80 protein-coding genes and 2 tRNA genes (1 of these 82 cut by a window edge) are annotated in these 89,036 nt (G+C 33.8%); 41 read left to right on the top strand and 41 right to left on the bottom strand.

Annotated elements, in window-relative coordinates; all coding sequences use genetic code 11:
• The first annotated feature begins 277 nt into the window (after positions 1-277).
• Positions 278-1,555: a replication-associated recombination protein A gene (locus JE46_RS12710; RefSeq protein WP_031455668.1), complete on the top strand. Its 1,278-nt coding sequence runs from the start codon at positions 278-280 to the stop codon at positions 1,553-1,555.
• Positions 1,556-1,567: 12 nt separating this feature from the next.
• On the opposite strand, the gene JE46_RS12705 is transcribed toward JE46_RS12710, so the two are convergent.
• The 4 genes from JE46_RS12705 to JE46_RS12690 form a co-directional block, all read right to left on the bottom strand.
• Positions 1,568-2,323: a hypothetical protein gene (locus tag JE46_RS12705; protein WP_031455667.1), complete on the bottom strand. Its 756-nt coding sequence runs from the start codon at positions 2,321-2,323 to the stop codon at positions 1,568-1,570.
• 91 nt (positions 2,324-2,414) lie between these two features.
• Entirely contained in the window at positions 2,415-3,101 is a 687-nt protein-coding gene (locus JE46_RS12700; protein ID WP_031455666.1) for a YjjG family noncanonical pyrimidine nucleotidase, read from the bottom strand.
• A 3-nt stretch (positions 3,102-3,104) separates the two neighbouring features.
• Complete coding sequence (radC, locus tag JE46_RS12695) at positions 3,105-3,794, bottom strand: RadC family protein (protein ID WP_031455665.1); 690 nt, start codon at positions 3,792-3,794, stop codon at positions 3,105-3,107.
• Between the two features lie 13 nt (positions 3,795-3,807).
• On the bottom strand, positions 3,808-4,269 hold the full coding sequence (locus JE46_RS12690; protein ID WP_031455664.1) for a GNAT family N-acetyltransferase: 462 nt from the start codon (positions 4,267-4,269) through the stop codon (positions 3,808-3,810).
• Between the two features lie 89 nt (positions 4,270-4,358).
• On the opposite strand from JE46_RS12690, the gene JE46_RS12685 reads away from it, so the two are divergent.
• On the top strand, positions 4,359-4,994 hold the full coding sequence (locus tag JE46_RS12685; RefSeq protein ID WP_031455663.1) for a DUF1287 domain-containing protein: 636 nt from the start codon (positions 4,359-4,361) through the stop codon (positions 4,992-4,994).
• Between the two features lie 86 nt (positions 4,995-5,080).
• Here the strand turns inward: JE46_RS12685 and JE46_RS12680 are convergent, their stop codons facing one another.
• Together JE46_RS12680 and JE46_RS12675 are read right to left on the bottom strand one after the other, a co-directional pair.
• Positions 5,081-6,436 (bottom strand): UDP-N-acetylmuramate--L-alanine ligase, encoded by a 1,356-nt coding sequence (locus JE46_RS12680; protein WP_031455662.1) that lies wholly within the window; start codon positions 6,434-6,436, stop codon positions 5,081-5,083.
• A 64-nt stretch (positions 6,437-6,500) separates the two neighbouring features.
• On the bottom strand, positions 6,501-7,193 hold the full coding sequence (locus JE46_RS12675) for a tetratricopeptide repeat protein (protein ID WP_031455661.1): 693 nt from the start codon (positions 7,191-7,193) through the stop codon (positions 6,501-6,503).
• 129 nt (positions 7,194-7,322) lie between these two features.
• Here JE46_RS12675 and JE46_RS12670 point away from each other — a divergent pair, with 129 nt between their 5' ends.
• Positions 7,323-13,874, top strand: a complete 6,552-nt coding sequence (locus JE46_RS12670; RefSeq protein WP_051872881.1) for an alpha-2-macroglobulin family protein — start codon at positions 7,323-7,325, stop codon at positions 13,872-13,874.
• Positions 13,875-14,035: 161 nt separating this feature from the next.
• Here the strand turns inward: JE46_RS12670 and JE46_RS12665 are convergent, their stop codons facing one another.
• The 5 genes from JE46_RS12665 to hpt all read right to left on the bottom strand — a co-directional run bounded on the left by JE46_RS12665 (position 14,036) and on the right by hpt (position 20,179).
• The gene (locus tag JE46_RS12665) at positions 14,036-16,180 is read right to left on the bottom strand and encodes a S46 family peptidase (protein WP_031455659.1); all 2,145 of its coding nucleotides are present in this window, start codon (positions 16,178-16,180) and stop codon (positions 14,036-14,038) included.
• Positions 16,181-16,356: 176 nt separating this feature from the next.
• Positions 16,357-17,358, bottom strand: a complete 1,002-nt coding sequence (gene obgE / locus JE46_RS12660; RefSeq protein ID WP_031455658.1) for a GTPase ObgE — start codon at positions 17,356-17,358, stop codon at positions 16,357-16,359.
• 156 nt (positions 17,359-17,514) lie between these two features.
• The gene (locus tag JE46_RS12655; RefSeq protein ID WP_083480883.1) at positions 17,515-18,789 is read right to left on the bottom strand and encodes a hemolysin family protein; all 1,275 of its coding nucleotides are present in this window, start codon (positions 18,787-18,789) and stop codon (positions 17,515-17,517) included.
• 212 nt (positions 18,790-19,001) lie between these two features.
• Positions 19,002-19,574 (bottom strand): adenylate kinase, encoded by a 573-nt coding sequence (locus JE46_RS12650; RefSeq protein ID WP_031455656.1) that lies wholly within the window; start codon positions 19,572-19,574, stop codon positions 19,002-19,004.
• Positions 19,575-19,648: 74 nt separating this feature from the next.
• Complete coding sequence (hpt, locus tag JE46_RS12645; protein WP_031455655.1) at positions 19,649-20,179, bottom strand: hypoxanthine phosphoribosyltransferase; 531 nt, start codon at positions 20,177-20,179, stop codon at positions 19,649-19,651.
• 185 nt (positions 20,180-20,364) lie between these two features.
• On the opposite strand from hpt, the gene JE46_RS12640 reads away from it, so the two are divergent.
• The 7 genes from JE46_RS12640 (at position 20,365) to purE (ending at position 28,259) form a co-directional block, all read left to right on the top strand.
• The gene (locus JE46_RS12640) at positions 20,365-21,642 is read left to right on the top strand and encodes a PQQ-dependent sugar dehydrogenase (RefSeq protein ID WP_031455654.1); all 1,278 of its coding nucleotides are present in this window, start codon (positions 20,365-20,367) and stop codon (positions 21,640-21,642) included.
• A 217-nt stretch (positions 21,643-21,859) separates the two neighbouring features.
• A complete protein-coding gene (locus tag JE46_RS12635; RefSeq protein WP_031455653.1) occupies positions 21,860-23,950 on the top strand; it encodes a TonB-dependent receptor in 2,091 nt (696 codons plus the stop codon).
• Between the two features lie 26 nt (positions 23,951-23,976).
• Positions 23,977-24,528 (top strand): hypothetical protein, encoded by a 552-nt coding sequence (locus tag JE46_RS12630; RefSeq protein ID WP_031455652.1) that lies wholly within the window; start codon positions 23,977-23,979, stop codon positions 24,526-24,528.
• A 53-nt stretch (positions 24,529-24,581) separates the two neighbouring features.
• Positions 24,582-25,742 carry a 5-(carboxyamino)imidazole ribonucleotide synthase gene (locus JE46_RS12625; RefSeq protein WP_031455651.1) on the top strand — a complete coding sequence of 387 codons (1,161 nt, stop codon included), beginning with the start codon at positions 24,582-24,584 and terminating at the stop codon, positions 25,740-25,742.
• A 62-nt stretch (positions 25,743-25,804) separates the two neighbouring features.
• Positions 25,805-27,106 (top strand): AAA family ATPase, encoded by a 1,302-nt coding sequence (locus tag JE46_RS12620; RefSeq protein WP_031455650.1) that lies wholly within the window; start codon positions 25,805-25,807, stop codon positions 27,104-27,106.
• 1 nt (position 27,107) lies between these two features.
• Entirely contained in the window at positions 27,108-27,704 is a 597-nt protein-coding gene (locus JE46_RS12615; RefSeq protein ID WP_031455649.1) for an HNH endonuclease domain-containing protein, read from the top strand.
• A 69-nt stretch (positions 27,705-27,773) separates the two neighbouring features.
• Positions 27,774-28,259, top strand: coding sequence for a 5-(carboxyamino)imidazole ribonucleotide mutase (gene purE / locus JE46_RS12610; protein WP_031455648.1), 486 nt, complete (start codon positions 27,774-27,776; stop codon positions 28,257-28,259).
• Positions 28,260-28,479: 220 nt separating this feature from the next.
• Here the strand turns inward: purE and JE46_RS12605 are convergent, their stop codons facing one another.
• Positions 28,480-29,151 carry a hypothetical protein gene (locus JE46_RS12605; RefSeq protein ID WP_236010783.1) on the bottom strand — a complete coding sequence of 224 codons (672 nt, stop codon included), beginning with the start codon at positions 29,149-29,151 and terminating at the stop codon, positions 28,480-28,482.
• Between the two features lie 220 nt (positions 29,152-29,371).
• On the opposite strand from JE46_RS12605, the gene JE46_RS12600 reads away from it, so the two are divergent.
• Both JE46_RS12600 and JE46_RS12595 read left to right on the top strand, forming a co-directional pair.
• On the top strand, positions 29,372-31,399 hold the full coding sequence (locus tag JE46_RS12600) for a M3 family metallopeptidase (RefSeq protein ID WP_031455646.1): 2,028 nt from the start codon (positions 29,372-29,374) through the stop codon (positions 31,397-31,399).
• 130 nt (positions 31,400-31,529) lie between these two features.
• Complete coding sequence (locus JE46_RS12595) at positions 31,530-32,189, top strand: SanA/YdcF family protein (protein ID WP_031455645.1); 660 nt, start codon at positions 31,530-31,532, stop codon at positions 32,187-32,189.
• A 157-nt stretch (positions 32,190-32,346) separates the two neighbouring features.
• Here JE46_RS12595 and JE46_RS12590 read toward each other — a convergent pair whose 3' ends face one another.
• Entirely contained in the window at positions 32,347-33,609 is a 1,263-nt protein-coding gene (locus JE46_RS12590) for a cation:proton antiporter (protein ID WP_031455644.1), read from the bottom strand.
• A 138-nt stretch (positions 33,610-33,747) separates the two neighbouring features.
• On the opposite strand from JE46_RS12590, the gene JE46_RS12585 reads away from it, so the two are divergent.
• From JE46_RS12585 to JE46_RS12540, 9 genes are all read left to right on the top strand, one after another.
• Complete coding sequence (locus JE46_RS12585; protein WP_031455643.1) at positions 33,748-34,251, top strand: GbsR/MarR family transcriptional regulator; 504 nt, start codon at positions 33,748-33,750, stop codon at positions 34,249-34,251.
• 68 nt (positions 34,252-34,319) lie between these two features.
• A complete protein-coding gene (locus tag JE46_RS12580; RefSeq protein ID WP_055726141.1) occupies positions 34,320-34,703 on the top strand; it encodes a hypothetical protein in 384 nt (127 codons plus the stop codon).
• Positions 34,704-34,741: 38 nt separating this feature from the next.
• A complete protein-coding gene (locus tag JE46_RS12575; RefSeq protein WP_157505917.1) occupies positions 34,742-35,077 on the top strand; it encodes a hypothetical protein in 336 nt (111 codons plus the stop codon).
• Between the two features lie 381 nt (positions 35,078-35,458).
• Positions 35,459-36,202 (top strand): YqjF family protein, encoded by a 744-nt coding sequence (locus JE46_RS12565; RefSeq protein ID WP_031455639.1) that lies wholly within the window; start codon positions 35,459-35,461, stop codon positions 36,200-36,202.
• 7 nt (positions 36,203-36,209) lie between these two features.
• Entirely contained in the window at positions 36,210-36,557 is a 348-nt protein-coding gene (locus JE46_RS12560) for a hypothetical protein (RefSeq protein ID WP_031455638.1), read from the top strand.
• A gap of 18 nt (positions 36,558-36,575) precedes the next feature.
• Positions 36,576-36,962: a hypothetical protein gene (locus tag JE46_RS12555; RefSeq protein ID WP_031455637.1), complete on the top strand. Its 387-nt coding sequence runs from the start codon at positions 36,576-36,578 to the stop codon at positions 36,960-36,962.
• 11 nt (positions 36,963-36,973) lie between these two features.
• Positions 36,974-37,795 (top strand): thiol-disulfide oxidoreductase DCC family protein, encoded by an 822-nt coding sequence (locus tag JE46_RS12550; protein ID WP_031455636.1) that lies wholly within the window; start codon positions 36,974-36,976, stop codon positions 37,793-37,795.
• Between the two features lie 2 nt (positions 37,796-37,797).
• Entirely contained in the window at positions 37,798-38,706 is a 909-nt protein-coding gene (locus JE46_RS12545) for a TIGR01777 family oxidoreductase (RefSeq protein WP_031455635.1), read from the top strand.
• A gap of 150 nt (positions 38,707-38,856) precedes the next feature.
• Positions 38,857-39,315, top strand: a complete 459-nt coding sequence (locus JE46_RS12540; protein ID WP_031455634.1) for an SRPBCC family protein — start codon at positions 38,857-38,859, stop codon at positions 39,313-39,315.
• 281 nt (positions 39,316-39,596) lie between these two features.
• On the opposite strand, the gene JE46_RS12535 is transcribed toward JE46_RS12540, so the two are convergent.
• The 17 genes from JE46_RS12535 to JE46_RS12465 form a co-directional block, all read right to left on the bottom strand.
• Entirely contained in the window at positions 39,597-40,004 is a 408-nt protein-coding gene (locus JE46_RS12535) for a DUF1842 domain-containing protein (RefSeq protein ID WP_031455633.1), read from the bottom strand.
• Between the two features lie 394 nt (positions 40,005-40,398).
• Positions 40,399-41,598, bottom strand: a complete 1,200-nt coding sequence (locus tag JE46_RS12530; protein ID WP_031455632.1) for a phenylacetate--CoA ligase family protein — start codon at positions 41,596-41,598, stop codon at positions 40,399-40,401.
• Between the two features lie 15 nt (positions 41,599-41,613).
• Positions 41,614-42,525 (bottom strand): glycosyltransferase family 2 protein, encoded by a 912-nt coding sequence (locus JE46_RS12525; protein WP_031455631.1) that lies wholly within the window; start codon positions 42,523-42,525, stop codon positions 41,614-41,616.
• 6 nt (positions 42,526-42,531) lie between these two features.
• On the bottom strand, positions 42,532-43,797 hold the full coding sequence (locus tag JE46_RS12520; protein WP_031455630.1) for an ATP-grasp domain-containing protein: 1,266 nt from the start codon (positions 43,795-43,797) through the stop codon (positions 42,532-42,534).
• A 15-nt stretch (positions 43,798-43,812) separates the two neighbouring features.
• A complete protein-coding gene (locus JE46_RS12515; protein WP_031455629.1) occupies positions 43,813-44,625 on the bottom strand; it encodes a hypothetical protein in 813 nt (270 codons plus the stop codon).
• Positions 44,626-44,890: 265 nt separating this feature from the next.
• Entirely contained in the window at positions 44,891-45,835 is a 945-nt protein-coding gene (locus JE46_RS12510; protein WP_031455628.1) for a glycosyltransferase family 2 protein, read from the bottom strand.
• Positions 45,836-45,955: 120 nt separating this feature from the next.
• Positions 45,956-46,525 (bottom strand): class I SAM-dependent methyltransferase, encoded by a 570-nt coding sequence (locus tag JE46_RS12505; protein ID WP_031455627.1) that lies wholly within the window; start codon positions 46,523-46,525, stop codon positions 45,956-45,958.
• Between the two features lies 1 nt (position 46,526).
• Positions 46,527-47,951, bottom strand: coding sequence for a radical SAM/SPASM domain-containing protein (locus tag JE46_RS12500; protein WP_031455626.1), 1,425 nt, complete (start codon positions 47,949-47,951; stop codon positions 46,527-46,529).
• Between the two features lie 84 nt (positions 47,952-48,035).
• The gene (locus JE46_RS23855; RefSeq protein ID WP_083480882.1) at positions 48,036-48,206 is read right to left on the bottom strand and encodes a DUF1843 domain-containing protein; all 171 of its coding nucleotides are present in this window, start codon (positions 48,204-48,206) and stop codon (positions 48,036-48,038) included.
• A gap of 101 nt (positions 48,207-48,307) precedes the next feature.
• Complete coding sequence (locus JE46_RS23850) at positions 48,308-48,484, bottom strand: DUF1843 domain-containing protein (RefSeq protein ID WP_083480881.1); 177 nt, start codon at positions 48,482-48,484, stop codon at positions 48,308-48,310.
• Positions 48,485-48,583: 99 nt separating this feature from the next.
• Complete coding sequence (locus JE46_RS23845; protein WP_083480880.1) at positions 48,584-48,760, bottom strand: DUF1843 domain-containing protein; 177 nt, start codon at positions 48,758-48,760, stop codon at positions 48,584-48,586.
• Between the two features lie 84 nt (positions 48,761-48,844).
• Complete coding sequence (locus tag JE46_RS12495) at positions 48,845-49,498, bottom strand: hypothetical protein (RefSeq protein ID WP_157505916.1); 654 nt, start codon at positions 49,496-49,498, stop codon at positions 48,845-48,847.
• A gap of 785 nt (positions 49,499-50,283) precedes the next feature.
• Complete coding sequence (locus JE46_RS12485) at positions 50,284-51,033, bottom strand: copper chaperone (RefSeq protein ID WP_051872880.1); 750 nt, start codon at positions 51,031-51,033, stop codon at positions 50,284-50,286.
• 13 nt (positions 51,034-51,046) lie between these two features.
• Complete coding sequence (locus JE46_RS12480) at positions 51,047-52,909, bottom strand: tyrosinase family protein (protein WP_051872879.1); 1,863 nt, start codon at positions 52,907-52,909, stop codon at positions 51,047-51,049.
• A gap of 448 nt (positions 52,910-53,357) precedes the next feature.
• Positions 53,358-54,341, bottom strand: coding sequence for a hypothetical protein (locus JE46_RS12475; protein ID WP_031455621.1), 984 nt, complete (start codon positions 54,339-54,341; stop codon positions 53,358-53,360).
• Between the two features lie 20 nt (positions 54,342-54,361).
• Complete coding sequence (locus JE46_RS12470; RefSeq protein WP_031455620.1) at positions 54,362-55,111, bottom strand: glycosyltransferase family A protein; 750 nt, start codon at positions 55,109-55,111, stop codon at positions 54,362-54,364.
• A 196-nt stretch (positions 55,112-55,307) separates the two neighbouring features.
• A complete protein-coding gene (locus JE46_RS12465; protein ID WP_031455619.1) occupies positions 55,308-56,120 on the bottom strand; it encodes a hypothetical protein in 813 nt (270 codons plus the stop codon).
• Positions 56,121-56,340: 220 nt separating this feature from the next.
• Here JE46_RS12465 and gcvP point away from each other — a divergent pair, with 220 nt between their 5' ends.
• The 6 genes from gcvP to JE46_RS12435 all read left to right on the top strand — a co-directional run bounded on the left by gcvP (position 56,341) and on the right by JE46_RS12435 (position 63,814).
• On the top strand, positions 56,341-59,190 hold the full coding sequence (gene gcvP / locus JE46_RS12460; RefSeq protein WP_031455618.1) for an aminomethyl-transferring glycine dehydrogenase: 2,850 nt from the start codon (positions 56,341-56,343) through the stop codon (positions 59,188-59,190).
• Positions 59,191-59,465: 275 nt separating this feature from the next.
• Positions 59,466-60,524: a 3-oxoacyl-ACP synthase III family protein gene (locus tag JE46_RS12455; RefSeq protein ID WP_031455617.1), complete on the top strand. Its 1,059-nt coding sequence runs from the start codon at positions 59,466-59,468 to the stop codon at positions 60,522-60,524.
• Between the two features lie 236 nt (positions 60,525-60,760).
• Positions 60,761-61,282, top strand: coding sequence for a methyltransferase domain-containing protein (locus tag JE46_RS12450; RefSeq protein WP_031455616.1), 522 nt, complete (start codon positions 60,761-60,763; stop codon positions 61,280-61,282).
• Positions 61,283-61,377: 95 nt separating this feature from the next.
• Positions 61,378-62,226: a glycosyltransferase gene (locus JE46_RS12445; RefSeq protein ID WP_031455615.1), complete on the top strand. Its 849-nt coding sequence runs from the start codon at positions 61,378-61,380 to the stop codon at positions 62,224-62,226.
• 80 nt (positions 62,227-62,306) lie between these two features.
• On the top strand, positions 62,307-63,053 hold the full coding sequence (locus JE46_RS12440; protein WP_031455614.1) for an MlaE family ABC transporter permease: 747 nt from the start codon (positions 62,307-62,309) through the stop codon (positions 63,051-63,053).
• Positions 63,053-63,814 (top strand): ABC transporter ATP-binding protein, encoded by a 762-nt coding sequence (locus JE46_RS12435; RefSeq protein WP_031455613.1) that lies wholly within the window; start codon positions 63,053-63,055, stop codon positions 63,812-63,814. Before JE46_RS12440 ends, JE46_RS12435 begins: the two co-directional genes overlap by 1 nt.
• Positions 63,815-63,883: 69 nt before the next feature.
• Here JE46_RS12435 and JE46_RS12430 read toward each other — a convergent pair whose 3' ends face one another.
• The 5 genes from JE46_RS12430 to JE46_RS12410 form a co-directional block, all read right to left on the bottom strand.
• A complete protein-coding gene (locus JE46_RS12430; protein WP_031455612.1) occupies positions 63,884-64,486 on the bottom strand; it encodes a SprT-like domain-containing protein in 603 nt (200 codons plus the stop codon).
• A gap of 15 nt (positions 64,487-64,501) precedes the next feature.
• Complete coding sequence (locus JE46_RS12425) at positions 64,502-64,867, bottom strand: four helix bundle protein (protein ID WP_031455611.1); 366 nt, start codon at positions 64,865-64,867, stop codon at positions 64,502-64,504.
• 27 nt (positions 64,868-64,894) lie between these two features.
• On the bottom strand, positions 64,895-65,572 hold the full coding sequence (locus JE46_RS12420) for an SDR family NAD(P)-dependent oxidoreductase (RefSeq protein ID WP_031455610.1): 678 nt from the start codon (positions 65,570-65,572) through the stop codon (positions 64,895-64,897).
• A 35-nt stretch (positions 65,573-65,607) separates the two neighbouring features.
• Entirely contained in the window at positions 65,608-66,585 is a 978-nt protein-coding gene (locus tag JE46_RS12415) for a M20/M25/M40 family metallo-hydrolase (protein ID WP_031455609.1), read from the bottom strand.
• Between the two features lie 124 nt (positions 66,586-66,709).
• Entirely contained in the window at positions 66,710-67,852 is a 1,143-nt protein-coding gene (locus JE46_RS12410; RefSeq protein ID WP_031455608.1) for an acyl-CoA dehydrogenase, read from the bottom strand.
• Between the two features lie 453 nt (positions 67,853-68,305).
• On the opposite strand from JE46_RS12410, the gene JE46_RS12405 reads away from it, so the two are divergent.
• From JE46_RS12405 to JE46_RS12395, 3 genes are all read left to right on the top strand, one after another.
• The gene (locus tag JE46_RS12405; RefSeq protein WP_031455607.1) at positions 68,306-68,878 is read left to right on the top strand and encodes a chalcone isomerase family protein; all 573 of its coding nucleotides are present in this window, start codon (positions 68,306-68,308) and stop codon (positions 68,876-68,878) included.
• A 139-nt stretch (positions 68,879-69,017) separates the two neighbouring features.
• Positions 69,018-70,244 carry a Glu/Leu/Phe/Val dehydrogenase dimerization domain-containing protein gene (locus JE46_RS12400; RefSeq protein WP_031455606.1) on the top strand — a complete coding sequence of 409 codons (1,227 nt, stop codon included), beginning with the start codon at positions 69,018-69,020 and terminating at the stop codon, positions 70,242-70,244.
• Positions 70,245-70,537: 293 nt separating this feature from the next.
• Positions 70,538-71,440, top strand: coding sequence for a hypothetical protein (locus tag JE46_RS12395; protein WP_031455605.1), 903 nt, complete (start codon positions 70,538-70,540; stop codon positions 71,438-71,440).
• A gap of 423 nt (positions 71,441-71,863) precedes the next feature.
• Here the strand turns inward: JE46_RS12395 and JE46_RS12390 are convergent, their stop codons facing one another.
• Complete coding sequence (locus JE46_RS12390) at positions 71,864-72,259, bottom strand: ExbD/TolR family protein (protein WP_031455604.1); 396 nt, start codon at positions 72,257-72,259, stop codon at positions 71,864-71,866.
• Positions 72,260-72,262: 3 nt separating this feature from the next.
• Positions 72,263-72,958, bottom strand: coding sequence for a MotA/TolQ/ExbB proton channel family protein (locus tag JE46_RS12385; RefSeq protein WP_031455603.1), 696 nt, complete (start codon positions 72,956-72,958; stop codon positions 72,263-72,265).
• Between the two features lie 129 nt (positions 72,959-73,087).
• On the opposite strand from JE46_RS12385, the gene JE46_RS12380 reads away from it, so the two are divergent.
• Both JE46_RS12380 and JE46_RS12375 read left to right on the top strand, forming a co-directional pair.
• Entirely contained in the window at positions 73,088-74,314 is a 1,227-nt protein-coding gene (locus tag JE46_RS12380; protein WP_031455602.1) for a bifunctional folylpolyglutamate synthase/dihydrofolate synthase, read from the top strand.
• Positions 74,315-74,489: 175 nt separating this feature from the next.
• Positions 74,490-74,567 (top strand) — tRNA-Val (locus JE46_RS12375).
• A gap of 441 nt (positions 74,568-75,008) precedes the next feature.
• Here JE46_RS12375 and polA read toward each other — a convergent pair.
• On the bottom strand, positions 75,009-77,852 hold the full coding sequence (gene polA / locus JE46_RS12370; RefSeq protein WP_031455601.1) for a DNA polymerase I: 2,844 nt from the start codon (positions 77,850-77,852) through the stop codon (positions 75,009-75,011).
• A 265-nt stretch (positions 77,853-78,117) separates the two neighbouring features.
• Between polA and JE46_RS12365 the strand changes: the two genes are divergently transcribed.
• From JE46_RS12365 to JE46_RS12335, 7 genes are all read left to right on the top strand, one after another.
• Positions 78,118-78,315: a hypothetical protein gene (locus JE46_RS12365; protein WP_031455600.1), complete on the top strand. Its 198-nt coding sequence runs from the start codon at positions 78,118-78,120 to the stop codon at positions 78,313-78,315.
• A gap of 50 nt (positions 78,316-78,365) precedes the next feature.
• Positions 78,366-78,599, top strand: coding sequence for a hypothetical protein (locus JE46_RS12360; protein WP_035136569.1), 234 nt, complete (start codon positions 78,366-78,368; stop codon positions 78,597-78,599).
• A gap of 187 nt (positions 78,600-78,786) precedes the next feature.
• A complete protein-coding gene (locus JE46_RS12355; protein ID WP_031455599.1) occupies positions 78,787-79,461 on the top strand; it encodes a response regulator transcription factor in 675 nt (224 codons plus the stop codon).
• A gap of 11 nt (positions 79,462-79,472) precedes the next feature.
• Complete coding sequence (locus tag JE46_RS12350) at positions 79,473-80,816, top strand: sensor histidine kinase (RefSeq protein ID WP_236010631.1); 1,344 nt, start codon at positions 79,473-79,475, stop codon at positions 80,814-80,816.
• Positions 80,817-80,916: 100 nt separating this feature from the next.
• Entirely contained in the window at positions 80,917-81,117 is a 201-nt protein-coding gene (locus JE46_RS12345) for a hypothetical protein (protein ID WP_031455597.1), read from the top strand.
• A 174-nt stretch (positions 81,118-81,291) separates the two neighbouring features.
• The gene (locus JE46_RS12340; protein WP_031455596.1) at positions 81,292-82,527 is read left to right on the top strand and encodes a metallophosphoesterase; all 1,236 of its coding nucleotides are present in this window, start codon (positions 81,292-81,294) and stop codon (positions 82,525-82,527) included.
• Between the two features lie 73 nt (positions 82,528-82,600).
• A complete protein-coding gene (locus JE46_RS12335) occupies positions 82,601-82,903 on the top strand; it encodes a thioredoxin family protein (protein WP_031455595.1) in 303 nt (100 codons plus the stop codon).
• Positions 82,904-82,919: 16 nt separating this feature from the next.
• Here JE46_RS12335 and JE46_RS12330 read toward each other — a convergent pair whose 3' ends face one another.
• Positions 82,920-83,555 (bottom strand): polysaccharide deacetylase family protein, encoded by a 636-nt coding sequence (locus JE46_RS12330; RefSeq protein ID WP_031455594.1) that lies wholly within the window; start codon positions 83,553-83,555, stop codon positions 82,920-82,922.
• Positions 83,556-83,647: 92 nt separating this feature from the next.
• The gene (locus JE46_RS12325) at positions 83,648-86,926 is read right to left on the bottom strand and encodes a glycosyltransferase family 117 protein (protein WP_031455593.1); all 3,279 of its coding nucleotides are present in this window, start codon (positions 86,924-86,926) and stop codon (positions 83,648-83,650) included.
• Positions 86,927-87,174: 248 nt separating this feature from the next.
• On the opposite strand from JE46_RS12325, the gene JE46_RS12320 reads away from it, so the two are divergent.
• A tRNA-Gln gene (locus JE46_RS12320) sits at positions 87,175-87,245 on the top strand.
• Positions 87,246-87,492: 247 nt separating this feature from the next.
• On the opposite strand, the gene JE46_RS12315 is transcribed toward JE46_RS12320, so the two are convergent.
• Complete coding sequence (locus JE46_RS12315; RefSeq protein WP_236010629.1) at positions 87,493-88,071, bottom strand: hypothetical protein; 579 nt, start codon at positions 88,069-88,071, stop codon at positions 87,493-87,495.
• Between the two features lie 250 nt (positions 88,072-88,321).
• Between JE46_RS12315 and JE46_RS12310 the strand changes: the two genes are divergently transcribed.
• Positions 88,322-89,036 carry the 5' portion of a winged helix-turn-helix domain-containing protein gene (locus JE46_RS12310; RefSeq protein ID WP_236010628.1) on the top strand. 83 nt of this gene lie beyond the right edge of the window, so 715 of the gene's 798 nt are visible here — the first part of the coding sequence; the start codon lies at positions 88,322-88,324; its stop codon lies off the right edge, out of view.

Here is an 89,036-nt window from a genome sequence, read left to right as displayed (position 1 = left end):
CTTGATAATAGGCATTAAATCCTTAATTACTATTCTGAAGCTTATTCAATAAAACTGACAAAGTCCTAATCAGGGCATAAGTAGCAAACTTTGATAGAAGAGAAGGTTCACTTTGTCAGTTTGGTTGTTGATTAAAATTACTTTAAATCTTCCTAACAAATCTAAAGGATGGAAGCGGCATCCTTTTTTGGCTTTTTCTGCCAAAAAAGATATAGCTGACAGCAGGAAATAGCTCCTGAAAAAATTGAATTTAAATTGAAACTCGTAATTTTGTAAAATGGAAGCACCTTTAGCAGAACGCATTCGTCCACAGAAATTAGAAGACTACATTAGTCAAAATCATTTGGTTGGGCCAAACGGATCTTTAACACAACAAATTTCGAAGGGAATTATTCCGTCGTTAATATTCTGGGGGCCACCGGGAACCGGAAAAACTACTCTTGCTCAAATTATCGCACAAGAATCCAAACGCCCTTTTTATATTTTGAGTGCAATAAATTCAGGAGTGAAAGACATTCGGGATGTTATTGAAAAAGCAAAACAAAGCGGTGGCTTATTCACAGCTAAAAATCCAATTTTGTTTATTGATGAGATTCATCGATTCAGTAAATCGCAACAAGATTCACTTTTGGCTGCTGTCGAAAAAGGCTGGATTACATTAATTGGTGCAACGACAGAAAACCCCAGTTTTGAAGTGATTCCTGCCTTATTATCACGTTGTCAGGTTTATATTTTAAATGCTTTTACAAAAACCGACTTAGAAGCTTTACTGCATCGTGCCATGAAAACGGATACCGAATTGGTTACCAAAAATATTACTCTAAAAGAAACCGAAGGACTTCTAAGATTATCTGGCGGAGATGGCCGAAAACTATTAAATATTTTTGAGTTGGTAGTTAACGCTTCTGACAGCAATGAAATCATTATTACAAACGATAGGGTTTTTAAACTTGTTCAGCAAAACACTGTTTTGTATGACAAAACCGGAGAACAGCATTATGACATTGTTTCTGCCTTTATAAAATCAATTCGTGGAAGCGATCCAAATGGCGCTGTTTACTGGCTCGCCCGAATGATCGAAGGCGGTGAAGATGTTAAATTTATTGCCCGAAGAATGTTGATTTTATCAAGTGAAGATATTGGAAACGCCAATCCTACTGCCTTCATTATGGCAAACAATACCTTTCAGGCAGTTTCTACAATTGGTTATCCTGAAAGCAGGATTATATTAAGCCAATGCGCTATTTATCTGGCCACCTCACCTAAAAGTAACGCATCTTACATGGCTATTGGAAATGCACAGCAATTGGTAAAACAAACCGGTGACCTGCCTGTTCCGATTCATTTGCGCAATGCTCCAACAAAACTAATGAAAGAATTAGGTTATGGTGAAGACTATAAATATTCGCATGATTATGCCAATAACTTTGCCGAACAGGAATTTTTGCCTGATGCTATAAAAGAAACGGTTCTTTATAATCCAGGTCATAACTCAAGAGAGAATAGTAACCGTGAATTTTTAAAGAACCGTTGGAAAGATAAATATGGTTATTAAACCAAATTATATTTAAAATTTAACTGAAACTTTTTCAGAAACTAATTTATCATTTTGATAATATTCAAAAAACCACTGATTATCTTTTGAATTCAAAGTTCCCTGAACACCATCTTTTATTGCTATGTATGAATCCGGACGGGAGGTTTTAAGTAATTTCATAACCACTTTTGGTGTTTTATCAATTAATTGATATCCATTTTCAGTTGGTTGTGCATACAATAAATTTGGATCAGAAACATCTGCAATTGGTGTAGCAACTTGCGTAGAAACTGAACTTGCAGTAACTGTCTGGGCATTCACAGCAACATTTGAAGCAACTCCAGAAGTTATTATTGCAGTTTTTCCACTATACTTGTAATTCAAACCATATACAGATATAAACGCCATATCTAATGATTCACGATAGGCTGTTTCATATTCTTTCTCTTTGCTTTTGCCGGTTTCAGAAGTATGAACTACTTTTCCGTAACAATCTTTAAATTCTACAAAAAGTTTTGTTACTAAAAATGCATTGTCTCTTTTTACATCAGCATACAACAAATCACAGCGATTACCATATTCAGCTGGAATCTGTTCATTTTCATAAAAAGCCTGAAAACCTGCTTTTATTAAATTTGCCTTTGTCATAGTTGACAGCCTGTATGGGTTGATCCCTTTTGCAAAATCAAATTTAATAGGCACAATAACAGCTTTATAATCATTAATTGATTGAGAAAAACCTAAAGCAGAAATAAAAAGTGTTATTAAAATAAGTTTAATTTTCATATATGTAAAATTTATTTGTTAGCGGTCACATATCGTATCACCTATATTTATTAAGGTTTACGACAACTTGTTATAATGGCGATTTTCGTAATTATAAATACTTTTTGAGTTCTAATAAATGATTAACTTGTTTAATATTATCCGGAGCTTGAATTCTTTTATCATTAAAAAAGATAGCATCTAATCCTGCATTCAGGGCACCGTTAACATCAGCATCAAGACAATCACCTATCATAATACAATTTTCTTTCGAAGCATTGGCCGAATTAATTGCATAATCAAAGATAATACTATTTGGCTTTTTTACACCTGCCAGTTCTGAATTTGTAATTGTACTAAAATAATCACGCAAAGCTGCATTGTTTATTTTTTTTTCCTGAACAGTAGCAAATCCATTTGTTATGATGTGTAATTTATACTTTGATTTTAAATAGTCTAAAATCTCAATCGTCCCATCAAAAAGATGATTATTTTCTGTCAGAAATTCTATATAATCATTCGCAATCTGATCAATATCTGCATCAGAAATAACAATATTTAAGGCATCGAAAGAAAACTTTAATCTGTTGTAACGCAATTCTAAATGAGTAATTGCATCATTTTGATATAATTTCCAACAGGCCTGATTTATCGGAATATATTTTTGGATAAAATCCTGACATTTGATTTCAGGAAATTTGCTTTTAAAAATTCGGTCAAAAGCCATTTCTGAATTTCGGTCAAAATCCCAAAGTGTATGGTCTAAGTCAAAAAATATATCAGTAATATTTGTATGCATGGTTTATAAAATTCCTTCATCTACAAAACTATAATATTTTGTTTCAGTAATAATCACATGATCCAAAACTTTAACATCTAAACTATCTCCTGCCATTTTTAATTTTTTGGTAATGTGTTTATCTGCATCACTTGGAATCAAAGTGCCAGAAGGATGATTATGGCATAAAATTAACCCTGTAGCACCCGATTCTAGTGCTAATTTAAAGACCAGACGAACATCAACAATAGTTCCGGAAATACCTCCCTTACTTAATTGAGATTTTAAAATAACTTTATTTGAATTATTCAGAAAAAGCACCCAAAATTCCTCATGAGGAAGTTCACCAATGACAGGCTGCATGATTTCAAAAACCAACTTACTGGATGTGATTTTTGTTAATTCAACTGAATCCTCTGCCCTACGTCTTCTGCCCAATTCTAATGCTGCAATAATAGTAATAGCTTTAGCCTCACCTATTCCTTTAAAATCTATCAATTGGGGAATAGACATTTTGCCTAACGAATTCAGGGTATCCACACTTGCCAAAATTCTTTTACTAAGATCTACTGCTGATTCATTCCGGCTACCGGAGCCAATCAAAATGGCAATTAATTCGGCATCACTCAAAGCATTTTTGCCTTTCAGCATTAGTTTTTCACGTGGACGGTCGTCTTCTGACCAGTTTGTAATAGGAAAATGTGCTACTTCCATTCAGGGCTATATATTAAATAATGTTCTTGCTCATACAAATACTATTTGTAAGGCCTACATAAGGTTCATAATTTTCAATTATTTCGAAACCCATTTTTTGATACAGATTAATTGCTTCCAGTTGCTTATACAAAGTTTCTAAAATCAACATCTTAAAACCTTGTTCAATTGCTTTACTTTCAACCTCCTTAATAATGCGCTGAGCTATTCCTAACCCTCTTCCTTCTGGTAAAACAAACATTCTTTTCAATTCGGCAGCAGTTTCATGATACTTTTTAAAACAGCCACAACCCACCGCTTTATCATCTAAATAAACGATAACCACATTTGGATTGAATTCAATTACGTTATTACCCCAATAATCCGTTTTTAATTCAGGATAGCGTTCCCACAAAAAAGTATCAAAGGTGTTGTATAAAAATATGAAATCAGGATTTTCGCTTGTTGTATGAACAACTTTAATTTTTTCAGGCATATAGTTTTATCAATATTTTCAAAAATAAGAAAAATCATTCATTAAAATGCATTTGCTATTCTGATAATCCTTAATTTTAAAACAAAAAAATGAAATTCAACTATATCTTTTTAATCATGATTTGCCTTTTTTCTTGTAATCAAAAAGAAAACAGCAATTTAGCTATTAAAAACAACAACCCTGTCGTAAAAACTTTCGAAGAAAAACTTTCAGAAGCGGCAATATCTATAATTGACCCTTCGATAGATTATGATCCAACTTATTTTGCAATAGAATACCCAAATGGAGACATCCCGGTAAATAAAGGTGTTTGCACCGATGTTGTTATTCGTAGCTATCGAAAATTAGATATTGATTTACAAAAAGAAGTACATGAAGACATGATCGAAAATTTCTCTAAATATCCAAACTTAAAAAAGTGGGGAATGACCCAGACCGATACCAACATAGATCATCGCAGAGTTCCTAATCTAGAAGTTTTCTTTGAAAGAAAAGGAACAAAACTACCTGTTTCTGAAGATGCAAGAGATTATAAAACAGGAGAAATTGTAACCTGGATGATTAATGGAAAGTTACCTCATATTGGAATTATCACAAATAAAAAATCAGAAGACGGTAAACGAAATCTTATTGTTCATAATGTTGGTGGCGGTCAGGTTTTGGAAGACTGTTTGTTTGAGTATAAGATTGTGGGACACTTTAAATACGAAGGGGCTTCAAATTAGAGAATGTGTCAATTAGATAATTTTAAAAAAAATGCCAACTGCATAGCAATTGGCACATTATCAAATTATCTGATTAACGAATTAATTTACTCAATCAAGGTCTTAACTTCATCGAAATTCAAACCTCCATAATTACCTGAACTCATCAAAAGCAAGGCTGAATTGTCCAGATTTAAATTGAATAGATATTCTTTGAATTCCGCTGGATTGGTATAAATAATCAAATCTTCCCTATTGAAAGAACTTGCGATTTGTTCGTAAGTCACTTCTTCTAATTGTTTAATTTTTACAGCATCAGGTGAGTAAAACACAACAGCAACATCAGCATACTCTAGTGCACCCTCATATTCTTTCAGAAATTCGGCATTTAAACTGCTGTAAGTATGAAGTTCTAAACAAGCTACTAAAGTTCTGTTTGGATATTGCTCTTTTACTGCTTTTGTAGTTGCAGCTACTTTACTTGGTGAATGAGCAAAATCTTTATAGGCGACTTTTCCTTTTCCTTCAGCGATTTTTTCTAAACGTTTTGAAGCTCCTTTAAAACTTGCAATTGCTTCGTAAAAATCGGCTTCGTCAACACCCATATTCTGACAAATCCATTTTGCTCCGGCAAGATTATTTAAGTTATGTGCTCCGAAAACTTCGATTGGCATATTACCTTCAGGGGTTTTTAATAACGTTACACCATCGCTTACCGAATATTCCGGCGTATGATAAGGAAGTTTACGAATTGGATTTGTTGCGGCCTCAGAAACACGTTTTACTTCAGAGTCATTTTCGTTGTAAACCAAAATTCCGCCATTTGTAATTTTAGAAATAAAAATTTCAAACTGTTCTACATAATTTTCATAGGTTGGAAACACATTGATATGATCCCAGGCAATCCCTGAAATTAAAGCAATATTAGGCTGATATAAATGAAATTTAGGGCGACGGTCAATTGGAGAAGACAAATATTCATCTCCTTCTAAAACCATAAAATCATTTTCTTCTGTTAAATGCACCATGGTATCAAAACCTTCTAACTGTGCTCCCACCATATAATCAACCTCAATATTATGATAATGCATTACGTGCAAAATCATCGAAGTAATTGTCGTTTTTCCATGAGAACCACCAATTACAACACGGGTTTTATTTTTAGACTGTTCGTATAAAAATTCTGGATACGAATAAATCTTCAAACCTAATTCCTGTGCTATTAATAACTCAGGATTGTCTGCTTTGGCATGCATTCCTAAAATTACTGCTTCAATATCGGCAGTAATTTTTTCAGGAAACCATCCCATTTCTGCAGGAAGAATTCCTTTTTTTTCTAATCTTGATTTTGAAGGTTCAAAAATTGCATCATCGCTTCCTGTAACCTGATATCCTTTGTTATGCAACGCTAATGCTAAATTGTGCATCGCACTTCCGCCTATGGCGATGAAATGTGTTTTCATTTAAAATTTCAATTTTTAAGTTCTAAATCCTAATTGTTTTCAGAATTCAGTATTTGAGATTTGATTATTTCGAGTCAAATTTTCGTTTTAATTCATGAGCTTTTTTAGGCTCTTTTAATTTGTTCAAATATAAATTATATAATTTTTGAAATGTAACTTTTGAATTGCCAATTTCATGTGCTTTTTTATAATTTTTTTCGGCCGAATCGTATCTTTTAAAATATTCTTCGATTCTTCCTTTGGACAAATAGCCGTCAACAGGCGAAATTTTCGCCAGTTCATTTGAATAGGATATTGCCTTTGATTCGCTTCCGCCTAAAATTCCGGGCAGCTGTAGATAAATTTCAATCAAAGCCCATCGGGCAGGAATGTGTTTTTGATTGAGACTAATCGCTTTTTCAAAAGCTTCTATCATATCATCTACCATTCCAAAAGCCTTTATTTTATTAACTTCATTGGCTCTCATCGCCAGGCAGCCTCCAAATTTATAAAAATAATCAGCCTCAGCAGGTTTTAACTCTTTCAGTTTTTTGAAATATTCGGCTCCCTTCATCCATGATTTCTGATAAGCTGCAATTTCACCCAAGTATTCAAGAGTTTTTATATCTGAGGGTCTGGTTTTTAAAATTCCTTCAAAAAGAATTTGGGCTTCGTCGTATTTTTTAGCATGAAATAATTTTTCAGCTTTTTCAAAATTTGATTGTGACCAAATCAAAATTGGTACTAGCAAAAAAAGAAGCTGCAGAAGTTTTTTCATAACTCAAAAATAAGGAATTATAAAATGTATATTTTGCTTTTAGATATAAATTAGTAATTTGTACGAAAATTATTTACTACTCTCCCAACCTTTTTTAGAAAAAGATACTCTATATAAGAAAACCCACTTATGAAAAATATACTATTTGCCTTCCTTTTATTTTCAACAGTCATTTTTGCACAACAAAATAATAAAAAATGGGACAAAGTTATTGCTTTTGAAAAAGAAGGTAAGGTCAAATCGGCCAGTGAAATAGTTTCAGGAATTTATAAAAAAGCAGTTTCAGAAAAAGATGAAGTGCAAATGATAAAATGTTTTTTTTATCATTCAAAATACCTATTGGTTATTGATGAAAATGCCCAAAACAAAATTCTTAATAATCTTAAAACGGATATTGGCCGGGTTTCAATTCCATCAAAAGCAATTTTGAACTTAATTTATGCAAAATGTCTAAATGATTATTTTAAAAGAAACGAATATAAAATCAGGCAAAGAACTAATATTGAAATTCTTGATGAAGACTTTCTAACCTGGACAGAAAAAAACTTTATTTCCCAAATAAACCAAGCTGTCAAAAGAACGCTAGAAAATGAAAGTGCTCTAAAAAATACGCCTCTGACAAAATATGAATTGATATTTGATTATCCTTCTTCCGCAGAATTCAAAACTGAAAATTTGCTTAATTATATAGTAAACGAAAGCATTGGCATTTATACTCAAAAATTACGTAATTGGGAAATTTCGAAAAGTGCCTTTATACCACATAAAAAAGATTTCCTTGGCAATTCTGAGAGTTTTACAAAACTAAATTTAGATTTTATAACAAATGAAAACCTTCATCTTGTAATTTCTTTATATCAAAAAAAAGAAAGCAACAATCCAACTTCGGAGAATCAATTTGAACGCTTACTTTTCTGCAAAATGTTTTTATTTGGTTTTGACAATGATTATTTGAACGCGCTTAACAAACTTCAAAAACAAGCGGAAGACAAAATATTAATTCAAAAAATTCAACTTGAAAAAATACAACGTTTGTTGTCGTCGGCATCGAAAAATGTAAATCCAGATTATAACACCAAAGCTGTAGCGATATTGGACAGCATTATAGCAGTCAGCAATAGATCCAACGCCTACAAAACTGCAATAAATCAAAAACAAATCCTGCTTTCAAAATCGATAAATGTTCAGGCTCAAAAGTACACTTACAGCAATGAAAATACGCGTGTTTTTATTCAATACAAAAATGTAGAGGAACTTAAGATTTCTTTCTATAAAATCGACCAGAAAAAAGCACAATTTTTCAGCAAATATGAAAAATCAAAAGATACTGAGGCAGAAGAAATTACAAATAGTAAACAGCCTGAAGTTTCGGAAACTTATCAATTAAAAAATAAAAAAGATTATTTTGAGCATTCTACAGAAGTATTGCTGCCACATTTAAAAACAGGTTCTTATCTTGTTAGTTTTGAAAGTGAAAGTGATGCAAAAAATCAGAAAGCGTTTGCATATGAAACTATTACCGTATCAAATCTTTCGATTACGGCATCAGAAAGTAATTTGACAGAAATCTATCAGGTTTTAGATCGAAAAACAGGAAAACCATTGGAAAATGTAGTGATAAATTCGCCAAGATTTTCTGCTAAAACGAATCAAAACGGAATAGCTTCCTATAAAAAATCAAACAACAACCGTAATTACGAAACGATTCAATTCTCTTTAGAAAATGATACTATTTCATTCAACAGCAATTACCTCTCAAGAAGCGATATTTATAAGGAAAAAAAAGCGGATAATTTAAAAGGAAAAGTATGTTTCATTCTGGATCGCGCCATTTATCGTCCGGGTCAGACTGTATATTTTAAAGGAATTGCAATTCAGAAAAACAACGAAAAAACAAACGTAGTTACAAATACCGGTTTTAGAGTTATTGTGGAAGATGCAGATTACAATGAAATCAAAAACCTGGAAATGACGACAAATGAATTTGGCTCCTTTTCGGGAGAATTTATTCTGCCTAAAACCGGATTAACCGGCTCTTTTAAAATTAAGGCTATAAAACCTATAAATTATGATAAGGACGAACGTTATAACAAAGAGCGAACAGAAAATTCATTTTGGAATAAAGTAGATTTTGAATATTCACAAACCGATTTTAAAGTTGAAGAATACAAACGTCCAAAATTTGAAATCAAATTTGATCCTAAAAAAGAGACTTTCCAGGTTAATCAATCTGTAAAAATAAAAGGTTCTGCCAAAGCTTTTGCAGGAAGTACTATTTCCGATGCTGAAGTAAGTTATATCGTTACACGTTATACGAGTTATGCCCGAAATTATTACGGTAGAGAAGATGAGGAAGAAATTGCTGATGGCGAAACAAAGACCGATGCTTCAGGTAAATTTGTGATTGATTTTACAGCTTTGCCTGACGAAGATACACCAAAAGAAAATTTACCAATTTTCACTTATGAAATTGAAGTTACGGTAACTGACATTAATGGCGAAACGCACGATTCTAAAACTACTGTAAAAGTAGGTTATCACGATTTGATTTTAGAAGCCGCGCTTCCTAATAAAATTCAGACCAAAGATAAAAATGAAATTATACTGACCAGCACAAACCTAAATGAGGAATTTAAAGTTGCAAAAGGTGAAGTGAAAATATACTATGTCCGTCCGTTTTTAAACAAATTTAAAACAAGGGATTTCGAGAATCCAGAAATCGAAACAATATCAGATCAGGATTTTGAAAGACTATTTGCTTACGAAATTACGGGAAAAGAATTATTAACGACTCCAAAAGAAATTTTACTCTATTCCAAAAAAGTGGATACTGAAAAAGACAAAACTATTCCACTTGACTTTATTTCAAATTATAAATCCGGATTATATAAAGTCGTTTTTAGTGCCCGGGACAGTTTCAACAATCCAATTGAAACAACTACCGATTTTGAGCTTACGCAAAACAAAGACAAGTTTAATCCAGGCAAATTATTTTCGGCGCAACAAATGAATACCGATCCAAAAAAAGATGGTTTTGTTCAGCTGAAAATTACTTCGCCAATTTCAGAACTTTATATTACAACTGCAGGAAATTATAAAAATGAATTATATTTTGAAGAAACAAATCACCTTCAAAACCATGAAACTATTGTTAAAATTCCACTTAAATCAGAATTTGAAAAAAAATTAAAAATAAGATTGGAAAGCATTTTTGAAAATCAGGTTTTCAATGATGAATTAGAAGTTATGCTAAAAACTGAAACGCCAAAATTAGAATGGAAAGCAGAAACTTTTAGAAGTAAAATCGAACCGGGAAGCAACGAAAAGTGGTCTTTTCAATTAAAAGCCAGCAACACAAAAAAAGAGGCCGAAATTTTAGCTTCTATGTATGACAGTTCTTTAGATAAATTTACGACACAAGACTGGAGCAGTCCTGAATTTTATGAATACAATTACAATTCGGCTAACAGAAAAACGACATTCGGTTTTGATCGAATCTATAAAACAATACCAAATCTAAATGCTTACTTCCCTAAAATTCAGTATAGCAGTGAATCAACAAATTTAATTTGGTTTGGATTCGATTTTAATACTCCAAATGCTACTTATCTTCAAACCCAATATTTAAAACAACTGGATAAAAAAATAGAAAAACCGGCAAATGCTAAAATGATTTCAGGAATTCTCACTGACGAAACCGGTTTACCAATTCCTGGTGCTTCAATAACTATAAAAGGAACAAAACGAACATCTGCTTCAGATTTTGATGGCTATTATGAAATTGAAGCCGTAATTGGCGAAGAACTAATTTTCTCCTTCCTTGGCTTTAAAACAATTTCTGCAATTGTGACAAATACAAAAACTATAAATCAAACTTTTGAAAATGACTCAAGTGAACTCAAGGAAGTTGTAGTTGTTGGCTATGGCACCCAGAAAAAACAATCTCTTACGGGCGCTATAATGCAAGTCAAAGCAGAAATTACTTCCGCTAATGCTGACACGTTAACGATGCTTTCCGGAGTGGCTGCAGGAGTAGAAATTGTATCAAATGATGAAAACAATCCGGAATATTATTTTAGAACAAGTAAAATAAAATTTATCCCAGGCAAAAAAATTATCAGCGGACTTACTAATATGGTTATTGATGAATCCATATTATATATCATCGATGGAAAAATAGTAACTGTTGAAGAATTTAAAAAACTAAATCCAACAGATATTTTAGATATGGCAGTTGTAAAAGATGAAGAGGCAAAAGCCAGTTACGGAGTTAAAGGCGAACACGGAGTCGTTATTATCACAACAAAAAAAGCCTTAGAAGAATTAACACAAGTAAAAGCCAGAAAAAATCTTTCTGAAACCGCTTTCTTTTTACCTCATTTGAAAACCGATGCTAAGGGAAATGTAAGTTTCAACTTTACTTCTCCTGAAGCTCTCACCGCCTGGAAATTGCGTTTATTGGCACATAATAAAGATGCGGTTTCCGGTTATTTAGAGAAAAGCGTCATTACACAAAAAGAATTGATGGTTTTGCCGAATTTCCCTCGTTTCCTTAGAGAAAAAGATACGATTGTAATCAGTGCCAAAATTTCAAATGTTACCACCGAAGCAAAAACCGGAATAGCCAGTTTACAATTCTTTGACGCTGTAACCATGCAACAAATTGATGCCAAAATGCTGAATACGAATAACATTAAAAACTTTACCATTTCAGCTTATGGTAACACAACAGCAAACTGGACCATTACAATTCCTGAAGGTTTACAAGGCGTTCAATATCGAATTGTAGCCAAATCAGGTAATTTCTCTGATGGAGAAGAAAACATCCTTCCAGTCCTAACTAACAATATGCTTGTTACCGAAAGTATTCCGGTTTGGGTACGTGAAAACTCAGTAAAAGAATACACTTTTGAAAATTTAAAAAATAATACTTCAAGCACTTTAAGAAATCACCAATTCACACTGGAATATACGTCAAACCCAACCTGGATTGCCATTCAGTCATTACCTTATTTGATGGAATATGAACACGAATGTGCCGAACAGACTTTTGCCCGTTTTTATGCAAATGCACTCGCTTCTGAAATCATTTCGAGCAATCCTAAAATCGCAACTGTTTTTGAAGACTGGAGAAAAAATGGAAAACTGAATTCCAAGTTAGAAGAAAACGAAGAATTAAAATCGATTATTCTGGCAGAAACACCATGGCTGAATGATGCTGCACAAAGCGAAGAGGAAAAGAAAAAGAATCTGGCTCTTTTGTTTGATTTAGAAAAAATGAAAACATCGCAGGAAGCTACTTTTGAAAAACTAAAAAAGAAACAAAACAGCTCCGGAGGTTTTCCATGGTTTGAAGGTGGCGATGAAAGCGAATATATTACCAGACATATTTTGGCAGGTTTAGGACATTTATCAAAACTGAGTAAAGATGAAAGCAATGTTTCTAAAATGGATGAGATTGCTAAAACCGGAATTCCGTATTTAGATCAAAAGTTTTTAGAATACTATAAAACGAGAACCCGTAACTTAAAAAAAGGGGACAAATTATTATGGTTCAATCCGTATTCTGATTTGCATTATCTCTACACCAGAAGTTTTTATTTAGAGAAATATCCGCTTTCAGATACTTTAAAAAAAGCAACGAAATTATATCTGGAAACTGCTAAAAAAGAGTGGCTGAATTATTCCATTTACGAAAAAGGTCTGGCTACATTGACTTTAAATCGTTTTGGAGAAAAAGAAATGGCCAAAACAATTATCGAAAGTCTGAAAGAAACTGCCTCCAATAACGAAGACTGGGGTATGTACTGGATTGCCAACAAAGCAGGCTGGTACTGGTATCAGGCTCCAATTGAAACTCAGGCATTATTGATTGAGGCTTTCGCCGAAGTGACGAACGACACAAAATCTGTTGATGCCATGAAAGTCTGGTTATTAAAAAACAAACAAACTAAAAACTGGCCAACGACAAAATCAACAACTGAAGCGATTTATGCTCTATTGATGCAGGGAACCGACTGGCTTTCTGTAAAGGACAATACATTTATTAAAATTGGGGATGAAAAAATCTTAACCAAAAAATTAGCTGAAAACGAAAAAGAAGCTGCAACCGGTTATATTAAAATGAACTGGAAAGCTGAAGAAGTAAAAAAAGAAATGGCTTCAGTAAAAATTGAGAATAAATCTAAAGTTGCAGGATTTGGAGGTCTCTACTGGCAGTATTTTGAAGATTTGGATAAAATCAAAAATAATTCAGGTCCGGTTTTATCAGTTTCAAAAGAATTGTATCTGAAGAAAAATACTTTGAAAGGTGATGAATTAGAAAAAATAACAACTAAAAATCAATTAAAAACCGGTGATCTGGTTACCGTACGATTAATTATTTCTGCAAAAGAAGACACTGAATACATTCATTTAAAAGATATGCGTGCTTCCTGCTTTGAACCTGTAAATGTACTTTCGGAATACCAATACAAAGACAGACTTGGTTATTATATGAGTACAAAAGATGCTGCGACTCACCTCTTCTTTGATCATATTAATAAAGGAACTTATGTTATTGAATACGACATCCGTGTCAATAACAGTGGTGAATTCTCAAATGGAATTACAACAATTCAAAGTATGTATGCTCCTAAATTTGCAAGTCATACTAAAGGAATTCGAGTGAAAGTAAATTAGTTAAAATTCTAAGAAGAAATTCCAAATTTCAAAAGAATGCAGTAAAGATTTTCCCCCCACGAATTTTATTTAATTAATTCGTGAATTCGTGGCGGAAAAAAAATCAAAAAGCCCGATAGATTTTAGGAATCTATCGGGCTTAATTTTATAATAAACTAAGGTTATTTTGTAATCGTCAATTCGTCGATAATGTTTTTAGCTCCGGCGTATTTGTCAATAATCCAAAGTACATAACGAATATCTACGTTGATTGTTCTTTGTAATTTAGAGTCAAAAATTACGTCTCCAGCCATGGCTTCGATGTTACCGTCAAAAGCGATTCCGATTAATTCTCCTTTTCCATTAAGAACGGGTGAACCAGAATTTCCTCCGGTGATATCATTATCCGTAAGGAAATTGATTGGCATGTAACCAGCTTTATCAGCATATTGTCCGTAATCTTTTGCTTTGTTTAATTCTAACAAACGAGCCGGTAAGTCAAATTCCTGATCTCCTGCTTTATACTTTTTCACCATACTCTCCATGGTAGTATAATTGTTGATTTTAGCATCATTACGAGGATCTGCAGGCAAAGCACGAACTTTTCCGTAAGTCAGTCTTAAAGTTGAATTTGCATCAGGATATTTTACTGTATTCAGTTTTGATTCTCTTAAACCTTCAACTAATACACGGTAAGCAGTTGCAAATCCGTCGTCAGCTTTTGCCTGATCATCTGTTTTAGTACGATATTTTGTTAGTAAATCAGTAGAGATAATATACAAAGGATCAAGTGGAAGAGCAGCCGGTTTTGGACTTGCTAAGTATTGTAAAATTTTTTCTTTAGAAGTAAAAAAACTTGTTTCAGTTGCTTTTGCTATATCAGCAGTAAAGTCACCGTTGTTAGCCGCTTTCATTTTAGCAATTTGTGGTGCCAAACCATATTCAGCTCCTTTTGCAGCATATAAATTTAATTGTGCCGTTAATACATCTTTTTCTAGCGGAGCATAAAATTCACCGTAGATATCTTCAACCATCGCGTTGATTTTCGGCAGCATTTCTGCTTTTTTAGCATCATTTTCTTTAGAGTATGCTATTAATGCATTTCCTAAATTGGCAGGCCCGGTTGCATACGCTGAAGTACGCAAAAGCTGAATCAGGTAATTATCGTGAGTCGCTTTTAAATTTGTTTCTCTGTAATAATCATTAATTGTTGGAATAACATTTTCATACTTTTCCTTATTTGCAGGTTTACTTGCCCACTCATAGAATTTATCTTCCTGTGCTGCTTTTATGTCTACTGTTCCTGCTTTTGTCAAGGCATCGATCATACCTTGACGGTTTTTCCAGTAATTGGCAGTCGAAGCATATTTTGAAGCATATTGTAAACGAACAGTTGCATCTTTATCCATATACTTTTTCATTTGGTCCATTCCGGTTTTTGCACCTTCAACCCAGGCAGGATAAGCATATTTTATGTTTTGTTCGATTCCGCCTGCAGGCATCCAACGGTTCGTTCTTCCCGGATACCCTAAAATCATGGCAAAATCATTTTCTTTTACTCCTTTAATGCTTACTGGCAGATAGTGTTTTGGCTGCAAAGGCACATTGTCTTTAGAATATTCTGCAGGATTTCCGTCTTTGTCAGCATATACTCTGAACATTGAGAAATCTCCTGTCTGACGAGGCCATTCCCAGTTGTCAGTGTCTCCTCCAAATTTACCCACACTTTCAGGAGGTGTTCCTACTAAACGAACATCTGTATAATCCTGATAAACGAAATAATAATATTCATTTCCCTGGAAGAAAGGACGAACAGAAACCGTATATTTTCCGCCTTCGTTATTTTCCTTTTCGATCAAAGCGATTTCCTGCTGAATGATTTTATTTCTTTCGGTCTCTGTCATTGTAGCATTCACTTTTGACAAAATTCTTTTTGAAACATCGTCCATACGCACAAAGAAACGAACGTACAGCGATTTTGGTTTCATCTCGGCACTTTTTTCTTTTGCCCAAAAACCATCTTTTAAATAGTTTTGCTCAGCAGTTGAAAGCTCGGCAATCGCGTCATAACCACAGTGGTGATTGGTTAAAACCAAACCGTTTTTAGAAACGATTTCAGCAGTACATCCTCCGTTAAACTGCACAATAGCATCTTTTAAACTGTGGTGATTAATGCTGTAAATTTCTTCGGCTGTCAATTGCAAGCCCATTTTCTGCATATCCCTGTGGTTCAGTCTTTCAATAAACATTAAGAACCACATTCCTTCGTCAGCTCTTACGGGAAAAGCCATAAGACACATCGTCAAGAATAAAATTATTTTTTTCATGTTATTTTGTTTAAGTCTTGCGAAGATAATTCATTTTCACAATCATAACACTCAATTTACATTGAAAATTAAATTCAACCTTCTCTTTTTACTACTTTTTTGCGGATTTAACATTTTATTAAAAACAAAAGGTGTCCTGCAGTACAGAACACCTTTTGAAAAATTTCAGTATTTTATTATTCATTCAGCATCTTCCAAAGCTTGTCTTTCAACTCTGTCAAACCTTGTTGTGCGACAGATGAAATAAACATATACGGAACATCTTTGAAGGATACATCCAATTCAGCTTTTAGTTCAGCTTTTAGTTCATCATCCAGCATATCGCATTTTGAGATGACCAAAAGACGTTCTTTGTCCAGCATTTCAGGATTGTATTTGGTTAATTCGTTCACCAGAATATCATATTCTGCTTTAATATCCGGCGTATCTACAGGAACTAAAAACAGTAAAGTCGAGTTACGCTCAATATGACGCAGGAAATAATGACCTAAGCCTTTACCTTCTGCTGCACCTTCAATAATTCCCGGAATATCTGCAATTACAAAAGACTGAAAATCTCTGTAAGCAACAATTCCAAGATTTGGTTTTAAAGTTGTAAATGGATAATCCGCTATTTTTGGTTTTGCTGAAGTCAGAACAGACAATAAAGTGGATTTTCCTGCATTTGGAAAACCAACCAATCCAACATCAGCCAAAACTTTAAGTTCCAGAATAACGTCCATTTCTAAACCAGGTAAACCAGGCTGAGCATAACGGGGCGTTTGGTTTGTAGAACTTCTAAAATGCCAGTTTCCTAAACCTCCTTTTCCTCCTTTTGCAAGAATTCTTTTTTCGCCGTGTTCAGTAACTTCAAAAAGTGTTTCTCCGGTTTCTTTGTCTTTTACAACAGTTCCCAACGGCACTTCTATAATTTTATCATCTCCATCAGCACCCGTACTACGGTCTCCACCTCCATCTCCACCGTGTCCGGCTTTAATGTGACGGGCAAATTTTAAATGAAATAGTGTCCAAAGACCTTTATTCCCCACTAAATAAACGTGTCCTCCACGTCCTCCGTCACCTCCGTCAGGACCTCCTTTTTCAATAAATTTCTCCCTATGTAAATGCGTAGATCCTTTTCCTCCTTTTCCGGATGAAACATATATCTTAACGTAATCTACAAAATTTCCTTCTGTCATTGTTTTGAATTTCAGATTTTAGATTTTTAGATTTTAGATTGAACTCAAACTAAAACGACTCTCTATCCTCTTATTATTATCTATATTTAATTGAAAGCTATAATTATAAGTCCGAGAACACTCCTAACTCATAATTTATAACTCATAACTCAATTTCTACTCTTTTAAAGCTTTTACTAACACTTTATCAATCTTCACGCCGTCCATATCGACAACTTCTAAGACGAATTTTTGCCAAATTAACTTTTCACCTTCTTTTGGAATATGCGAAAGCTCTGTCATGATCATACCGCTTACGGTATTTACTTCGTAATCGTTTGTTAATTCGTCTAATTCGAAATACGTTAAGAAATCGTGTAATGAATAATGTCCGTCTACTAGCCATGAACCGTCTTCTCTTTCTATAAGCTGAAATTCGTCTTTGTAAAATTCAGATGCGTCACCAACCAGCGCTTCAAGAATATCGTTCAGCGTAATCATTCCCTGAAAAATGCCATATTCATCAGAAACTAAGGCGTAATGAACGCCTGTTTTTTTGAAATTTTCCAAGGCCTTGTAAGCAGTGGTTTGTTCCATTAAATAAGGTGCATCCGTCATTATAGTAGCCAGATCAAAATTATCTTTTTCGATATTGGCAAAAATATTTTTTAAGGTTACAACCCCAACAATATCATCATAATTATCATTGTAAACCGGATAAACTGCATGCAAATCCTGAACTACCAATTCTTTAACTTTAGCTTTGTCTTCTTTCAAAGGGAGCATGTCTACTGACTTACGGTGTGTCATTAACGAGCTTACTTTACGGTCTCCAATGTGAAAAACACGCTCCACAATATCCTGCTCGATTTCCTGTACTTCGCCAACTTCTGTTCCTTCTTTGATGATTGCCTTGATTTCTTCCTCGGTAACTTTTCCGTCAGCAGTTGGTTTTATCTGAAAAACATTCAATAAAAAATCTGTTGAAGAGGTAAGCAGCCAGATAAACGGTGCCGTGATAATCGAAATCACTTTCATTGGCATGGCTACCATTTTGGCAATAGATTCCGGATAATTTAAACCAATTCGTTTTGGCAGTAATTCCCCTAAAACCAATGAGAAAAAAGTTAAAACAACAACCACAATTCCAACTGCAACTGAATGCGCGTAAGGTTTTAAAACTTCAAATCCGCTAACAAAGGTTTCGACATCCATTGTGATTTTATCCCCTGAATAAATACCCGTCAAAATTCCGATTAAGGTGATCCCGATTTGTACGGTTGATAAAAATTTGTTTGGAGAATTGGCTAAGTCGAGTGCTGTTTTAGCGCTTTTATTTCCTTTTTTTGCAGCAGTTTCAAGTCTGTTTTTTCTAGCCGAAATCAATGCAATTTCTGACATCGAGAAAACTCCGTTTAGTAGTATTAGAAAAAATATTATTAGTATTTCCAATTTGTGGCTTGTTCGTTATATAATAGTCGTTAATGTAATTTGTAACCCTGATCGTGTTATAGCCCAGATGGAAGAGAAAAGCCCGGAGCTAAAAAAACTAATTTTTCCTGCCAGAAAACAGCGACCGGCGGAAGCTCGTTTTATGGTTTGGAAAAATAGTTTTTTTAGCGTCCCGATAGCTATCGGGATTTCACGTACAGCTGGAAAAGCTTCTACAAATTATTTATAACTGACGTTAATCTTTCTGTAATTTCTTCAATTGTTCCGATACCGTTTACGGCATGAAATTTATTTTGCTCTTTATAATATCCAATTAGCGGAGCTGTTTTTTCGTTGTATTCCTGATATCTTACACGAATTTTTTCTTCGTCCTGATCATCAGCTCTTCCGCTTGTTTTTCCTCTTTCAAGCAAACGTGCTACCAAAATTTCGTCATCAGCTTCTAAAGCGATTGTTGCTGTCACACTAGACCCAATTGTTGGCAAAAATTTATCTAAAGCCTCTGCCTGATTGATTGTTCTTGGATAACCATCGAACAAAAATCCTGCTGTATCAGGGTGTTTCTTTACTTCATCAATTAACATTGCTGTTGTTACTTCGCAAGGAACCAATTCTCCATTGTCCATAAAAACTCTTGCTTTTTTACCTAGTTCAGTATCATTTTTTAAATTGAAACGAAAAATATCTCCTGTTGAAAGGTGTGTTAAATTGTATTTTTCTTTTAAAAATTCTGCCTGAGTTCCTTTTCCTGCTCCCGGCTTTCCAAATAAAACGATGTTAATCATAATGAATGTAATTGTTGTGACTCCTTGATTTTTAAGAAGTTTAAAATGAATATATAGTTGTGTTTGTTTAAAAATTATTCTGCTAACTTATAGATTTCGGGTAAATTTCTTCCTAAACCATCATAGTCAAGACCATAGCCCACAATGAATTTGTTTGGAATTCTGATTCCGACATAATCAATTTTGATGTCTTTTTTATAAGCTTCCGGCTTAAAGAACAAAGTTGCAATTTTAAAATGCTTTACATTTTGCTCCTTAAACTTATGTTTTAATTCTTCGATTGTGTTTCCTGTGTCGATAATATCTTCGATAATGACAACCGTTCTTCCTGAAAGATCCTGATTGATTCCGATTAATTCCTTAACCGAATTTGTACTTTCTGTTCCTTCATACGACGCCATTTTTATGAATGAAACTTCGCAGGGACTTTTATATTTTTTCAGAAAATCAGCGACAACCATAAATGCGCCATTCAAAACACCAACAAAAATGGGCGTATCATCTCCAAAATCATCTTCTACCTGCGCCACTATTTTAGATAAAGCGAAATCAATTTCTTTAGCCGAAATAAACGGAACAAATTGTTTATCGTGAAGTTGTATCATTATTTTTGTTCTTTAAAATAATGGACAAAGATACAGAATTACAACCAAACTGTAAGTATCTAAATTTTATAGTAACGGTACTTTTTTGAGAATGTTAAATATCAGTTAATATTTACAAACGGTTTCCAGCAACTATTTCAGAATTCATTAAATTGTTGTCTGACAAATATTTAATCTAAAATACCATGAAAACTGCCCTACAATTATTATCCATATCCTTATTAACTATAATAACAGCCTGCAATGGCCAGGTTAAAAAAGAAGAAAAAGAAGCTCTGGCAAAACAGCCGGGCAATGTTGTAAAAACTGCTATTGGAAATATTACACTTCCTCCGCCCTATGCAACAGAATCTAAATCCAAAAACAGTAAAGTTATAGGCTGGCCGGAAGGAAAAACACCAAAAGCACCTGAAGGTTTTACGGTTACAAAATTTGCCGACGGATTTGAGAACCCGCGTTGGTCTTACATCGGTCCAAACAATGACATTTTTGTTGTTGAAAGCGGCACAAGAACAAGCAAAAACCAAATTATAATTTTGCGTGACAAAGACAAAGACGGCGTTTTTGAAACCCGAGAAGTTTTTTTGACAGGCCTGGACAGGCCTTTGGGAATGCTTATTTTAAAAGACTTTTTTTATGTTGCAAATACGGACGGACTTTATCGTTATCCTTATACAAACGCTCCATTGAAATTAGAAACCAAGGGAGTCAAAATTGTTGAACTTCCGGCTGGCGGATACAACAATCACTGGACCAGAAGTCTGCTTGCCAATCCTGAAGGAACAAAAATTTATATAGGCGTAGGCTCAGGAAGTAATGTTGGAGAAAATGGTATGGATAAAGAAATTCGACGCGCTGCCATTTTAGAAATCAATCCTGACGGAACCGGCGAAAAAATTTATGCTGAAGGTCTTAGGAACCCAATGGGAATGGACTGGAATCCTGCCAATAAAAAAGAACTCTGGACCGCAGTCAATGAGCGTGATGAGCTGGGCGATGATCTAGTTCCGGATTATATTACAAGTGTAAAAAGAGGCGGTTTTTACGGATGGCCGTATTCTTATTTTGGAAACATTCCTGATCCGAGATTAAAAGGCGAACGTAAAGATTTAGTCGCAAAAGCAATTGTTCCTGACGTTCCGGTTGGTGCACACACTGCTTCTTTGGGATTGGCTTTTTATACGAAAGATAAATTTCCGGCGAAATATAAAAATGGAGCTTTCGTAGGACAGCATGGTTCATGGAATCGTTCTGTAATTTCAGGCTATAAAGTGCTGTTTGTTCCTTTTAAAGACGGAAAACCATCCGGAAAACCGGAAGATTTTTTAACCGGTTTCATTTCCGACAATGATAAAGCGGAAGTTTATGGCCGTCCGGTTGCTGTGACGGTTATGAATGACGGATCGATTTTGGTAAATAATGACAGCGGGAATACGATTTGGAAAGTAACGGCTAATAAGTAAAATTAAATTCCAAAATTTAAATTCCAAATTCCAAACTTTACGCTAATTTTTTAAACACATAGAGACATAGTGTTTCTTGGAACATAAAAAAGGCGTTTCACTTGCAAAAAGACACATAGCTATGTGTTTTAAAACAAGTGAAACGCCTTTTACACACAAACAAAAGCTATGCCTCTATGTGTTTAAAAATTACGCTCAAAAACTAAACTATCCTTTTATGCTTTTAAAAAAATGTCTCTTTTTTTTTCTTTCCGCAATTGTTTTCCAAAATACTTTTGCTCAACAAGAAAAAAGCAAATCTATTGATTCTCTCAAAACAGAAAAACTCGAAGAAGTTATCATCAGTTCCTTACATATTAATGACAGCTTGCAAAATGCGCCGGCTTCTATTGGCATTTTATCTAAAAAAGAGCTGATACAAAATAACGCTACTGATATTACCAATGTTGTGAATACAATTCCGGGTGTTTTTATGCAGTCTTCCAATTTTACCACAACCCGAATTTCGATTCGCGGGATTGGAGCCAGAACGCCTTATGGAACAAATAAGATCAGGGCGTTTTATGGCAGTATTCCGCTGACTTCAGGAAACAGCGAAACGGTAATTGATGATATAGATTTAGAAAACCTAAACCAGATTGAGATTATTAAAGGACCGCTTTCAAGCATATATGGTTCGGGATTGGGCGGAGCAATTTTGATTTCGCCACAGCTTTCAAAAAATAATGGACAAACTGCCGGAGTGAGTTCTGTATTTGGTTCTTTTGGATTATTAAAAAATAGTTTGAATTATAGTCTGGACGAAAAAAAATCAAGTTTGAATTTAAGTTATCACAATCTAAAATCTGATGGATGGAGAGAAAACAGTGCTTATAAACGTGAAGGAATTACGCTTGCCGGAGAATTATTCAGAAAACAAAACAGCAAACTTACTTATTTCTCCAATTATACCTATCTGAAAGGTTATATTCCGAGTTCAATTAATAAAGAGGCTTACGGCAATAATCCGCAGTCCGGAGCTCCAACCTGGGTTGCTTCAAAAGGATTTAAAGAATACAAATCGACTTTGACCAGACTGGCTTATGATTTCAAAATCAATGAACATTTGAATAATTCGACTTCTGTTTTTATCAATTATAAAGACAGCAACGAACCACGTCCTTTTGATATTTTACGTCAATATACTTTTACAACTGGAGCGCGGACACAATTTTCAGGAAACTTTAAAATCAAAGCATCTACAACTCAATTTATTGCCGGCGTTGAACATTTTAGGGACAATTATAACGGAAATACATTTGAGAATTTATACCAACAGAACAATGGCCTGGGAAGTGTACAAGGAAATCAGCTTACAGAAAACGATCAGAAGAGAAATTTCTACAATGTCTTCTCTCAATTACGGACTTTGCTTTCTGAAAAATTTGAAATTCAGGCGGGACTGAATTATAACAAAACCCAATTTGAACTAAATAATTATACTGTCAATTCAGATCAGAAATATAATTATGACGGTATTTTTTCACCTCAACTTTCCTTTCTGTTTAAACCTACTAACGAGCAAACCTTGTATTTTTCAGCAAGCCGTGGATTTTCTATGCCTGCTACAGAAGAAACACTTACAAGTACCGGTTTAATCAATCCTGATATACAACCTGAAAATGGTTATAATTTTGAAGTGGGTGGAAAATTCTATTTTTTCAACAAAAGACTTTATAGTGAAGTTGCGGTTTACCGAATGGAAATAAAAGATTTACTGGTTGCCAAAAGAATTGGCGATGATCAATACGAAGGCGTTAATGTCGGAAAAACACTTCATGAAGGAATTGAAATTACATTGAAACATAATTGGCAAATCAATCCATTTTTGAATCTGAACTCTTATGTTGCGGCTTCAGTCGGGAAATATAAGTTTAAGAAATTTATTGATAAAGAAAATGATTATTCAGAGAACAAATTAACCGGAGTGCCTGCAAATAAAGTCAATGCAGGTTTGTTTTTAAATACGAGATTAGGAATTTATCTGAATGCAGATTATCAATTTGTAGATGAAATTCCGATGAATGATGCCAATTCAGCTTACTCTGATTCGTATGCAATTATCAATTTAAAAACCGGTTATCGTTTTGAAATTTTACACAATCTAACTTCCAATTTAGCTTTTGGAATCAATAATGTGACGAACGAAAAATATGCTTCTTTAATTTTACCAAATGCACTTCCGGTCGGGACTTCATCTGCAAGATATTATTATCCCGGACTTCCTGTAAATTACTATGGAACTGTATCCTTAAATTATTTATTTTAGGAGCTGAATCAAATTAAACTTAAAAAATGCTTTCTGAACTACAGGAAAAACTGGATTATGTAAATGCTTACAGGGAAAATCGGCTAATAGCTGCACAGGATATTCTAGAAAATCCTGCACTTTTCAGTGAATTAGTCTCAATCTGTTTTACGCCTTCAGATAAAAACAATCATAAAGCCTGCTGGATTTTAGAATTTGTTTCTTACGAAGAATTACTTTGGCTGCAGCCTCATCTTGATTTTTTCTGTTCTAATTTGAAAGTTTTAAAAGATGAAAGTTCACTTCGCCCCATTGCAAAAGTCGTTCAGCTTTTAATCAAGTCGCATTATCAAAAAGACGAAAACAAAATCTGTTTATCCGAAGAAAATCTTCAGGATTGCATAGAAGCGAGTTTTGACTGGCTGATTAATGATGTAAAAGTTGCCACAAAAGCGTATTCGATAAGAACTTTATACCTCTTAGGAAAACATTATGAGTGGATTCATCCTGAACTGAAAATTATTCTTGATAAAGATTTTGGAGATCATTCCGCAGCATACAAGGCCGTTGCTAAAGAAGTTTTGAAGAAAATAAAATAGTGTTTTTTCGCAATTCAATCCTTTAAAGTATCTTTGCAAAAACATAACGCAAAATGAATTATTTTTCTTCTGATTTTAAATTAGGAATATTAGGCGGCGGACAATTGGGTAAAATGCTTTTGTTCGACACCAGAAAATTTGATATACAAACTTACGTTTTAGATCCAAGTGAAGAAGCACCGAGTAAAATTGCCTGCAACAAATTCTTTCAGGGCGATTTAATGGATTATGATACGGTTTACAACTTCGGAAAACAAGTTGATGTTTTGACTTTCGAAATCGAATTGGTAAATCTGGAAGCTTTAACGCAATTAGAAAACGAAGGCTTAAAAGTATATCCCTCTCCTAAAACCTTAAAAGGAATTCAGAATAAAGGAATTCAAAAGCAATTTTACGCAGCTAATAATATCCCAACTGCTCCTTTTGAACGATTTGAGAATCTTGAAAATCTAAAATCAACAATCGTTAATCAACAATCTAAAATCAATTTACCTTTCGTATGGAAATGTACGGAGTTTGGTTATGATGGAAATGGCGTAAAAGTGATTCGTCAGATTTCAGATTTAGATTCGCTTCCAAATGTGGAATGTATTGCCGAAACGATGGTTCCGTTCCAAAACGAACTGGCGGTAATTGTGGTAAGAAATCCATCAGGAGAAATTAAAACGTATCCGGTTGTCGAAATGGAATTCCACCCGGAAGCCAATCAGGTTGAATATGTGATCTGCCCGGCAAGAATCGACGAAAAAGTTGCCGAAAAAGCCAGAGCAATCGCGTTGAATGTTTCGGAGAAATTCAATCACGTTGGCCTTTTGGCTGTTGAAATGTTCCAGACTCAGGACGATGAAATTTTGGTAAACGAAGTTGCTCCACGTCCGCACAATTCCGGTCATTATTCTATTGAAGCAAGTTATACTTCACAATTCGAAAATCATTTACGCGCTATTTTAGACCTTCCCTTAGGAAACACAGACAGCAAAGTAGCCGGAATTATGGTAAATTTAGTCGGTGCCGAAGGTTTTTCCGGAAATGTTGTGTATGAAAACATCGAAACCATTTTAGGATGGAATGGTGTTACACCACATATTTACGGCAAAAAACAAACACGCCCGTTCAGAAAAATGGGCCACGTGACAATTGTAAATGAAGATATGGCCGAGGCAAGAAGAATTGCACAGGAAGTTAAGAATACTATTAGAGTGATTAGTAATTAGTCCTTAGTCTGGTTGTCAATTTTACCTATGATTTTTTAATTAGCTTTGTAAAAATTCAATTCATGAAAATTTCAAAATTACATATCGATAAGTTTAGACATTTAGAAAATCTGGATTTTGATTTTACTTATCAAAGTGGTGAGCGCAAAGGCGAACCTTTGGATAAAATATGTTTTATTGGGCAAAGTGCTACTGGGAAGACGGGACTGTTGGAGTTGATTTATGATTACATCAATTATACTTTTAATTGTGAATTGATTAACAATTCATTTAGCGGATCTCGTTTTAATATAAAAAAACTTGATGGAATTTTAGAGTTCAATTTAAACAATAAAAAAAGTATTAAAATAGAATATGATACTGTCGTCATTGATAATCACATTTATTCATATAAAGGATCTGGTGGTGGAATGGTTAGTAAACTTATTCCTTTAGAAGAAAATGAACCTTTATATTATTTTAAAGCAAATATTTTATCAGAAGGAAATTTAAAATTAATAAGTACTCACCCGAATGATTTGTACGAAAAAAACAAGGAGTATCTAGACTCGCTAAATACAATTTCTCTCAACACTATATTCCCTCAAGAAAATCGTTATATTTTTGATAGTGTAATTGATGAAAAAATTTGGTTAAATATACTCAATGACTATATAATTTATCTTAAGAATTTCACTCAAAAAATGTCTGAACTAATTCATCTAGGATTGCTTTCAGACACGAAAAAACTAGAGAAAGAATATAAAATTTGGGAAAAACAAAATCCAAAAAAATTATTAGAGTTTGCGGAAAAATTCAATCCTCTTTTAAGTAAAATTGGGTTAGAAATAGATAAAATAGACACACGTTTTTCTATTCCAATTAAGAATGTTCGAAAAGATGAAGTAATCCAAATAAGCGACTTAAGTACAGGAACCAAACAGCTTTTACTAACATCGCTCCCATTGTATGAACTAAATACTAATAACTCCATCATCTTAATTGACGAACCTGAACGATCCTTATATCCAGATATGCAAATGGATTTGATGGATCATTACAAAAATCTTGCTCCTGATGCACAATTTATTGTTGCTACGCATTCTCCTTTTATTGCAGCTTCATTTGAACCAGACGAACGTTTTATTTTGTATTTTGATGAAGAAGGTAAAGTAGCTGTACGTAGAGGAAGTTCTCCAATTGGCGATGATCCAAATGATATGCTGAAAAATGATTTTGGAGTGAATTATTATAACAAACATGGTGAAGAAGCCTATCAAAAATATATTTCTTTAAAACAGGAAGTAGCGAACGAAACTGATCCAAAAAGAAAAAAAGAGTTGTTATTAGAAACCGTTAAACTCGGAGACACTTATAATTTCTAATATGAGAAGAGTTATTAAAAATGACGATTCCGAAGTTAAAAAAAGTAATTTGGGTTACATCGAAGGCAATTCAAATAATAATTTAAAAATTTCGAAGATTTTATATAAAGAGCAAAAAGGCTTTTGCATTTATACAGAAGAATATTTAGGAAGAGCGGATGCAAGAGATATTGAACATTTTGATCCAACTTTAAAAGGAACAAAAGATGATTCATATTTGAATTGGTTTTTAGTCAAACATCAATGGAATAAAGAGAAATCATCTAAATGGGAAGATTATCAACCTGTTTTACATCCAACTGCAAATGATTTCGATCAAAGAATAGTTTATGATAGTGGAGATTATCGAGTTTCTGAACTAGATGATCAGGAAGCTACTAATTTAATCAAATTATTAAAACTCGATGATATTATTTTAGCAGACGAAAGAAAAAAATATATCCAAAGAAAAGCTAAAGAACTTTCTATATATGGTGTTTCTCCAGAAGATTTCTTTAAAATACTAATTGAAGATGATATAAAACAAATATCATATCTGCGAGCAATTCATGAAGAATTCAAAATTGACATTTGGAATATGATTCCAGAAATAGAGTAAAACAAACAGTTTTCAGTTTCCAACAACCTGAAACTTTAAACCTGAAACAAAACACAACAAAAATAAAACATGAGCAAAGTAGCTATTATAATGGGAAGCATCTCCGACATGCCAGTAATGCAGGATGCAATCGACATATTAAAACAATTTAATATTGAAGTTGAAGTAGATATTGTTTCGGCACACAGAACGCCGGAGAAATTATTTGATTTCAGCAAAAATGCACATAATCGCGGGATTTCAGTAATTATTGCCGGAGCGGGCGGTGCGGCACATTTACCAGGAATGGTGGCTTCGATGTCTCCACTTCCTGTAATTGGAGTTCCTGTAAAATCAAGTAATTCAATTGATGGCTGGGATTCGGTATTGTCGATTCTGCAAATGCCGGGTGGCGTTCCTGTAGCAACAGTGGCGCTAAACGGTGCAAAAAATGCCGGAATTTTGGCAGCACAAATCATTGGAAGCCATGATAAAAAAGTCCTTGATACTATTATTTCTTATAAAGAAGAATTGAAAGCTGCGGTTAATAAAGCTGCAGAAGGATTGAAAAAATAAGATTATTCCACGGAGATACGCAAAGATAAAAAGCAGAGATTCACTAAGATTTTTTAAAGTTATTATTGAAGAAAACTTTGCGAATCTCTGTGTCTTTCTTAGCGAGTCATTGTGAAACAAAATTTATACTTAACAAAGAGGCTGAAAGTTGAAAAATAAAAATACATTAAAAAGGCTTCCAATTACGGAAGCCTTTTTTGCTTTTATAGCGTTTTAGAAATTACATTTCATCTTCAATTGTTTCAAGAACAGATTCAAATTCATAATCCTCTATATCTTCTTTATTTATCCAATTTTCTGATGTAACCAGATTATAATTTACATTATCTTCTGTTGTCAATTCCCAAATAATACTTTCTGCTTCAGGAAATGGAATGTTCTGAGAAATTTGGTTTTCAAACAATCTTTTGATAAGATTTCTGTCTGACAAACCATTATTCAACAATTTCAGTACATTTTCTTCAGTCAATTTTTGTATTTCTCCATCCGTTGGCGTCATTGAAAAATGAACTACAGAAGCTTTTGCATTTGGAAATTTTCCATTGTATGCTTTAAAAAGCAATTGATTGACATTGAATAAAGTACCTTGCATGTGTATTTCCGGATATTCCTCGCAAACCTTATCGATTAACATGTTGTTCGAAATTTGCTCAATCTGTCCTTCGCTTAATTGATCTCCCAATTTATATTCCAAAACTATTGCGGCAGCTTCATTAGGCTCGTAATCCGAAATGGCCATTTCTAATAATTCCGGCAAACTGCTTTTCTCGGCCGCTGCTCCATCCGGATAGTTGAATTTTTCTAATAACCGAATTAAATCTTCACCAGACCAATATCCTTCTACTTCATTCACCGTATCAATATTCTTAATTACAACTTGATAATTCATCATTTCTATTTTTATAATTACGATTAGTATTTTTATAATGCTAACCTATTTTCTCAATTTACGCTTTTAAAACCGCCTTGAGAAACAAATAACATATCTATAACACATTTTAAGAGGATTTTATGCCAAGATCAATTTCATATAGGAGGATTAGATTTTTATAAATTGTTATCTTTGGAATTCAAAATTTTTGACTTCAATTAATAAAAAACAGTATATTATAATGAGTGTTTTACTTTCAAAATTTATAACCAAACATAATACAGCCCCTTTTTCGCAAATTAAAATCGAAGATTATTTTCCGGCTTTTCAGGAAGGAATTGCTTTGGCTAAAGCCGAAATCGATGCGATCGTAAACAATCCGGAAGCGCCGACTTTTGAAAATACCGTTGTGTCGATGGATTTTGCAGGAGATGTTTTAGATCGTCTTTCGAGCATTTTCTTCAATTTGAATTCGGCGGAAACGAATGACGAAATGCAGAAAATCGCTCAGGAAGTTTCACCTTTATTAGCTGAATTCGGGAATGACATTACACTGAATGCCGAATTGTTTTCGAAAATAAAAACAGTTTACGACCAAAAAAATAGTCTAAATCTAACTCCTGAGCAGACCACACTTTTAGATAAAAAGTATAAAAGTTTCTCCAGAAACGGAGCTAATCTTGCCGAAGATAAAAAAGACCGCTTACGCGAAATTGACAAAGAATTATCTAAACTAAGCTTACAATTTGGCGAAAATGTTCTGGCAGAAACGAATGCCTTTGAATTGCATTTAACCAACGAAAGTGACTTAGCCGGATTACCGGAAGGAACTATTGAAGCTGCCCGCTTATTAGCCAAAGAGAAAGAAAAAGAAGGCTGGATTTTTACTTTAGACCATCCGAGTTATATTCCGTTTTTGACTTATGCTGACAATCGCGAACTTCGTAAAAAAATGGCAATTGCTTTTGGAGCAAGATCTTTTCAGAATAATGAATTCGACAATCAGGAAAATGTTTTAAAGATTGCTAAACTGCGTTTTGAAAGAGCCAATTTATTAGGATATAAAACACACGCTCATTTTGTTCTGGAAGAAAGAATGGCACAAAACCCGGATAAAGTTTTTTCTTTTTTAAATGATTTACTGGCAAAAGCGAAACCTGCAGCTCAAAAAGAATTTGCAAAACTGACTGCTTTTGCGAAAGAACTGGACGGAATCGAACAACTAGAGAAATGGGACGGTGCTTATTATTCTGAAAAATTAAAACAACAGCTTTTTAATTTAGATGACGAAAAACTAAAACCGTATTTTCAATTGGAAAAAGTTTTAGAAGGTGCATTTACAGTTGCCAATAAACTTTTCGGATTGACTTTTACTGAAGTTTTTGACATCGATAAATATCACGAAGAAGTTACGACTTATGAAGTAAGAGATGCTGAGAACAATTTGGTTTCAATTTTCTACGCTGATTTCTTCCCAAGAAAAGGAAAAAGGAACGGCGCGTGGATGACTTCGTTCAAATCGCAATATGTAAAAGATGGCGTTAACGAAAGGCCACACGTTTCGAATGTTTGTAACTTTACAAAACCAACCGAAACAAAACCTTCATTATTGACTTTTAATGAAGTAACGACCTTATTCCACGAATTCGGTCACGGTTTACACGGAATGCTCGCGAACACAACATATCCAAGTTTGTCCGGAACTTCTGTTTTCTGGGATTTTGTAGAATTACCAAGTCAGATTATGGAAAATTGGTGTTACGAACCGGAAGCTTTGGCTTTGTTTGCAAACCACTATGAAACGGGAGAAATTATTCCGATTGAATATGTTCAGAAAATTAAAGAAAGTGCCAGTTTTCAGGAAGGTTTGGCAACATTGCGCCAATTAAGTTTCGGATTATTAGATATGGCGTGGCACGGACAGGATCCAACCAGCATTACGGATCTTAAAACTTTCGAAACAGAACAATTTGCCAATACACAATTGTATCCTGATGTAAAAGAAAACGCCATGAGTACAGCTTTTTCACATATTTTTCAGGGCGGTTATTCTTCCGGATATTACAGCTACAAATGGGCTGAAGTTCTGGATGCTGATGCTTTTGAATATTTTCAGGAAAATGGAATCTTCAACACAGAAATAGCGAAAAAATTTAAAGAGAATGTGCTTTCTAAAGGAGGAACAGAACACCCGATGACTTTATACAAACGTTTCAGAGGTCAGGAACCAAAACCTGAAGCTTTGTTGAAAAGAGCGGGACTGTTGTAAACTTTCTTAGATTTTTAGAAATTAGATATTTTAGAAATCGAGGCTTTGCAGCTTCGGTTTTTTTATTTGATTTTATCTAAAAATAATTTTAGTTATCTTCGTCATTGAACCTAACATTACACTATACATTTTGAAAAAATATTTTAAAATAGCGCTCTATCTTGCCATTATTGGATTGATTGCCATTGTTTCTGTAAACTATCACGTAAAATCATCTGCCAAAAAATATATTCATTATTCTTTGAGAAAATTTCCAAAAAATGATGTTGGGATTATTTTTGGTGCAGGAATCAACGGAGATCAGCCAAGCAAATATCTTAAGGACAGGCTTGATGCCGGAATTCTTTTATACAAAGCAAAAAGAATCAACAAAATTCTGCTTTCAGGAGATAACGGACGTGAAGAATACGATGAATTAACAGTGATGAAAAACTATTGTTACCGACACGGAGTTGATACTACAAAAATATTTATTGATTACGCGGGTTTTGATACTTACTCTACGATGTACCGAGCAAAATATATCTTTAAAATTAAAAAGGCAACTTTAATCTCACAGGAGTATCATTTGAACCGCGCCATTTATATCGGAAGAAGTCTTGGAATAAAATCGGCAGGTTATTCGGCTAACAAAGGAGAATACCACGGTTATCAATATGTTAAATTCAGGGAATATATTTCTACATTCAAGTCCTTTTTTGATGTTTTGAGAAATCGTGAGCCACATTTTTTAGGCAATGCAATAAATATTAACGGTCCTTCAAATTATTCCAAAGAAGACAAACGATAAAAAATTTAGAACGCTGATAAAACAGAATTGCTACCGCAAAAACGGAGATTTACACAGATTTTTAGATGTATTTAAAATCCGTGTAAATCTGCGTCTTCGTGATAACGAATCAGTCAAATCCGTGTCAAAATATTTTTTTTGAATAATTTAGATGGTTTTATTCTTTCTCTAAAACTTTATTGGCAACTTTTCCAACGGTTAATCCTTGTACTACAATTGAAAATAAAACAACAATATAGGTAATTTCCAAAAGCAGGTTTTTATATTCTCCATCCGGAAGTGAAAGTACCAAAGCGATAGAAACTCCACCACGGATTCCACCCCACACCAATACAGTTAAAGAACCTTTATTATAGGCAGATTTTATTCCGAAGAACTTGAAGATATCGAAGAATTTCCATGGTAAAACGATTGATGAAACTCTGGCAAACAGTACAATTAAAATAGTTACCAAACCAATTACTAATTGTTTGTCCAGATTTGGCAAAAGCAATAATTCAAATCCGATAAACAAGAATAAAATCGCATTTAATATTTCATCTATAAGTTCCCAAAATTTCTCCAGATAATCTTTTGTTATTTCGCTCATCGCTACTTTTTTACCATAATTTCCGATAATCAAACCGGCAACAACCATCGCCAGCGGACTTGAAACGTGTAAACTTTTGGCAATCAAAAATCCCCCCATTACTATAGATAAGGTTATTAAAACAGAAACGTTATAATCGTCAATTTTTTTGATAACTTTTGAAGCAGTAAAGCCTAAAACAGCTCCTAATAAAAGCCCACCAATTCCTTCTTTTGCGAAAAGCCAGGCAATTGAGCCAAAACTCATATCAAATGTTGGATCTGTAGCCATTTTTAAAACAACCGCAAACATAACCACTGCTACTCCATCATTAAACAACGATTCTCCCACAATTTTAGTTTCGATTCTTTTAGGAACTCTTGCTTGTTTCAAAACTCCCAACACTACAATTGGATCAGTCGGCGAAATTAAAGTTCCGAAAACAAGACAAAATACATAAGGAATATTAATTCCTAATAGCGGCGCGATATAATACAGCAGCATCGAAATAATTAATGCCGACAATACGACACTTACTGTCGAATATATCATTATTGGCACTTTTTGTTCTTTGAGATCAGCCATATTTACGTGCAATGCTCCTGCGAACAAAAGAAAATTCAACATAGCACCCATTAGGATTTCGTTGAAATCAAATTGTTTTATTAACTCAAAAAAGTGTTTGGTTGTAGCCGGAAAATAAGAATCTCCCAGAAGACGAATTCCGACAGAAACCAACATGGCAATAATCATTATTCCGATTGTTCCCGGAAGTTTTAAAAATCTTAGGTTTAAATAGGCGAAGAAAGAAGCCAGTACAATAAGTACTGAAAAGGTGTAGTATAATTCCATAAAAAGTGATTTTTACAAAAATATCCTTCTCATTATTTAATCTAAAATTTCGAGGGTTGAATTAACACAACTTTATAATTCACAAAATAAGTTTCATTTATTTTTGAAAGTTTAAAAACTTTTAATTACATTTGCTTCATGGAATTCAAAGAAGCAAAAAATAAGTTTGTACAAACCTGGGGAGCATTAGGTTCCCAATGGGGAATCAATAAAACTATGGCACAGATTCATGCTTTGTTAATGGTCTCCAACGAAGCTGTTTCTATGGAAGATATTATGGAGGAATTGCAGATTTCCAGAGGAAATGCCAGTATGAACCTTCGTGCTTTAATGGATTGGGGAATTGTGTATAAAGAATATAAAGCAGGAGAAAGAAAAGAGTTCTTTACAGCCGAAAAAGATTTAGACGAATTAGCTGTGAAAATTTCGAGAGAGAGAAGCAAAAGAGAAATCAAACCTGCTCTTAAAATTTTAAAAGAAGTTTCGACAATCGAAGCCAAAGATTCAGCAGAAGAAAAACACTTTGTAGATCAAACCACAAAATTGTATGATTTTGTTCTAAAAGCAGATAACATGCTGGACAAAATGACTGAATTTAATGATAACTGGTTAGGGAAATTGGTTATGAAAATCATGAAATAATTCTACAACTTAAAAAAATTTAATTAAAACTTTCATTTTTTTCTGAAAGTTTAAAAATAAATATAATTATGAAACTGCTATTAATGATAAACAAAATTGCATTGTTCACAACTTTAACATTATTAATAATCATTTATTTTGGATTGTTAGCTCAAATAGTTTTGGGAATCATCCAAGTAATTTCGGCTATTTGTTTAACCATAAAAATGTATTATAAATCAGATTATGCTAAAAGACATTTGTCTAATTATTGGATAGTAACAATTGCAGAACTTGGTTTATGCTATTTGCAATATTATCACTTTCAAACAAGTAACGATGCTATTGTTTGGTCAGTCATATTAATTTTTCCTATTTCAATTGCAATTTATTTTTATATCATAATGAAAAAAATTGTAGAGGAATATGAATACATTAAAAAACATAAAATAAAGCTCAACCTACCAAACTAAAACTTGTTTTTTCTAAGAAAGTTTAAAAAAATCAATCTATGAAAACTATTAATTATTTCAATTATTTTTTTGTTAGTATTCCAATCTTCTTTTGTTTAATGGCAATAATTAACATCGGATTTTTATCATATGCAATGCTTTCAACAATTCTTACAGGAATATTTCAAATTGTTATTGGTTTAAAAATGTATGTTCATGAACCTCATGATAAAAATCTTCAAACATATTTTGCAAGTGTATTACTATTTTTTGTCTCACTTATTATCATCTGTAAAATGGGATTATATGATTTATTAAATTATATACTATTTGGAATCCCACCAGTAATTGCAATCTATCTATCTCTAATAATTTATGAAAAAGCATACCAATAAATTTCCAAAAAAGAATAGAAAATTAAAAGAACCATAAACCATGATCACTGCAAAACAAATAATTTTTTTCGCTTTTATAATCTGCTTTTTGCTTTATCTAACATGTTATTTTAGATTCGCCGGACAGGCAATTCTTTCTGTCATTCAAATAATTTCAGCAATTTTTCTAACCTTCGAAGTCTTTTCACAACAAGGGTTACTCGAAATCAAAAAACAAGTAAAAACATATTGGATTAGTACAATTCTTAACATAGGAATATTGTTTTGTTTTTTTAGTCTCATCATATGGAATGACTTTTTACAGATAGTTTTTGTAACTCTAATTCCAAATATCACTGCAATTTATTTTTTTAGAATTTTAATTAAATACGAAAAAACAAAATGAACTTCTTAAAAGCAGAATGGAAAAATTTAGCCTTATTCAATTATGAGGTTAATCGTGAAGTTTTAGAAAAATATGTTCCGGCAGGAACTGAAATTGATCTTTGGAATAACAAATGTTATGTCAGCTTAGTTGGCTTTATGTTTAAAAACACCAAAGTTTTAGGATTGAAAGTTCCGTTTCATATCAATTTTGAAGAAGTTAATTTGAGATTCTATGTAAAACGTTTGGAGAATGAGGAATGGAAACGAGGTGTTGTTTTTATCAAGGAAATTGTTCCGAAAAAAGCGATCACTTTTATTGCCAATACTTTGTATCAGGAACATTATGAAACTCAAGAAATGAGACATGAAGTTGTAGAAAATGTGGAGACAAAAACTTTTATTTATCAATGGAAAAATGATAAAAACTGGAATACAATTCACTTAGAAACTAGAAAATATTTTAAAGAAATTGAGGTAGATTCTGAAGCTGAGTTTATTACAGAACATTACTTCGGATATACAAAAATCAATGAAAAAACCTCTTTCGAATATGAAGTAACACATCCCAGATGGGAACAGCTTGACGTTTTAAAGCATCATGTTGATATTGATTTTGAAAACACATACGGAATCGATTTTAGACTTCTTCAGACTCAAAAACCAACTTCTGTATTTTTGGCAAAAGGTTCAAAAATCACGGTAAAGAATAAACGAAAACTGGAATTTTTAAATGTATTAGAACACGAAATGTTAATCTGAAATCATTATGAACCTCAACATCATCGCCTACTTCATTTATCTCAGCATTACAATTTTTATTATCCTGAGAGTTGGAAAAATCTGCTACAAAAACGGTAACATCTATGTCGCAGAACTGATTCCAAATCACGCTGATATCTGTCAAAAAATCAATCAGGTTTTGCTTTTGGGCTACTATCTTTTAAATATTGGTTATTGTGCAATGACATTGATTTCCTGGCAAAAAATAATATCGCTCACGCAATTAACCGAAATCATCTGTTTCAAAACGGCTGTCATTATTTTTATTATATCAGTATTGCATTACTTAAACATTATAATTATAACAAAGTACATTCATAAACTTATTAAATAACAACTAAAATCAAATATCATGGAAACTACAAAAATTTTAATCGGTTACAGTATTTATTTACCAATTGCATTATTCCTTACTTATTATGTTTCTAAAACACTTTTCAAAAATGGTAAAATCTTTATGCTGGATATTTTTAAAGGCCGCGAAGATATAGCCGATGCAACGAACAGACTTTTTGAAACCGGTTTTTATCTTTTAAATATTGGTTTTGCCCTTATGATTCTTCAAATGAATATCAGCGAAAACAGCTATCAGGAACTGATTGAAAGATTAAGCTACAAAATAGGAGGATTTTCTATTTATTTGGGTATTATGTTATTCTTTAATTTGTATTTCTTTTTTAGAGGAAAAAGAAAAGCGAAAGAAGCTCAGGAAGAAGAAAGACTGGTTTATAAAGCTTAAACATTTATCTCATGAAAACGCTCGAAAACCAAACCTTGCTTTATGACGAAGATTGTCCGCTTTGCAATTTGTACACAACCGGGTTTTTAAAAAGCGGAATGTTAGATCAAAACGGAAGAAAATCTTATTGTCAATTATCTGAAGAGGAGCAAAATTTTGTAGACTTAAAACGTGCTCCAAACGAAATTGCTTTGATTGACAACAAGGCACAAACGGTAGTTTACGGAATTGACAGTTTAATTAAAGTTGTTGGTTTTTCTTTTCCTGTAATTGAAAAAATTGCAACCAGAAAACCTATTCATTTCATTCTTAAGAAACTATATTCTTTTGTTTCTTATAACCGAAAAGTAATTATTCCGGGAAACATAAAAGAAGAAAACAAACTGCAATGCATTCCTGATTTCAATTATAAATACAGATTTCTGTTTATCGGATTTGCTGTAACAGTAACAACTTTTATATTATTTGGATATTCTAATTTGATTTTGAATTTTCCGAAAAGTACTATTACAAGAGAACTCATTTTAGCCCTTGGACAAATTATTTTTCAAAGTTTGTTTCTTTTAAAGTTTGACAGTAAAACGATTCTCAATTATGCAGGAAATTTGATGACGGTTTCTTTGTTGGGATCTTTGATTTTAAGTCCGGTTTTAATTTTGAGTCCTTTTATTCAACTTCCGCAAATGATAATTTTAGGTTGGTTTGGAGTAACGGTATTCATTATGTTTTTGGAACATTTTAGAAGAATTAAAATTTTAAAACTTCCGTTTTATCTATCTTACACCTGGGTTCTCTATAGAATTATTGCCCTGTTTTTAATTTTAAATTTCTAATGATGAAAAAACTCATTATCGCAGCCGGAACAGGTTTTTTAGGACAGGTTTTGGTAAATCATTTTAAAGATCAATTTGATGAAATCGTAATTCTGACCAGAGGAAACTCAAAAACAATTGACGGAATTAAATATGTAAACTGGAATGCCAGAACTTTCTCCGGCTGGGAAAAAGAACTGGAAAACGCTGCTGTCTTAATTAATATGGCGGGTAAATCTGTCGATTGCCGCTATACTCAAAAAAATAAAAAAGAAATTTTGCTCTCCAGAATTGAAAGTACCAAAATCCTGAACAAGGCAGTTTTAAATTGCCAAAACCCACCGAAGCACTGGCTGAATTCTTCAACCGCAACCATTTATCGTTTCTCATTAGACAAACAAATGGATGAAACTGATGGCGAAATTGGAAACGATTTTTCTATCAATGTGGCGCTTTCATGGGAAAAAGCATTCTTTAAAACAGAAACTCCAAATACATTAAAAACCGCTTTGCGAACTTCAATAGTGTTAGGAAAAAAAGGAGGTGCATTTATTCCGTTAAAAACTTTGGCAAAAATTGGTTTTGGAGGGAAACAGGGAAAAGGTAATCAGTTTGTCAGCTGGATTCACGAAGAGGATTTTGCGAATGCGGTTGATTTTATAATTGAAAAAGAAATGACAGGAGCTGTAAATGTTGTTGCTCCTAAACCCATTAGAAATGCTGATTTCATGCAGAAACTTCGAAAAACGGTTGGTTTTCCTTTTGGTATTGCGATGAGTAAATTTTTATTGGAAATCGGCTCTTTTTTTATTCGAACAGAAACCGAATTGGTTTTAAAAAGTCGAAATGTGATTCCGAAACGACTTTTAGAAAATGGGTTTCAATTTAAGTTTGGAGATATTGATGAAGCTTTTAAAAATTTATTGCCGTAAAGAACTTCTTACTCCTCCAATTCACACAATATTGTCATTCCGAGGAACGAGGAATCTCCGCAATCAAAATCCTCAATCTTTGTAGAGCTTCTAACGGAGATTCCTCGTTCCTCGGAATGACAAGTTTGTGCAAAAAAAAACATAAATTCAATGACAACCATACACCTAACAACAAAAATAAATGCTCCGTTAAAAACCGTTTTTGAAGTATCACGAAATATCGATATTCACCAACAATCTGCAGCCCCTTCAAAAGAAAAAGCAATTGACGGTGTAACTTCAGGTTTAATCAGTTTAAATGAAACTGTGACCTGGCGGGGCAAACATTTCGGATTTTACCTGACTCACAAAAGCCGGATTACCGCAATGAATTTCTATGACTATTTTGTGGATGAAATGGAGGAAGGAAAATTCAAAACCTTCAAACATGAGCATTTTTTTGAAGAAAAAAACGGAGTTACCATAATGACAGATAAACTGCAATATGAAACTCCGTTTGGCATTATCGGAAAATTATTCGATACCCTGTTTTTAAAAAATCATCTGATTCATTTTCTATTGGAAAGAAATAAAAACCTCAAAAAAATAGCAGAAAACAAAGAGATTTAATTTTAAAAATCACAACTTTAATTCCCCAAAACGAATTAACTTTCCCCCAAAAAAGCGTAATCTGCCAGTGTTATTATTGTTTGGTACGAACAAACTCTTGATACTGTTTATTTTCGTTTTCTATTTTCTCGAAACACTTTGTTTTTAAATAATTAGCATTCAGAATAGGATCACGCAAAAAACATACAGCCTTTAAGTATTTTTAAAATTAAATCTTTAACAAAAGAGCTTGTCATTATACGAGCCTCTTAAGTATACATTATAATTGCATTACTTAATTTTTATACTAACTCAACCTGATTTACAGCTTTAACCGGAACGTTTTCTACATTATGTCCATAATATGAGAACCCCCCAGTACCGTTCCATTCGTTGTCGATTGCTAAATTAGCCTCAAAGTCAGCAAGGAAAGAACCAAATGCCGGTGGAGGAACTGAATGCACATACTGCCCTTTTAAACCAACAACTTGTGTCACTTTTCCTATTCCGGTTGAAAATATTTTTCCTGTTACCGGAACTACGATATAACTATCAGGACCTTGTATCGCCTGAGTAATTACTACTGTACCTGACACAGAATGCTGAGATGGTACAACAACTAAACTAAATGACGCAACTGGAGCACCTGGCGTCCCAACATTTCCGATTGTGCCTTTTGCTAAATAAGCACCTGCTAATAAATCTGACATAACTTTTAATTTATATGTTTTCTTACTCATAAGGCTTTTCAGAACCGCCTCGTTTTTTTAGTGGGATCTGCTCCACTTTATTATTTATTTTTTTACTTTAATATTCACTAAACACATCTGTTTTTTCTTATTTACTTCTCAAAACTATACTATATGTATAGGCTTAAATAAAAAAATGTTACAGGATGAAGATTCTTCGTCACAAGTAAGATAAATACTGACACAGAGCCATTTACAGATTTGATTCATTTTAACACAAATCATTAAACATATATAGAAATAATTATTTTTGAAAAACCATTTTAGGGTTTTACGCAGCATAAGAAAATTAGTTTTTAATTATTGGTATGAAATTTTTTGAAACCACTAAGCAATATTTACATTTGAAAAAACATTACCTCAAGTCCAACAACACAGGTGTTTTTGTAGTATTGGGATCTATATATAAATCAGCTGCTGTGACTAGTAACACCTCAACTTTCATAAAACGTTCATTATAATTTAACAGCCGTTTTAATGCTGTACATTTTTCCTGAAGAAAATCTGCTCTTTGACTTTGGGATATATTTTGTACAATTAACATCCGAAGAACTTCCTTAAAATTATCATTAGCAGATAATTGAATCTGAAAAGTTGTAGCTCCCTCGGTAAGGAAAATGAATTCATCTACATCATAATGTTGCTCCCCTATTATAAAAGATTTAGTTTCCCTGGATTTTAACTCCAAAAAAGATTTTCCCTCCACATCAACCCATCGCCCTAAATCACCAATTGCATATCGAAAAACAGGAAATCTTTTGCGAAAAGTATTCGTTACGGCAATGGTACCATATCCGTTTGTATCCGGATTCAAAATTTCGACTATAATTCCGTTAATTACTGAGAATAATGATGGATTTTTAGTAAAATCCGACCATGCCCAAATCCCTGTTTCGGCAGAACCATACATCGAATAAATTTGTTTAAAACCGAATGCTTTCTTCAGAAATTGTTCAATATTAGGTCGTAGAAATTCACCTGCATAAAACAAATTTTGTATCTGCAGTTTTTTGTTGTTTTCTTCTAAAAACTGAGCAAAACATAACAATTTTGAAGGAGTGCCTAATATAAAATCTGGCTGAAAATATTGTGCAGCCTGCTCCATATCCGGGTAACCTGCATGTGCGCTCAATGCTAATGTAGTAGCTTGACATTTTTCTAAAATATCATCCATAATCGCGGCTGTCCGGTACATATCTGAATACCCAAAAATATTTAAAGCAATTGTTTTAGGAGTAAAAAAATTGTTGGCACTCAGTTCTGTAGCCAGGGTAAAGCGTTGATTTTGATTTTCTTGTATGTCTACCGGAAATACCAAAGGATTTTGAGTGCTTCCGCCGGAGCGCACCAAATAAACTCCAGTCTTTTCTTCGTGAAGCTTAAACTTTGTTTTTAAAATTGGGATCAATTCTTTTTTGCTTAACATTGGGGCTACTGCAGCATAATCATATCCTTTATAGAATTCACTATACAAATGATTGTTTTTGGCTAATAGAAAATAATCCTGCAATATGGTGGGGTTCTGTGTTTTTGTAGCGATACAGGATGAATGCATAGTCGGTCGTTTTGTTTATTTCCTTTTTTTGAAATAATAATAGTTTTTGATTAAAAGAAGAGCATGATGGAAGACAAACAACACTTTTTGTTTCCTGGACGGTAAACGCTCCATGGCATGTTCTAACCATCGTTGCGACAACATTCCTATTAAATATTGATCGTACAGATTAGAACTTTTCTGATATCGCTTTATCGAAACCGGAATTTCCAGTTCTCTCCAGCTTCCATAACTAATTCGGGATAGACTTCCTTCAATTTCCCTTACTTCAATGCAGGCTTTATTGAGCAATCCTACAAGAGCTTCTTTTTTCATGTTTTTGAGGACACGATACCAAAAATCAATTCCTTCATTTAAAGTAGCATTCTCATTGTAACGAATGCTATCTAAGTGTTTTTTTCGTATGATGACATTACTACCTACCCCCATTATAAAATCTGGTGCACTGATTGTATGCAGCACATTTGGTATTAAATACAATTGATCGGAAAGTAAAATCAATTCTTTTGCAAAAGATTTGATATTGGGCAAATAATAGTTAGAGGGAAACAATAAAATCCCTATTATTAAAACATCTATGTTTTTTTGCTCCATGATCGACCCTGCCTCCCTTAAACCGGAAAGTGTGTAACAATCATCTGCATCCAAAAAACTGATTAACTCTCCTGTGGCTTTTTCGATTCCTAAATTTCTTGCATTGCCCGGCCCCTTATTTTCATTCAATTCAATAATTTGAATCTCGGTTTGCAAAAACTGCGGTGCAAAAAACGATACTGAATCTTTTAGATTAACCAGGCTTTTATCTGTACTGGCATCATCTACAATTATAATTTGTGATGGTTTTTTTTCCTGTAAAGCCAATGAGCGTATGGTGTCATAAATATAGTTTTGTTTGTTGTAAAGGGGTATAATAACTGTATGTTTCATATTTTTCTACTCTAATAATGGATAAATTAAGGCTCTCTCCTGATGCACATTTACCACCGATTCATCTGAACCACGAAACACCCCTGTTCCATACATTTTATCCTCTTTGCACAACAACATCCCCACCAGATGAATCTGGCGATGGTTTTCGGTGTCAGTAAATTCTTTTTGGTCGACAAAGTGCTGTACAACATATTTACTCCAGTTTTCCCGTATAATGACTTCCCACTCCTCCTCTGTACACTCCTTTTTAACATACGCACCAATCCCTCTTCCGCCACTATTCAATTTCAAGATCAAATTCTCTTTACCATATATAAAAGAGTCACAACCAGCAGAATCATGAATAACAAAACTGGGAATAAGATATTTTTTCAAGAAAGCATATTCTTCCTCGTTCAGGTAATCGTTCATTATCTGATCATTATACATTACCGCCAAAACCCGTTTATCATGAATTAAAATTAAGGTACGGATATCGTTAAAATAAGTGTTTTCTTCTATTAATTTGTCGAGTACCTCCGGGTTTATTTTTTTTAATTCTTCCCGATCCATTTCTAAAATGAATTGCGAAACTGGCGCTCCATTGACAATAATCGAATCATTTGAGACGTTTAAATCCTGAGGTTTCACAGATATTAATTCGATTCCTAACTTTGCTAATTCGGCTTTAAGATAAAAAATCTCTGTTCCTTTTTCATCATCATGAACGACAGCTACTTTTTTATGAGGAGCGAATTGATGGTACAAATCGTCAACAATATTCTTTAAATCTTTATTTATAGCGGTCGCCGCCTCTTTATCTAAATTTATCTGATCACCCATTAATTTTAAATAATAACTAATCATCCAGCCGTTTAGAGGATATCGTGCACCAATCTCACAAATTTTTGCCTGTTCATTGGTGTCATATAAAAAATCAGGGCGATAAAAACCCTGATTGTATTGTTTGTGACTGCTTTTTTTTAATAAGGCCTCTAAGTCTTTATCCAATTGATAATAGTTTCTAATTCTATCATCCTCAAAATAATTAAGAACAATTACCTTGCAGGCTTTATTTAAAATAGAACACAAGCGATTCATTTTCTGGCAGTAATCTGAAGATAATAACACCGAAGAGTTGGCAAAAGAGCTTCTGCTTAACCCGCTCTCCTGTTGAAAGTATTCAGAAAACAGCTCGTTCCATTTTTTCTGGTTTTCAGCATGATTTTGCTGCAACCGAATCTTTGGAATAATGATTTTAGATTTCGCTTCTTCCTTTGTGATTGTCATTGCCAGGATAATAAATTAAAAACTAAGTTCTTCCATTTCCATGATATCCTCCATTACTGCTGATTTTTTTTCTAAATAATCTTTAATAATTGGTTCAAGATCATATGCTTCAACATCAATATTCATTGCTTTGGCATAATAAAAAACAGCATTAACGGCAAAAAAGAAATGATTTTTTTCAGTTGGGCCACAGTGAACACTTATCCATGCCAATGTTTTTTCGCATTCCTCTTCAGAGAAATTGTAATCGTTTATTAACCACGATTTGAATTTTGGAAGTATATACTCTACTTCGCCATGCGTATAAATTTCGTGTATCAAAGTTGTCAATAATGCAATCATGATATCTTTATTTCGCAACGAATTTTGATCTTTCCATGCTTTAAAATCGCAAGCACTTTGATTTAAATACCTGCGTAAAAGCCAATCATCATCTGTACAAATAGTAGTTGCCATAGTATAAAACATCTGAGAGTGTAAAATTCTGCCCACTACTGCCAGATCTTCATCTACAATTCTGTTTAAACTTGTGATTGCCTGCAATAGTGCTTTTTCGTCAGCAACAGGTTGTTTTTTATGCACCAGCATGGTCATACGGTTGCTAATTCCAGCCACGGTCATGGCGCTGTTATTAGTTTGGCTCCAACTATGAAAAAAACGTTGTAAGTGTTCTTTTTCCTGAACTTTCGATGTCAACTGAGTAAAACTTTTTTCGATTTTTGAAAATGCCTCCAGTTGATTAGGCAAGAATTTTAATAGCTGATCCTTTAAATGTGATTCTTCCATCCCTTCAAGAACCGGAAGAATAATTGAGCTTAAATTGGTCATAATTATTTGATTTTAACAGGTTAATTTATTAAGTTAATTTTGATTGCACGAAGTGGTTTTATTTAAAAAAACGATCAAAAGCACCGGAAAAGAAAGTTTTGTAATTGTTCTTTTAGTAAACCTACTGTATAAAAATCAGCGATAAATACAAAATGTTACAAATGCATTAATTTTGGGTATGAAATGTTCATTTAATGCAATAAGAAAAATGAAACCTCCCAAATAAAAGTTTACTGCTTTGTTTATTAAAAATCTAAAGTTGGTATTACTTTAAAATGCTCTTTTTTATAAAATTTCTTTTCAACTTATATAATAATGCCCGTTGCCAAATTTTTTTATACCTGTAAACAAATACTACTTTATGGTTTAAAGTGCTCAGGTTATTCATGGCGTGCGTAAACCAGCGTAAACTTAACATTCCGGCTAATTGCAAATCAAACTCATTGGTGCTTTTTACATAACGATTTACCGTTGGAGGAACCTTTAATTCATTCCAATGGGTATATTTCTTTCTTGAAAGACTTCCCTGGACTTCTGTAACCCGGATATAACTTCCAGTTAACAATCCTATTTTGGAGGTTTTATTTTCAACAACTGATTTTAAAACTCTATACCAAAAATCGACTCCTTCATTTAACAAAGAGCCAATTTCATAACGGTGTGCACCTATACATTTACGAAAAACAACAACATTACTGCCACGCCCCATAAAAAAATAAGGTGAACTAACTGCAAACAAAGGATTAGGCAAAACATACAACTCGTTGTTTACAGGTCGAAGGTGTTCTTTTATTTTTTTGGTTTCAGGATACTTTATTCCAGAGGGATGAAGTTTAATTCCTACAACCAGAAAATGGATTTGTTCCTGATGCATATAGTGTGCAGCAGTAGTAATAAATTCTTTTTCATAATAATCATCTGCATCCAGAAAACTGATAAGGTCGCCAGTAGCTTCTTCCATCCCTCTGTTTCTGGCATTTCCAGGTCCCGAATTATTTTTTAATGCAATGAATTTAATTTTAGTCTTAGCAAAAGCTGTTTTATACGTTAAAAAGCAATTTTTTGCAACCATCAAACTGGCATCCGTGCTTGCATCGTCAACTATAATTATTTCGTCGGGCTTTTTGCTTTGAAAAGCAAGAGAAGTAATTGCTTTTTGAATATATTTTTCTTTATTAAATAATGGAATAACCACTGTGTAACTCAACATAATCCTGGAACTATTCTTTTATAATTAACTGCACAATAAAAAGTATAAAACACTATCATTAAATTCGAAATACAGAGAAATCAACAAAAAAAAGAAAATTTCTGCCTGATTATGATTGTTCTATTTTGAGCGATAGTATTTAATTTTTCTGATCACATCAATATCTTTATGATGGTATTGCTCTAACCAGACAGCCTCATCAAAAAAGAGGCAGCGGGACTCTGCAATTACAATAATGGGCTTGCTTAATGAAATTTTATACAGTGTATTTAGTAATTCAGCGTATTGAAAATCAAAAAGTGGATTGTAGAGATAAAAAATGGTACCATCGGAAATATCTGTTTTTAAAATATCATCACATACTGCAATGACATTTGTTAATTTCTCTTTTTCAATTAAATCAACACAAACATCATTACGTTCTTTAAGGATTTCAATTCCTTTGAATTTTGCATAAGGAAATTTTACAGCCCCGTATAAAATTATGTTTCCATAACCTGAGCCTAAATCGTAAAATACGGTCTCGTTTGTCATCTCAACAGGATCAAAAAGATCAGATAAAAAACTCGAAGAGCCGTATCTGTACGAATTAAGACCATTACGAATTGTGATTTCTGAAAGGCTTAAATTTTCTTCAATGTCATCCGAATATTTATCAATTTCAGATTGGATTTTTTTCAGAAGCTCCATATCATTTCATCATTAATAATTCTAATTTTTTCAGGGAGTCTATAGCTTTTTCCATTTTAACAGCATACTCGTCATTTACCTTTTGAACATCAGCATTACAAAAATTACAGATCTCTTCCTCTTCATAAACATAATTATCGCATCCGTTACATAACTTAAGTGCTTTTGGCATTCTCGGAACTCTGTTTGTATTATCTGATACTGGAATTTGATGCGCATCATTAGGTGATTGTATTTCTACAATCTCTCCTTTTTCATTTTCGACAATTATCTCAAAAAGACCAATATCAAAAGACAATCCAGGTGCTTCTTGTGTTTTTCTTATTCTTTCGTGAAGCCCTTTCTTTTTTAATTCTAAAGCACGATGATGACAAAAAGGATTATTACCTCGCTTTCCAAACAATACATGACTTGTCCAGGTACAACCAGCCAGACACGAAGATTCATAGTAACAGCCTTTACAGCCTCCCCATAATTCTTCTTTATTTCTGTATCTGGAAAAAACCATCTCTTCGCTGTATTTCCAGATATCTTCAAGATCCATATCTTTTACATTGCCACCTGTATATTCAGATGTTGGTAATGATGGACAGCCTTTAATTTTACCGTCGGCTTCAATGCCAATTCCGGTATGTCCTGCTGAACAACCTGTGTAATATTTCTCATTCCCTTGTCTCCAGATATGTTCGTAGGGTCCAAAATAGCCAATGTTATTTCCTGCCTGAATTAAAACATTATTAGCCAGAGCTTTTCTGTATATCAAAATAAGGTTGTCATAAAAATCAATTAATTCATAAGGCTGCAGTATTAATTCTTCCGAATTATCAACCGCATTTCCCATTGCAACAGCCAATTGTATTTGCCAATTTTTTACATTGTTTTCTATAAGGACATCCAGAAGTTCATCTAATTCATTTTTACTGCTTTTTGTAATTACTGTATTTACACTGGAAGGTATATTGTGTTTTTTTAGTAATTGCAGGCAGTTAATTACATGTTCAAAAGAATCTCTTCTGCCTCTAATTTTATTGTGTGTTTCGGGCATTCCATCGATAGAAACCCCAATATTTCTTATTCCTGCTTTTTTGGCATCAATAATTCGCTCTTCGGTTAGATTATATGCACCGGACTGCATCGAACATTCAATTCCGCTTTGATTTATTCTTTCGATAATTTCAAGCCAGTCTTTTCTCAAAAAAGCTTCTCCGCCAATAATGGTAATTTCTCTTGTGCCAAGACGTTTAAGGCTGTCAATAACACCAAAACATTGTTCTGTAGTCAGTTCGCCAGGTCTTACTTTTCCGGCTCTGGATCCGCAATGTGAGCATTTTAAATTACATGCTAAAGTAATTTCCCAAACTACATGTACCGGGGTAGCCGTTGCATAATCGTCTCTTACTCTATATCGTGTTGAAGTTTTTTCCATCTTACATCGTTATTTAATGTTCTAATTAATTATTAAAAAAGCGGTTTAAAAAGTCTTACTTTACAAACCGCTTTCCAATTTAAATTACTTTTTCAGTGCTTCAATTGCGTCAAGCAGTTCAAGCAATGCTGCACTTAAATCTTGTTGTTCTTTTACAGTTTGTTTAGCCTGAGTGGCTACTGCAATCATTTTTTCTAAATCATTTGAAGCTATCGCTTCTCTAATTCCTGCTGCATAAAGCATAATTGCTCCCATAATAGTGATGTTTATAGTTATTCCTACTCTTGAGGTTTTTCGGTTACACCCTTGTTTTTCTGTACAAGTCAGTTAGATAATTAGATTGGTTTAGACACCTTTTATTTTTTGCCTTTAAGCGAATCAATCGCTTCTAACAATTCTAGCAAAGCAGCACTTAAGTCTCCTTGCTCTTTTACCGTTTGCTTTGCTTGCTCTGCAACAGCTTCCATTTTTACTAGATCATTAGAGGCAATAGCTTCTCTAATTGCTACTCCATACATTGGCATTACTCCCATAACTATTCTGTTTTTATAATTAGTCCTACTCTTGAGGTTTTTCGGTTACACCCTTGTTTTTTTGTTCAGGTCAGATGATTTTTTGAATCGCTGTTACCTTTATTTTTTCTTTCTTAATGATTCTATCGCTTCTAGTAACTCCAGCAAAGCCACATGCATATCACCCTGCCCTTTTACTATTTGTTTTGTTTGCTCTGCAATGGCTTCCATTTTAGCCAGGTCGTTTGAAGCTATAGCTTCTCTGATTGCTACACCATAAGGCATTATTACTCCCATAATTTTATATTTTAAGTTATTAATTAATTATTCGTATTTACTTTTACAGATAAGTAATCGCTTTTATCTGTATCTGTTTAATTTTTAGAACCTAAACTCTTGTAAAAAAAGTGCGGGTTCGCTAGGACTTACACAGGTTAAATTGCCCATCGTGAAAGTTTTACCTTCCTTGTTTTTTGCAGTAATCATAATATTTTTCATTCCTGCTTTTAATGTCCCAAATCTATTACCATTGGTTACTTCAATTCCCATTTCATGCGGAGTACCTGTTCTGGTGGCGATAACATTCCCTGAACCATTGTTAATTAACAGTATCTCTCCTATTGCCGGTGGAGGAAATAATTGAGAAACCGTAATATCTGTAAGTGGCCCCAACGTAATATAATCAGATAAACCTCCCGTATTAATAGGCTCAGAATCTTCTTTATTAATAGTGATAGTTCTTCCAAACTCCGGCTGACTGCTGTCATTTGTACAATACATCCACGGTGTAGTAAAAGGAGTGCCATCTTCTGTCTCTCCCGTTGCTACATATCTTTGGTGTATACCAAGTTTAGGGTTTTGACTTTGTAAGTCCAGATTAAGATTGTAGAATACAAACATCAAAAGTGTACCAACTGCGTAGGTTCCCGTAGCTCCTTCAATAACCGGAAGAATAACAGGCCCGACACCTCCACCATGCCAATCTACATAAGGATATACATTTACATTTTTAACTTTTACAGGTATAGGTTGCATAATAATTAGTTTTATCCTACTCATAAGGCTTTTCAGGTTCGCCTTCGCTTTTATACTGTGCGAAACAGTTCGTTTTTTATAGTGGGTTCTGCTCCACTTCATATTTTTTGTTGCAAACAGACATTTCTCAACAAGCATGTTTTAATGAATTATATACTTTTATTTTAAAGAAATACATCAGAAACAAATGCTGAAAATAAATTCTGACAACTTAATTTTCTGTAATAAAATTACACCAGAAATAAAATCAGAAATAAAAAAATGGTATGGGAAGGAGATTTTGACGTATGAATACTGTGAAAATTATAACGAGATTTTTTTTTTACACATAAACAATTCATTATCAAAACATAAAACATATCAAACACAATCTAAAAAGTCGCTTATAAAAAGGAAAAATCAGCAAAATTTACTGTTTAAGCAATGCTGTAGCTATTAAACTTGTTATTTATTCCTGGATTTAAATTTTACAGTAAACTCCTCCCTTTTTACTCCCTTATTATACTCTAATTTATTTGAGACCATTCCTTTTTTATTGTATCTGATTACAAATTCATTGTGTTGTTTTTTATTGATTAATTCTTCATCATTTATATCCTTAGCTGATACATCTGAATTATTAAAAAATAAAAACTGTACTGTTTTTGGAAGGAGAAAACGAACAATACTTATAAAGAAAATCCTTCATGAACTAATATTCCACTAAACAAAGGAATATTAATTCTTGAAGGAAGTTCTGATTGAAGTTGCTATCTATAATGCTGATTACAGGTTTATTAATACTATCAAAAGTTCATCAGCCTGATTTTTGTTTGCACAACGATGATTTTTAATAATTTCATTCGAGGAACAAAAAGCCATTTAGGGAATCTTGGATATTCCAGATGCTCACTAATCATAACAAAAGTTACAATTAGCATTGCTAAATCGTGCCCTTTGGGTAAAAGCATAGGAAATAGCATCAATGCCCAACCAGAACCAATGCACCAAACACCATGTGTAAACCCAAAAAAGAAAGAATCACGAAAAGCCTTCCACCCAAATGCTGACAGAATTCGATGATTATGACCGAGGTTTAAAAACCGTTGCTTAATTGGCGAAATCTCCCATATTACTACAATAACAAACAATACTAATGCAGGAATATAGGATATGGGCAATAAAAGGTTAACTCCCATTATGATTTCTATCATAAAAACACCAATAACCATCCATACAAGCAGATAAGTAAACACAAATAATAAAGAGCACAAGAAACGATAGCGTTTGAAGCTATGCTTGTAAATAAACTGAATGGGCAGAATTAATTTAGGAAGCATCATTGCAATCACCATAAGCGCCCAGCCAATTAATTGAGATGAAAAAAGCTTCATCTGAAGCAACATCTGAAATGATGTTGCAGTAGGACAAGAAGCAAAGACATGACAGTATTTCATTGCCATAATATGTCCTGGGTTTACCAAAAGGAGTGTCCAGACAAAAATGCTGATAATTACTATATTGATTGCAATACGCTTATTTTGTGAAAGTTCCATATTCCTTTTTGACTTATTGTCCTGAACGGTAAATTCCTATCCGTTCTACTGTAATTTCATTCCCATCAAGAGGAGCGTCTTTACTCTTTATTTGGACATCTAGTGAATTAATATCAAGGGCACTATCAAGATGCAATTCGTCAATAACATTTGTGATATTGAACTTAAAAGTAAGTCCTGCACCGCCATGAACAGTATTTTCCATCGAGGCACTAAGAACTCCAAAAAGAGAAACAGACTTGATAAATTTTTGATTTACATAAAGGGAAAGAAAATTAGAGTCTTCGCCCCCTTTTACTCCTTCCAGCTGCAGATACACCTCATCAGGAGCATTAGAAACAGAAGCTTTTAAAAAACTGTTTTTTACTGATTTCAATGCCGTTTTATCCAATTGAACAGTAGTTTTGGTTTCTTTATCCTTTAAAATAATTGAACCACTACTTGCTCCTACTAACTCTTTATTTTGTTTATTAGCCATCTTAAGTCCTGTTTCTAAATTTGTTACACCAAGTTTATTTAATCTAAGAGATAAATTCTCTTTTAAAGAACTCGGTTGAATAGTGTCATAAGAAGTTAAAGAGAGATCACTATAGGTATAAGAATAATATGTTCCGTTATACTTCAAATCATTTGTAGACTGAACATCTGCTGGTGTATAATACCAGGCAGTACCATTTGCATCCAATGGCATAGCAAATTGTGAATTACCATTGGCTGTTGGTCCAACCAGCCAATCTGCTTGTGTTGGATTACTATTTTTTCCGGTTACATTCCAGGCATCCCACATACGGTCAATATTAGAATGATGTAAGAAAAATATCGGGTCTAGACCTGCTGTTGCCGGCACTCCCATCAAACCTATTTGTCTTACCGCATTTCGCCCGCCTACCATACCATGAACGAAATTATGGGGATTCTGCTCAAGATCTCCGGTTTCAGAACCACTATGCGAAAATCCCGTTTCTCCCCCGCCATAAAAATAGCCATTTAAATCTCCTGGTCCAAGTGTTGAAGGAGCAGATCCTTCACTATAAATAGTATCCCATTGGCATTGATCATTTGCAGAATTCTCTCCATTACCTACCTGTACATCAGACCCATAACGCTCAGGCACATATAATGGATTTGGTGTGTTATCTGGTAAAACAGTAACTGTAAATGCTGGAGGAATATTAGATTCAGTATAGATCGTAGATTGGCTTAGATAATTCCAATAAGGCAATGACCAATCCGAAGGACCATTTAATTCAGATATAATGGTACGAAGAATATTTTCGAGTGCTACCAAATACCCCCTGTGCCAGGGAGGAAAAAACCAGGTACCGTGCTGACATTGATCCCAAAAAATACTTGTTAATGTACCTGATGGAAGTGTATTTAAATTTGCAGCAGCTCCTATGTATTTAATATTGACCCAGTTTAGATATTGGTATGGCTTTGGGTATAAAGATTTTGGCAATAATAATTCTCCGTGAATTGCAGCATAAAACCACCAGCTTGTAGGGTCACTTACAGGTCGGGACTGCATTACCTTAACAGCTTTTGCATACCAGTAAAGATCGGTATAATTACCGGACTTGTCTATAAATTGCCCGCCATTGTTGTCATCCCATGCATTTTTTCTTAAATAAACTAATTGCTTCCAAGTAGTACCATTATCCCAATTTATCTCAGCATTGTTACTTGACAGCGTCCCGGTTTTATTTCCCCCGTCATCCGTAAAGTTTACGGTAATTACCGATGGATTAGAAGTGTTTACAGTGCCTTGAAAAGGGCCACGGCCGTTACTATAAGTTACACTAATGCTGGCTTTAGATCCAGTAATTGTGATCAACACATTTTGTTGATCTACCCACTTTCTGATAAATGAATTCATATTTTTAATGATTTAATTATTTGTTGTCTTACACATAAGGTTTTTCAGATGCCACCTTCGCATTTTACTGTGCGAAACAGTTCCTTTTTTAGTGATTTTTAGCCTGCTTTAAATCTTTTCGTTCCTGATAAACACTTCTTAACAAAATAAATTTTTATGAATAAAGTCAGTTCATTTAAGATTGCCACGAAAAATTAATTAAAACAAAACCTGAAGATAAATGATACTGGCTTTTATTTTCTGTACTAAAATTACTTGAGAAATAAAGTGCTGAATAAAAAAAGGGTATGAGACGGGGATTTTTACGCATGAAAAGCGTAAAATTGAGAAGAGACTGTTTTTTTTATAAAACACTCATTATCAAAATAAAACAAAAAAATAGTTGCGTTATTTTTGAATAAAATTAAAAATAACAATGGAAAACATCGCTATATACACAATCCCATTATTATTGAACAATGTTGCCCTGCGAATAAAAAGGGAAAATATCAACAGTTATTTCCTGTTGCAGTAATGCAATATCCAGGCTGCCATCATCCTCTGTTTTTATGTAATTTGGTTCTGGCAAATACCGTAATTGAAGGTGCGGATGATACACCGTTTTTCTGCCTTTGCGGAAATACGCACACATTACCGAAAAGCTACTATTGGAGCAGACCAGAATATCGGCTTCAACAAAAGATCTAAAAATAGAATGAATTTGATCGTAATTTTTTTCTTCACGATCAGAGCCAATTATTACCCTGGTATGCTTTCTCTTATCAAACCGCTGTAGAATATCTTCTGCATTTTGTTTTTCGGTGTAGATATTAAAACAAACATTACCAGTACCATACGCCTTTTCGATATGCAAAATGATATTTTCGTAATAATCCATATCAAACATATACCTTACTGCAAATGGACTTGTAAAGTGCTGCGGAAATTTTTCTCTGTCATAATCTGTCCCTCTATTAATATGAACAGCAACTTCTACAGGCGATTTGAATTTATTTATTTTTAAAGAGTGGAGTTCATTGAAGTTCTGAGATACTTCTTGTTGAATTTCGGCAAAAATATTTCGAGTCGTTCTTCCCTCCAGATACCAGGGTATCGTTTGAAACGGATGAATTCGCAAAGCATTTTCTAAGATTACCAGTGTATCATTACTCCTTTTAGGTAAAGCTTTTTCAAAATATTGTAATAACTCTTCATAATCATCAATTCCGCACCATAGAGGTCCTTCAACCCTTACTATATTTTTATATTTCAATTTACGATCTGCTCTTTCCACAATCGGATATTTAAATCCAAGTCCAAAATAATCCAAATATTCGTAAGGAGTATGCACATAATTTAAATTAAATAAGCGACCAATAGTAAGACCGCCTAAAGCATCTTTCAGTTGATGACCGTGATTTCCTCCTGAAGTAAATTCTATTGTAAAGTCCATTTTATATTTTTTATGAAATTTTATTTTATGATTCTCTTTACTGATTTTGCCGATTCAAACATATAATCAACATGGGCTTCTCCTTCTAAATACTCGTAACCATGCTTTTTTTTCCGACTGATTTCACTCATTCGATTGACATATACTTTATGTTTTTTGTATACATAATCTTTACCCAGATATTTATAATGCAACAGTTTTAATTCAATTCTTGAATCTACATTTGAATTTTCATAAAAGACAGGATTACACAAATGTGCGCCGGGTCTGTAGTTAATCTCTTTTATTTTTTTGGGGTCAAAAATGATTTGTTTATCAAACCTTTCAGATCGCACTCCATGTTTAACCTGCTCTGTTATCCCTTTTTTATAGTCGGCTGGAAACTCATGACTCATCATATTGTATCCAATTACAGCAGGCAGAATTATATTTTGCTGTTTGGCCTGTACTAACTTTTCCTCTAAATTTTCATCATATAAAAATTCATCCATATCACAAACAATGACATAATCTGCGGTACTTCCTTTCCAACAATTATTTTTTGATGCTGTCAATTTATCTTCTACGAATTCATTTCCCGAATCCAGACATTTGAATACTAAATTTTTATAAGTACTGGCTAAGCGCATTGATTCATCTGTACTCTGATTATCAATTATGGTAATCTTACTACAGAATTTAGAATAATAATTTAAAGTATGCCGAATCATCTTTTCCTCATTAAAACAAAGCAGATAAAGCTCAACAGTAATAGTGTTGTTTGGACTCATAATTATCCTGAGTTACTTTTATGGTTTCAATTACCAAAATATTTGAATCAACAACTTCGAAGAAAAATCTTCCAGTCTTGGAGTTAAATATTTTTTTATTTCTAAAGTCAAAGCTATAGCAGGAACTTAAATACAAAAGAAAAAATGCCACAAGAAAAAGATTCCTTGTCATAAGACAGACAGAATACTCTTAGAATCACAAAAAAACAATCATCAGCCACCAAAGTATCGGCACGCTTTCGACCCAGAAAGAAGTATAATATTTAGAGCGGTTGGAATTTGCAAATGCAATAAAAAGCATTAAGATAATGACCATTAAAAGATTAATAATGGCATCATGATAATTAAATGTAGAGATCAAAACCTCTAGCCACCAAAACGGAACCAGCAATAAAAACCCTAAATATTTTGTCCGCTTTACGCCTATGGTTTGCGGAACGGTCTGTAAATGCGGATCATCATTGGCCAAATCAATAATTTCGAAAACCAAAATCAATACAAAAACCAATACAAATCGTTGCAGACATTTAATAAAAAAATCCAATGTTGACGGAAGTTCCGCATTTATTAAAGGTAAAACCAGCGTAGCCCCTACCCAGCAAAGTGCCACAATATAGATTTTTACGCCTGCCCAGTTTCTGGCGTTTTTCCGATTCGGAAAAAAAGGAAGGGTATAAAGTGCCGTAATGGCAAATATTCCGACAGAAACAATTTGGGTAATACGCTTCAAATGGAAGAAATAATAACCTACCAAAATCACCGAAACAAAACTCAAAACAGCAATAATTTTAAGCTGCGTCCCAATTGGCTTTTTCTTAACCCGGACCAGCGCATCATATTTTACGAAATTATATCCTACAATAGTTCCAAAAAAAACAAACAACACCATAGCCTCATCATACTGTATATGAAATACATGAAACGTAATCCGTACCAGAGCATAACAGGACAAAGCCACGTGAATACTGCTGTTTAAGTAAAAATCGAATATGTGTTTCAGTAATTTCATCTCTCAAATCTAATCAATTGTTAACAAACCCACCTATTGGTTGAAAAATTCATAAAAATTGAAGTTAAAAATACCCATTAAATTATTAATAATACTTAATTTTGCGCCACAAAAAAACAACACATTTACTATAAAATGTAATAAACCTTGTGTAGCTTACCATTAAACAGGAAAATATGCTTTGTAAATTACATTCTCTTAAAAATACAGAAAGTTACAAATGAGAACAGATGCTTTTGCTTTAAGACACATTGGGACAGGAGAAAATGACCTTGAACACATGTTCAAAACAATTGGTGTTAACAACATGGACCAATTACTTTATGAAACATTTCCTGATGGAATTCGTTTAAAAAATGATTTAATCCTTGATCCGGCAATGACCGAATATGAGTATGCTGTTCATATCATGGAATTAGGCAAAAAAAATAAAGTTTTCAAATCATATATTGGTTTAGGATACCACCCCACGATTGTACCGGCTCCAATTCAAAGAAACATCTTCGAAAACCCGGGATGGTATACAGCTTACACACCGTACCAGGCTGAAATTGCTCAGGGACGTTTAGAAGCAATTTTAAATTTCCAAACTACGGTTATCGAATTGACAGGCATGGAGATTGCAAATGCTTCTTTACTAGACGAAGGAACGGCAGCTGCTGAAGCTATGGCGTTATTATTTGATGTTCGTACCCGTGATCAAAAGAAAAACAACGTAAACAAATTCTTCGTTTCTGAAGAAATCTTACCTCAGACATTATCAGTATTACAAACCCGTTCGACTCCAATTGGAATTGAATTGGTTGTTGGAAACCATGAAACATTTGATTTCTCTAATGAATTCTTCGGAGCTATTTTACAATACCCTGGAAAATACGGACAAGTAAACGATTATTCCGCTTTTATCACTAAAGCAAAAGAAAACGAAATTAAAGTAGCTGTTGCTGCTGACATCTTATCTTTAGCTACCTTAACTTCTCCGGGAGAAATGGGAGCTGCTGTTGTGGTTGGAACTACGCAACGTTTTGGTGTTCCAATGGGATATGGCGGACCTCACGCTGCATTTTTTGCAACTAAAGATGAATACAAAAGATCTATGCCAGGACGTATCATTGGAGTTTCTATTGATGTGAACGGAAACCGTGCCTTACGTATGGCTTTGGGAACCCGTGAACAGCACATCAAACGTGAAAAAGCGACTTCAAATATTTGTACAGCGCAGGTTTTATTGGCAGTTATGGCGGGAATGTACGCCGTTTACCACGGACCAAAAGGTTTAAAATACATCGCAAATAAAGTTCACGCATCGGCGGTTACTACTGCTGAAGCTTTAAATAAACTAGGAGTTTTTCAAACTAATACAGCTTTCTTTGATACTATTTTAGTAAAAGCTGATGCTCAAAAAGTAAAAGCAGTTGCGGAGAAAAATGAAGTAAACTTTTTCTATGTTGATACTGATACGATTTCTATTTCATTAAACGAAACAACTTCAGTAGCAGACATCAATCAAATTGTTGCCATTTTTGCTGAAGCATTAGGAAAAGAAACTTTAACGATTTCTGAGTTAACTGAGACGACTCAATTACCTGCTTCATTAGAAAGAACATCTTCTTTTTTAACGCATGATGTATTCAACAATTATCATTCAGAAAGTCAGTTGATGCGTTACATCAAAAAATTAGAGCGTAAAGATTTATCGTTGAACCACTCGATGATTTCATTAGGTTCTTGTACCATGAAATTAAACGCTGCATCAGAAATGCTGCCTTTATCAATGCCAAACTGGAACAGCATTCACCCATTCGCTCCAATTGAACAGGCAGAAGGTTACATCATCATGCTTAAAAAACTAGAGGAGCAATTAAATATAATCACAGGATTTGCCGGAACAACATTACAGCCAAATTCTGGAGCTCAGGGAGAATATGCTGGTTTAATGGCGATTCGTGCTTACCATATTTCCCGTGGCGAAGGTCACCGTAATGTCTGTTTGATTCCATCATCTGCTCACGGAACAAATCCTGCTTCTGCAGCGATGGCGGGAATGAAAATCATCGTTACCAAAACGACTCCGGAAGGAAACATCGACGTTGAAGATTTGAGAGAAAAAGCGATTGAACACAAAGACGATTTGTCTTGTTTAATGGTAACGTATCCTTCTACTCACGGAGTTTATGAATCTACTATTATTGATATTACAAAATTAATCCACGAAAACGGCGGATTAGTATATATGGACGGTGCTAACATGAATGCTCAGGTAGGTTTAACAAATCCTGCTACAATTGGTGCTGACGTTTGTCACTTAAACTTACACAAAACATTCGCTATTCCTCACGGTGGCGGTGGACCTGGAGTTGGACCAATCTGTGTGAACGAAAAATTAGTTCCGTTTTTACCAACAAACCCAATCCTTAATGTAGGCGGTGAACAAGCGATTACAGCCATTTCATCTGCACCTTACGGATCAGCTTTAGTTTGTTTGATTTCTTACGGATACATCACCATGATGGGAGCTGAAGGATTAAAAAGTGCTACCGAACATGCTATTTTGAATGCAAATTATATGAAATCCCGTTTCGAAGGACATTATCCAATTCTTTACACAGGAGAATGTGGAAGAGCGGCTCACGAAATGATTTTAGATTGTCGTTCATTCAAAGAAAACGGAATCGAAGTTGGGGATATCGCAAAACGTTTAATGGATTACGGTTTCCATGCTCCAACAGTTTCTTTCCCGGTTGCCGGAACTTTAATGATTGAACCAACTGAATCTGAAGATTTAGCCGAATTAGACCGTTTCTGTGATGCGCTTATTGCGATCAGAAAAGAAATTGAAACCGCTACATCAGAAGATAAAAACAACGTTTTGAAAAATGCACCGCACACTTTAGCAATGTTAACTGCTGATACTTGGGACTTTCCATACACAAGAGAAAAAGCCGCTTACCCGCTAGATTACATTGCTGACAATAAATTCTGGCCATCAGTTCGTCGTGTAGATGACGCTTATGGTGACAGAAACTTGGTTTGCAGCTGTGCTCCTATTGAAGCTTACATGGAAAACTAAAATTAGTTTCTTCACAATATTGTACAAACCCGACACGTTAAAAAACTGTCGGGTTTATTTTTTACAATAAAATCGAATTGCATTAGCAAAAAACTTCAACTGACTCGAACATTTCAATCGTTTGAAATCTCTGTAAAATTAAAAAATCATTAAAAAATAATCATTATATCACTTAAAAAATTACTATTTCATAATTATATGCATGCATAGTAATTTTTATCCTTTAAATAATATATTTATTTATAAATTAGCTTAAAATTTTGGAAAAAGAACGAATGAAAATAAAGATTATAGGTATCGGAAGCTATATTCCGCAAAAAGAAGTTAAGAATACCGATTTTGATAAACATGTTTTTTTAAATGAAGATGGAACACCTTTTGGATACCCAAATGAAGTCGTAATTAAAAAATTCAAAGGAATAACGGGTATTGAAAACCGCCGTTATGCCGAAGACAAACACACTACATCTGACCTGGCATTTTACGCAGCTGAAAAAGCAATCGAAAACGCCAACATCGATAAAGAATCCTTAGATTATATCATTTTTGCGCACAACTTCGGTGACGTAAAAACCGGCACCAATCAGTCTGATATGATCCCTAGTTTAGCTACGCGTGTCAAAAACAAATTAGATATTAAAAATCCTAAGTGTGTTGCTTATGATATTCTTTTTGGCTGTCCGGGATGGATTGAGGGTGTATTGCAGGCCAATGCTTTTATAAAATCCGGAATGGCAAAAAGAGTTTTGGTCATAGGAGCAGAAACCCTTTCGAGAGTGGTTGACGAACACGACCGTGATTCAATGATTTACTCAGATGGTGCCGGAGCTTCAATTTTAGAAGCTTCAACAGATCAAGCCGGTTTATTATCTTACGAAAGTGCCACTTTTGCAAATGATGAAGCCAACTTTCTTTTCTTCGGAAAATCATACAATCCGGATCTGGATCCCGATATCAAATACATCAAAATGTATGGCCGTAAAATTTACGAATTTGCATTAAGCAATGTTCCAAATGCCATGAAAGACTGTCTGGATAAAAGCGGAATTGCTATCGATGAGGTAAAAAAAATCCTTATTCATCAGGCAAACGAAAAAATGGATGAAGCGATAATTGATCGCTTTTATAAATTATACGACAAAACAGCCCCTAAAGATATTATGCCTATGAGTATACACGATTTAGGAAACAGCAGTGTTGCAACTGTACCCACACTATATGACCTGTTAATTCAGGGAAAACTGGAAAATCACCAAATCAACAAAGGCGATGTGGTCATTTTCGCTTCGGTTGGAGCAGGAATGAACATTAATGCATTTGTATACCGATATTAAATTTTAGCAGCTATTCCGGCTATCCATTACAAGTCCACACTTAAAAAATGTGTTTTTATTGCCTTAAAAAAGCTTCTTCCAGTCGCTTCTTTAAACCTGCAAAAACTACACTTTTTAAGTCGTGGGCTTTTCATTTCTATCCGGGCTAAAAAACACCAAAATCAGAAGATATCTTTGTATATTTGCGACCTAATCATAAAATTAAGAACTGGCCCTGCTTCGTTCACATCCATACTATGTACGAAAAAACGTTTCCGAATAAAAGATTCAAACTTACCTTAGAATTTTTACAAAAACACATCAAAACCTCTGAAACGATCCTGGATCTGGGAGTCGAAAATCCATTTTCAAAAATCATGAAAGAAGCTGGATACTCAGTAAACAATACAACTGGTGAAGATTTGGATTTAAATCAGGATTCATTGAAAAATGCCAATTCAGATGTGGTGACCGCATTCGAAATATTCGAACATTTATTGAATCCGTTTACAATTTTAAACGAAATCAAATCAGACAAACTTTTGATTTCAATTCCGATGCGTTTGTGGTTTTCACCTGCTTATCGTTCTAAAACAGATATGTGGGACAGGCATTATCACGAATTTGAAGACTGGCAGTTAGACTGGCTTCTGGAAAAAACAGGCTGGAAAATCATCGACAGACAAAAATGGACAAACCCAGTAAAAAAGTTTGGATTAAGACCTTTTTTACGCAGTTTCACCAATCGTTATTATATTGTATACGCGGAAAAAGCCTAATAGCAAATTTCAAAAAAATAAATCCCAAATTCCAATTTAAAACTATTTGAATTGGAATTTGGAATTTAAAAAGATTGGAATTTAAATTGAAAATTATGAAATATTACATCGTCATTCCGGCTCATAACGAACAGGATTTAATTGGCCTTACTTTACAATCTCTGGTATCACAAACCGTTTTACCTTCAAAGGTTGTAGTTGTCAATGACAATTCTACCGATAAAACAGAAGAAGTTGTATTAAGTTTTGCAAAAGAAAACCCGTTTATTTCTGTTGTAAACAAAACTTCAGACGCCATTCATATGCCGGGAAGCAAAGTGATTCAGGCTTTTCAAAAAGGTTTTGAAACTTTAGATACCGAATATGATATCATCGTAAAAATAGACGGCGATTTGATTTTTCCTGCTAATTATTTTGAAACCATCATCAAACATTTCGAATCTGACCCAAAAGTGGGAATGGCAGGCGGGTTTTGCTATATCGAAAAAAACGGCGACTGGATCCTGGAAAACCTAACCGATAAAGATCATATTCGAGGAGCCTTAAAAGCTTACAGAAAAGAAACATATCAACAAATTGGAGGATTACGACCTGCAATGGGTTGGGACACGGTAGATGAATTGCTTTGTAAATATTACGACTGGAAAATTGTCACAGACGAATCTTTACATGTAAAACACCTAAAACCAACCGGTACCAATTACAATAAAACAGCCCGTTATAAACAAGGTGAAGCTTTTTACACTTTAGGATATGGATTTTGGATTACTGCAATTGCTTCTGCAAAATTGGCGATGATGAAGAAAAAGCCACTTCTTTTCTTAGATTACATAAAAGGTTTCTGGAAAGCAAAAAAAGCCAAAACACCATTATTGGTTACCCCTGAACAGGCTAAATTTATTAGAAAGTATCGTTTTCAAAAAATGAAACAAAAGTTAATTTGATTGCCAAAGAAACCGAAAAACGGGAACTCATAACCCAAAACTCATAACTTCTTTTTACCTTAGCCAATATTTGTAAAACTATGATGTTAATTCGTTATTTATCCCAGGTAGGGAAATATTTTTTAATGCTGAAAGAAATTTTCAATAAACAGACCAAATGGCCTGTAATGAAAAGTTTAATCTTAAAAGAAATCGACGACCTTATTATTGACTCTCTTGGAATTGTCTGCTTTATATCGTTCTTTATCGGAGGAGTTGTAGCCATTCAGACTGCTTTAAATTTAACCAATCCGTTAATTCCTAAATATTTAATTGGTTTTGCAACACGTCAATCGGTAATTCTGGAATTTGCTCCTACTTTTATTTCGGTAATTATGGCCGGAAAAATGGGGTCATATATTACTTCCAGCATTGGGACGATGCGCGTTACAGAACAAATTGACGCTTTAGAAGTTATGGGAGTCAACTCCTTAAACTATCTTGTTTTTCCAAAAATTATAGCTTTGTTCATGTATCCATTTGTAATTGGAATCAGTATGTTTTTAGGTATTTTTGGAGGTTGGCTTGCTTCTGCTTATGGTGGATTTTCGACAAGTCAGGATTTTATTTCCGGAGCTCAATGGGAGTTTATACCTTTTCATATTACCTACGCTTTTATCAAAACTTTAATTTTTGCTATGTTATTGGCCACGATTCCATCCTTTCATGGATATTACATGAAAGGCGGAGCACTGGAAGTTGGTAAAGCGAGTACGGTATCGTTTGTATGGACATCAGTTTGTATCATTCTTTTTAATTATATATTAACCCAATTATTATTAGGATAATGATAGAAGTAAAAAATATAGAAAAATCATTTGGTGACAGTAAGGTTTTAAAAGGCGTTTCGACCGTTTTTGAATCCGGAAAAACCAATTTGATTATTGGTCAGAGTGGATCTGGAAAAACGGTACTACTAAAGACCTTATTAGGAATTCATACTCCTGATTCAGGAACGATTGAGTTCGACGGAAGAATTTATTCTGATTTAGATCCTGATGAAAAAAGAGAACTAAGAACTGAAATTGGAATGGTTTTTCAGGGAAGTGCCTTATTCGATTCGATGACTGTTGCTGAAAACGTCGCGTTTCCATTAAGAATGTTCACTAATAATAACAAAGCCCAAATCAAAGAACGTGTTGACTTTGTTCTGGAAAGGGTAAACTTAGTTGAGGCTCACAAAAAACTGCCATCTGAAATTTCAGGAGGTATGCAGAAACGTGTGGCAATTGCACGTGCTATCGTAAATAATCCAAAATACTTATTTTGTGATGAGCCAAATTCTGGTCTGGATCCTAATACTTCAACATTGATTGATAATTTGATTCAGGAAATTACCAAAGAATACAATATTACAACCGTGATTAATACCCACGATATGAACTCGGTTATGGAGATTGGAGAAAATATTGTTTTTTTAAAGAAAGGGCTTAAAGCGTGGCAGGGAACTAAAGAAGAAATCTTTAGAACAGAGAATAAAGACATCGTAAAATTTGTTTATTCTTCAAATTTATTCAAAAAGGTAAGAGAAGCTTATTTGAAAGGGTAAAATCTTTTAAATGTTCAAAATAAAAATTCCAAATTCCAAACTTAAAAAAATGGAATTTGGAATTTCTTTTTATTGAATATTGATTAGCTCTACTTCAGCATTCGGATTAAAAAGATACAATTTTCCGGAACTAATTTCCAGACACTCAAAACGTTTTGTCCGAACGGCAATCTTTTTGAAAATTTTTCCGTTTTTGATTCTGAAAACACTGCCATAGGGAATTTCGAAAACGTAGTTTTTATCATTTTCTTTATCATATTGCTTCAAAGCCAAAGATAAGGTGGTATCCGTATCGCTGCTTGCAGATGGATTCTTAAAATGTCTGGCCAATAAGGGAAGAATATGATTAGGAAATATCTCTGGACGAATAAACGGTACCATCAAACGTTGAAATGTAAGTTTCCATTCGCTACCATGAGGCTTAATATTTCGTCCAAACTTTTCAAAAGCTACCAAATGCGCAATTTCATGAACCAGTGTAATTAAAAATCTGTACTTGTTCAAACTTGCATTTACCGTTATTTCATGTTTACCTCCTGAACCTCTTCTATAATCTCCATGACGCGTTTGGCGTTCATTTACAATTTTCAGATGCACCTGATTGGCCACTATCAAATCGAAAACGGGCTTTACCGCATGCTCAGGAATATATTTAGCTAATGTTTCGCTCACAATAGTTATAAATTATTAATTATGAGTTATAAGTTTTTTTTTGGACGTAATTATAATGCTTCTAATTATTTTTAGCACGTCATTGCATTGTTGATGTATGGAATCAAACTCTGCTAGAGAAATATAATCCGCTTCTTTTAAGATTTCAAGCCAATACATAGATTCATCACACTCTTTTTGGGCAATTGATAATTTATGAATGAAATCAGCTTTGCTCTGAGCATTGACAGCTTCACGAACATTTGCGCCAACGGAAGTAATAGAACGCAAAAATTGCTTGCTCATTACAAACTCCTTTTTTTCAGAAACTAAATGTTTATAAAAATTAACCCCTCTTACAGCTAATTCAAAACTTTTAGTTTTTACAATACTTTCACTCATAATTCAGAACTCATAATTTATAATTAGTTAAGGATTAGTCGAAGAAACTTCCAGGACTTTTCCGTTAAAATATTTATTTCCATTAAGTGTAAAATCATAAATATAAGTCGCCATTCCCTCTGCAGAAATTGGAGCCTGATAGCCTGGAAAAGCCTCATTCAGCATTTCGGTCTGAACAGATCCTAACGCCAGAACATTAAATGAAATACCTTTTTCTTTATATTCTTCAGCCAATAATTCTGTCAAAGTAATAACAGCTCCTTTGCTTGAACTGTAAGCCGCAAGTCCTGCAAATTTAAGACTACCACGTACCCCGCCTATTGAACTGATGGTTACGACATGGCTTCCTTTTTCAAGATACGGCAAACAAATCCGGGTAAGATTGGCGACAGCAAAAACATTTACTTTGTAAATTCTTTCAAAATCTGCCTGAGTAGTTTCTTCAAAAGGTTTTAGTAAAAGAGCTCCTGCATTGTGTACTACAGCATCTATTTTTTTCCACGTTGAAGAAAGAAAATGGCTCACAGTATCAAGTTGGGTTTCATCTGCCAAATCAACTGAAAGACAAGTAACGTTTTGGTGTTCTAAAAGTGCTTGTGGAATTTTTCTTGAAATGGCTAAAACCTGATAACCAGCATTTGCAAACTGCAGAGCCAGTTCATAACCTATTCCTCTGCTCGTTCCGGTAATAATAATATTTTTCATAAACCAAAAATAATCAAATCTTATGAATACAACTCTTATTTGGTCATCGTAATTTCCTGAGTCGGAGATGATACAATTATACCTATAGCCGGTAAAAACTCCTGCGTAAATTTAGTTATATGCGGAATATCCATTACCTCAAATTCATCTGATGGATGATGATAAAATTCAAAATTCTCAAAATCAAAAGTACTTATGGACTGACATGGTTTTTTGAAAACTTCATAAAAAGAATAATTATCAGAACGGTAAAAAAGTTCATATTCTGCCTCTTTGGGAAGAAAGCCAATCGTATTCTTTCCTGTATACTGATTAATTCGCTCTGCCATATTTGATTTGTCAAAACCTGTAATATAGGCCAGGTAATCACGCTTCATTGGCACACCAACCATTTCAATATTTAACTGGGCATACAAATTAAAGTCTTTATCTTTAAGTTTTTGTACCAAGCTTTTAGATCCTAAGAGTCCCTTTTCTTCTCCTGCAAAAAACACAAAAAGGATGCTTCTTTTATTCGATTTTGTCTTTGCAAAATACTTAGCCATTTCTGCTACAACGGTTACTCCGGAAGCATCATCGTTTGCACCGTTATTAATCATATCATTCTGCTTATTTTTTAGCAGACCAATATGATCGTAATGCGCACTTAAAACCACGAATTCTTTTTTAAGTTCCGGATCGGTTCCTTCTAAATACCCCACAATATTATAGGCCGGTGATTTAAAATTTGTAAGTGTGTCACGATATGTACTGAAGTAGGGTTTTACATTATTCTTCTTAAAAAAATCTTCTAAAAAAACAGCTGCTTTTTCGATACCCCGTGTTCCTGTCTCTCTTCCTTCGAGTTCATCTGAAGAAAGATATTTTAAAAAATCTGAAACCTCATTTTGTTCTACTATATAAGTGTTTTCAACAGATTCTGATACTGTCTTTGAAGTTTTTTCACCAACTATTGGGATATTAGATTTGCAGCCCAATAAAACTAATGAGAGAAGAAAGTACATTTTTTTCATAAAAAGAATATTTAAATTTGTGTGCTGATGAACAAAACTTCTGAAAATTAAAAAAAATAATCGTAAAAAAACCCTTTCAAAGCTAAAAAAGCAGAAAGGGTTTCAGTATACTAAAAAGAGAAAATTATTCGGCGATAACTGCTCTCGAGATTACAATTTTTTGAATTTCAGATGTCCCTTCATAAATCTGCGTAATTTTAGCATCACGCATCATACGTTCTACATGATATTCTTTTACATATCCGTTGCCTCCATGAATCTGAACGGCTTCAATCGCAGTATCCATAGCCACCTGCGAAGCAAATAATTTTGCCATAGCACCGCTTACATCATAATTTTTATGCTGATCTTTATCCCAGGCAGCTTTCATGCATAAGTGACGGGCAGCTTCAATATTTACGGCCATATCTGCTAATTTAAATGCAATGGCCTGATGGTTACAGATTTCGGTTCCGAAAGCTTTACGTTCTTTTGAATATTTCAAAGCCAATTCATACGCCCCGGATGCAATTCCTAATGCTTGTGAAGCGATTCCGATTCGGCCTCCGGCAAGCGTTTTCATAGCAAATTTAAATCCGAAACCATCTTCCCCGATTCTGTTTTCTTTCGGAACTTTTACATCACTAAACATTAATGAGTGTGTATCAGAACCGCGAATTCCCATTTTTTGTTCTTTTGGCCCAACAGAAAAGCCCGGCATATCTTTGGTCATAATCAGGACATTTATTCCTTTATGCTTCAGTTCAGCATGCGTTTGTGCGATTACCAAATAAACAGAAGCCGTATTTCCATTAGTAATCCAGTTTTTTGTACCGTTTACCAAATAATGGTCACCCATATCAATAGCTGTTGTTTTTTGCGAAGTTGCATCACTCCCTGCTTCCGGCTCACTTAAGCAAAAAGCGCCGTGAATTTCTCCCGAAGCCAAACCCGGCAGATATTTTTGTTTCTGCTCTTCGGTTCCAAATTCCTGCAATCCCCAGCACACTAAAGAATTATTTACAGACATCACTACCGAAGCAGATGCATCCACTTTAGAAATTTCTTCCATCGCAATTACATACGAAACTGTATCCAGACCGCTTCCACCATATTTAGGATCAACCATCATCCCCATAAATCCTAACTGCCCCATCTTTTTTACCTGCTCAGCCGGAAAAATCTGTTTCTCGTCTCTTTCAATTACACCCGGCAACAATTCATTTTGAGCAAAATCCCTTGCAGCCTGCTGAATCATTAAATGCTCTTCTGTTAGATTAAAATCCATAATAGTGGTTCTTTAAGTTGTTAAAGTGCTTTTTTGTTATACATAAAAAAGCTTTTCAAATATAAATTTTATATACCAAATAACAATGCACGCATAGTATTTTAGGGTTTTATCCAAAAATACTATAACGTTTTCGTTACTATATTAAAAAAAAATCAGACAATCCTTAATTTCACAACAGATTACTCATATTTTAAGAGCAAAATTATCGATAATAGAAATTAAAACAAACTGTTACAACTATTCTGTAAAGGCAAAATGGCAAAAATATAAAAGAATACAAATCGACAGTAAAATTACTCTTACTATTTTGATTCTTAATTCAATAGATTTTAAAATCAAAGGCAATATCACAAAAAACTTACCGTTTAAAACTCTAAATTTTAGAAATTAACAGTATTTTTGCAAAAAACAAAAACACTAAAAAAACAAAAACAATTATCACGAAAGACTATGAAAAAGATTTTACTACTGCTCACGCTACTTATAAGCTTACAATTCTCAGTATCCGCTCAAACACACATAGATGTAAACGGCGTTACAGTTCCAAGGAAAATTGAATTTCAAAACAAAACCTTACAACTAAATGGTGCCGGAGGAAGATCAAAAATGTGGCTCGAAGTTTATGTTCAGGCTTTGTACCTAACGCAATTAAGCCAGGACCCGCAGTTTATTATTGACAGTGACACTGAAATGGCAATACGAATTGAAATTACTTCGGCTATGGTTTCTGCCAACAAATTAACAAAAGCAATGAATACAGGTTTCGAAAAATCGGCAGGAAGTAATCTTGAAGAATTAAGACCAAGAATAGAGCAGCTAAAAACCCTTTTAAGTGATAAAATTACAGAAAAAGATGTGTTCATACTGGCTTACAATCCAATTGATCAAACCATCAATGTGATTAAAAATGAAGCCTTGAAAGGAAAAATTCAAGGATTTGATTTCAAGAAAGCATTGTTTGGAATCTGGCTTTCCAATAAGCCTGTTGACGAAACACTAAAGAAAAATTTATTAGGACAATAACACTTCTGATTTTATAAATTTAAGGCCGAAAACAAGTAGTTTTCGGCTTTCTTTTTTTGTTAAAACAAAATTACAACAAATACATTATTCGCATTATTCTATTTCATACTTTTACACAAACTAAACATATTTCAACAAAATGAAAGATTTATTGCAGCAATTTGAAAATAAAGAACCTGAAATTGTTTTTAACTGGAAAGATTCTGAAACAGAAGCCGAAGGCTGGACTGTTATTAATTCTCTCCGTGGCGGAGCTGCGGGCGGAGGTACCAGAATGAGAAAGGGCCTCGATGTTAACGAAGTTTTATCATTGGCCAAAACAATGGAGGTTAAATTCTCTGTTTCGGGACCTGCAATTGGAGGCGCTAAATCCGGAATTAATTTTGACCCTAATGATCCCCGAAAAAAAGGCGTTTTACAGCGTTGGTATAAAGCGGTTTCTCCTTTGTTAAAAAGTTATTATGGCACAGGAGGTGATTTAAACGTAGATGAAATTCATGAAGTGATTCCGATGACCGAAGAATGTGGTGTCTGGCATCCGCAGGAAGGCGTTTTTAACGGACATTTTAAACCAACAGAAGCTGATAAAATTAATAGAATTGGTCAATTGCGTCAGGGAGTTATTAAAGTTATAGAAAACCCTAAATTTTCGCCCGATGTAATCCGCAAATATACTGTTGCCGATATGATTACCGGTTTTGGTGTTGCTGAAGCTGTTCGTCATTTTTATGCAATTTACGGCGGAGATATAAAGGGTAAAAAAGCAATTGTTCAGGGTTTTGGAAATGTAGGTTCTGCCGCAGCTTTTTATTTAGCAGAGATGGGTGCCAAAATAATTGGAATTATTGATCGTGACGGAGGCCTTATCAAGGAAGAAGGTTTTTCGTTTGAGGAAATCAGAACTTTGTTTTTAAATAAGGACGGAAACAAACTGGTTGCCGAAAATATGATTCCGTTTGAAGAAATCAATTCACAAATCTGGACAATTGGTGCTGAAATTTTTACACCTTGCGCTGCTTCAAGATTGGTTACTCAAGCTCAAATTGACAGTTTAATTGCAAATGGCTTAGAAGTTATTTCTTGTGGTGCTAATGTTCCATTTGCGGACAAAGAAATTTTCTTTGGATCTATTATGGAAGAAGTAGACAGTAAAGTAAGTTTAATTCCTGATTTTATTTCGAATTGTGGTATGGCCAGAGTTTTTGCATATTTTATGGAGAAAAAAGTTCAAATGACTGATGAAGCGATTTTTAATGACACTTCAGAAATTATAAAAAATGCGATTGTAAAAGCACATGCTTTGAATCCGTCAAAAACAAATATTAGTGCAACTGCTTTTGAGATTGCACTGAAACAATTAGTGTAATTTTCTTTATACTTTTATTCTAAGCGGGCTAAATTTTAGCTCGCTTTTTTTTCACAGATTATTGGATTAAAAAATACTTCTCTTTATTGATATTTCACGCAGATTTAAAATAGATTTAAAATAGATTTAAGCAGATTAGCGCAGATACAATTTTAAAATTAAAAACCTGCTTAAATCTGCGAAATCTGCGTGCAAAAACCTTAGCGATAAAATTGTCTCAACCTTTTATTCTAAACAATTTTTACTACTTTTAAACGTTTTTATTAAATACAATTACAAAATTCAGAATCAAAATGACTTCTACAGATTCTTCAGATAAAAAGAAATCACTATTAATCTCTACGGCAATTTATGGTGTCCTATTATTGCTGTTGTTTTTTATACGTTTTTGGCCCCCTTATAATCCTGAAAACAATGTAGCTCTCGCTGAAGGTGGCGGAGGTGGAGGTGTAACCGTAAATTTTGGAGACAGCGATTTAGGTTCAGGATCCAATTATAACAGTGAAGTTCTTGATGTAAAAAACAATGCAAAAGCAACACCTGCAAAAGCCACTCCGGACGAAGCAATTATTACTCAGGAAAACTCAACTGCTGCTGAGGAAGATGTAATTATTCCCGTAAAAGAAAAACCTAAAAAAAATACTCCTGTTGTTAAACCGGAAGAAAAACCTGTTCCTCAAAAACCAAAAGTTTCTAATTCTACAAACGATGCTTTATCCAGCATTTTAAAAGGCTCGAATAAAGGTGGTGACGGAGACGATAAAGTGGCAGGAAACAAAGGAAAAGCGAACGGAAGTTTAGGATCGAATGGATATTATGGCTCAGGAGGTTCAGGTGGAGGAACTGGTGGTGGCAACGGAACCGGAAATGGTATTGGTACAGGAAGCGGATATGGAGCAGGAAGTGGTGGAGGCTCTGGCGGCGGATCAGGATATTCTTTAGGAAACCGAAAAGCATTATCGAAACCGGCACCAAAATATACCTGTGATGAGGCCGGAAAAGTAGTCGTTGAAGTTACAGTAGATCAAAGTGGAAGAACAATAAGTGCAACACCTGGAATAAAAGGAACTACAAATTTGGCCAGATGCTTATTAGATCAGGCAAAAATTGCTGCAATGAATACGAAATGGGATGCTGACAGTAATGCTCCTGCCAAACAAGTTGGTAAAATTATTTATAATTTTAGTTTGAATTAAAAAACATATAAAACTTAAATAAGAAAGGCTTTCTGGAAATTTCCAGAAAGCCTTTCTTATTGCTGACTTTTGTCAATTTCGACGTAAGGAGACTCGAGCGATAGTGAACAGGTGAAGCAAATCACACTCATATATCGACAAAGATTGGAGACATACTTTATGGAGTTTCTTGTGTGATTTCTCCCTCCGGTCGAAATGACATACTTTATGGCTACTATTTTTTTAATCTGTCTTCTTCCTCGTTCCTCTTACTTCTATATTCTTTCCTCTATGCCTTTTTCTTTCTTTCATACTCTCTTTTCTCGCGTGAGGGATAGCAGCTGGCTACCGAAGTAGCGCGAATAGCCCGACCGGAATAAAAAAAATGGGCCTATCAACATCCTGCTGATTAGCCCATTTTGTTTATTGTGGTCACGCCCAAATTTACTTCGGACTCGTAGCAATTACAAATTTCAGATTGTTCTTTACTCCTATCTGCAATACATCTACTAAATCCTGAACCTGTAAGTTAAAAGGAATACGAACAACAACAGTTTGCGCTTTATCGTCTCCTATTTTCGACATCAGGCTGGTTTCTAATTCTTCGAACTCTACCGGCTGTTTGTCGATGTAGAATTTTTTATCTTCGGTAACGGATAAACTGATTAATTGTTTATTCGTTTTTTCGTTAGATTTCGCTTTTGGCAAAGTCATCTTAATAACATTAGGATTTGCAAGCGTTGAAATAATAAGGAAAAACAACAGCAGGAAAAACATAATATCACTCAATGATGAGGTCGCCACTTCGGCATGAAATCTTCTTTTTCTCTTAATAGACATACCTTATGCTCTTTGAATTATATTGACAAAAGCTAATATTTGTTTCTGGATTTTTAAGGCAAAATCATCAATCTTACCGTTCAGGATATGATAAGCGCTATAGGCAATAATACCTACAATAAGTCCTGCTCCACTACTGATCATTTTCTCATACAATCCTCCGGAAATATTTCCAATACTAATATTTTCTGTTACAGAAATGCTGTAAAAAATTTTAATTACACCTGAAATGGTTCCAACGAATCCAAGAGTTGGTGCAATTCCGGCAATTAAACCTAAGTGTCCCAATTTGCTTTCCATTTCACCAATTTCGATATCGGCGGCACGATCCATATTGGCTTCGATTTCTGCAATTGGTCTTCCGATAACCAAAACACCTTCTTTCAAAATATTCGAAGCAGCAGTATCACTTCTCTCTACGATTGTTCTGGCCAATTCTATATTTCCGGCATTCAGCTTATCACCTACATCCTGCATTAATCTGTTATCGATTTTTGAGGCTTTTGTAATGTATAAATAACGTTCAATAATTACGTAAAAAGTATAAAATAATAAAATGGCAATTGGTATTAAGAAAAAACCTCCTTTTAAAATAAATCCTAAAACTGAGATTTCGGTATTGGGTGCAATTTTTTCGATAACTACGTTAGATGCAGCGTTTGCGATGGTATCTGTTTGTAATTGAATGAAGCTAAACATATATTAATTCTGGTTTATAATAATTAATTCTAAAAAATATTTCAAATTTGCAATAAAGATAATTTTCACTGTAATATTAAACTAATAAAATTGAAAATTATTTCAATTAACCGCTATTTTATTCAAAAAATGAACTATCAGGAAACTACTAATTGGATGTTTAATCAATTGCCCATGTATCAGCTTCAGGGCGCTTCGGCTTACAAAGAAGATTTGACCAATATTAAACTGTTGTCAGCACATCTTGGGAATCCTGAGAAGCAGTTAAAATACATTCATGTAGCGGGAACAAACGGCAAAGGATCGACTTCGCACATGCTGGCTTCAGTTTTACAGGAGTCGGGATACAAAGTTGGACTTTATACTTCTCCACATTTAAAGGATTTCAGAGAAAGAATAAAAATTAACGGCAGCAACATTTCAGAAGATTTTGTTGTTGAATTTATTGCCCAACACAAAGATTTTTTTGAGGCTAATGACCTGAGTTTTTTCGAAATGTCTGTTGGTTTGGCCTTTGATTATTTTGCTTCTGAAAAAGTGGATATCGCCATTATTGAAGTAGGTTTGGGAGGAAGACTTGACGCTACTAACATTATCACTCCCCTTATTTCGGTAATCACCAACATTGACTTGGATCATATGCAGTTTTTAGGAAATACACCCAGAGAAATTGCAGGAGAAAAAGCCGGTATTATAAAACCTAATGTTCCGGTGGTAATTGGCGAATATACTCCCGAAACTCAACCTGTATTTTTAGCCAAAGCCAAAGAAAACCAATCAGCCATTTATTTTGCAGCTGATTTAGTTACCGAAGTATTTCCTTCTGATTTGATTGGAGATTATCAGTTTCACAACAAAAAAACGGTTCAGCAGACTATTGAGGTTTTAAATGCCCAAAAGGAATTTAAAGTTTCTATTGAGAATTTAAAAACCGGTTTATTAAATGTTTCTAAAAACACAGGCTTACAGGGACGATGGCAGCAATTAGGAGAAAATCCTAAAATAATTTGCGACACGGCACATAATAAACACGGCCTGGCAATTGTGATGAAACAAATTCAGAAAGAAAATTTTGAAAACCTGCATATTGTTTTGGGAGTTGTAAATGATAAAGATCTTGATTCGATTTTACCTCTTTTCCCTAAAAAAGCACAATATTATTTCTGCAGGCCTGATTCGTCGAGAGGCTTGGCTACGGAAATCTTGCAGGAAACGGCTAAAAAACATGATTTATTTGGAGAAAAGCACGAGTCTGTCATTAGTGCTTTTGATGCAGCCAGAAAAAATGCCGGAAAAAATGATTTTATTTATGTTGGAGGAAGCACTTTTGTAGTAGCCGAATTGCCTTTGAAGTAAACAAATTCAAATTTGCATAAAAAAGTTCAAAAAAAATAGTTTTATAACAAATTCAATTCCAGTAAAATATAAGTTTTATTATAAATTCTTTTAATTTTTAAAGCAATTTCTTTGGAGAACTGAAAAACTAACGTATATTTGCACTCGCAATAACGCAAGACATTGCTACCCGAAAGGGCGATTAGCTCAGCTGGTTCAGAGCACCTCGTTTACACCGAGGGGGTCGGGGGTTCGAACCCCTCATCGCCCACCACTTTTAAAAAACCTCTAAAGTCATTGATTTTGGAGGTTTTTTTTATGACTCAAAAAAGAGCTTAATTTGGATCAGGTTCAAAAGTTGGGGATTAAGCAAAAAGATTGGATAATCTGAATAGAAAAAAATGGATCAGGTTCAAAAGTTAGGGAGCAGGCAAAAGATTGGATAATCTAAACAAGAAGAAGTCTATATTTTATACCATTTGGCAGGTTTGGCGTGTCCGATAATTTTATCAGTTATCTTCTCAAAAAATTAAAAATTTGGGATTAGCTTTTATAAAAAAAAACGTCCTGAGATTTCAGGACGTTGCTTGTTATCTTTAAAATATTTTTCTTTTAGAAAAATTTATATGGTAATTACCTTCTAGAAAAATTTGCTTATTAGATTTTCTTAAACAAATACCCTCCATCTGAAAAACAAATTCATCACCGTTATTTTCTAATGTGCTTCCAGCCAGTCTTTACCCAAACCAAGTTCAACTTCTAAAGGAACGGTCATTTTAAAAGCATTTTCCATTTCGTGCTTAATCATCGGTTGAATTTTTTCTAATTCGTCATTATGAACATCAAATACAAGCTCATCATGTACCTGAAGCAACATTTTTGATTTCCAATTTTCTTCCTGAAGTTTTTTATGAATGTTGATCATAGCAATTTTAATCACATCCGCAGCACTTCCCTGAATTGGAGCGTTAACAGCATTTCTTTCTGCAGCGCTTCTTACTACGGCGTTAGCTGAATTAATATCTTTTAAATAACGGCGGCGTCCCAAAATAGTTTGAACATATCCGTTTTCGCGGGCAAATTCTACCTGGTCTGAGATGTATGATTTTAATCTTGGATAAGTATTGTAATAAGCTTCAATCAAAGCAGCACTTTCGCTTCTTGATAATGAAGTCTGATTGCTTAATCCAAAAGCTGAAACACCATATATAATTCCAAAGTTTACAGTTTTGGCATTGCTTCTTTGTTCACGGGAAACTTCATCCAACGGCACATTAAAGACTTTTGCGGCTGTTGCCTTGTGAATATCTTCTCCGTCCTGAAATGCTTTAATCATGTTTTCTTCACCACTTAAAGCGGCAATGATTCTTAATTCTATCTGGGAGTAATCGGCAGAAATTAAAGTGTGGTTTTCATCACGTGCCACAAAAGCTTTACGGATCTGACGGCCTCTTTCGGTACGAATCGGAATATTTTGCAAGTTTGGATTATTAGAACTCAAACGACCTGTTGCAGCAACTGTCTGCATATAATCAGTGTGAACACGTAAAGTTTTTTTATCAACCTGTTCTGGTAAAGCCAAAATATAAGTGCTTTGTAATTTCACCATCTGTCGCCAGTCTAAAATTTCTTTTACAATTGGGTTGTCGTTTGCTAAATATGTCAAAACTTCTTCACCGGTAGCATATTGACCAGTTTTGGTTTTCTTTTGTTTAGCACCACCAATTTTAAGCTTGTCAAATAAGATATCGCCTAATTGTTTCGGTGAAGCCAAATTAAATTTCTCGCCAGCTATTTCGTAAATATTTTGTTCTAAAGTTTTAATTTCAACATCCATTTCTTTTGACATCGAACTTAAAAATTCAACATCTAAACGAATTCCTTCTGTTTCCATGGCAGCCAAAACACTTACTAACGGAATCTCGATGTCTTCAAAAAGCTTTTTGGTTTCTGTTTTATCTAATTCGGCTGTAAAAATTTCTTTTAATTGTAATGTTACATCGGCATCTTCAGCAGCGTATTCCTTGATTTCTTCAAGTGCAACATCGCGCATTGAAATCTGATTTTTACCTTTTTTCCCAATTAAAGTTTCGATTGATTTAGGCGAATATTTTAAATACGTTTCGGCTAAAATATCCATATTATGACGCATATCAGGATTAATCAGGTAATGCGCTATCATGGTATCAAAAAGCTTTCCTTTTACTGTAATGCCATAATTAGAAAGAATTTTTAAATCATATTTTAAATTCTGACCAATTTTCTCGATGTTTTCATTCTCAAAAAAGGGTCTGAATTTGTCTATCAAAACCTGAGCCTGTTCCTGACTTTCCGGAAACGGAACATAATATCCTTTTCCTTTTTCATAGGAGAAGGAAATTCCAACCAGCTCCGCATGCAAAGCATCCAAACCTGTAGTTTCCGTATCAAAACAAACCGAAATTTGTTTTTGCAGATTTTGTAAAAGCAATTTAATCCCTAAATCTCCTTCAATTGCCTGATACGAGTGAGGTGTGTTTTCTAAAGTATTGTAAAATGAAGCTCTTGCTGCTTCAGGATTTTCTTCAGTTGTTCCTCCTCCAAAAAGATCAAATTGATCCTCATTTTTAGGCTGAGGCTTTTTATATAATTTAGCATCCGGAGCATTATTTTCGGCTAATTCATTCCCTCCTCCTACTTTAAATAAATTGTCAAATTGTTCTGCCATTCTTCTAAATTCCAGTTCCTGAAAAATAGCATCGGTTTTCTCAATGTCTGGACGCGAAAGTTCGTAGTCTTCTTCATTAAAAATCACATCACAGTCGCAGATAATAGTTGCCAGTTTTTTAGATAAAATACCCTTGTCTTTATTGGCCTCGATATTTTCTTTCATTTTGCCTTTTAGCAAATGAGTATTTTCAAGAAGATTTTCCATTGTGCCAAATTCTTTGAGAAATTTTTTGGCTGTAACTTCACCTACACCCGGTAATCCCGGAATATTATCTACGGCGTCTCCCATCATACCAAGAAAGTCAATTACCTGCTCTGGTCTTTCAATTTCAAATTTTGCCAAAACCTCTGGTATCCCCCAAATCTCAATCCCGTTACCCATTCGGGCTGGTTTATACATGAATATATTTTCAGAAACCAATTGGGCAAAATCCTTATCGGGCGTTACCATAAAAACTTTATAGTTTTGTTTTTCGGCTTGTTTTGCAATTGTTCCAATTAAATCATCTGCTTCACAGCCGGCAATTTCAATAATTGGAATATGCATGGCTTTTAGTAAATCCTGAATATAGGGAATCGCAATTTTGATTGCCTCAGGAGTAGCATCGCGGTTTGCTTTATAATCTGAGTACATTTCGGTTCTTACCTGGCTCCCTTCTTTATCAAAAGCAACAGCCAAATGATCTGGTTTTTCTCTTTTAATAACATCCAAAAGGGAATTCATAAAACCCATAATAGCAGATGTATCCATCCCTTTTGAATTGATTCTCGGATTTTTTATAAAAGCATAATAACCACGAAAAATTAAAGCGTAGGCATCTAAAAGAAAAAGGCGTTTTTGAGTTGACATAAAAAAAATATTAGTCTGTAAAAATAAACAATTGGGTTTTAAAAATGATTCTGTTTTATGAATTTAAATGTTTGTGGCAGTTTAATCAGATGTTTTTAATGAAACAGGAGGTTTATGAACCTTCAAATGATTTACAATGAAAAAGCTTAAGTTAATATCAAGTTAAAATTTTATTGGTCAGTACTATCTTCATTTTGTCTTCATTTTACAGAGGTAATTTTGAAGTGTAAAAAATAAATATTATTAATTTAAATACTTAGAAATCATGAGAAATTTATTGATGTTATTAGTAGCAGTTTTAGGAACAAGTGCAATGGTTAGCGCATTTCCAGCAAAAGAAGGTAAAGTAGTTTCTGCAAAAGAAGTAAAAGCAACAAAACATCCGAAACACAAATCTGAGAAAAAAGCAAAATCAGGAAAAAGTGAAGCTCCGAAAGCAGAAACAGCAAAAGTAAAAAAATAACAAACAGTAATTTAGAATAAAAAGGTAATTAATTTAAAACGTAAGAAATCATGAAATCACAGATTCACGAAAACAAAAAAAGCAGCACACTTAGTCTGAGTAAAAATTTATTGATTGTTTTAGCAGCTGTTCTGGGAACAAGTGTAATGGTTAGTGCGCAAACAACTCCAACGCAGGCAACTCCCGCCAAAGAGGTGAAAGCAACAAAACACCATAATCATAAAGCGAATAAAAAAGCAAAAACTGAAGCTTCAAAAGAAGAAGCTGCCAGCGTGAAAAAATAAGAATTGCTTTTGTTTTGTTTTCGAACTATTGTAACGGAGGCAAAACAGGAATAATGATTATAAGAATGCGATTGAAGAGGCTGATGAAGAAATTTGTCAGCTTTTTTTCATTCGTTAATTTTTTAATAATGCGTGACAGGACTTTTTATAATTGATTAATTTTAGTTGTGCTTAAATTGTTGTTTTTATGAATGTTTTGATTGTTGAGGATAATAAAGAGCTTGCCGGAGAAGTTTACGACTTTCTTTGTACTACAGGATATATTTGTAAAATTGCAAATAATTGCGAAGATGCATTGGAGGAATTTGGCAGTAACGATTATGATGCAATCCTCCTGGATTTAGGATTGCCTGATGGTGATGGCTTTGAGGTTTTGAAAGCCATTCGAAAAACAAAATCAAAAATAGCCGTGATTGTACTTACTGCCCGCGGAGAATTAGATGACAGAATCAATGGTCTTCACCTTGGTGCTGATGATTATTTGACAAAACCTTTTGCGTTAACAGAATTGGCCGCCAGGTTATTTGCTGTTATTCGAAGAATTCATGGTTTTACTTTAAATAATTTAAGCATCCACGGATTTATACTTCAGCTTCAGGATTACAAAGTAAGCTACAACGAAACACCAATAAACCTTACCAAAAAAGAGTTTGATATTTTTCAATATTTGGTTTTAAATAAAAATCGGGTAATTACAAGACTACAATTAACGGAACATATTTGGGGAGACATTTTGGAGGTAAATTCAGATTCGAATTTTATTGACGTTCATGTTCGAAATCTTAGAAAGAAATTGGACAAGCACAATTCGATAGATTGGTTCGAAACAGTTCGCAATGTCGGCTATAGAATTAATGAATAAATAATTTTTTTGTGAAAATAAAACATCAATTAGCCATTTTTAATGCACTGACAAGACTGTTGGTTATTTTGGTTCTGTGGTTAATGCTGCCTATTTTGGTTGAAAATGTTGTGTATCGGCACATCAATAATGGATTGATCGAAAAAAAGAAAAAATTTATTGACCTCCTCAATCAAAAGGAGATCAATGATCTTATAGAAAATTCAGATGATTCGACCGAAACATATTCGCAGTTTACTACTTTACACAGCGAGTTTTTGGTTCTTTCCAGATTGTCTTCAAAACCCAGTCAGAAAAAAACAACTTTTAGTAATGATAACCGAATTATAGAAGGAGAAGAAAATGAATATAGAATTCTGCAATATCATTTTACTTATGGAAACCAGGGTTATCAGCTTGAAATTGGAAGCAGTCTCAGCGAAGTAAACGACCTTACGTTCAGTGTTAGGCTTTTTATTATTATCGTTTTGGTTGTTATCCTTTTGATTACTTTTTTGGCGGATACCGTTTATATCGAATATTTACTGAAGCCTTTTTATAAAATTATTGATACTAAAATAAGGCGTGTCAACGAACCGGAAGCTTTTGATCACACACCTATTAATGCAAAATCCAGAGATTTTAAAGAACTTGATTTTGTTTTGAATCAGATGATGGATCGTATCTCTGAAGTTTTTAAAAAAGAAAAACAATTTATTTCGAATGTTTCCCACGAGCTTTTAACGCCAATTGCTTTATTAAAAAATAAGCTGGAAAATTTGCTGCAAAATGAATCTTTAAATGACAATGCGATTGATAAAATTGCAGGTTCTTTGAAAACGTTGGACATGTTAAAAAAAATCATCAATAATTTATTACTGATTTCCAGAATTGAAAACAACCAATACGAATCAAATGAACACATTAATTTTAAGGAAATAATTAATGATCTGCAGGAAGATCTTCAGGATCGAATTGATGATAAAGGAATTGCGTTTGTCAATAAAATAGAAGATGATTTTTCTTTTACAGGAAATAAAACCTTAATTCATATCCTATTTTATAATTTGGTTACAAACGCCATAAAGTATAACAAAACCGATGGGAGCATTATGGTTTCTGATGGTTTTTTAAACAATCAATATTTTATTTCGATAGCTGATTCCGGTATTGGGTTAAGTGAATCTCAAATCGAAAATATTTTTAACCGATTTGCAAGAGTGAGTTCTGATCAGGAAGGACAGGGGCTTGGATTGGCTATTGCTAAAAGTATCGCTGTTTTTCATCATATTGAAATTAAGGTTTTCTCTATTTTAAATCAGGGAACAACATTTACTTTATTGTTTTCCGAAACTGAAGATAAAATTAAAAGTTAATTTTTTTCCTGAAAACCTCAATCTTCATTTTGTCTTCATTTAGCGATTCTATCTTTGAATCAAATAAATGAAACAATACAAATTAAATAAATAGACAATTATGAAAAAGTTAGTAATGTTTGCAGTGTTTGTTATAGGAACAGCTGCAATGGTAAATGCTCAAACAACTCCTGCTCAAACAACAGCATCAAAAGAAGTTAAGGCTACTAAGCCTAATAAGAAAGAACATAAAAAAGCAAAAGCTGACAAAAAAGCAGAAACTAATGCTGTTAAGCCAGAAGCTGCAAAAGTTCAAAAGTAAACAGTAAAGTTTGCAAGTCAGACTTTGTTGTGGATTATAAAAGGTTTAAAAAAATTTTGTAGCGGAAGCTGATGGAGTAATTCATCAGCTTTTTGCTGTTTATTGAGTTAAAATTTTGATAATAGAAAGCGGTAAAATTTTCATTCTTTGTTACTTTGTTTAAAACTGTAAATAATGATTCTTCGTTTTATAATTCTGTGTGCTCTTTTTTTATTTATTGAGTTCTATTCTTACCAGGCCTTGCGCACTTTAATCAAATTACGATGGGTTTTAATGGCTTATCAGCTAATCAGTGTATTGCTTTTGGTTTTTATCATCTATTCTTTTACGCAATTTGACCGTTCAGTTGGGCAAACCAAATATACCATGTTTACAATGGGTTTAATGTTATTGGTTTATGTTCCTAAAATTGTAATTACGCTTATTTTGTTTGGAGAAGACATTTTTAGAATAGGTGCCAGTATCTTAAATTATTTCATGTATAATGCACCCCGAAAAGAAATGATGCCGGACAGGCGAAGGTTTGTTAGTCAAATTGCTTTAGGATTGGCAGCAGTTCCTTTTTTATCGTTGATTTACGGAATTTTTGAAGGAAAATATAATTTTAAAGTTTTTAAACAAACTATTTTTTTTCCTGATTTGCCGGATGCTTTTGATGGATTTAAAATTACTCAGATCTCAGATGTTCACAGTGGGAGTTTTGACGATTCAGAAAAAATAAATTATGCTATCGATTTAATTAACGAGCAGGAATCTGACATGATTTTATTTACCGGGGACATTGTTAATACGCATGCTAAAGAAATGCATCCCTGGATCAATGCTTTTAACCAGATAAAAGAGTACAAATACGGCAAGTTTTCGATCTTAGGAAATCATGATTATGGAGAATATGTTACCTGGCCTTCAGAGAAACAAAAGGATGAAAATTTTCAGGAAATAAAAAACCTGTACGGACAAATTGGTTTTAAACTAATGCTGAACGAGCATACTTATGTTCAAAAAGGGAATGATAAAATTGCATTGATAGGAGTAGAAAACTGGGGGGTGAATTTTAAGAAAGCCGGGGACTTAAATAAAGCGTCTGCAGAAGTTGCTCAGAATGATTTTAAAATCTTAATGAGTCACGATCCAAGCCATTGGGAGGCTGAAATTAAAAACCACCCTAAAAACTTCCATTTAACATTATCAGGACATACTCATGGAATGCAATTTGGTATTGAAATTCCAGGATATTTTAAATGGAGTCTGGCACAATACATTTACAAGCAATGGGCTGGGCTTTACGAAAATTTAGGACGGTACATTTATGTAAACAGAGGATTTGGTTTTCACGCCTATCCGGGGCGTGTTGGTATTATGCCGGAAATCACGGTTATTGAACTAAAAAAGGGTAACAATGTGGCTTAATTCGGTAAAAATGCTACATTTGTATAATGTTAATCTCTTTTTAGTAGATTTAAAAATTTAAATTTTTGGTTTTATGTCAAAATTTGGAGAACTAATAAATGCTCAGGTTCCAGTGTTAATAGATTTTTACACAGACTGGAACGAATCATCGGTTTCTATGCATCCTGTAATCAAGGATGTAGCAGCAGCGCTTGGTGATAAAGCCAAGGTAATTAAAATAGATGTTGATAAAAATCAGGAATTAGCAGAAGCTCTACGAATTAAAGGACTTCCAACTCTGATGATCTATAAAGAAGGCCAAATGATCTGGAGACAATCCGGCGAATTGGATGCTAATACCATTATCGGAATCGTTCAGGAACAGCTTGGCTCATGAAAAACCAGGGATTGTTTTAGCTGACAACATCAAATACAAATCCATTTTCTTTTAGATAGCTTAACGTTTTAGGTAGTGCAAATTTTAAATTTTGTGATGCTTTTATACTGTCATGAAAAACAATTACGCTTCCGGATTTTACATTTTTAGTAACATTTTCGAGACATTTTTCAGGCGTAATAGTTTGATCAAAGTCGGCACTTAAAACATCCCACATCACTATTTTATAGCCCAAATTTCGTAAGATTTTAGATTGTGCCTTTTTGATTTTTCCGTAAGGAGGACGAAATAGTGAACTACTCATTTTTTTTCCGGCTAATACGGCAGCACAATTTTTTACATTTTCAATATAATCGTTTGTTTTACTTTTCCATCCATTCGCATGGTTCATGGTGTGGTTTCCTATTGAATGACCTTCTGAAATTAATTTTTCAAACAAAGAAGTGTTTGCATTAATGTTTTTCCCAATACAGAAAAAAGTCGCTTTTGCATCAAATTTCTTCAATTCAGATAAAACCCAGTCTGTAATTTCGGGAGTCGGACCATCATCAAATGTTAGGTATATCTTCTTTTCTTTGTTTGGAATATCCCAACAATATTTAGAAAACACCCTTTTTATAAATGAATTTGTTTTGACCCAATAAAAGCTCATTTTGAAACAATTTAGAGATATGTAAAATTAAAAAATGCAGCGCTATTTATCTAACAGCGCTGCATTTTTTTAATCAGTATATTTTTCGTATATTATTCTTTTTCACGGCCAAAACGTTCAAATACATTTACATACGTATTAAAGGTTGTTTTATGATTGTTATAAAAAGCGTTGTCTTTATTTTCTTTCATAACCTGAAGCAAGCTTCTGTAACGTTCAATATCTGTTATTATGTCAATGGCCAGGTCAGATTGATCACCACCGCTTAAAGTTGCATAATAATTCAGGTTCTCTTTGTATTTTTGAACCAATTTATTCAGCAAATCCTGAGCCTTTTCTTTTTCACCTACTTTGTAATAACCGCCTGCAAAAGGTTCTACTAATGAATAATATCCATATTTGTCTAACGGCATTTTCGTCATGGCAAGATTGATTATGTTTTTAGCTTTGTCAATTTTGCCTTCAGCGATAAGCTGATTCATTAAACGAGAGAGATTGGTACGGTAAGTAATACTGTTTCTTCTGGTTTCAGGGTCATGATAAATATTTCCATTGCTATTACCCCAATCCCATTTTGTTACGATGTCATACATTTTATCGGCATCAATTTGCCCCATATCCATTGGACCTCCATCTTTTGAAGGTGTATTTTTGATTGGAACTAATTTGTATACCATTCCGTCAAGCTGTAAATAATCTTTCAGCCATAAATAATCTTCATCATCAAAAGCTCCGCCGCTAAAATAGATTGGCCTTTTCCAGTTATTATTTGCTAAGATATCTAACATCATTAGGCGATTTTTATATATCGAAGTTCCTTTAATATCTATATCCAAATATGGAACTATAGAATCATTGTATTTAGGATTAATTACTTTGTTTTTTATAATTGTATTTTTATCAACCGGAACCCTTATTTTATTAGTTGGGAAAAAGTGAATGGTTTGACCGTTTTGTAAAGAAACAGTCGATTTAGGATGTTTAATAAAAGTAATAAAATCATTAATATTCCAACGTGTTTCCACTTTTTGAATATGAGCTACATAGTCTAATTTATCTCCAACATATTCATCATGTGTAAAAGATATTGGCAAAGGGTCTGACTCATATGCTTTGGCTTTCATTTGGTCAATATACCAGTCGGTCATAAAAAGACTTGTGTTTACAATTTTTACATCGGTACGAATACCTTCAATTTCTTGTGCATACCACAATGGGAAAGTGTCATTATCTCCAATGGTAAATAAAATAGCGTCTTTGTCGCATGAACTCAGATATGCTTTTGCCATTGCAACAGCTGTATATTTGCCTGATCTGTCATGATCATCCCAGTTTTGAGAAGCCATTAAAACAGGGGCTGCCAATAAACTTCCGGCAATAATAATTGGACCGGCAATTTTTGGAGCCAGATATTTTTGAATGGTCTCATATAATGAATACACTCCAAATCCTATCCAGATTGCAAATACATAAAAGGAGCCAACCAAAGCATAATCTCTTTCACGAGGTTCAAAAGGCCTTTCGTTTAAGTAAATTTTCAGTGCAATTCCTGTAAACAGAAACAGTGCCAAAAGAACATAAAAACTTTTAAGATCTTTATTGGCATGATACATCAATCCGATTAATCCCAGGATAAAAGGAAGGAAATAGTAGGCATTTCGTCCTTTATTATTTAGTACGTCAGAAGGCAGATTGTCTTGCGAGCCTAAATGTACTGAATCTAAAGCTTTGATTCCGCTGATCCAGTTTCCGTCTAAATTATCATATTTTCCCTGAACATCACTCTGACGTCCAACGAAATTCCACATCAGATATCTCCAGTACATATATCCAAACTGATATTCAAACATGAAACTGAAATTATCAACAGTTGTTGGTTTTTCGATAATTAAATAATCACCATAACTTCTTAAAAACTTGATATAACCTTCGTTATCAATTTGTTTTTGAGCATAAGCCTGTCTGAATTCGTGAACCGTTTTCTCAACTTCGTTACGTAATTGAGCAGTGGCTTTATTGTATTCATCTTCACTTAACTGACTAGCATCAATTCCGTACTTTGCCAAATCATCCTCGTAAGGGTAATTAGGATTTATTTTAAATTGTGGCGGATTTGTAAAGTTGATGTAATTTTGAATATGGGCAGTTTCTGTGCTCCACATTCTAGGCAGAATTGTTTTTTGATTATCATCACTATTTTGATCTGCATTTTTATAATTATTCGTAATGATGTATTTACCGGTTTTATAATCCCTTTCGTAATTAGGCGCTTTGTCCAAATAAGGGGTTTTGGCATCTAATCCGGCAAAAACCTCGGTATACTGAGGACCATAAAATAAAGGATTTACTCCATATTGTTCACGATTATAATAGGCAAGAACTTCTATAGCATCTGATGGTTTATTTTCGTTGATAACTGTATTGGCATTTGCGCGTACAGGTAACATCATCCATGTAGAAAAACCAATTAAAATGAATAAAATACAAAGAATAATAGTATTGTAGAAAATGAGTCCTTTTTGTTTGGTAAATTTTAAACCAAAATAAAAGAAAGCAATAAAGAGCAAAGCAACGAAAATGGTTCCTGAGTTAAAAGGAAGTCCCATACTGTTAACCATGAAAATTTCGGTCTTACCAAAAAAAGCCATTGTTAAAGGAAGAAGTAATTTAAAAATAAACAACAAAATTCCTATCACTACAACATTGGCAATAATGAAGTTTTTTATAGTAACTTTTTCGTAGTGTTTGAAATAATAAAGAAATCCTATAGAAGGAATTGTCAATAAAGCCATAAAGTGAACTCCAAACGAAAGTCCAACAACAAGAGAAATGATTAATAACCATTTGTTTCCTTTTGGTTTATCCATATCCTGTTCCCAACGTAATCCAAGCCAAAAAAGCAACGCGATTAATAAAGAAGCCATTGCATAAACTTCAGCCTCAACAGCATTAAACCAAAAACTGTCTGAAAACGTATACGCTAAAGCCCCAACAAAAGAACTTCCCAATATTACAATTGAATTATTTTGATCGATTTCTGCAAAACGTGCAATGATTTTTTTTAAAATCATTGAGGATGACCAAAACATAAACAAAATAGTAAAAGCACTTGAAAAAACAGACATCATATTTACCATTACAGCAATATGTTGATTATCTAAAGCAAACATCGCAAAAAAGGCACCCATCATTTGAAATAGCGGTGCTCCTGGTGGATGGCCAACTTCAAGTTTAGCTGCTGTGGCAATATATTCTCCACAATCCCAGAAACTCATGGTTGGTTCAACAGTTAGCGTATAGGTAATTAAAGCGATTGCAAATGCAAACCAACCAATAATTGTATTCCATTTATTGAAATTGAATTGTGCCATATTTAGATGTTAAAATTTTGTATGTTTTCTATCTTACAAAGAAAATGTTTTTTTGTGTAAAGAAACGAGCATTAACAAAAAATTCTACAAAAGTATTTAGCAAAAGTAACCTGCTGTTTGTGAAATACTTGTAACTTTATTACGAATTCGAAAGAAAAAAAAACAAAAAATAATTAAATTTTTTATCCAAAAAGTTTGCGCAAACTAAAAAAAGCTTTAAATTTGCACTCGCTTAACCGCTCTATTATTGGTCTATGGTGTAATGGTAACACAACTGTTTTTGGTGCAGTCTTTCAAGGTTCGAGTCCTTGTAGACCAACATAAAAAGCCTCTCAACTGAGAGGCTTTTTTTTATACCAATTTTTCCCTCTATAAAAGACAGAAGAAGTTTGAAATCAATGCTAAAACGAATCAATGCATTTTTTTAAGCATAAATAGAATGATGTCATTATATAACACGTATTCAGTATTCAGATTTTTTTGCGGTGATCTTAATATGAAATTCAATAGAATCCGATATAGTCTGATCAGCTAAAAGACACATATGAATGCATTTCATAATTTACTCAGCAACCGCCTTTGCGAGGTGCACGTTTATAAACTATTTTACCATCTAATTCTATATAGTCACCCGATACTATTGGATACGAATACTTGGGCGCATGCGATACCGCATGGCTTTTTATAATTATTTTGTCGTTAACTTTCAGTTTATGCAATTGCTGAAATTCATTGTTAAAGTTTAAAAAACTCTTATCAGACTTTTCCGGTCCAAAACTAAGTATATAATCATCCCCATTAATCCTGACCATCATTCCGAAACCTAATCTTGAACCTGGTGGGAGAGAAAGAGACGTTACAACTCCATTCATATTGGTATAATTCCTGACAGCCTTCCTTATTTTAGCTTCACCGGCATATACTTTTTTACCTGCGGGAGACGCTTCCCATTTTTTGTACATTATACCATCAGGGGTAGCCTCCCATTTTTTTAATGCCGTTTTTCTTTCAGCAGCAGAGAGGGGATTTGGAATTGATTTTTTAGAAGTCTCATTTTTAATTTCACGATTAGCATCCGATCGATTGGTGAACGAAGCGAAGCTAAATACCAGTCCGCTTACCACAATCAGTGGTAAGATCAGCACATAAATGATTTTTTTCATGTTTTTTTGTAGATTTAATTAATAATATAGTTTTGTCTCTTGAAGTTTATGCAGCAAAATTACTTTGATATTTTTTCGCTTGAGAGATTAAAATTGTAAATAAAAATGTAAACTTTGTAAATAAAAACTTGACACAATGCAACTTAGTAGAAATCTAATCTCAGGAAAACGCAAATACGTGTTCGGGTCACTATTACTTTCGTTTATCTGTATAATCTGTGCCGCTTTCAGTATGGAAGATCGTGAAGACTTTGACTTTGCCAAAAGAGAAGTTTTACTCCGCAAGATTGGACATGAACTACTTTTAGAGTCGGGCGACAGTACATCAAGGGTGCTACCGGTAAAAAAGATCGCCGAAAATGAATACCGGATCAGGTTTGAGAACGATCTTACTTTTCAACCAGCCTCACTAGTGAATATAACCCAGCGTTTATTGGCAAAAGACCCGCTCGCAAGTGATTATGTCGTTAACATCCTGAACTGCGACAACTCCAGTATAGCTTATGGGTATGCCATCTCCAAAAATAAAAAAGATGATATTGTAGCTTGTATAGGAAGAAAGCAACCCAAAGCATGTTACATGATGAATATTAAATTTAAACCAAGGGGAATAAATACTGCAAAAAACGGATATCTTCTGGGCAGTCTGACATTTTTAGTATTTACCGGGTTTATTTTTTTGAGATCTGTTAAGCCTCGAAAAGTTTTGCCCGAGAGTCAATATACTAATATGTACACTTTAGGGTCGGTGCTGTTCGACGCGAAGAATCGGAAGCTCATTATAAATGAAAAAACAACAGACCTGACCGGAACGGAAACCCGTGTATTGCTCATTTTTGCATTGTCGCCCAACTCGACCATAGAGAGAAGCCGCCTGCAAAAAGAGATATGGGAAGATGAAGGTGTTGTTGTGGGCCGTAGTTTGGATATGTTTATATCTAAGCTTA

This window comes from Flavobacterium chungangense LMG 26729 (assembly GCF_000735715.2).
Taxonomy (GTDB): Bacteria; Bacteroidota; Bacteroidia; order Flavobacteriales; family Flavobacteriaceae; genus Flavobacterium; species Flavobacterium chungangense.
This window is presented reverse-complemented; position numbering and strand designations above follow the sequence as displayed.

Coding starts and splice junctions, on each gene's coding strand:
- JE46_RS12710 (WP_031455668.1), top strand. CDS start 278: ATGGAAGCACCTTTAGCAGAACGCATTCGTCCACAGAAATTAGAAGAC.
- JE46_RS12705 (WP_031455667.1), bottom strand. CDS start 2,323: ATGAAAATTAAACTTATTTTAATAACACTTTTTATTTCTGCTTTAGGT.
- JE46_RS12700 (WP_031455666.1), bottom strand. CDS start 3,101: ATGCATACAAATATTACTGATATATTTTTTGACTTAGACCATACACTT.
- radC (WP_031455665.1), bottom strand. CDS start 3,794: ATGGAAGTAGCACATTTTCCTATTACAAACTGGTCAGAAGACGACCGT.
- JE46_RS12690 (WP_031455664.1), bottom strand. CDS start 4,269: ATGCCTGAAAAAATTAAAGTTGTTCATACAACAAGCGAAAATCCTGAT.
- JE46_RS12685 (WP_031455663.1), top strand. CDS start 4,359: ATGAAATTCAACTATATCTTTTTAATCATGATTTGCCTTTTTTCTTGT.
- JE46_RS12680 (WP_031455662.1), bottom strand. CDS start 6,436: ATGAAAACACATTTCATCGCCATAGGCGGAAGTGCGATGCACAATTTA.
- JE46_RS12675 (WP_031455661.1), bottom strand. CDS start 7,193: ATGAAAAAACTTCTGCAGCTTCTTTTTTTGCTAGTACCAATTTTGATT.
- JE46_RS12670 (WP_051872881.1), top strand. CDS start 7,323: ATGAAAAATATACTATTTGCCTTCCTTTTATTTTCAACAGTCATTTTT.
- JE46_RS12665 (WP_031455659.1), bottom strand. CDS start 16,180: ATGAAAAAAATAATTTTATTCTTGACGATGTGTCTTATGGCTTTTCCC.
- obgE (WP_031455658.1), bottom strand. CDS start 17,358: ATGACAGAAGGAAATTTTGTAGATTACGTTAAGATATATGTTTCATCC.
- JE46_RS12650 (WP_031455656.1), bottom strand. CDS start 19,574: ATGATTAACATCGTTTTATTTGGAAAGCCGGGAGCAGGAAAAGGAACT.
- hpt (WP_031455655.1), bottom strand. CDS start 20,179: ATGATACAACTTCACGATAAACAATTTGTTCCGTTTATTTCGGCTAAA.
- JE46_RS12640 (WP_031455654.1), top strand. CDS start 20,365: ATGAAAACTGCCCTACAATTATTATCCATATCCTTATTAACTATAATA.
- JE46_RS12635 (WP_031455653.1), top strand. CDS start 21,860: ATGCTTTTAAAAAAATGTCTCTTTTTTTTTCTTTCCGCAATTGTTTTC.
- JE46_RS12630 (WP_031455652.1), top strand. CDS start 23,977: ATGCTTTCTGAACTACAGGAAAAACTGGATTATGTAAATGCTTACAGG.
- JE46_RS12625 (WP_031455651.1), top strand. CDS start 24,582: ATGAATTATTTTTCTTCTGATTTTAAATTAGGAATATTAGGCGGCGGA.
- JE46_RS12620 (WP_031455650.1), top strand. CDS start 25,805: ATGAAAATTTCAAAATTACATATCGATAAGTTTAGACATTTAGAAAAT.
- JE46_RS12615 (WP_031455649.1), top strand. CDS start 27,108: ATGAGAAGAGTTATTAAAAATGACGATTCCGAAGTTAAAAAAAGTAAT.
- purE (WP_031455648.1), top strand. CDS start 27,774: ATGAGCAAAGTAGCTATTATAATGGGAAGCATCTCCGACATGCCAGTA.
- JE46_RS12605 (WP_236010783.1), bottom strand. CDS start 29,151: ATGATGAATTATCAAGTTGTAATTAAGAATATTGATACGGTGAATGAA.
- JE46_RS12600 (WP_031455646.1), top strand. CDS start 29,372: ATGAGTGTTTTACTTTCAAAATTTATAACCAAACATAATACAGCCCCT.
- JE46_RS12590 (WP_031455644.1), bottom strand. CDS start 33,609: ATGGAATTATACTACACCTTTTCAGTACTTATTGTACTGGCTTCTTTC.
- JE46_RS12585 (WP_031455643.1), top strand. CDS start 33,748: ATGGAATTCAAAGAAGCAAAAAATAAGTTTGTACAAACCTGGGGAGCA.
- JE46_RS12580 (WP_055726141.1), top strand. CDS start 34,320: ATGAAACTGCTATTAATGATAAACAAAATTGCATTGTTCACAACTTTA.
- JE46_RS12575 (WP_157505917.1), top strand. CDS start 34,742: ATGAAAACTATTAATTATTTCAATTATTTTTTTGTTAGTATTCCAATC.
- JE46_RS12565 (WP_031455639.1), top strand. CDS start 35,459: ATGAACTTCTTAAAAGCAGAATGGAAAAATTTAGCCTTATTCAATTAT.
- JE46_RS12560 (WP_031455638.1), top strand. CDS start 36,210: ATGAACCTCAACATCATCGCCTACTTCATTTATCTCAGCATTACAATT.
- JE46_RS12555 (WP_031455637.1), top strand. CDS start 36,576: ATGGAAACTACAAAAATTTTAATCGGTTACAGTATTTATTTACCAATT.
- JE46_RS12550 (WP_031455636.1), top strand. CDS start 36,974: ATGAAAACGCTCGAAAACCAAACCTTGCTTTATGACGAAGATTGTCCG.
- JE46_RS12545 (WP_031455635.1), top strand. CDS start 37,798: ATGAAAAAACTCATTATCGCAGCCGGAACAGGTTTTTTAGGACAGGTT.
- JE46_RS12540 (WP_031455634.1), top strand. CDS start 38,857: ATGACAACCATACACCTAACAACAAAAATAAATGCTCCGTTAAAAACC.
- JE46_RS12535 (WP_031455633.1), bottom strand. CDS start 40,004: ATGTCAGATTTATTAGCAGGTGCTTATTTAGCAAAAGGCACAATCGGA.
- JE46_RS12530 (WP_031455632.1), bottom strand. CDS start 41,598: ATGCATTCATCCTGTATCGCTACAAAAACACAGAACCCCACCATATTG.
- JE46_RS12525 (WP_031455631.1), bottom strand. CDS start 42,525: ATGAAACATACAGTTATTATACCCCTTTACAACAAACAAAACTATATT.
- JE46_RS12520 (WP_031455630.1), bottom strand. CDS start 43,797: ATGACAATCACAAAGGAAGAAGCGAAATCTAAAATCATTATTCCAAAG.
- JE46_RS12515 (WP_031455629.1), bottom strand. CDS start 44,625: ATGACCAATTTAAGCTCAATTATTCTTCCGGTTCTTGAAGGGATGGAA.
- JE46_RS12510 (WP_031455628.1), bottom strand. CDS start 45,835: ATGTTGAGTTACACAGTGGTTATTCCATTATTTAATAAAGAAAAATAT.
- JE46_RS12505 (WP_031455627.1), bottom strand. CDS start 46,525: ATGGAGCTTCTGAAAAAAATCCAATCTGAAATTGATAAATATTCGGAT.
- JE46_RS12500 (WP_031455626.1), bottom strand. CDS start 47,951: ATGGAAAAAACTTCAACACGATATAGAGTAAGAGACGATTATGCAACG.
- JE46_RS23855 (WP_083480882.1), bottom strand. CDS start 48,206: ATGGGAGCAATTATGCTTTATGCAGCAGGAATTAGAGAAGCGATAGCT.
- JE46_RS23850 (WP_083480881.1), bottom strand. CDS start 48,484: ATGGGAGTAATGCCAATGTATGGAGTAGCAATTAGAGAAGCTATTGCC.
- JE46_RS23845 (WP_083480880.1), bottom strand. CDS start 48,760: ATGGGAGTAATAATGCCTTATGGTGTAGCAATCAGAGAAGCTATAGCT.
- JE46_RS12495 (WP_157505916.1), bottom strand. CDS start 49,498: ATGCAACCTATACCTGTAAAAGTTAAAAATGTAAATGTATATCCTTAT.
- JE46_RS12485 (WP_051872880.1), bottom strand. CDS start 51,033: ATGGAACTTTCACAAAATAAGCGTATTGCAATCAATATAGTAATTATC.
- JE46_RS12480 (WP_051872879.1), bottom strand. CDS start 52,909: ATGAATTCATTTATCAGAAAGTGGGTAGATCAACAAAATGTGTTGATC.
- JE46_RS12475 (WP_031455621.1), bottom strand. CDS start 54,341: ATGGACTTTACAATAGAATTTACTTCAGGAGGAAATCACGGTCATCAA.
- JE46_RS12470 (WP_031455620.1), bottom strand. CDS start 55,111: ATGAGTCCAAACAACACTATTACTGTTGAGCTTTATCTGCTTTGTTTT.
- JE46_RS12465 (WP_031455619.1), bottom strand. CDS start 56,120: ATGAAATTACTGAAACACATATTCGATTTTTACTTAAACAGCAGTATT.
- gcvP (WP_031455618.1), top strand. CDS start 56,341: ATGAGAACAGATGCTTTTGCTTTAAGACACATTGGGACAGGAGAAAAT.
- JE46_RS12455 (WP_031455617.1), top strand. CDS start 59,466: ATGAAAATAAAGATTATAGGTATCGGAAGCTATATTCCGCAAAAAGAA.
- JE46_RS12450 (WP_031455616.1), top strand. CDS start 60,761: ATGTACGAAAAAACGTTTCCGAATAAAAGATTCAAACTTACCTTAGAA.
- JE46_RS12445 (WP_031455615.1), top strand. CDS start 61,378: ATGAAATATTACATCGTCATTCCGGCTCATAACGAACAGGATTTAATT.
- JE46_RS12440 (WP_031455614.1), top strand. CDS start 62,307: ATGATGTTAATTCGTTATTTATCCCAGGTAGGGAAATATTTTTTAATG.
- JE46_RS12435 (WP_031455613.1), top strand. CDS start 63,053: ATGATAGAAGTAAAAAATATAGAAAAATCATTTGGTGACAGTAAGGTT.
- JE46_RS12425 (WP_031455611.1), bottom strand. CDS start 64,867: ATGAGTGAAAGTATTGTAAAAACTAAAAGTTTTGAATTAGCTGTAAGA.
- JE46_RS12420 (WP_031455610.1), bottom strand. CDS start 65,572: ATGAAAAATATTATTATTACCGGAACGAGCAGAGGAATAGGTTATGAA.
- JE46_RS12415 (WP_031455609.1), bottom strand. CDS start 66,585: ATGAAAAAAATGTACTTTCTTCTCTCATTAGTTTTATTGGGCTGCAAA.
- JE46_RS12410 (WP_031455608.1), bottom strand. CDS start 67,852: ATGGATTTTAATCTAACAGAAGAGCATTTAATGATTCAGCAGGCTGCA.
- JE46_RS12405 (WP_031455607.1), top strand. CDS start 68,306: ATGAAAAAGATTTTACTACTGCTCACGCTACTTATAAGCTTACAATTC.
- JE46_RS12400 (WP_031455606.1), top strand. CDS start 69,018: ATGAAAGATTTATTGCAGCAATTTGAAAATAAAGAACCTGAAATTGTT.
- JE46_RS12395 (WP_031455605.1), top strand. CDS start 70,538: ATGACTTCTACAGATTCTTCAGATAAAAAGAAATCACTATTAATCTCT.
- JE46_RS12390 (WP_031455604.1), bottom strand. CDS start 72,259: ATGTCTATTAAGAGAAAAAGAAGATTTCATGCCGAAGTGGCGACCTCA.
- JE46_RS12385 (WP_031455603.1), bottom strand. CDS start 72,958: ATGTTTAGCTTCATTCAATTACAAACAGATACCATCGCAAACGCTGCA.
- JE46_RS12380 (WP_031455602.1), top strand. CDS start 73,088: ATGAACTATCAGGAAACTACTAATTGGATGTTTAATCAATTGCCCATG.
- polA (WP_031455601.1), bottom strand. CDS start 77,852: ATGTCAACTCAAAAACGCCTTTTTCTTTTAGATGCCTACGCTTTAATT.
- JE46_RS12365 (WP_031455600.1), top strand. CDS start 78,118: ATGAGAAATTTATTGATGTTATTAGTAGCAGTTTTAGGAACAAGTGCA.
- JE46_RS12360 (WP_035136569.1), top strand. CDS start 78,366: ATGAAATCACAGATTCACGAAAACAAAAAAAGCAGCACACTTAGTCTG.
- JE46_RS12355 (WP_031455599.1), top strand. CDS start 78,787: ATGAATGTTTTGATTGTTGAGGATAATAAAGAGCTTGCCGGAGAAGTT.
- JE46_RS12345 (WP_031455597.1), top strand. CDS start 80,917: ATGAAAAAGTTAGTAATGTTTGCAGTGTTTGTTATAGGAACAGCTGCA.
- JE46_RS12340 (WP_031455596.1), top strand. CDS start 81,292: ATGATTCTTCGTTTTATAATTCTGTGTGCTCTTTTTTTATTTATTGAG.
- JE46_RS12335 (WP_031455595.1), top strand. CDS start 82,601: ATGTCAAAATTTGGAGAACTAATAAATGCTCAGGTTCCAGTGTTAATA.
- JE46_RS12330 (WP_031455594.1), bottom strand. CDS start 83,555: ATGAGCTTTTATTGGGTCAAAACAAATTCATTTATAAAAAGGGTGTTT.
- JE46_RS12325 (WP_031455593.1), bottom strand. CDS start 86,926: ATGGCACAATTCAATTTCAATAAATGGAATACAATTATTGGTTGGTTT.